This is a genomic window from Mesorhizobium sp. WSM4308 (assembly GCF_002294905.1).
In the GTDB taxonomy this organism is placed as follows: Bacteria; Pseudomonadota; Alphaproteobacteria; order Rhizobiales; family Rhizobiaceae; genus Mesorhizobium.
In genome coordinates, this window is record NZ_NSFW01000002.1 from 399,530 (window position 1) to 512,591 (window position 113,062).

The 113,062-nt window shown below is 63.5% G+C and carries 108 protein-coding genes, 1 tRNA gene and 1 other RNA gene (2 of these 110 cut by a window edge); 62 read left to right on the forward strand and 48 right to left on the reverse strand.

Going from position 1 to position 113,062, the window contains the following annotated elements; all coding sequences use genetic code 11:
- The 4 genes from CK227_RS04735 to CK227_RS04750 all read left to right on the forward strand — a co-directional run.
- Positions 1–365, forward strand: partial view of a MarR family transcriptional regulator gene (locus CK227_RS04735; RefSeq protein WP_095771765.1) — the 3' portion only. 118 nt of this gene lie to the left of the window's left edge; the window shows 365 of its 483 coding nt (coding positions 119–483); the start codon falls outside the window, past its left edge; its stop codon occupies positions 363–365.
- Between the two features lie 44 nt (positions 366–409).
- Positions 410–2,563, forward strand: coding sequence for an indolepyruvate ferredoxin oxidoreductase subunit alpha (locus CK227_RS04740; RefSeq protein ID WP_095771766.1), 2,154 nt, complete (start codon positions 410–412; stop codon positions 2,561–2,563).
- Positions 2,556–4,145, forward strand: a complete 1,590-nt coding sequence (locus tag CK227_RS04745) for an indolepyruvate oxidoreductase subunit beta family protein (RefSeq protein ID WP_095771767.1) — start codon at positions 2,556–2,558, stop codon at positions 4,143–4,145. The genes CK227_RS04740 and CK227_RS04745 overlap by 8 nt, the downstream gene beginning before the upstream one ends.
- Before the next feature lie 268 nt (positions 4,146–4,413).
- A complete protein-coding gene (locus tag CK227_RS04750) occupies positions 4,414–7,821 on the forward strand; it encodes an acyl-[ACP]--phospholipid O-acyltransferase (protein ID WP_095771961.1) in 3,408 nt (1,135 codons plus the stop codon).
- 302 nt (positions 7,822–8,123) lie between these two features.
- On the opposite strand, the gene CK227_RS04755 is transcribed toward CK227_RS04750, so the two are convergent.
- The 12 genes from CK227_RS04755 to CK227_RS04810 form a co-directional block, all read right to left on the reverse strand.
- A complete protein-coding gene (locus CK227_RS04755; RefSeq protein ID WP_095771768.1) occupies positions 8,124–9,383 on the reverse strand; it encodes a DUF1501 domain-containing protein in 1,260 nt (419 codons plus the stop codon).
- A 39-nt stretch (positions 9,384–9,422) separates the two neighbouring features.
- Positions 9,423–10,904: a DUF1800 family protein gene (locus CK227_RS04760; RefSeq protein ID WP_095771769.1), complete on the reverse strand. Its 1,482-nt coding sequence runs from the start codon at positions 10,902–10,904 to the stop codon at positions 9,423–9,425.
- A gap of 115 nt (positions 10,905–11,019) precedes the next feature.
- Positions 11,020–11,289, reverse strand: a complete 270-nt coding sequence (locus CK227_RS04765) for a hypothetical protein (RefSeq protein ID WP_095771962.1) — start codon at positions 11,287–11,289, stop codon at positions 11,020–11,022.
- A gap of 109 nt (positions 11,290–11,398) precedes the next feature.
- On the reverse strand, positions 11,399–11,854 hold the full coding sequence (locus CK227_RS04770; protein ID WP_095771770.1) for a periplasmic heavy metal sensor: 456 nt from the start codon (positions 11,852–11,854) through the stop codon (positions 11,399–11,401).
- A complete protein-coding gene (locus tag CK227_RS04775) occupies positions 11,851–12,297 on the reverse strand; it encodes a hypothetical protein (RefSeq protein ID WP_245318071.1) in 447 nt (148 codons plus the stop codon). The genes CK227_RS04770 and CK227_RS04775 overlap by 4 nt, the downstream gene beginning before the upstream one ends.
- A gap of 119 nt (positions 12,298–12,416) precedes the next feature.
- Positions 12,417–12,953 (reverse strand): RNA polymerase sigma factor, encoded by a 537-nt coding sequence (locus tag CK227_RS04780; RefSeq protein WP_095771772.1) that lies wholly within the window; start codon positions 12,951–12,953, stop codon positions 12,417–12,419.
- A gap of 45 nt (positions 12,954–12,998) precedes the next feature.
- Entirely contained in the window at positions 12,999–13,457 is a 459-nt protein-coding gene (locus CK227_RS04785; RefSeq protein WP_095771963.1) for an acid-shock protein, read from the reverse strand.
- Between the two features lie 222 nt (positions 13,458–13,679).
- Positions 13,680–13,868 carry a YodC family protein gene (locus tag CK227_RS04790; RefSeq protein ID WP_019863018.1) on the reverse strand — a complete coding sequence of 63 codons (189 nt, stop codon included), beginning with the start codon at positions 13,866–13,868 and terminating at the stop codon, positions 13,680–13,682.
- Positions 13,869–14,027: 159 nt separating this feature from the next.
- Positions 14,028–14,522 (reverse strand): hypothetical protein, encoded by a 495-nt coding sequence (locus CK227_RS04795; protein ID WP_143750481.1) that lies wholly within the window; start codon positions 14,520–14,522, stop codon positions 14,028–14,030.
- 383 nt (positions 14,523–14,905) lie between these two features.
- On the reverse strand, positions 14,906–15,388 hold the full coding sequence (locus CK227_RS04800; RefSeq protein WP_095771774.1) for a hypothetical protein: 483 nt from the start codon (positions 15,386–15,388) through the stop codon (positions 14,906–14,908).
- A 163-nt stretch (positions 15,389–15,551) separates the two neighbouring features.
- On the reverse strand, positions 15,552–15,941 hold the full coding sequence (locus tag CK227_RS04805; protein ID WP_143750482.1) for a DUF6173 family protein: 390 nt from the start codon (positions 15,939–15,941) through the stop codon (positions 15,552–15,554).
- Between the two features lie 164 nt (positions 15,942–16,105).
- Positions 16,106–16,181 (reverse strand) — tRNA-Thr (locus tag CK227_RS04810).
- Positions 16,182–16,468: 287 nt separating this feature from the next.
- Here CK227_RS04810 and CK227_RS04815 point away from each other — a divergent pair.
- Complete coding sequence (locus tag CK227_RS04815; RefSeq protein ID WP_095771776.1) at positions 16,469–17,614, forward strand: hypothetical protein; 1,146 nt, start codon at positions 16,469–16,471, stop codon at positions 17,612–17,614.
- Positions 17,615–17,617: 3 nt separating this feature from the next.
- On the opposite strand, the gene CK227_RS04820 is transcribed toward CK227_RS04815, so the two are convergent.
- Positions 17,618–19,219, reverse strand: coding sequence for a cisplatin damage response ATP-dependent DNA ligase (locus CK227_RS04820; protein ID WP_095771777.1), 1,602 nt, complete (start codon positions 19,217–19,219; stop codon positions 17,618–17,620).
- A gap of 241 nt (positions 19,220–19,460) precedes the next feature.
- Positions 19,461–20,468, reverse strand: a complete 1,008-nt coding sequence (locus CK227_RS04830; protein ID WP_095771779.1) for a ligase-associated DNA damage response exonuclease — start codon at positions 20,466–20,468, stop codon at positions 19,461–19,463.
- Positions 20,469–20,591: 123 nt separating this feature from the next.
- Between CK227_RS04830 and CK227_RS04835 the strand changes: the two genes are divergently transcribed.
- The 3 genes from CK227_RS04835 to CK227_RS04845 all read left to right on the forward strand — a co-directional run bounded on the left by CK227_RS04835 (position 20,592) and on the right by CK227_RS04845 (position 22,574).
- Complete coding sequence (locus CK227_RS04835) at positions 20,592–21,509, forward strand: class I SAM-dependent methyltransferase (RefSeq protein ID WP_095771964.1); 918 nt, start codon at positions 20,592–20,594, stop codon at positions 21,507–21,509.
- 108 nt (positions 21,510–21,617) lie between these two features.
- Positions 21,618–21,980: a hypothetical protein gene (locus CK227_RS04840; RefSeq protein ID WP_095771780.1), complete on the forward strand. Its 363-nt coding sequence runs from the start codon at positions 21,618–21,620 to the stop codon at positions 21,978–21,980.
- Positions 21,981–22,046: 66 nt separating this feature from the next.
- Positions 22,047–22,574 carry an AAA family ATPase gene (locus tag CK227_RS04845; protein ID WP_095771781.1) on the forward strand — a complete coding sequence of 176 codons (528 nt, stop codon included), beginning with the start codon at positions 22,047–22,049 and terminating at the stop codon, positions 22,572–22,574.
- Between the two features lie 9 nt (positions 22,575–22,583).
- On the opposite strand, the gene CK227_RS04850 is transcribed toward CK227_RS04845, so the two are convergent.
- The 7 genes from CK227_RS04850 to CK227_RS04880 all read right to left on the reverse strand — a co-directional run bounded on the left by CK227_RS04850 (position 22,584) and on the right by CK227_RS04880 (position 32,069).
- The gene (locus CK227_RS04850) at positions 22,584–23,525 is read right to left on the reverse strand and encodes a glyoxylate/hydroxypyruvate reductase A (RefSeq protein WP_095771782.1); all 942 of its coding nucleotides are present in this window, start codon (positions 23,523–23,525) and stop codon (positions 22,584–22,586) included.
- 30 nt (positions 23,526–23,555) lie between these two features.
- Positions 23,556–25,184 carry an ABC transporter ATP-binding protein gene (locus tag CK227_RS04855; protein WP_095771783.1) on the reverse strand — a complete coding sequence of 543 codons (1,629 nt, stop codon included), beginning with the start codon at positions 25,182–25,184 and terminating at the stop codon, positions 23,556–23,558.
- Positions 25,181–26,335, reverse strand: a complete 1,155-nt coding sequence (locus tag CK227_RS04860) for an ABC transporter permease (protein WP_095771784.1) — start codon at positions 26,333–26,335, stop codon at positions 25,181–25,183. The genes CK227_RS04855 and CK227_RS04860 overlap by 4 nt, the downstream gene beginning before the upstream one ends.
- Positions 26,335–27,432 (reverse strand): microcin C ABC transporter permease YejB, encoded by a 1,098-nt coding sequence (locus tag CK227_RS04865; RefSeq protein ID WP_095771785.1) that lies wholly within the window; start codon positions 27,430–27,432, stop codon positions 26,335–26,337. Before CK227_RS04865 ends, CK227_RS04860 begins: the two co-directional genes overlap by 1 nt.
- A 30-nt stretch (positions 27,433–27,462) precedes the next feature.
- The gene (locus tag CK227_RS04870) at positions 27,463–29,325 is read right to left on the reverse strand and encodes an extracellular solute-binding protein (RefSeq protein ID WP_245318072.1); all 1,863 of its coding nucleotides are present in this window, start codon (positions 29,323–29,325) and stop codon (positions 27,463–27,465) included.
- 14 nt (positions 29,326–29,339) lie between these two features.
- Positions 29,340–31,217 (reverse strand): extracellular solute-binding protein, encoded by a 1,878-nt coding sequence (locus tag CK227_RS04875; RefSeq protein ID WP_095804125.1) that lies wholly within the window; start codon positions 31,215–31,217, stop codon positions 29,340–29,342.
- A gap of 171 nt (positions 31,218–31,388) precedes the next feature.
- Entirely contained in the window at positions 31,389–32,069 is a 681-nt protein-coding gene (locus CK227_RS04880; RefSeq protein ID WP_095771788.1) for a cytochrome c family protein, read from the reverse strand.
- Positions 32,070–32,262: 193 nt separating this feature from the next.
- Here CK227_RS04880 and CK227_RS04885 point away from each other — a divergent pair, with 193 nt between their 5' ends.
- On the forward strand, positions 32,263–32,991 hold the full coding sequence (locus CK227_RS04885) for a 3-deoxy-manno-octulosonate cytidylyltransferase (protein WP_095771789.1): 729 nt from the start codon (positions 32,263–32,265) through the stop codon (positions 32,989–32,991).
- Positions 32,992–33,027: 36 nt separating this feature from the next.
- Positions 33,028–33,891 (forward strand): prephenate dehydratase, encoded by an 864-nt coding sequence (locus CK227_RS04890; RefSeq protein ID WP_064984594.1) that lies wholly within the window; start codon positions 33,028–33,030, stop codon positions 33,889–33,891.
- 30 nt (positions 33,892–33,921) lie between these two features.
- On the opposite strand, the gene CK227_RS04895 is transcribed toward CK227_RS04890, so the two are convergent.
- The 5 genes from CK227_RS04895 to CK227_RS04915 form a co-directional block, all read right to left on the reverse strand.
- Complete coding sequence (locus CK227_RS04895) at positions 33,922–34,347, reverse strand: type II toxin-antitoxin system VapC family toxin (RefSeq protein WP_095771790.1); 426 nt, start codon at positions 34,345–34,347, stop codon at positions 33,922–33,924.
- Positions 34,347–34,598, reverse strand: a complete 252-nt coding sequence (locus tag CK227_RS04900) for a type II toxin-antitoxin system Phd/YefM family antitoxin (protein WP_095771791.1) — start codon at positions 34,596–34,598, stop codon at positions 34,347–34,349. Before CK227_RS04900 ends, CK227_RS04895 begins: the two co-directional genes overlap by 1 nt.
- Positions 34,599–34,759: 161 nt before the next feature.
- On the reverse strand, positions 34,760–35,065 hold the full coding sequence (locus CK227_RS04905; RefSeq protein WP_095771792.1) for a Dabb family protein: 306 nt from the start codon (positions 35,063–35,065) through the stop codon (positions 34,760–34,762).
- Positions 35,066–35,086: 21 nt separating this feature from the next.
- The gene (gene nudC, locus CK227_RS04910; RefSeq protein WP_095771793.1) at positions 35,087–36,034 is read right to left on the reverse strand and encodes an NAD(+) diphosphatase; all 948 of its coding nucleotides are present in this window, start codon (positions 36,032–36,034) and stop codon (positions 35,087–35,089) included.
- Between the two features lie 69 nt (positions 36,035–36,103).
- On the reverse strand, positions 36,104–36,523 hold the full coding sequence (locus CK227_RS04915) for an HIT family protein (protein WP_095771794.1): 420 nt from the start codon (positions 36,521–36,523) through the stop codon (positions 36,104–36,106).
- Positions 36,524–36,667: 144 nt separating this feature from the next.
- Here CK227_RS04915 and ffs point away from each other — a divergent pair.
- The 12 genes from ffs to CK227_RS04975 all read left to right on the forward strand — a co-directional run bounded on the left by ffs (position 36,668) and on the right by CK227_RS04975 (position 48,235).
- An RNA gene (gene ffs / locus CK227_RS04920) (signal recognition particle sRNA small type) lies at positions 36,668–36,764 on the forward strand.
- Between the two features lie 105 nt (positions 36,765–36,869).
- Positions 36,870–38,687: a DNA polymerase III subunit gamma/tau gene (locus tag CK227_RS04925; protein WP_095771795.1), complete on the forward strand. Its 1,818-nt coding sequence runs from the start codon at positions 36,870–36,872 to the stop codon at positions 38,685–38,687.
- 23 nt (positions 38,688–38,710) lie between these two features.
- A complete protein-coding gene (locus tag CK227_RS04930; RefSeq protein ID WP_095771796.1) occupies positions 38,711–39,034 on the forward strand; it encodes a YbaB/EbfC family nucleoid-associated protein in 324 nt (107 codons plus the stop codon).
- A gap of 76 nt (positions 39,035–39,110) precedes the next feature.
- Entirely contained in the window at positions 39,111–39,518 is a 408-nt protein-coding gene (locus CK227_RS04935; protein ID WP_095771797.1) for a hypothetical protein, read from the forward strand.
- Positions 39,519–39,746: 228 nt separating this feature from the next.
- The gene (locus CK227_RS04940; RefSeq protein ID WP_095771798.1) at positions 39,747–40,742 is read left to right on the forward strand and encodes a cell wall hydrolase; all 996 of its coding nucleotides are present in this window, start codon (positions 39,747–39,749) and stop codon (positions 40,740–40,742) included.
- 90 nt (positions 40,743–40,832) lie between these two features.
- Entirely contained in the window at positions 40,833–41,438 is a 606-nt protein-coding gene (gene recR, locus CK227_RS04945) for a recombination mediator RecR (protein WP_095771799.1), read from the forward strand.
- Positions 41,439–41,464: 26 nt separating this feature from the next.
- Positions 41,465–42,757, forward strand: coding sequence for a lytic murein transglycosylase (locus tag CK227_RS04950; RefSeq protein WP_095771800.1), 1,293 nt, complete (start codon positions 41,465–41,467; stop codon positions 42,755–42,757).
- Positions 42,758–43,018: 261 nt separating this feature from the next.
- The gene (locus CK227_RS04955) at positions 43,019–44,662 is read left to right on the forward strand and encodes an ABC transporter substrate-binding protein (RefSeq protein ID WP_095771801.1); all 1,644 of its coding nucleotides are present in this window, start codon (positions 43,019–43,021) and stop codon (positions 44,660–44,662) included.
- A gap of 18 nt (positions 44,663–44,680) precedes the next feature.
- Positions 44,681–45,742, forward strand: coding sequence for an ABC transporter permease (locus CK227_RS04960; RefSeq protein ID WP_095771802.1), 1,062 nt, complete (start codon positions 44,681–44,683; stop codon positions 45,740–45,742).
- A complete protein-coding gene (gene nikC, locus CK227_RS04965; RefSeq protein WP_095771803.1) occupies positions 45,739–46,659 on the forward strand; it encodes a nickel transporter permease in 921 nt (306 codons plus the stop codon). Before CK227_RS04960 ends, nikC begins: the two co-directional genes overlap by 4 nt.
- Positions 46,656–47,492, forward strand: coding sequence for an ABC transporter ATP-binding protein (locus CK227_RS04970; RefSeq protein WP_095771804.1), 837 nt, complete (start codon positions 46,656–46,658; stop codon positions 47,490–47,492). The genes nikC and CK227_RS04970 overlap by 4 nt, the downstream gene beginning before the upstream one ends.
- On the forward strand, positions 47,489–48,235 hold the full coding sequence (locus CK227_RS04975; RefSeq protein WP_095771965.1) for an ABC transporter ATP-binding protein: 747 nt from the start codon (positions 47,489–47,491) through the stop codon (positions 48,233–48,235). Before CK227_RS04970 ends, CK227_RS04975 begins: the two co-directional genes overlap by 4 nt.
- 46 nt (positions 48,236–48,281) lie before the next feature.
- Here CK227_RS04975 and CK227_RS04980 read toward each other — a convergent pair whose 3' ends face one another.
- Genes CK227_RS04980 through CK227_RS04990 form a run of 3 tightly spaced genes read right to left on the reverse strand, consistent with a single transcriptional unit; the run spans position 48,282 to position 53,580 of the window.
- Entirely contained in the window at positions 48,282–51,377 is a 3,096-nt protein-coding gene (locus tag CK227_RS04980; protein WP_095771805.1) for an efflux RND transporter permease subunit, read from the reverse strand.
- Positions 51,377–52,447 (reverse strand): efflux RND transporter periplasmic adaptor subunit, encoded by a 1,071-nt coding sequence (locus CK227_RS04985; RefSeq protein ID WP_095771806.1) that lies wholly within the window; start codon positions 52,445–52,447, stop codon positions 51,377–51,379. The genes CK227_RS04980 and CK227_RS04985 overlap by 1 nt, the downstream gene beginning before the upstream one ends.
- Complete coding sequence (locus CK227_RS04990; RefSeq protein ID WP_245318073.1) at positions 52,444–53,580, reverse strand: efflux RND transporter periplasmic adaptor subunit; 1,137 nt, start codon at positions 53,578–53,580, stop codon at positions 52,444–52,446. Before CK227_RS04990 ends, CK227_RS04985 begins: the two co-directional genes overlap by 4 nt.
- Positions 53,581–53,816: 236 nt before the next feature.
- Between CK227_RS04990 and CK227_RS04995 the strand changes: the two genes are divergently transcribed.
- Entirely contained in the window at positions 53,817–55,094 is a 1,278-nt protein-coding gene (locus CK227_RS04995) for a 4-aminobutyrate--2-oxoglutarate transaminase (RefSeq protein WP_095771966.1), read from the forward strand.
- A 118-nt stretch (positions 55,095–55,212) separates the two neighbouring features.
- Here CK227_RS04995 and CK227_RS05000 read toward each other — a convergent pair whose 3' ends face one another.
- Positions 55,213–56,466 carry an FAD-dependent oxidoreductase gene (locus tag CK227_RS05000; RefSeq protein WP_095771808.1) on the reverse strand — a complete coding sequence of 418 codons (1,254 nt, stop codon included), beginning with the start codon at positions 56,464–56,466 and terminating at the stop codon, positions 55,213–55,215.
- Positions 56,467–56,900: 434 nt separating this feature from the next.
- On the opposite strand from CK227_RS05000, the gene CK227_RS05005 reads away from it, so the two are divergent.
- The 18 genes from CK227_RS05005 (at position 56,901) to CK227_RS05090 (ending at position 74,161) form a co-directional block, all read left to right on the forward strand.
- A complete protein-coding gene (locus CK227_RS05005) occupies positions 56,901–58,190 on the forward strand; it encodes an imelysin family protein (RefSeq protein ID WP_095771967.1) in 1,290 nt (429 codons plus the stop codon).
- A 112-nt stretch (positions 58,191–58,302) separates the two neighbouring features.
- Positions 58,303–58,614, forward strand: a complete 312-nt coding sequence (locus CK227_RS05010; protein ID WP_095771809.1) for a (2Fe-2S)-binding protein — start codon at positions 58,303–58,305, stop codon at positions 58,612–58,614.
- The gene (bfr, locus tag CK227_RS05015) at positions 58,580–59,065 is read left to right on the forward strand and encodes a bacterioferritin (protein ID WP_019863056.1); all 486 of its coding nucleotides are present in this window, start codon (positions 58,580–58,582) and stop codon (positions 59,063–59,065) included. Before CK227_RS05010 ends, bfr begins: the two co-directional genes overlap by 35 nt.
- Before the next feature lie 12 nt (positions 59,066–59,077).
- On the forward strand, positions 59,078–60,679 hold the full coding sequence (locus CK227_RS05020) for a di-heme oxidoredictase family protein (protein ID WP_095771810.1): 1,602 nt from the start codon (positions 59,078–59,080) through the stop codon (positions 60,677–60,679).
- Complete coding sequence (locus CK227_RS05025) at positions 60,679–61,758, forward strand: imelysin family protein (protein WP_095771811.1); 1,080 nt, start codon at positions 60,679–60,681, stop codon at positions 61,756–61,758. Before CK227_RS05020 ends, CK227_RS05025 begins: the two co-directional genes overlap by 1 nt.
- Before the next feature lie 2 nt (positions 61,759–61,760).
- Positions 61,761–62,864 (forward strand): DUF1513 domain-containing protein, encoded by a 1,104-nt coding sequence (locus CK227_RS05030; protein WP_095771812.1) that lies wholly within the window; start codon positions 61,761–61,763, stop codon positions 62,862–62,864.
- 96 nt (positions 62,865–62,960) lie between these two features.
- The gene (tsaB, locus tag CK227_RS05035) at positions 62,961–63,638 is read left to right on the forward strand and encodes a tRNA (adenosine(37)-N6)-threonylcarbamoyltransferase complex dimerization subunit type 1 TsaB (protein ID WP_095771813.1); all 678 of its coding nucleotides are present in this window, start codon (positions 62,961–62,963) and stop codon (positions 63,636–63,638) included.
- Entirely contained in the window at positions 63,638–64,132 is a 495-nt protein-coding gene (rimI, locus tag CK227_RS05040) for a ribosomal protein S18-alanine N-acetyltransferase (RefSeq protein ID WP_010913305.1), read from the forward strand. The genes tsaB and rimI overlap by 1 nt, the downstream gene beginning before the upstream one ends.
- Before the next feature lie 27 nt (positions 64,133–64,159).
- Complete coding sequence (locus CK227_RS05045) at positions 64,160–64,960, forward strand: 1-acyl-sn-glycerol-3-phosphate acyltransferase (RefSeq protein WP_095771814.1); 801 nt, start codon at positions 64,160–64,162, stop codon at positions 64,958–64,960.
- 75 nt (positions 64,961–65,035) lie between these two features.
- Positions 65,036–66,445 carry a tRNA (N6-isopentenyl adenosine(37)-C2)-methylthiotransferase MiaB gene (gene miaB, locus CK227_RS05050; protein ID WP_095771815.1) on the forward strand — a complete coding sequence of 470 codons (1,410 nt, stop codon included), beginning with the start codon at positions 65,036–65,038 and terminating at the stop codon, positions 66,443–66,445.
- 83 nt (positions 66,446–66,528) lie between these two features.
- Positions 66,529–67,521, forward strand: coding sequence for a PhoH family protein (locus CK227_RS05055; RefSeq protein WP_245318074.1), 993 nt, complete (start codon positions 66,529–66,531; stop codon positions 67,519–67,521).
- A 19-nt stretch (positions 67,522–67,540) separates the two neighbouring features.
- Positions 67,541–68,041, forward strand: coding sequence for an rRNA maturation RNase YbeY (gene ybeY / locus CK227_RS05060; RefSeq protein ID WP_095771817.1), 501 nt, complete (start codon positions 67,541–67,543; stop codon positions 68,039–68,041).
- 27 nt (positions 68,042–68,068) lie between these two features.
- Positions 68,069–69,163, forward strand: coding sequence for a hemolysin family protein (locus tag CK227_RS05065; RefSeq protein ID WP_095771818.1), 1,095 nt, complete (start codon positions 68,069–68,071; stop codon positions 69,161–69,163).
- 13 nt (positions 69,164–69,176) lie between these two features.
- Positions 69,177–69,647 (forward strand): VOC family protein, encoded by a 471-nt coding sequence (locus tag CK227_RS05070; protein WP_095771819.1) that lies wholly within the window; start codon positions 69,177–69,179, stop codon positions 69,645–69,647.
- 201 nt (positions 69,648–69,848) lie between these two features.
- A complete protein-coding gene (gene lnt / locus CK227_RS05075; RefSeq protein ID WP_095771820.1) occupies positions 69,849–71,441 on the forward strand; it encodes an apolipoprotein N-acyltransferase in 1,593 nt (530 codons plus the stop codon).
- 138 nt (positions 71,442–71,579) lie between these two features.
- Complete coding sequence (locus tag CK227_RS05080; RefSeq protein WP_095771968.1) at positions 71,580–71,999, forward strand: helix-turn-helix transcriptional regulator; 420 nt, start codon at positions 71,580–71,582, stop codon at positions 71,997–71,999.
- A 168-nt stretch (positions 72,000–72,167) separates the two neighbouring features.
- Positions 72,168–73,433, forward strand: a complete 1,266-nt coding sequence (gene metK, locus CK227_RS05085) for a methionine adenosyltransferase (RefSeq protein ID WP_095771821.1) — start codon at positions 72,168–72,170, stop codon at positions 73,431–73,433.
- A gap of 26 nt (positions 73,434–73,459) precedes the next feature.
- A complete protein-coding gene (locus CK227_RS05090; protein ID WP_095771822.1) occupies positions 73,460–74,161 on the forward strand; it encodes a tRNA (guanosine(46)-N(7))-methyltransferase TrmB in 702 nt (233 codons plus the stop codon).
- Between the two features lie 20 nt (positions 74,162–74,181).
- Here the strand turns inward: CK227_RS05090 and CK227_RS36625 are convergent, their stop codons facing one another.
- Positions 74,182–74,346: a hypothetical protein gene (locus tag CK227_RS36625; protein ID WP_095771969.1), complete on the reverse strand. Its 165-nt coding sequence runs from the start codon at positions 74,344–74,346 to the stop codon at positions 74,182–74,184.
- 286 nt (positions 74,347–74,632) lie between these two features.
- Between CK227_RS36625 and rimP the strand changes: the two genes are divergently transcribed.
- The 10 genes from rimP (at position 74,633) to CK227_RS05145 (ending at position 87,063) form a co-directional block, all read left to right on the forward strand.
- Positions 74,633–75,280, forward strand: a complete 648-nt coding sequence (rimP, locus tag CK227_RS05100) for a ribosome maturation factor RimP (RefSeq protein ID WP_095771823.1) — start codon at positions 74,633–74,635, stop codon at positions 75,278–75,280.
- Positions 75,281–75,329: 49 nt separating this feature from the next.
- Positions 75,330–76,925 carry a transcription termination factor NusA gene (gene nusA, locus CK227_RS05105; protein ID WP_095771824.1) on the forward strand — a complete coding sequence of 532 codons (1,596 nt, stop codon included), beginning with the start codon at positions 75,330–75,332 and terminating at the stop codon, positions 76,923–76,925.
- Between the two features lie 38 nt (positions 76,926–76,963).
- Positions 76,964–77,614 carry an RNA-binding protein gene (locus CK227_RS05110; protein WP_095771825.1) on the forward strand — a complete coding sequence of 217 codons (651 nt, stop codon included), beginning with the start codon at positions 76,964–76,966 and terminating at the stop codon, positions 77,612–77,614.
- Positions 77,611–80,190: a translation initiation factor IF-2 gene (gene infB, locus CK227_RS05115; RefSeq protein ID WP_095771826.1), complete on the forward strand. Its 2,580-nt coding sequence runs from the start codon at positions 77,611–77,613 to the stop codon at positions 80,188–80,190. The genes CK227_RS05110 and infB overlap by 4 nt, the downstream gene beginning before the upstream one ends.
- A gap of 173 nt (positions 80,191–80,363) precedes the next feature.
- Complete coding sequence (gene rbfA / locus CK227_RS05120; protein WP_095771827.1) at positions 80,364–80,804, forward strand: 30S ribosome-binding factor RbfA; 441 nt, start codon at positions 80,364–80,366, stop codon at positions 80,802–80,804.
- On the forward strand, positions 80,804–81,781 hold the full coding sequence (truB, locus tag CK227_RS05125) for a tRNA pseudouridine(55) synthase TruB (RefSeq protein WP_095771828.1): 978 nt from the start codon (positions 80,804–80,806) through the stop codon (positions 81,779–81,781). Before rbfA ends, truB begins: the two co-directional genes overlap by 1 nt.
- Before the next feature lie 44 nt (positions 81,782–81,825).
- Positions 81,826–82,920 (forward strand): magnesium/cobalt transporter CorA, encoded by a 1,095-nt coding sequence (gene corA / locus CK227_RS05130; RefSeq protein ID WP_095771829.1) that lies wholly within the window; start codon positions 81,826–81,828, stop codon positions 82,918–82,920.
- A 78-nt stretch (positions 82,921–82,998) separates the two neighbouring features.
- On the forward strand, positions 82,999–83,373 hold the full coding sequence (gene rpsO, locus CK227_RS05135) for a 30S ribosomal protein S15 (protein ID WP_269465810.1): 375 nt from the start codon (positions 82,999–83,001) through the stop codon (positions 83,371–83,373).
- A 408-nt stretch (positions 83,374–83,781) separates the two neighbouring features.
- On the forward strand, positions 83,782–85,929 hold the full coding sequence (pnp, locus tag CK227_RS05140) for a polyribonucleotide nucleotidyltransferase (protein ID WP_095771830.1): 2,148 nt from the start codon (positions 83,782–83,784) through the stop codon (positions 85,927–85,929).
- Positions 85,930–86,052: 123 nt separating this feature from the next.
- Entirely contained in the window at positions 86,053–87,063 is a 1,011-nt protein-coding gene (locus CK227_RS05145; RefSeq protein ID WP_095771831.1) for a class I SAM-dependent methyltransferase, read from the forward strand.
- Positions 87,064–87,068: 5 nt separating this feature from the next.
- On the opposite strand, the gene CK227_RS05150 is transcribed toward CK227_RS05145, so the two are convergent.
- The 4 genes from CK227_RS05150 to fabA form a co-directional block, all read right to left on the reverse strand.
- On the reverse strand, positions 87,069–88,613 hold the full coding sequence (locus CK227_RS05150) for a bifunctional diguanylate cyclase/phosphodiesterase (RefSeq protein ID WP_095771832.1): 1,545 nt from the start codon (positions 88,611–88,613) through the stop codon (positions 87,069–87,071).
- A 163-nt stretch (positions 88,614–88,776) separates the two neighbouring features.
- The gene (gene fabI / locus CK227_RS05155) at positions 88,777–89,580 is read right to left on the reverse strand and encodes an enoyl-ACP reductase FabI (protein ID WP_010913330.1); all 804 of its coding nucleotides are present in this window, start codon (positions 89,578–89,580) and stop codon (positions 88,777–88,779) included.
- Between the two features lie 31 nt (positions 89,581–89,611).
- The gene (fabB, locus tag CK227_RS05160) at positions 89,612–90,832 is read right to left on the reverse strand and encodes a beta-ketoacyl-ACP synthase I (protein ID WP_095771833.1); all 1,221 of its coding nucleotides are present in this window, start codon (positions 90,830–90,832) and stop codon (positions 89,612–89,614) included.
- A gap of 49 nt (positions 90,833–90,881) precedes the next feature.
- Complete coding sequence (gene fabA, locus CK227_RS05165) at positions 90,882–91,397, reverse strand: 3-hydroxyacyl-[acyl-carrier-protein] dehydratase FabA (protein WP_095771834.1); 516 nt, start codon at positions 91,395–91,397, stop codon at positions 90,882–90,884.
- Between the two features lie 242 nt (positions 91,398–91,639).
- Here fabA and irrA point away from each other — a divergent pair, with 242 nt between their 5' ends.
- Positions 91,640–92,071 carry an iron response transcriptional regulator IrrA gene (gene irrA / locus CK227_RS05170; protein WP_010913333.1) on the forward strand — a complete coding sequence of 144 codons (432 nt, stop codon included), beginning with the start codon at positions 91,640–91,642 and terminating at the stop codon, positions 92,069–92,071.
- Entirely contained in the window at positions 92,068–92,553 is a 486-nt protein-coding gene (locus CK227_RS05175; RefSeq protein ID WP_245318075.1) for a DUF4260 domain-containing protein, read from the forward strand. Before irrA ends, CK227_RS05175 begins: the two co-directional genes overlap by 4 nt.
- On the opposite strand, the gene CK227_RS05180 is transcribed toward CK227_RS05175, so the two are convergent.
- Positions 92,543–93,103 carry an SH3 domain-containing protein gene (locus CK227_RS05180; protein ID WP_095771836.1) on the reverse strand — a complete coding sequence of 187 codons (561 nt, stop codon included), beginning with the start codon at positions 93,101–93,103 and terminating at the stop codon, positions 92,543–92,545. The two genes, CK227_RS05175 and CK227_RS05180, sit on opposite strands and share 11 nt — an antisense overlap.
- A 148-nt stretch (positions 93,104–93,251) precedes the next feature.
- On the opposite strand from CK227_RS05180, the gene CK227_RS05185 reads away from it, so the two are divergent.
- Positions 93,252–94,253, forward strand: coding sequence for a D-glycerate dehydrogenase (locus CK227_RS05185; RefSeq protein ID WP_019863085.1), 1,002 nt, complete (start codon positions 93,252–93,254; stop codon positions 94,251–94,253).
- Between the two features lie 47 nt (positions 94,254–94,300).
- On the opposite strand, the gene CK227_RS05190 is transcribed toward CK227_RS05185, so the two are convergent.
- The 9 genes from CK227_RS05190 to CK227_RS05230 all read right to left on the reverse strand — a co-directional run bounded on the left by CK227_RS05190 (position 94,301) and on the right by CK227_RS05230 (position 103,999).
- Positions 94,301–94,777 (reverse strand): GNAT family N-acetyltransferase, encoded by a 477-nt coding sequence (locus tag CK227_RS05190; RefSeq protein WP_095771970.1) that lies wholly within the window; start codon positions 94,775–94,777, stop codon positions 94,301–94,303.
- Between the two features lie 14 nt (positions 94,778–94,791).
- Positions 94,792–95,544 carry a molybdopterin-synthase adenylyltransferase MoeB gene (locus tag CK227_RS05195; protein ID WP_095771837.1) on the reverse strand — a complete coding sequence of 251 codons (753 nt, stop codon included), beginning with the start codon at positions 95,542–95,544 and terminating at the stop codon, positions 94,792–94,794.
- A 31-nt stretch (positions 95,545–95,575) separates the two neighbouring features.
- Entirely contained in the window at positions 95,576–96,715 is a 1,140-nt protein-coding gene (recF, locus tag CK227_RS05200) for a DNA replication/repair protein RecF (protein WP_095771838.1), read from the reverse strand.
- A gap of 83 nt (positions 96,716–96,798) precedes the next feature.
- Positions 96,799–97,917 carry a DNA polymerase III subunit beta gene (gene dnaN / locus CK227_RS05205; RefSeq protein WP_010913340.1) on the reverse strand — a complete coding sequence of 373 codons (1,119 nt, stop codon included), beginning with the start codon at positions 97,915–97,917 and terminating at the stop codon, positions 96,799–96,801.
- Between the two features lie 306 nt (positions 97,918–98,223).
- Positions 98,224–99,768, reverse strand: a complete 1,545-nt coding sequence (gene dnaA / locus CK227_RS05210; RefSeq protein ID WP_095771839.1) for a chromosomal replication initiator protein DnaA — start codon at positions 99,766–99,768, stop codon at positions 98,224–98,226.
- Positions 99,769–100,620: 852 nt separating this feature from the next.
- On the reverse strand, positions 100,621–100,887 hold the full coding sequence (rpsT, locus tag CK227_RS05215; protein WP_010913342.1) for a 30S ribosomal protein S20: 267 nt from the start codon (positions 100,885–100,887) through the stop codon (positions 100,621–100,623).
- A 181-nt stretch (positions 100,888–101,068) separates the two neighbouring features.
- Complete coding sequence (locus tag CK227_RS05220) at positions 101,069–101,842, reverse strand: enoyl-CoA hydratase (protein ID WP_095771840.1); 774 nt, start codon at positions 101,840–101,842, stop codon at positions 101,069–101,071.
- A gap of 32 nt (positions 101,843–101,874) precedes the next feature.
- A complete protein-coding gene (gene mutM, locus CK227_RS05225; protein ID WP_095771841.1) occupies positions 101,875–102,765 on the reverse strand; it encodes a bifunctional DNA-formamidopyrimidine glycosylase/DNA-(apurinic or apyrimidinic site) lyase in 891 nt (296 codons plus the stop codon).
- Positions 102,758–103,999 (reverse strand): phosphopentomutase, encoded by a 1,242-nt coding sequence (locus CK227_RS05230; protein ID WP_095771842.1) that lies wholly within the window; start codon positions 103,997–103,999, stop codon positions 102,758–102,760. Before CK227_RS05230 ends, mutM begins: the two co-directional genes overlap by 8 nt.
- Before the next feature lie 270 nt (positions 104,000–104,269).
- On the opposite strand from CK227_RS05230, the gene CK227_RS05235 reads away from it, so the two are divergent.
- Positions 104,270–105,193, forward strand: a complete 924-nt coding sequence (locus CK227_RS05235; RefSeq protein WP_095771843.1) for a phosphate/phosphite/phosphonate ABC transporter substrate-binding protein — start codon at positions 104,270–104,272, stop codon at positions 105,191–105,193.
- A gap of 6 nt (positions 105,194–105,199) precedes the next feature.
- On the opposite strand, the gene CK227_RS05240 is transcribed toward CK227_RS05235, so the two are convergent.
- The 3 genes from CK227_RS05240 to CK227_RS05250 form a co-directional block, all read right to left on the reverse strand.
- Positions 105,200–105,823 (reverse strand): TadE/TadG family type IV pilus assembly protein, encoded by a 624-nt coding sequence (locus tag CK227_RS05240; protein ID WP_095771844.1) that lies wholly within the window; start codon positions 105,821–105,823, stop codon positions 105,200–105,202.
- Positions 105,824–105,857: 34 nt separating this feature from the next.
- A complete protein-coding gene (locus CK227_RS05245; RefSeq protein WP_095771845.1) occupies positions 105,858–106,448 on the reverse strand; it encodes a TadE/TadG family type IV pilus assembly protein in 591 nt (196 codons plus the stop codon).
- A 140-nt stretch (positions 106,449–106,588) separates the two neighbouring features.
- The gene (locus tag CK227_RS05250; protein ID WP_095771846.1) at positions 106,589–107,011 is read right to left on the reverse strand and encodes a pilus assembly protein N-terminal domain-containing protein; all 423 of its coding nucleotides are present in this window, start codon (positions 107,009–107,011) and stop codon (positions 106,589–106,591) included.
- Positions 107,012–107,366: 355 nt separating this feature from the next.
- Here CK227_RS05250 and CK227_RS05255 point away from each other — a divergent pair, with 355 nt between their 5' ends.
- From CK227_RS05255 to CK227_RS05285, 7 genes are all read left to right on the forward strand, one after another.
- Positions 107,367–107,543: a Flp family type IVb pilin gene (locus CK227_RS05255; protein WP_027043512.1), complete on the forward strand. Its 177-nt coding sequence runs from the start codon at positions 107,367–107,369 to the stop codon at positions 107,541–107,543.
- Positions 107,544–107,718: 175 nt separating this feature from the next.
- Positions 107,719–108,237 carry a prepilin peptidase gene (locus CK227_RS05260; protein WP_095771847.1) on the forward strand — a complete coding sequence of 173 codons (519 nt, stop codon included), beginning with the start codon at positions 107,719–107,721 and terminating at the stop codon, positions 108,235–108,237.
- A gap of 214 nt (positions 108,238–108,451) precedes the next feature.
- Positions 108,452–109,267 carry a Flp pilus assembly protein CpaB gene (gene cpaB, locus CK227_RS05265; RefSeq protein ID WP_095771848.1) on the forward strand — a complete coding sequence of 272 codons (816 nt, stop codon included), beginning with the start codon at positions 108,452–108,454 and terminating at the stop codon, positions 109,265–109,267.
- A complete protein-coding gene (locus CK227_RS05270; RefSeq protein WP_095771849.1) occupies positions 109,264–110,790 on the forward strand; it encodes a type II and III secretion system protein family protein in 1,527 nt (508 codons plus the stop codon). The genes cpaB and CK227_RS05270 overlap by 4 nt, the downstream gene beginning before the upstream one ends.
- Positions 110,791–110,804: 14 nt before the next feature.
- Positions 110,805–111,545 (forward strand): CpaD family pilus assembly protein, encoded by a 741-nt coding sequence (locus tag CK227_RS05275; RefSeq protein WP_095771850.1) that lies wholly within the window; start codon positions 110,805–110,807, stop codon positions 111,543–111,545.
- 37 nt (positions 111,546–111,582) lie between these two features.
- Positions 111,583–112,872 (forward strand): CpaE family protein, encoded by a 1,290-nt coding sequence (locus CK227_RS05280; protein WP_020629131.1) that lies wholly within the window; start codon positions 111,583–111,585, stop codon positions 112,870–112,872.
- A 24-nt stretch (positions 112,873–112,896) separates the two neighbouring features.
- Positions 112,897–113,062, forward strand: partial view of a CpaF family protein gene (locus CK227_RS05285; RefSeq protein WP_095771851.1) — the start only. 1,343 nt of this gene lie beyond the right edge of the window; only the first 166 of its 1,509 coding nucleotides appear in the window; its start codon is at positions 112,897–112,899; the stop codon falls past the right edge of the window.

Here is a 113,062-nt window from a genome sequence, read left to right on the forward strand (position 1 = left end):
GCGATGATTTCCGCAAGCAGGGCCTGACCATTCCGCAGGTGCGCACGCTGGCCGTGCTGTCGGTCACCGATGGCGTCACCGTCAACGACCTCTCGGTCTATACGGTGATCGAGCAGTCGACCTTGAGCCGCACGCTGGACACGCTGGAGGGGCAAGGTTTCGTGCGGCGCGAACAGGGCGTCACCGACAGCCGCATCCGCCATGTCTTCCTGACCGATGAGGGCCGCGCCGAGTTCACTCGCGCCTGGCCGGCCATGCATGACGCGTTCGAGGCGATGTTCGACGATATCGACGACGCTGAATATGCGGCACTCATCGCCACGCTTTTGAAGATGCTCAAGAACATTCGCAAGCACGACATCTAGACGTACGCGCCGCCGGTTCTCGGCGGCAACGGAAGGAGGCAGAGATGGCCGAACGGTCTTTCGCCAAGGAAGTTGAAAAACTCAGGCTCGGCGCCGGAGAGGAGTTTGCCGGCGAGGGCATCCTCGCCATCACCAAGGCGCTGCTGCAATGCGGCGTCGGCTATGTCGGCGGCTACCAGGGCGCGCCGATCAGCCACCTGATGGATGTGCTGGCCGACGCGCAGGACATTCTGGGCGAACTCGGCGTGCATTTCGAGGCGAGCGCCTCGGAAGCCACCGCCACCGCCATGCTCGCCGCCTCCGTGCATTATCCCATCCGCGGTGCCGCGACCTTCAAATCGACCGTCGGTACCAATGTCGCCTCCGATGCGCTCGCCAATCTTGCCTCCGGCGGCGTCACCGGCGGCGCGCTGATCATCGTTGGCGAGGACTATGGCGAGGGCTCCTCGATCATGCAGGAGCGCAGCCATGCCTTTGCCATGAAGAGCCAGGTCTGGCTGCTCGATCCACGCCCCAACCTGCCGTCGATCGTCAAGGCGGTGGAGGACGGCTTCGAGCTGTCGGAATCCTCCAACACGCCGGTCATGCTGCAAGTGCGCATCCGCTGCTGCCACGTTCACGGCCATTTCACCGCCAAGGACAACAAGCGGCCGCCGATGACGGTCGCCGATGCTCTCGAAGCACCGCGCCGCGACACCGGCCGCATCGTGCTTCCGCCCGCCTCCTTCCTGCATGAGAAGGAGAAGGTGGCGAAGCGCTGGCCGGCCGCCGTCGATTTCATAAAGAGCCGCAAGATCAACGAATTCTTCGGTTCGGACCACGGCTCGGTCGGTATCGTCATGCAGGGCGGCATGTACAATTCCGTCATCCGCGCCTTGCAGCGTCTCGGCCTTGCCGACACCTATGGCGAGACGGACGTGCCGCTCTACGTGCTCAACGCCGTCTATCCCTTGATCGACGACGAGTTCCTGTCCTTCTGCGAGGGCAAGCAGGCGGTGCTGGTCGTCGAGGAGGGCCAGCCCAATTACATCGAGCAGGCCTTCGCGGCGATGCTGCACAAGGCCGGGCGTGGCTCCAGGCTGGTCGGCAAGGAATATCTGCCGATGGCCGGCGAATACACCGGCCAGGTCATGCTCGACGGCATCGGCGCCTTTCTGCGCGCCGAGGCGCCGCATCTGCTGCCCGGTGAAGTGCGCGCGCCCAACAAGGTCGGCGACGGCGTCGACACCGCGGACCTGATCAATGTGGTGCCGGGCCGTCCGCCGGGCTTCTGTATCGGCTGCCCGGAGCGGCCGATCTTCGCCGCGACCAAGCTGGTCGAGCAGGAACTCGGCAAGCACCACATCGCCTCCGATATCGGCTGCCATCTGTTCTCAATCATGCCGCCCTTCGAGCTCGGCGCCACCACCATGGGCTATGGGCTGGGGCCGGCCTCGGCGTCGGCGTTCAATTCGCCCGATGCCAAGCGCCGCTCGATCTCCTTCGTCGGCGATGGCGGCTTCTGGCACAACGGCCTGACCTCCTCGATCGGCAATGCGGTGTTCAACAAGAATGACGGCGTCATCGTCATCGTCGATAATTTCTATTCGGCCGCTACCGGCGGGCAGGACATCCTGTCATCGCGCGCCGGCAACAAGACCAAGTCGACAAAACATCCGATCACCGAGGCGGTGAAGGGCATGGGCGTCAAATGGCTGCGCCATGTCGACCGCACCTACGATGTCGGCAAGATGCAGGACACGTTGCGCGAGGCGCTGACGACGGAGGAGAAGGGGCCGAAGGTCATCGTCGCCTCGTCAGAATGCATGCTCAACCGCCAGCGCCGCGAAAAGCCGCTGGTCGACAAGGCGATCAAGGGCGGCGAGCGCGTGATCAAACCGAAATTCGGTGTCGACGAGGACATCTGCACCGGCGACCACGCCTGCATGCGGTTGTCGGGCTGCCCGTCACTGTCGGTGAAGTCGCTCGACGATCCGCTGCGCGACGATCCGGTGGCATCGATCGACCAGAACTGCGTCGGCTGCGGCAATTGCGGCGAGGTCGCCGATGCCGCCGTACTCTGCCCGTCCTTCTACCGCGCCGATGTAGTCCACAATCCGAGCCGCTGGGACCGTTTCCTGGAATCCGCGCGTCGCGCGGTGATCAGCCTTCTGCAGCGCCGCCGCGAAAGCCGGCGCCTGACGTTCGCCAATGCTTGACGCTGTCCCGCCATTCCGCGCCAAGGACGGCACCCAGGACGACCAGCGCGTCATCAAGCTCGCTGTGCTGGCGGTCGGCGGCCAGGGCGGCGGCGTGCTGGCCGACTGGATCACCGATGTCGCCGAACGCAATGGCTATGTCGCGCAATCGACCTCGGTCGCCGGCGTGGCGCAGCGCACCGGCGCCACCATCTACTATGTCGAAATGGCCCGGGACACCGGCCGGCTGCCGGTCTTCGCGCTGTCGCCCTCGCAAGGCGATGTCGACATATTGGTCGCCGCCGAATTGATGGAAGCCGGCCGTGCCATCATCCGTGGTTTCGTCACGCCGGAGCGCACCACGCTGATCGCCTCTTCGCACCGCATCGCCGCGGTATCGGAGAAGATCGAGCCGGGCGACGGCCGGGCCTCATCTGCCAAGGTGCATGCGACGGCGGAATCCGCATCGAAGCGCTTCATCGCCTTCGACATGGAAAAGATCGCCGCCGACAATGGTTCGATGATCTCGGCCAGCCTGCTTGGCGCGCTGGCGGGCTCGGACGCACTGCCCTTCACGCGCGAAAGCTACGAGCAGGCGGTCAGTGCCGGCGGCCGCGGCGTCAAGGCCAGCCTCGCCGCCTTTGGCGCCGCCTATGACCGGGCGCGCGGCACGGCGGCACCGGCGCCGAGGCCGGCAGGGCCGGCCATTGTCGAATCCGCATTGGGCGCAGGGCGCGTGAGCGGCCCGCAAAACCTGCTGCAGGGCTGGCAGGCGCTCGCTGCCCGCATCGACCTGATGCCCGTGGCGGTGCGTGACATGGCGTTGCGGGGCCTGAGGAAGGTCGTCGACTATCAGGACATCGCCTATGGCGGCGAGTATCTTGACCGGCTGGACAAGGCCGTCGCGGTGGATCGCGCCGACCATGCCCATGCGCTGTCCATCGCCGCCGCCAAGCACCTCGCCAACGCGCTGTGCTATGACGACATGATCCGTGTCGCCGACCTGAAAACACGGTCGACCCGTGACAGGCGCGTGCGCAAGGAAGTCGGCGTCAAGGAAGGTTCGATCCTGCAGGTCACCGAATATTTTCATCCGCGCATCGAGGAGTTCTGCGGCACGATGCCGGCGGGGCTGGGCAGCTATATCGAGAGCCGGCCGAAGCTTGCCGCCTTCCTCGACCGCCGCATCAACCATGGCCGCCGCATCCGCACCGACAGCTTTGCCGGCTTTGCGGCACTCTGGTTCATCGGCGGCCTGCGCCGCTGGCGCCGCGGCCTGCTGAGGCACAAGGTCGAGACCGCGCATCTCGATCGCTGGTACGCGCTGGCGCTCGCCCATGTGCCCCAGGACTATGCGCTGGCCGTCGAAATCCTCAACTGCCGCCGGCTGATCAAGGGCTACAGCGACACCCATGTTCGCGCCCAGTCCAAATTCGACCGCGTGCTGTCGGCGCTTGCCACGCTCAAGGGCCGCGACGATGCCGCCGACTGGATCCGCCGCCTGCGCGAGGCGGCGCTGAAGGACGAAAACGGCGACATGCTCGACGGCGCGCTGAAGACAGTGGCGACGCTCGGGCCAGGTCCGGCAACCTCGGCGCCCTAACCCCGAGATACCAGAGGCATCACCGGTTCCGGGTTCCGTTTCCAGGCGCAATGAACGACGTTCATTTTTCGCTTGAACAATGTTCAAGATGTGATAGGGTGCGCTTATGAACGATGTTCATTTCTGGCGGACCGAAAGCCGCGATATGGACATCGGGCACTGTAAGGAAGTTTAACCAGCTCATGACTATCACTGAGCTTGAAATAGCGCCTGCAACCCGCAGGGCCTCCGGCGAACAGCCGTAGGGTTCGGCCAAGTGGAAATCGCCATGAACACGCATCTGATGTTGTCCCGGCGCTTTGCGCCTCTGTTCTGGACGCAGTTCCTGTCCGCCTTCAACGACAATTTCCTCAAGAACACGCTGGTGTTCCTGATCCTCTTCACGCTGGCAGCCGACCAGGCGGCCTCGCTGGTCACTTTGGCTGGCGCCGTCTTCATGGCGCCCTTCCTGTTGTTGTCGGCGCTTGGCGGCGAGATCGCCGACCGCTTCGACAAGGCGCTGATCGCGCGCCGGCTGAAATTCGCCGAGATCGCCGCCGCGGGTGTCTCCGTCGTCGGCATCGCGCTGTCGTCTATTCCCGTGCTGATGACGGCGCTGCTGATGTTCGGCATCATCTCGGCGCTGTTCGGGCCGATCAAATACGGCATCCTGCCCGATCACCTCGAGCGCAAGGAACTGCCTAAGGCCAACGCCTGGATCGAGTCGGCCACGTTTGCCGCCATCCTCGGCGGCACCATCGCCGGCGGCGTCGTGTCGGCCGATGGCATCGGCGTCACGGTGTTCGGACCAATCATGATGGCCCTGGCCGTCGGCTGCTGGTTCGTCAGCCGCTATATTCCGCCCACGGGTTCCGCGGCACCTGACCTCGTCATCGACAGGAACATCTTTCGCTCGACCTGGCGCCAGGTCAGCGAGCTGCGGACCGACACGCGGATCTGGCGCGCCGGCCTGATGACCTCATGGTTCTGGCTGATCGGCGCCATCGTGCTTTCGATCCTGCCGACCTTGATCAAGGATTCGCTCGGCGGCAACGAGATCGCCGTCACCGTCTATCTCGCTGTGTTCGCCGTCTCGATCGCCATCGGCTCGGCGATTGCCGCATGGATGTCGCAGGGGCGTATCGTGCTGCTGCCCGCACCGGTCGGCACGGCGCTGCTGGCGCTGTTTGGCCTGCATTTGGCCTGGACCATCTGGAGCATGCAGCCTTCGCCGAAGGCGCAAACTCTTGCCCTGTTCTTTGCCGGGCCAGACACCATCCGTGTGGCGATCGACCTCGCCGGCATGGCCATCGCCAGCGCCTTCCTCGTGGTGCCGACCTTCGCCGCCGTGCAGGCCTGGTCGCCCGAGGCGCGCCGCGCCCGTGTCGTCGCCGCGGTCAGCATCGTCAATGCCGGCTTCATGACCGTCGGCGGCATCCTCGTCGCCGCGATCCAGACGAAAGTCTCCACCGGCGGCATCCTGTTCGGCCTCGCCGCGGCCAATGCCGTCGCCGCCTGGCTGATGCTGAAATTCCTGCCGACCAACGCCTTCCGCGATTTCGTCTCCATCCTGTTCCGCGCCTTCCTGCGCCTGGAGGTCGAGGGCATGGAGAACCTCAAGGCGGCCGGCACGGCGCCGATCCTGGCGCTCAACCATGTGAGCTTCCTCGACGGTCCGCTGGCGCTGACGCTGACCGACGAGGAGCCGGTCTTCGCCATCGACTACGCCATAGCCCAGGCCTGGTGGATGAAGCCGTTCATGAAGCTCGCCCGTGCCTTGCCGCTCAATCCGGCCAAGCCGATGTCGACCCGCACGCTGATCAAGATCGTGCAGGGCGGCGATCCGCTGGTCATTTTCCCCGAAGGCCGCATCACCGTCACCGGCGGGCTGATGAAGGTCTATGATGGCGCCGCCATGGTGGCGGACAAGACCGGCTCGATGGTCGTGCCGATCCGCATCGACGGGCTGGAGAAAAGCCCGTTCTCCCGGCTGACGTCGCAGCATGTGCGCCGCCGTCTGCTCCCGAAGGTCAAGGTGACCATACTGGAGCCGGTCAAGCTGCAAGTGCCGCCGGAGCTAAAAGGCCGCAAGCGCCGCGCCGCGGCGGGGTCTGCACTCTACCAGGTCATGTCGGATCTCGTCTTCCGCACCCAGGACATCGACAGGACGGTGCTGGAAAAGATCATCCTGACGGCGAATGAACGCGGTATGAAACGGCTCGCCGTGCAGGATCCGGTCACCGGCTCGCTGAGCTATGGCAAGCTGCTGACGGCGGCCGCCGTGCTCGGCGAGAAATTCCAGAACCTTTATGCCGATCAGCAGACGCTCGGCATCATGCTGCCCAACGCCAACGGCTCGTGCGCCACGCTGCTCGGCGTGATGTCGTCCGGCAAGGTGCCGGCGATGATCAACTTCACCGCCGGTGCCGCCAACATCCTTTCCGCCTGCAAGGCCGCTGAGGTGAAGACCGTGCTCACGTCCCGCGCGTTTGTCGAACAGGCCAAGCTTGGCGCGGTGGTCGAGGAGATCGGCCGGTCGGTTGACATCGTCTGGCTCGACGATCTGCGTGCAACCATCGGTCTCAAGGACAAGCTGCTTGGCCTGTTGCGCAAGTCGACACCGCGCGCGCCGCGCAAGCCTGACGACCCGGCGGTAATCCTGTCCACCTCAGGCTCGGAAGGCACGCCGAAGGGCGTCGTGCTCACCCATCGCAACATCCTGGCCAATGCCGCGCAGGCGGCCTCGCGCATCGACTTCCACTCGGGCGACAAGGTGTTCAACGTTTTGCCGATCTTCCATTCCTTCGGCATGACGGCCGGCACGGTGCTGCCGTTGATCTCGGGCGTGCCGGTCTATTTCTACCCATCGCCGCTGCACTACCGCATCGTTCCGGAACTGATCTACGCCTCCAACGCGACGATCATCTTCGGCACCGATACGTTCCTCAGCGGCTATGCCCGCACAGCGCACCCCTACGACTTCCGCTCGATACGCTATTGTTTTGCCGGCGCGGAACCGGTCAAGGCAGCGACGCGCATGACCTACATGGAGAAGTTCGGTGTGCGTATCCTCGAGGGCTACGGCGTGACCGAAGCGGCGCCGGTGATCGCCATCAACACGCCGATGTACAACAGGTCCGGCAGCGTCGGCAAAATCATGCCCGGCATGGAATACCGCCTGGATCCGGTACCCGGCGTGGATGAAGGCGGGCGTCTCTACGTGCGCGGCCCAAATGTCATGTCGGGCTATCTGCGCGCCGAGAAGCCGGGTGTGCTGGAACCGCTGGTCGACGGCTGGCATGACACCGGCGATGTCGTCTCGGTCGACGAGGGCGGCTTCATCACCATTCGCGGCCGCGCCAAGCGTTTCGCCAAGATCGGCGGCGAGATGATTTCCCTTGCCGCCGTCGAGGCGCTGGCGGGTGAATTGTGGAAAGGCTCGTTGTCGGCGGTCGCTTCCGTGCCGGATGCGCGCAAGGGCGAGAAGCTCATTCTCATCACCGAGGCTCCCGGCGCCACACGTGCCGAGTTCCTGGCCTTCGCCAAGGCCAATGGCGCCATGGACCTGATGGTGCCCGCCGAAGTGCGCGTCGTCCCGAAAGTGCCGGTGCTCGGCTCCGGCAAGCTCGACTTCGCCGGCGTAACCAAACTGGTGCGGGGGCAGGAGGCGCCGGCCGCCAAGGTCGAGGCCGCCTGACCGAGGCGACATGCTCGACGCTCGACGACGCCGCGCTGAAAGTCACGGCGTCGCTTGGAGGACTCGATCATGCTCGCAGATACATTCTGCCGATTGCCGTCGCCGCAGGCGCATTGATGCTGTCGAGTGTCAGCTCGCAGGCGCTGCCCATGGCCAAGCCCAGTGCCGCCGCCGCTTGATAATCCGACCGATACATCATTGGCACCATCGCTGGCGATCACGGAGCGGATCGACACGGCGGTGGCTGCGAAGCGGGGTGGGCGCTTCCCCAAGGATGGCGGTCGTGACGCCATCGTGCTTCTTCAAGCGATGAGATCCCGCATCGGCTTCACCCCCGCCGACTCGGGAAACACCTTGTCGCCGAGCACGGCTGCGGACAGGCCGAACTGGTCGGCGAGCAGGCCTTTCAACACCGCCCTGACATCGCTGGTCGGGGCGAGGTCGCGTTGCTGGTAGAGTTGCGCCGGCTTCAATCCCGGCCAGTCCGCGATGACGCGGCCGCCCTTGATCGCGCCGCCGGCGAGCAGCACCACCGTGCCGGTGCCATGATCGGTTCCGACCGTCCCATTGATCCGCGCCGTGCGCCCGAATTCGGTGACGGCAACGATCGCCGTGTCCTTCCAGCGCTCGCCGAGACCCTTTTCGAATTCCTCGAAGGCGCCGTCGAGGCCGCCGAGCAAGGTGGCGAGCCGGCCCGTGGCGCCGCCTTCGTTGACATGCGTATCCCAGCCGTCGAAGGCAAGCGCCGCAACACGCGGCCCGTCATCGGCCGCGATTAGCCTGGCCGCACCTTGCGCGGCCTGCCGCATGCCGGCGGCGCTGCCGAGGCCACCCTTCGGCTTCATCGCCCCATCCTTCGGCTTAATCGCGTTGCCGCCGGGCCGGTCGTCGAGCGCCATGCGGTCGGCATCGAGGCCGTTTTGCAGCGCCATCGCCAGGACCAGGTCGCGATGCTGGTAGAGGTCGAGAACCCGCGCCGCGAGGTCGCCGGCTGGCGCCGGCATCGATTGCGACGCCCAGCCGAGCACGGGAGCCGCGCCGCGGATCACCAGCGGCGTCGATGGTCCGACGGCCAGCCCGCCGAGCGTCGCCACGCGGTCGCCCGCCGGCAGGCTCTCCAGCGCCCGGTTGAGCCATCCGGTGGCTACGTGGCCCGGCCCGGCGAAACCGCTTTCCAGCACGTCCTGGCCGTCGAAATGCGAGCGTTCGCGATAGCCGGTCGCGGCCGCGTGCACCACCGCCGCCTGCTTGTCCTTGAACAGCCGCGCAAAGACCGGCATCGCCGGATTGACCGCGAAGAAACCATCGAGCGGCAATGCCGCGTGCGGGCCGGCAAGCGACAAAGCGATGTCGCCATGCAGGCCGGCATAGTCGGGATCGCCGATCGGACCGACCGCCGACAGGCCGTCGAGCGCGCCGCGCAGCACGATGACGATCAGGCGCGGGTCGCGATTGTCGGCGGCGCGGGCAAAGCGCGGCAGATAGGCCCAGGCAAACAGCGCGCCGCCGGTCATCAGCACGGCGCGGCGGGAAGGGTGAGGGGTTTCGCACAGCAGGCTCATGACTTGGTCTCCATGTCGGCGCCGGACCTGTCGCTCGCGCTATCGTCTCTGGAATTCGGGCGCCATCAAGAGCAGCGCCAGGCCTTGCTGCTTGGACTCGGCGCGGGCGACCGCTTGCCGCGTTTCCGGCGAGGCGGAGGGACCGATGACGGCGTCGAGCATGTCGTTGGGATTGCCGATATCCTTGACCTGGCGGGCCGCCTGCCAGGCGATGTCGAGGCGGATCTTCATGCCTTCGGCCGAGGTCCAGCTGTCCGCCTGGTCGGAAAAACCGTTCGGCCCCGGCGGTTGCCAGAGCGGCTCGCCCAGCGCATTGAGCCAATTGAGCGACTGGCCGGGATCGTTCGCCGGACCCGGACCGGCCGCCCGGCGGATGGCGGCGATATAGTCGAAAGGCGAGCGCATCTTGGCCAGAGGCGCCGACCAGGCCTCCGGCATGTCGATGAGGGTCGCCGCCAATGCCCGGAGATTGCCGTCGCTCTTGGCGAAAACCTTGGCGAGGCGCGCGACAGCCGCGGGCGGCGGATCGTCGGCTATGAAATGTCGGGCAAGTTCCGTGGCGATGTGATGCGCCGTCGCCGGATGGCGGGCGATGTCGTTGAGCGCCGCCTCGGCCTGACCCATGCCGCCGGCCGGATAGGTCTTGCCCAGCAGCACCGCATCGCCCGGCTCATGCGCGTTGGCGTTGAAGACGGAACTGCCGGGTTCGCCCAGCCGGCCTTTGCGCCCGGCCATCGTCCAGCCGGTCAGGATGCGTGCGAAACTGGTGACGTCGGCCTGGGTATAGCCGCTGCCGACGCCCAGCGTGTGCAGTTCCATGATCTCGCGGGCGAGATTCTCGTTGAGGCCGCGCCGGCGGTTCTTGCCGGCGCGGGAGTCCGGGCCGATCGACTGCTGGTTGTCGAGATAGAACAGCATCGCCGGATGCCGCTCCACCGCCATCAGCATGTCGGCGAAACGGCCGAGCACGAAGGGGCGGATGGCTTCCCGCTCGAAGGCGCCGGCGCTCGCCCGCACGATGTTGTCCTTCGCCACGGAGACGCAGAAATGGTTCGACCAGAAATACACCAGGCGTTCGACGAAGCCGGCCTCGGCTCCAAAAGCCTTGTCGAGGCGCGCCTGGGCTTCGGCGCGAAACAGCGTGGCCTCGATTGGCGGCGCGGGTTTGGCCGGTGGCGCGGGCGGCGGAACAGGTTGGGCAGGCGCAGCCGGTTCCGGCGTGGCCTGGGTGCTCGCCATTGCGGGCTGCGCCGTGGCTGCGGCCATGTGCTCGCGGTCGAGCTTGCGTTGGAAGTTTGCCGCCATGCTGGCCTGGATGGCCGGCGTGCTGCCCGGCAGGCTCGCATAGGCCGGATCGTCGAGCGGGATCAGGGCGATGTCGGGCTGCCGCAGTTCCGCCTTCAGATAGCCCCGCGGGTCGTGGGCCACCCTGTCGCGGTCGCCGGGCCTTGCCCCGAGCCCGAAGCGGTTGAAAGCGACGAGCACTGGATCTGGCGGGGAATTGGAGGCCGGGATATCCAAGTCAGCTCTCCATTGCTGGGGCTTCCCGCGCACGGCGCCGGAAGCCCGTTCGAGCCGTTTCGTGCCTGTTCAACTGAGGTCGTGGGGCCGACGAAGTTGTCGGCCCCCGAAGCCCCTACCAGCGATGCCAGTGACGGTGCGGATGCCACCCATAGAAGACCGGGCGATGCCAATGATGGTAACCGGGGTAGACGACCACGCGATTGGGGACGCAGCGCCCCCAGGGATTGGGATGCCAGCCAGGTCCGCAACCCCAGGCGACGTGCTCGACCAGCGCCGGGGCGGCAACCGGCGCCAGTGGCATTGCCGAGGATGCCGCGACCGTAGCCACCGCTCCGGTCATCGCAAGAGCGGCGGTGGCCGCGTATTTTGTCAGATAGTTCATGAACATGCTCCGAAGTTGTCCGAGGTTGAAACCTGTCGGCGCCAGATGGCCCGGCAGATCCTGCCCTTCATCTCGTTAAACGGGCGCCATCGGCATTTTCCGTCGGTCGTCACGGCGATTTTTTTGGCGGTGTCGACGGCTGCGGCCCGGCGCGCCTTGAGAGCCCTTCCGCCAGCAGGCTGCGATCCTCGGCGGAGCCTGCCGCCGCGAACTCGATGATGCGCTGCTCCAGCCGCGTGCGCACGGTGACGTCGGCATTGCGGGCTCGCTCCAGGGCGGCGGCCAGGGCCGCCGTGTCGAGGACGGGCTGCCGCAGCAGATCCGCCGCATCGCGCCTGGCCTGCTGGCCGTCGCGAATGATTTCGCGCGACTCTTGGCGGACTTCGCGCAGCGCCTTGCGGAACAGCGTGCGTTGCTGGTCGGGAAGCCGGCCGCCTGCCGCCTCCAGCGAATAGCCCTGGGCCGGCTTGCCGCGTTTTATCCAGACGGCCCCGCCGGCAAGCGCGCCGGCCAGGAAGACGTTCAGCACCACCGATGCGATGAGGAGATTGCGGCCGGTGCTCATAGGTCTTCCTCGATCGTGTCGGGTCCGGCATCGCCGAACGCCGTCGCATTGGCGTCGAGCACATAATGGTCGGACTGAACTTCGGGCGTGACGACGGTCACCAGGGCCAGTCCGGCAATGGCGCCGGCCAGCCCTATGCCGGCCAGCCCCAGCCCCAGCCACCAGAAGCGCTGATGCCGCCGCCGGACGATGTACCGGTCGGCGGTCCGCAGGATCGTATCGTGCAGCGCCTTGCCGGGGTGCGGGACGCGATAACTGTCGAGCACGGCGTCAAGCGTATCGGCCCGTCGCGAGATGGCCTGGCCTGTCTCGCTTGAGGCAAAGGCGGTGGCGGCGTCGCGCTCCGCTTGTGGCCAGCGCCGCAGATCGCCGCCATAGGCTTCGGCGAGCGCCGCGAAACGCCTGGCGTCCATTGCCGGTCCGTCCTCGATGTCTTCAGCCATCTGTCTTCCCCTTGCCCCTTGGTGCCGCGTGCCCACGCGGGTAGGAAACGAGGCCGGCCGGCCTCCGCCGGACGTCCATAAAGCGCGGTGAATGTCCGCCATTCATGGTCGCGGTCTTCTCAGTCATGGACGCCATCCCTGGCCAGGATCGTCTGCAAGGCCCGCCGGCCGCGCGAAAGCAGGCTCTCCAGCGCATCGACGCTGATCTCCAGGGTCGCGGCCGCCTCGATGTTGGACATCTCCTGATAATAGACCAGGATGATCGCCTCGCGCTGGCGTGGCGCGATCGCCTGCAAGGCCTGCTCGATCCCCTGCGGCTCTTCGCGGGCGTCGGGAAGCGGGGCAGGGTCGACCATGTCCGGCAAATCGTCGGTCACCAGTTCCCGGCGCCGGCGCAGCCGGTCGTAGCAGAGGTTGAGCGTCACCCGATGGATCCAGCTGTCGAAGCGTGCATTGCCGCGCCGCCAGCTCGAGGCGTGGCGCCAGACGCGCACGAAGGTCTCCTGTGCGACATCCTCGGCCTCCGCCGCATCGCCCAGCATGCGCACGGCGAGCGAAAGGATGCGCGGCAATTTGCGCGCGACGAGCGTCTGCACGGCCGCCGGGTCGCCGGCACCGACCCGGCGAACCAACTCCTCGTCCGGATCGGCGCTCATCGGCTGGCGCACTCCCGATTTCCATCACGTGTCATGGCCTCTTGGTCATTGCTCCGGCTTGGGAGCGGATTTGTGGCCTGGCATCTCGTCGGCCGTCAGAACGCCGTCGCCATTCTTGTCGAGCTTGGCAAAGCGCTTGGCGAAGAACGCATCGACCTCGGCACGATCGATGAAGCCATCATGGTTCGAATCGATGCGCGCGAAGGATTTGGCCGCATCGCCCTTGATGTTGCGCTTGGCCTGAAAAGCCTCCCACTCCAGCAGGCTGATCTTGCCGTCGCCATCCGTGTCGGCGGCCATGATCGCCTTCTCCCGCCGCTTCTGGAACTTGGCCAGCGTGATCTCGGACTTGGCCCTTGGCGCGGCCGGGGCCGCGGCTGGCGGCATGGCGCCGGGAGACGTGACGCCAAGAGGCGCAGCAGCTGGGGGCTGGGTCGCCGTCTGGGCGAGGGCCGCAACGGTCAGCAGGCTCAAGGCGGCGGCAAGGATCGAACGGCTTATCATGCTTCGGCGTCTCCTGTTGGCGCGTCGGCCACGGTCCATGCCGCGGTCACGCTTCAACCGTTAAACGCCGTGACCACGGAAATCCGTCGGTCGCCTGTGCCGATCATCCGATTCGGCGATGCCGCCTCAGCTCTGGCAGCAAAAGCAGCAGCCATGACACCCCATCCGGCGTCATCCGAATGCACGCCGGTTTAGCCACCGCCCTTGGCGAACGGGCAGGAGCTATGCCGACGGGTCGGCGGCCACCAGCTGGTCCGGTTTGAAACCCGCATGCTGCGGAATCCAGACATCGCCCTCGCGGTTGAACCAGTGGCACAGATACATGCCGGAAGCGGCACCGTCGCTGACCGTCATCTTCGGCCCTCCCGACTTCAGCTTGACGACGTCTCCGGTCTTGAAAGTGTTGGGCATTTTCGACCTCCCATGCTGAGGCCCGCGAGTTTCCCACCAAAGCTGAGTCTCGACAATGGCGGATATGGGAAGCCATTGCGCGATCCACCGCGCCCGCTCGCAGGCCCTTGGACGACATGACACGGAGGTAGCCCGGAGCGTTCACCCGAAGCGGCCTCATTAACGGCAGCACCCCTCTTTCGGAGTTGAAGGAACGGCGGTAGCAGGATCGGGAGTAGCTGGCTCAAGCTCCCCCGGGCCGATGCATCCATTGTAAAAATCAGGCTCTTTGATCGCGGAGCATCGGTCAGAGTTCGCGCGCATCAATTCGAAGAGCTTGTCGGTACCCAATCCCAACCGACTTACACGCAACTCGCCATCGGATTCGCCAAACACGAACACGATGTTCGTTCTAGGCGCCTCCTTGTTCTCCAGGCTGAATTGAATCATCTCTATCGAATTGCGGTATGATTGATCTTGGCTAAGAAGCGGGATCACGTCGAACATCAGGAGATTGCTTCCGGGCGCGATGATGGCCTTCTGATCATCTCGCAATCGGATTTTCGTCGCAGGGGCGAGATACTCGCTTTCTGTCTGCGCGCGAACAAACACTCCCGGCGCATCGCCGTTGTTGACTACCAGCAGGCGGATAGTGGTTCCCTCCAGAGAGATCATGGGGTTAGCCATGACCGAATGAGGTGTATGGAGAAGGTGTATGAAGCTTGGCACGGCGAAGCTGAGAACGGATATCAGTGCCGTAAGCAGTGCTAACACAGTGCTGGAAACAGAAAACCAACGCCGCCAATCCTGATAGAATTGGCAGTGAGTACAAACCTGAGCGCCCTTGGGGATAGATAACCGACACTGGTGGCAGTGGGTCATCTGTTGCTTTTCTTCGTGCATGACTTCGAATCGCCCCCAATTGCCCTGCAATCTATGTCAAAATTCTTCCGTGTAGGAGCGCTTGTCTGGGGCGAAGCCGCCCCGCACACTTGGGGCGACGCGCAAGGCTCTACGGCTGTGGAGCGGCGGCATTGGTGCGAAGGGTCGGCAACTAATCAGGGTAACGATATCAGCTTGCAATCCACAGCGAACACCGCACCGCCGAGCGGCGTATATTCGAAAGACTGAACAGGCCTGTTTTCCTCGCAGCTGGCGCCATCCTTGTCGTTGGTGCCAGATGGTGCCTTGGAAAAATGCCTGAATGAATAGTTCCATTTGGTGTTTGGACCATCTGTACCGGAAGAGTAGATGGTATGGGTTTCGTTGGACTGGCAGGCATCATCATAGTTCCTAATCGATGTCCAAGCCTGCTGCGACTCGTCGTAGGTGAAGTCCGTTTCCATCTGGTAAGAAATTACAGAACACATTTTCCGGTCAGGCCATGTCTTCAATGATGAGTGATTGATGATACAATGATATGTTGAAGCTTTGGCTTTGCAGATGACCGTAACAGCCTCTCTCAAGGCGTCGTTCTTTGCCTGAAACACCATCTGATCTGGCATGAACATGAAGGTAGCCGCCAGTAGATACGCCAGCATGATTCTATACCCTCAAAACGACACAGCTCACTGCCAGAAGGCCGGCCAAAGGCACTTTAATTGATTTGTCGAGGGTCGACTAGAATGCAGCACTTCCGCGCCGCCCGCACACTTGGGGCGACGCGCATGCTTGTCGCGCTGTAGGCGGCGGCTTTGGCCGAGCCTACTCGCTTTCTTCTTTCAACTGCTTTGCAAGCACAAAGCCGATCCGGTTTGGCTCGTCCTTTATCACCTTGATGGCAACCAGTAGAACATTCAGCTGCGAAACATGCTGGATCAGCTCGACAGGATTACCGTCGGCGTTCTTCCCATAAAAGGTTAGGAAATCTTCCTCCCAATAGCCAACGCCTTCAATGTGAACAGTCTCGCCCATTCCGAAATTGACGAGTCGGGCGCCAATTTCCTCATTGGCATCTAGTTTCTTTTCAAAGGCGATGATGGATTTGATGATGTGCTGATAGGCCGACCTAGCTGGATTGCGGAGCTCAACTGTTGGGAGACGGGGCATACGAGGCACCGACAAAATCGGCATTTCAATGAAGTCGCGGGCCATTTGATCCTCATCTAATTGAGTCGCCATCTTAGCGCTTGCTAAACGATTCGGCGACGGGGTCGTTGCCCAGCAGGCACGAACCCGGGGGGGCCTTATTTGGCCTAGCGCCCAAATAACTCCCTGCGGGAAAGTCCGGGCGAAACGATTCTAAACATTGGGAATTTTGGTGCCGCTTAGGTGACTCGAACACCTGACCCCATCATTACGAATGATGTGCTCTACCAACTGAGCTAAAGCGGCCCGGGAGGCCAGGGCCTCCACGATGGGCTGGGTGATAGACTCAACCGGCCGCGAATTCAAGATGCCACTTGGCAAATCATGCAAGAGCGCCTGCCGCCACCGAAACCAGGTTCGCACCTCCCCGCGCGCGAGAATTGCCGGCATGTTCCGATTTTGTTTGCCGGAATATCGCCGAGATGGACTTTGGACGGCCCGTCGAGGCAGAATGCGGCCGCCCGCCCGTTGATTGATTGGTCGCCTACGGCTAACCATCACGGAAGTTTGGGCAATTTGCAGAGGGATCCCGCTTGGACGCGATCGAAAAAGCGATCCGGAACGCCTTGGAGAAGGGCAATGCCGAGGACCGCGCGTTCCGCGAGAAGGTCTATCGGTCGGCCTTTGCCGCGCTTGACCGTGCGCTCCAGGCCAATCCCGGGGTGACCGTGGAAGTCGCCATCAAGCGCCGCAAGGCGATCCAGGCGACGATCACCGAAATCGAATCCGAGTTCCTGCCGGCCGTGCCGGATGTCGGCCTGGAGGTCGACGACCCGGCGGCCGAGCCCGCGGCCGCCGCGGCGCCCGCCATCGAGATCGGCGACAAGGCGCCATTGCCCGCCGTCACCGTCGACGGTCCCGCGCAGCCGGCATCCGATGCGCCGCGATCGCGCGTGCTGCCGGTCGTTCCCGACATCATGCCGGACGCGACGCTTCCTGGCGCGCCGGCCATCGACATGTCCGCTCCCGCCGCTTCGGGTACCGCGACGGAGGTGGCGCCCGATCGCGATGAGCGGCGCATTCGCGGGCGCCGCCTGCCGTTGACCGCCATTTTCTTCACTGTCACCCTGCTTGCGGCGATCGGCATCGGCGTGTTCTTCGCCATGCAGACCGGCGTGTTCAAGACGGCGGCGCAGCTCGACACGGCGCCGCCCGAGGCGCCGCCAACCGTCGAGGGTGACGATTTCACCCCGGCCGACGGCGCCAACGCGCCGGCCAAGCCCGGCGCCGCGGACCAGTCGCGCACCTGGATCAATGTGTTCTCGCCGGCCGACCCGACGCATGTCGCAGCCCCTTCGGACGCCAAGGCCTCGGTGATGAAGGACGATACCGGTCCGTTCCTGCGCATCCAGTCCGGCCCCTCCGGTTCGGCGATCGCTTTCGATGTCGGGCAGGGCGTGCTGGAGAAGCTCGCCGGCAAGCACGCCGTATTCGACATCATCGCGCGTGCCGAGGACGGCAAGGACACGCAGATTTCCGTCGACTGCAATTTCGGCGAGCTCGGCGATTGCGGCCGCAAGCGCTACGCGGTCGGCCAGCAGCGCAACGAATATCTGTTCGACGTGCAGTTCCCCAACAAGCATCCGGGCTCGGCCGGAACCATCGCCGTCAATTCCGATTTCGACAAGCAGGGCAAGGCGGTCGACATCTACGAGATCCGCGTCTCGATCGAGCCGTAAGGCTTAGCGGTCGAGCAGCGCCTGCAGCGTCTCGATGCGGTCGGCCTCGTTGGCCGGCTTGTCCCAGCGCAGCCGTGAAATGCGGGGAAAGCGCATGGCGACGCCGGATTTGTGCCGGGTCGAACGGTTGAGCCCCTCGAAGGCGACTTCCAGCACCAGGCCGTTGTCACGATCCGCCCGCACCGAACGCACCGGGCCGAAACGCTCGACCGTGTTGTCCCGGACATATTTGTCGATCTGCTTCAGCTCCTCGTCGGTGAAGCCGAAATAAGCCTTGCCGACCGGCACCAGTTCCTCCTCGCCCGCGGCTCCGGACCAGACGCCGAACGTGTAGTCGGAGTAGAAACTCGAGCGCTTGCCGTGGCCGCGCTGGGCATACATCAGCACCGCGTCCACCGTGTGCGGATCGCGCTTCCACTTGAACCACGGGCCTTTCGGCCGGCCGGCGATATAGGGCGAATCCCAGCGTTTCAGCATCACGCCCTCGATGATCGGGTGCGGCGGCGCGCGGCGCAGGTTCTCCAGCGCCTGCCAATCCGCGAAGTCGACGAAGGGCGACAGATCGAAACGGCTGGGGTCAAGCGCTTTCATGAGGGCTTCGAGGCGGCCACGCCGTTCGCGGAACGGCAATGCGCGAAGGTCTTCGTCGCCGAGCTGAAGCAGGTCGTAACAGCGCATGAAAGCCGGATATTGCTGCTGCATCTTCGGCGTCACCGTCTTGCGGTTCAGCCGCTGCTGCAAATCCGAGAAGGTTCCCGTCGCCTCTCGCGGGTCGCCGACCAGCAATTCGCCATCGAGCGTCGCGGAAAAATGCATCGCGTCGGCGAGGTCGGGAAAGGCGCCGGAGACATCGTCGCCGGTGCGCGAATAGAGCCGGTGGATGCCGCCTTCCGCCACCGCCTGGACGCGGATGCCGTCCCATTTCCATTCGGCCGCGTAGTCCGCCGGATCGAGTTTTTCGAGATCGCCGTCGCCGACCGGATTGGACAGCATCACCGGACGGAACAAAGCCATCGCCGTGTTGCGGGGTTTTTCGGCCTTGCCTTCCAGCCAGGCGAACAGCGCCATATAGGGCGGTGACAGCCCGTGCCATAGCTCCTCGATCTCGGCGACGTCGACCTTGCCGAAATCCGCCAGCGCCTGTTTGGCGAGACGCGCCGAGACGCCGATGCGCAGGCCGCCGGTGACCAGCTTGATGATGGCAAAGCGCGCCGAGATGCCGGCGCTGTCGAGCAAGCCGGCCAGCACTTTCGGCCCGTCCGAGCGGCTTGCCGCCTGTAGTTTGGCCACGACCTCGCCAAGCGTCGGCTCGCGGTTGGGGATCTTGCCCGGCGTCTGTGGCCAGACCAGCGACACCGTTTCGGCGAGATCGCCGACATAGTCGTAAGAGTAGCCGAACAGCACAGGGTCCATGCGTTCGGTGACCAGCATGCGCAGCATCGCCGGCTTGACCGCGGCTATAGTAAGGTCCCCGGTGATGGCCGCCAGCGCCAGCCCGCGATCCGGGTCCTCGACAGTTCGGAAATAGTCGACCAGCAGCGTCAGCTTGCCGTTGCGCGACGGCGTCAGCACCAGGCGGTCGAGGAGTTCGGCGAAGCGGTTCATGATGGTATGAACCACGCCATTGATGGAGGTTTGCGCTCTACGTCGCCCCCCTCTGTCCTGCCGGACATCTCCCCCACAAGGGGGGAGATTGGCAGCTTCGGCGCCGGCTCATCTTCGGCAACGATGGAGATTGGCGAACGCCGACGCGACGTCCGATCTCCCCCCTCGTGGGGGAGATGGCCGGCAGGCCAGAGGGGGGCGCCACAGTGCTCGGAGGTGGTGATTGACGAGCAATACTGCATCAATCGCCCTCGTCCTCATAGCCCACCAGATGCAGCGGCCGGGCGGCGATGCCTTCGAGCTCGCACCAGCGAACCAGCGCTTCCTCGCGGCCATGCGTCACCCAGATCTCCTCGGCGCCAGTCTCCTTGATGGTGGCCGTGAGCTCGTCCCAATCGGCATGGTCCGAGATGATCAGCGGCAGTTCGACGCCACCTTGCTTGGCGCGCTGGCGGATCCGCATCCAGCCCGACGCGAAGCACGAGATCGGATCGGGAAAGCGCCGCGCCCAGCGATCGGCGAAGGCCGATGGCGGGCCGACGACGATGGCGCCAGTGAAGTCGTCCTTGCCGTCTTCGACCGTTGCCGGCTCGAGGATACCCAGGTCGATGCCCTGGCTCTGATAGTATTCGCTGAGCCTGGCCAGCGCGCCATGGATGTAGAGCGGCTTGTCATAGCCGGCATCGCGCAACAGCCGCATCACCCGCTGCGCCTTGCCCAGCGCATAGGCGCCGACCAGATGCGAGCGTTCGGGAAACTGCGCTGCCGATTTCAACAGGCGGGCGATCTCCCCCGTGTCCGGCGGATGGCGAAACACCGGCAGGCCGAAGGTCGCTTCGGTGATGAACACGTCGCAACGGATCGGCTCGAACGGCACGCAGGTCGCATCCCTTTGTCGTTTGTAATCGCCGGAGGCGACGATGCGCGTGCCCTGATGCTCGACCGATATCTGCGCCGAACCCAGCACATGGCCGGCCGGATGGAAGCTGACGCTGACGCCGTTCAGCGCGATCGTCTCGCCGACCCGCGCGGCTTGCGTCGTTCCGGCAAAGTCCTCGCCGTAGCGCAGACCCATAATGTCGAGCGTCTGCTGCGTCGCCAGCACCGAGCGGTGGCCGGAGCGTGCATGGTCGGAATGGCCGTGCGTGATCAGCGCCCGGCCCACCGGCCGCACTGGGTCGATGAAGAAATCGCCCGGTGGACAGTAAAGACCCTCGGGCCGGGGATGAAGCAGGTCGGCAGCGCGCATGGTCCCCAAGATAGGATATAATTCCGCTGCGGGAAGCCGTTTGTCGGAGACTGCTGACTCTCAGGCCAGCTTTGCTCTACAGAGATGGCGGCCCGGCTGCCATCCGCCGGCGGAAACATCATCATGAAACCGCTTCAGACATCGTCCGGCGATTTGAACGCCGATCGCCGTGCCGACTATGCCGAGATGCTCTTTGCCTCCGGCGATCCCACGGCGGCGGCCGAGCTGCTGCTCGGCGCATTGGAGCTGGCGCCGCAATGGGCAATGGGCTGGTTCCGCCTCGGCGAGATGCACGAGGCATCGGGCAGGCTCGACCTGGCGGCGCAGGCCTGGGCGATGTCGCTGAAACTGGATGCGGCTGATCGCCAGGGCGCCGCCCTCAAACTGCAGCTGATCGGCAAGGCTCCGGTTGCCGCCGCGCCGCCCAGCGCCTTTGTCGAAGCGCTGTTCGATCATTATGCCGAGACATTCGAGGAGATGCTGGTCGGCAAGCTCGACTACCGGCTCCCCGAATTCCTCGAGCAGATGATTCGCAAGGCAAGGCCGGGCCGCTTCCGCCTGGCGCTCGACCTGGGCTGCGGAACCGGGCTGATGGGCGAGAGGCTGAGGCCGATCGTCGACCGGCTGGAAGGGGTCGATATCTCGGCCAGGATGCTGAAGAAGGCGCAGGCGAAAGGCATCTACGACACGCTGACGAAAGCCGATCTGCAGGGATTCTCTCATTCAGGCGAAAAGCCCGATCTGGTGACATCGGCCGATGTCTTGATCTACATCGGCGCGCTCGACGGTCCGATGGGCACCGTTGCCGGCCTGCTCGCCGAAGGCGGCCTGTTTGCCTTTTCCGTCGAGACCCTTGCAGACGACGGCGACTTCGCGCTGCAGCCCTCGCGGCGCTACGCTCATTCGCAACCCTATGTCAGGCGGACACTCGAAGCCAACGGGCTTGCGATCCTGGCGCTGGAGCCAACCACCATCCGGCAGGATCGCCGCGAGCCCGTCAAAGGGCTGGGCGTTGTGGCGTGGAAGCCTCACGCCGTTTGAAGCGTGCATGAACACCATCCCGCTGCTGCGAAAAAGTCCGATTTGCGTGCGCGACTGATATTTGCGATCTGGTCGCATCAGTGCGGGATATCAGGAGGAGCATATCGGATGCGCTGGAACATGATGGTCTTGGCATCCTGCCTGGCAACGGCCGGCTGCGTCGGCAACTCGATGTCCGAGCGGCAGGACGCCAACGTGGAATCCTCCCTGCAATACGACACAGTGCCGTGCGACCAGTTGCTGGCGCAGCGCAATGGCCTGGCGCAGCAATACAACCTTCCGGTGACCGCGAAGCCGACCTTCTCCAATCCCGCGATGGGTTTCGGTCCGTTCACGCCCGACATGCGCTCCAAGGCCAAGCGCGACAGTGACAGGGCGTCAGGCGAGATCGATGCCATGAACCGGTCGATCGAGCGCCGCGACTGCGGCAAGCCGGACAATCAGAAGAAGAAGTTCGCCCTGCCTGCCTGAAGATAGAAGCAGCAGCCGACGAGAGCGATCGCCGGCAGCATGCTCGCGTCCGCATGGGGGCGATCAATGAAACTCTCGGACCTAGGCGACCGCATCTGCATTCTGGGGCCGTCCAACAGCGGCAAGTCGACCCTGGCCGTCGCGATTGCCCGCAAGCGTGGCCTTGAGCCCGTTCACCTCGATCTGCTTCATCATCTGCCCAACACAGACTGGGAGGCGCGTCCAAAGAGCGAATTCATCGCCATGCATGACGCCGCGATCGCCGGCGAGCGCTGGGTGATGGACGGAAATTACTCGATCTGCATGCCGCAACGTTTTCGGCGGGCGACGGGAGTGATCCTGCTGGATATCTCCACGCCGGCAAGCCTGCTGCGTTACTTCAGGCGAAGCTGGTTTGAGAAGAACAGACGCGGAGCCCTGGAGGGCGGACGCGACAGCGTCAAATGGGACATGATCCACCATATTGCCGTGACCACGCCGAAAAACCGCAGAAGATACCAGGCGATGTTCGAGGAACTCGACCTGCCGAAGCTCCAGCTGTCCTCGATGGGAGCAATCAAGCAGTGCTTCAGGCAATGGGACCTGGCTATATAGGACGCCTGGCTAATATCCCGCCTTGCGATCCACCAGATTCTCGAGCTTCTCGCCGCGCTCGAAGGCGTCCATCTGGCGCAGCATGGTCGGCACCAGATGCATGGGATCGGAGGTCGCCGCGGCGTGCGGAGTCACGAACACCTTCGGATGGTTCCACAGCGGGCTGGTCTTCGGCAGCGGTTCGACCTCGAACACATCGAGGCTCGCCTCCTTCAGCGTGCCGTCGTCCAGCGCCCGCACGATGTCGGCATCCTTCTGCAGGCGGCCGCGTCCGGCGTTGATCAGCACCGAGCCGCCGAGGCCGTTGCGCTTGCGCAATTCCTTCAGCACGCCGTAATTGATGATGCCTTGCGTGTCCGGCGTCAGCGGCAAAAGCACGACAAGGATATCTGTTGCCTTGAGGAAGGGGATCAACCCGGCCTCGCCGGAATAGGTCGCCACCCCTTGCATCGGCCGCTCGGTGCGCGACCAGCCATTGACCGCGAAGCCGAGCGACAGCAGCACCGAGGCCGCAGCACGGCCGAGATTGCCGAGCCCCATAATGCCGACGGAGATGTCGCCGGCTGGCCGCTGCGGCGGCTCGTGCCAGATCTTCTTTTGCTGCTGCTGCCGGTAGAGCAGGCCCTGGCGATGATGATCGAGCACCCGCCAGACGACATATTCGGTCATGTATTGCGTAAGATTGTCGGCGACGACCTTGACGATCGGCACGTCGGGCAGGCCTGGATCGGCGAAAATATGGTCGACGCCGGCGCCGATGGAGAAGATGGCGCGCAGATTGGGCAGCGAAGACAACAAATTGGGCTTCTGCTTCCACACCACCGCATAGGTGATCGACGGATCCTTGGCGCCATCCGGCTCCAGCACTACCTCGCGCTCGGCCGACAGCAACTCGCGCCAGCGCTGCGGATGAAAGCCGGTGACGGCAAGTAGGATGCGGCCTTTTTCCATCGCGATTCGTCTAGTCCCTCTTTACGCAAATTACTGGCTGACGATGCCGACCGGCGCCGTCTCTATCTTGAAGGCGGCCGAGATCAGCGCCCGAGTATAGTCGGTTTGCGGATTTTCAAAAATCTGCTGGGAGGGGCCGGCTTCGACGATCTGGCCGTTGCGCATGACGATGACATCGTTGGCAAGCGCCCGGATGACCTTGAGGTCATGGCTGATGAAGAGATAGGCGAGGTCATGCTTGGCCTGCAGATTGCGCAGGAGGTCGACGACCTGCGCCTGCACGCTCATGTCGAGCGCCGATGTCGGCTCGTCCAGCATGACGAAGCGCGGGTTGAGCACCATGGCGCGCGCGATCGCGACACGCTGGCGCTGGCCGCCGGAAAACTCGTGCGGATAGCGGTTGCGGGTCGCCGGATCGAGGCCGACCTCCTTCAGCACGTCCGCAACCTTGTCGTCGCGTTCATCGGGCGACAGTTTCGGCTCGTGGATCTTCAGCCCTTCCTCGATGATCTCGGCGATCGACATGCGCGGGCTGAGCGAACCGAACGGGTCCTGGAACACGATCTGCAATTCGCGCCTGAGCGGCCGCATGGCATTGAAGGTGAGCTGGTTGATGTCGCGGCCGTTGAACCGGATGGTTCCCGTCGACGAGATCATGCGCGCAAGCGCCAGGCCGAGCGTCGTCTTGCCGGAACCGGATTCGCCGACCACGCCCAGCGTCTGACCGGCGCGCACGGTGACATCGATGCCGTCGACCGCCTTCACATGGTCGACCGTGCGGCGGAAGAAGCCCTGCTTGATCGGGAACCAGACCTTGATGTCTTTACCGGTCATGACAGGCTTGGCGTCGGCGTTGGCGGCCGGCGGCTTGCCCTTCGGCTCGGCTGCCAGCAGGTGGCGCGTATAGGGGTGCTGCGGATTGGCGAAGATGTCCTTGGTCGGTCCGGTCTCGACGATCTTGCCCTTGGTCATGACGCAAACCCGGTCGGCGATCTTGCGCACGATGCCGAGATCGTGGGTGATGAACAGCATCGACATGCCTTTGCGGCTTTTGAGGCCCGCCAGCAGTTCGAGGATCTGCGCCTGCACGGTGACGTCGAGCGCCGTCGTCGGCTCGTCGGCGATCAGCAGTTCCGGTTCGTTGGCCAGAGCCATGGCGATCATGACGCGCTGGCGCTGGCCGCCGGACAGCTGGTGCGGATAGGCGTCGAGCCGCTTCTGCGGATCGCGGATGCCGACCTCGTTGAGCAGCGCCAGCGTGCGCGCCTTGGCCGCGCGGTCGGCCATGCCCTGATGCAGCTTCAGGATCTCGACGATCTGCTGCTCGATCGTGTGCAGCGGATTGAGCGAGGTCATCGGCTCCTGGAAGATCATGGTGATCTTGTTGCCGCGCACCTGTCGCAGCTGCTTCTCGCTCATCGCCAGCAGGTCGGCGCCCTCGAACAAGACCTTTCCCGAGGGGTGGCTCGCCGTCGGATAGGGCAGGAGCTTCAGCACTGACAAGGCCGACACCGATTTACCGGAGCCGGACTCTCCGACCAGTGCCACGGTCTCGCCCTTGGCGAGGTCGAAGGAAATGTGGTCGACCGCCGTCGACTGGTTGCCACCTTGCGCAAAGGCGACGCTGAGATCGCGGACAGAGAGCAGAATTTCGCTCATCTGAATGCCTTGCGCGGGTCGAAGGCATCGCGCGCGGCCTCACCGATGAACACCAGCAACGACAGCATCAGCGAGACGACGATGAAGCCGGAAATACCGAGCCAAGGCGCGTTCAGGTTGCTCTGCGCCTGCTTCATGAGTTCGCCTAGCGACGGGGAGCCCGGAGGCAGGCCGAAGCCGAGATAGTCGAGCGAGGTCAGGGTCGAGATCGAACCACTGGTCAGGAACGGCAGGAAGGTCAGCGTCGCCACCATGGCGTTGGGCAACAGATGCCGGAACATGATCGTGCGATTGGGCACGCCGAGCGCGCGGGCGGCGTTGACATATTCGAAGTTGCGGGCACGCAGGAACTCGGCACGTACCACCCCGACCAGCGCCACCCAGGAGAAGATCATCATCAGACCAAGCAGGATGAAGAAACCGGGCGGCAGGATGGCGGAGACGATGAGCAGCAGATAGAGCACCGGGATCGCTGACCAGATCTCGATGACGCGCTGGAACAGAAGATCGGTCCAGCCGCCGAAATAGCCCTGCATGGCGCCTGCGGCAACGCCGATCAGCGACGAGCCCGCGGTCAGGATCAGACCGAACAGCACCGAGATCCTGAAACCGTAGATAAGCCGCGCCAGCACGTCGCGCGCTTGGTCGTCTGTGCCCAGCCAGTTCCAGTTGCCGACAATGCAATCGGGATCGGCCGCCCCTTGCGGATACTGGCTGCAGCGCTTGTCCGCATCATATTGCCAGGATGGCTTTGCAGGCGCGGCATCGGGAATTGCGTTGTTGACCGTGCGATAGGAGTAGCGGATCGGCGGCCAGATCATCCAGCCATTGGCGTTGATCTCGTCCCGGATGACCGGATCGCGATAATCGGTCATGGCATAGAAGCCGCCGAACTTCTCCTCGGGGTAGGCAACCAGCACTGGAAACAGGATCTCGCCCTTGTAGGAGACGAGGATCGGCTTGTCGTTGGCGATCCATTCGGAAAACAGCGACAGACCGAACAGCAAAAGGAAGATCCACAGCGACCAGTAGCCGCGTCGGTTGGCCTTGAAATTCTGCCAGCGCCGGCGGTTCAGCGGCGATAGCCAAGGCCGTTTGGCGCGTCTCGGCGTGGTCTCGACAACGGTGTTCTCGACAACGGCTTGGGACATCAGACGTCTCTCCGCTCGAAATCGATGCGCGGGTCGACCCAGGTGTACATCAGGTCGGACAGCAGGCCGACGAACAGCCCAAGCAGCGAGAAGATATAGAGATTGGCGAACACCACCGGATAGTCGCGCTGCAGGACCGACTTGAAGCCGAGCAGGCCAAGACCGTCGAGTGAGAAGATGTTCTCGATCAGCAGCGAGCCGGTGAAGAAGGCCGAGATGAAGGCGCCGGGAAAGCCGGCGATGACGATCAGCATGGCGTTGCGGAAGACATGGCCGTAGAGCACCTTGCGCTCCGACAGGCCCTTGGCGCGCGCCGTCACCACATACTGCTTGCGGATTTCCTCGAGAAAGGAATTCTTGGTGAGCAGCGTTGTCGTTGCGAAAGCCGACAGCACGAGCGCGGTCAGCGGCAACGTCATGTGCCAGATATAGTCGACGACCCTGTCCGGCCAGGACAACTGATCCCAATTATCCGAAACGATGCCGCGCAACGGGAACCAGTCCCAGAACGAGCCGCCGGCAAACAGCACCATCAGCAGGATGCCGAACAGGAAGCCCGGAATGGCATAGCCGATGATGACGACGCCGCTGGTCCACATGTCGAACGCCGAGCCATCCTTGACCGCCTTGCGGATGCCGAGCGGGATCGAGATCAGGTAGGACAGGATGGTGATCCAGATGCCGAGCGAGATCGACACAGGCATCTTTTCGAGGATCAGGTCGAGCACCGATATGTCGCGGAAATAGCTATCGCCGAAATCGAACCGGATATAGTTCCACAGCATCATGCCGAAGCGTTCGAGCGGCGGCTTGTCGAAGCCGAACTGCTTTTCCAGCTTCTTGATGAACTCGGGGTCAAGACCTTGCGCACCGCGGTATTTCGAGCCGATATCGCCGGCGGCATCGATATTGCCACCGGCGCCCGCGTCGCCACCACCGCTGCCGAGGCGATCGCTGCCGCCCTGGTTGGTCAGACTGGCAATCACCTGCTCGACCGGACCGCCGGGCGCGAACTGGATCACGGCAAAGGAAATCGCCATGATGCCGAACAGCGTCGGGATCATCAGAAGGATGCGTCGCAGTATATAGGCGCCCATCAGCCCGCCAATCCTGCGCGAACGGTCATGTCAGGCTTTGCCAATTCTTGCCGCCTTGCCCTTGTCGACCCACCACAGCGCTTCGACCGGAAAGTCGAAATCGGGTTTCCGCTCGGGAAAGCCGAACATGTCCCAATAGGCGCTTCGATGATTCGCCAGGAACCAACTTGGAATCCAATCGCGCCGTGCACGCAAGACCCGGTCGAGCGCACGCACGGCGATTGTCAGGCGTTCGCGGTCCTTGGCGGCGCCGGCGGCGTCGACCAGGGCGTCGATGGCCGGGCTCGATGTTCCCGGCAGATTGCGTGTGCCCGACAAGGTTGCGGTTCGCGAGTGGAAAAAGGTTTCGAGGTCTTCACGAGTTGGCGTCGCCGGAAACCGCGCCGCAACCGAGATAAGATCGTAGTCGAACGAATTCTGCCGCAGCTGATACTGCGCGGCGTCGACCAGCCGGATAGAGGCATCGATGCCGACCGCCTTCATGTTTTCCACCCAGGGTGAGTAAACCTGCTCCAAGACCTCGTCATCGACAAGAAACTCTGCCGACAGTCGACCGCCCTTGTCGTTGACGACGAAATTGCCGGAGCGTTTCCAGCCGGCGTCAGTCAGGAGCTTGGCCGCCTTGCCAAGCAACTGGCGGTCGCGACCGGAACCGTTCGACACGTCTTGTGTGACGGCTTCGCCAAAAGCCCCGGCCGGAATCTGTCCGCGTAGTGGCTCGAGCAAGGCTAGTTCCTGTGGCGACGGGACGCCCTCGGCGCGAAAATCGGATTGCTCGAAGCAGGATTGCGAGCGCTCATACGAGCCGTAAAAGAAATTGCGCCGCGTCCATTCGAAGTCGAAGCAGAGCCCGATCGCTTGCCGCACGCGCGGGTCGCGGAATTGCTCCCGCCGCTGATTGACGGCGGTGGCCTGCATCGAAGGCATCATTTCGGCCGGGAATTCGCGCTTCACCACCTTGCCGGCAATGAAGGCGGGGAAGTCATAGCCCGTGGCCCAGACTCGCGACACGAATTCCTCCTTGTAGAGGATCTCTCCCTTCTTGAACGCTTCGAAGGCAACGTTGCGATCCTGGTAGAACTCGACACGAATGCGCTGAAAATTGTTCTGGCCGCGATTGACCGGCAGGTCGTTGCCCCAATAGTCGGCCACTCGCTCATATTCGATCCAGGCCCCTGCCGACCAGCGACCGACCTTGTAGGTGCTTGACCCGAGCGGCGGATTCATCTGCGAGGAATCGAACGGGTTGGCCGTATAGAAAGCCTTCGACAGGATCGGGAACGCAACGACGTTGAGGATGGTGCGGGTTGTCTGCTTGCCGGAGAAGGCAAGCTTCAACGTGTGAGCATCGATGGCGATCGCGTCGTTCAGATGTGTCAGCGGCAGCGAATAGTCCGGATGCCCCTTGTCCTTCAACAGCTTGAAGGTGAAGGCGGCGTCCTCGGCCGTCAGCGGCGTGCCGTCATGGAAATGAGCCTGCGGACGCAGCGAGAAGGTGAACCCGTTGCGGTCGTCTGAAATCGTCACGCCGTCAGCGATCAGCCCGTAGACGGCGTCAGGTTCGTCGAACGCTCTCACCATCAGCGAATCGAAGCACATCTCCATACGCTGCGGCGAATCGCCTTTGGGAACGAACGAATTCAGCGTGTTGAAGGTCAGCGGCGTCTGGTTGGAGCCCCAGTTGCGCGGCAGGAAGTTGAACGTACCGCCTTGCGGCGCATCGACATTGACATAGTCGAAATGCGTGAAATCCGGCTTGTATTTGAGGTCGCCGAAAGCCGACAGCCCATGCAGTTTCACATCGGTCGGGCTGGCGGCGAAGGCACGGCCCGGCAGTAGGGCGGCGGTGGTTGCCGCGGCGCCAAGCGTCAGGAAGCCACGACGAGATAGCATCGACTGCTGCCCCATCAATCGCTACCCTTGTATTTGGCCGCGAGCGCCTTTTCCTTCTCCGGGTCGATCCACCAGGAATCGATATCGGCGCCGCGGTAGCTTGGCTGCTTGCCCGGAATCCCGAACTTGTTCCAGTAGGCGAGCCACACCACCGCACGGTAGTATTGCGGCACGACATAGTAGTTCCACAGCAGCACCCGGTCGAGCGCATGGGTGACGGCCACGAGATCGTCGCGGTCGGTGGCAAAGATGATGCGGTCGACGAGGGCGTCGACGACCGGATTCTTGATGCCGGAAAAGTTGCGTGATCCCGGTGTGTCTGCGGCCTTCGAACTCCAGAAATCGCGTTGCTCGTTGCCGGGCGATTCCGATTGCTGCAGCAGGTTGGTGATGACGTCGTAATCGAAATTGTTGACGCGGTTGATGTATTGGCTCTGGTCGATGATGCGCAGCGTCGCATCGACGCCGATTTTGCGCAGATTGGCGATATAGGTGCCGGAAAGGACCTGGTCCGTTTCACTTGAGCCGATGATCTCGAACTTGAACGGCTCGCCGGTCTTGGCGTTGACCATCTTGCCACCCTTGATCACCCAGCCGGCCTTGGCGAACAGATCGACCGCCTGCTTCAGGTATTTGCGCTCGGCTTGCGGCGTGTCATAGACCGGCAGCTTGAACGCCTGCGTGAAAAGCTCGGGCGGCAGTTTGTCGCGGTATTTTTCCAGGATTTCCAGCTCCTTGCCTTGCGGCAGGCCACTCGATGCCAGCTCCGTGCCTTGGAAGTAGCTGCTGGTACGGGTGTTGAAGCCGAAGAACAGCGTACGGTTCATTGTCTCGAAATCGTACGCATAGGTCAGTGCCTCGCGTACAAGGCGATCCTGGAACAGCGGCCGCCTCTGGTTGAGCATGAAGGCCTGCATCGGCTCCGGCGAGGTGGTCTTGAATTCCTGCTTGATCACGTCGCCGGCCTTGATCGCCGGGAAATCATAAAACGTCGCCCACTTCTTCGAGCTGTTTTCCGGCTTGATATCGTCGAGCCCGCCCTTCTTGAAGGCTTGCCAGGCGGCATTGTCGTCAAGAATATAGGTGAAGCGCTGGGTGTCGAAATTCTCGCGCCCGATCTTCACCGGCAGCTTGGCGCCCCAGTAATCCGGCACGCGCTGCCAGACGATCTCCGAGCCCGGCTTGAAGCTGGCAATCTTGTAGGCTGCTGAGCCAAGCGGCGGCTCCAGCGTCCCCTTGGTGATGTCCCGCTTCTTGCCGTTGGGGTCGGTGCCTTCCCACCAATGCTTGGGCAGAACGACGAGATCGCCAAGGATCTTCGGCAGTTCGCGGTTGCCCTTTTGGCTGAAATGGAATTCGACCTCGCGGTCCGAGATCGCGACGGCCTCGGTGACGTTCTCGAAATAGCGGCTGTACATCGGGCTGTTCGCCTTCAGCACCTGGAACGACCAGATCACATCGTCGACGGTGATCGGCTGCCCGTCATGCCACTTCGCGCGCGGGTCCAGCCGGTAGGTCGCCGAGGAATAATCGGCCGGATATTTGTAGGCGTCGGCGATCAGCGGGTGGCTGACGCTGCCTTCATCGGTCGCCTGGTCCATCAGCGTATCGTAGAGCAGGCCGCCGCCGAACGGCTGGAAGCCGGCGGCCGGCGCTCCTTGCACGATGTAGGGATTGAAGCTGTCGAATGTCCCTTGGACGACGGAGTTGTAGACCCCGCCCTTGGGCGCGTTCGGGTTGACGTAGTCGTAGTGCTGAAAATTGTCGCCGTATTTCGAGTCGCCGATCAGCGATGAGGTGGTTCGCCACTCGTCGGCCAGGGTCGTCTGCAGTCCGGCCACCAAAAGGGCTGCCGCCAGCAACGACCTGAGAAGCGTTCGGCCAACCGTCATGCACTGTCCTCTTCGCGATGCGTTTCTCCGGACCATCCAGAAAAGGCAATCTAGATGATTTGGCGCTCCTGAAAACCGCCATGCGCGGCTTTGTCGCCGCATATGCGTTTTTCCTAACAAAAAAGCCGGGCAGAACCCGGCTTTTCTATGAACGCTTTGATGACAATTCGGTTATTTGGCCGGCGCGGCTGGTGCCGGAGCCGCGGGCGCGGCAGGCTTGGCCGGCGCCGCGCCGTCAGCCGGCTTGGCCGGAGCGGCGCCATCGGCCGGCTTGGCGGGCGCGCTGGCGTCGGCGGCGGCGCCTGGTGCCGGCAGCGGCTTCGGATTGTCCGACAGCGTGCGCAGATAGGCGATGACGTTGGCGCGGTCCTCGTCCTTTGGCAGGCCGGCGAAGCCCATGGCCGTGCCCTTCACGAATTTCTTCGGCGAGGTGATGAAGTGGTTGATGTTGTCGTAGGTCCACTTCTCGGTGCCGCCCTTGGAAAATTCCTTCATGCCGGCCGAGTAGGCGAAGCCTTCATGTTCGGCGACAGGACGATCGACGAGATCCCACAGATCGGGGCCGACCTTGTTGGGGCCACCCTTTTCACCGGAATGGCAGGCCTGGCATTTCTTGAAGACCGCAGCACCCGCCTCGACATTGGCGGTCGCCAGCAGGTCGGCGATCGGCTTGGCTTCGGCGGCCGGGGCGGCCGGGCCACCTTCGGCCGGCTCGGCTGCCTCGATGGCAAAACCGGGCTTTTCAGGAGCCGGCGAGGCAAACAGCGCGTCAGATACCAGGCCGACCGAGAAAACGACGAAAACGGTTCCGAGCAATCCGGCAAGCAGCTTGTTGACTTCGTTGGAATCCATACGCCCCTTGCTCCCTTTTCCGGCGGACCGAACCGTCCACTCCGTCCGTCGGTATCGAGACCCGCCCTCCAGAGCCGGTCAAATCGGGCGGAAACTAGGTCTTTTGCTCCGGCGTTGCAACACCTATAAGGGCGCTGCCAGTGAGACCTTTTGCCACTTTTCCCCTCCTCTTTTCGAACGCCTTGCCACCGCGATGTCCACCCTGATCCTGATACCGGCCCGCATGGCCTCCACCCGCCTGCCGGGCAAGCCGCTGGCCGACATATCCGGCGCGCCGATGATCGTCCATGTCGCCCGTCGCGCGGCCGAAGCCGGCCTCGGCCGCGTGGTGGTGGCGACTGACACGCAAAGCGTCGCCGAAGCGGTGCGCGCGCATGGTTTCGAGGCGGTGATGACGCGCATCGACCACGAATCCGGCTCCGACCGCATCCACGAGGCGGTGGCCGCGCTTGATCCCGGACGCAAGGTCGAAACGATCGTCAATGTGCAGGGCGACCTGCCGACCATCGATCCCGGCATCATCGCCGCCTCGCTCAAGCCGTTCGAGGACGCGGCGGTGGATATCGCCACGCTTGGTGTCGAGATCGTCCGCGAAGAGGAAAAGACCAATCCGAACGTCGTCAAGATCGTCGGTTCGCCGCTGTCAGCCACGCGGCTGAGGGCGCTCTATTTCACCCGCGCCACAGCGCCTTGGGGCGAGGGGCCGGTCTATCACCATGTCGGCCTCTACGCCTATCGCCGCTCGGCACTCGAACGCTTCGTTGCACTGAAACCGTCGCCGCTGGAGCGCCGCGAGCGGCTTGAGCAGTTGCGGGCGCTGGAAGCCGGCATGCGCATCGATGCCGAGATCGTCCGGTCGCTGCCGCTCGGCGTCGATACGCCACAAGACCTCGAGCGCGCCCGAACCATCCTTTCAAACTGAGAAATCCCTTCGACACCGTGAATCGAGACCCGGCCCATGCCTGAAAAGACCAACAGAATATCCTTCCAGGGCGAGCCGGGCGCCAATTCCGACACCGCCTGCCGCAACGTCTATCCCTCGATGGAGCCGTTGCCGTGCCCGACCTTCGAGGATGCCTTCAACGCGGTCGAGACCGGCAAGGCCGACCTCGCCATGATCCCGATCGAGAACACCATCGCCGGCCGCGTCGCCGACATCCATCATCTGCTGCCGGAATCGCGGATGCACATCGTCGGCGAGTATTTCCTGCCGATCCATTTCCAGCTGATGGTGCTGCCCGGCGTCAAGCGCGACGAGATCAAGACGGTTCACAGCCACATCCACGCACTTGGCCAGTGCCGCAAATACATCCGCAAGAACGGCTGGAAGGCGGTCGTCGCCGGCGATACGGCCGGTGCCGCCAAGATGATCTCCGAGGTCAAGGACCGCACCATGGCCGCGCTGTCGCCGGCGCTGGCCGCGACGCTCTACGGGCTCGATATCATCGAGGAAAATGTCGAGGACACGGATTCGAACGTCACCCGTTTTGTCGTCCTGACCAAGAGCAAACAATGGGCCGAGCGGCCTTCAGCCGACACCAAGATGATGACGACCTTCATCTTTCGCGTCCGCAACGTGCCGGCCGCGCTCTACAAGGCCATGGGCGGCTTTGCCACCAACGGCATCAACATGACCAAGTTGGAGAGCTACCAGCTCGGCGCCTTCACCGCGACGCTGTTCTACGCCGACATCGAGGGACATCCCGACGATCCGCTGGTCAAGCTGGCACTGGACGAGTTGCGCTTCTTCTCCCGCGAGGTGCGGATCCTGGGCGTCTACCCGGCCAGCGAGTCGCGTGAGCAGTGGAAAGTGGCGGATTAGAGCAATCCCAGGAAGCCATGACTTAAAAGCCTACGCCTGGATGGCCCACGGATTTACCAATGTTACTCCCGTTCCCTCGAAATCGCCAATGTTGCGCGTCACCAGCGTCATCCGCCGAGTGAAGGCCGTGGCCGCGATATAGGCATCATTGATCGGTTTGGGATTGGGCACGTGCCATTGTGCCGCCTGAACGGCCGCTGCGTCGTCCAGCGGCAAGATACGACCGGAAAATGTTGTGAGAACCGCATTTTCCAACCAATTGCGCAGCACTTTGCCAGCAACGGCGTCGTTGTGTTCTACTAATCTTACGGCAATCTCCAGTTCGTGCAGGACTACGGACGAAATGAAGGTTTCGGCGGGATCGACGGTTTCGTTCCAGAGCACGACATTGGGATGCGCCCTACCGCTCGATACCTTGCGCAATTCGGACACGACATTGGTATCGAGCAACAGCATCAGGACAGGTCTACTGGTTGGGCATGTTCCGTGCGGGCCGGGAGCGGCAAGTCAACGTCACCCGCCTCCGGTGTGGCAAGCATGTCACCGAGCGACCGCGTTTTACCGGTGAGCCGCCTATATTCATCGAAAGATAAGAGGACATGCACTGGCCGCCCTCTGTCGGTGATGATCACGGGGCCGTCCTTGGCAGCGCGTTTTGCGCGGCCTAGATCCTGATTGAGTTCGCGACCTGAAAGCGTCGTGATCATACCAATTCGCAAATGTGGTTACGTAACCACATTTAATCCGTTTGAGCGGAAATTGCAAGGTTGAGCGCACGAATGGCAACCCATCGCAAGTTCACGGATAGGGTTGCGTCGCCCTTGCCAGGAGCGCTATCGCGCTTGCTGTTGTTCAACGCTGGCTGCGCTTAAATCACCGCACCCAGCGGCACATAGTCGATCTCGAGAAATTTCTCGACCTCAGGCACCCAGCGGTCGCGCACGAAGGCGACATGGTCGGGATGATCGTTGTATCTGGTGTAGGCGGCCTGGTCGGCGAACTCCATCGAGAAGCCGAACTGATAGTCGTTCTTGGGGCTGATCTGCCGCAACTGTTCGAAATGCGTGACGCCCCGGATCGTCGAGAGGGCTTTCTTGGCATCGACCAGGAAACGCTTTTCCTCCAGCGAATGCGGCGGATGCTTCAGCGTGAAGACGACGGTGTGACGGATCATTTTCTACTCCTGCAATGACTTTTAGTATTCGCTGTCGACCCAGGCGCGGATGAGATGGTGCGCGATCGCCCCTTTCGGCGGCGTGACCAGATTGTCGGCATGCTCCCTGGCCAGCATGAGGCGCACCTCGTCGCGGCCGAACCAACGGCAGTCCTCTAGCTCGTTGAGGTCGGCCTGGATGTCCTCATTGAGCGGCTCGCCGAAGCAGCCGATCATCAGCGAATAGGGAAATGGCCAGGGCTGGCTGGCGTGGTAGACGACGCGGCCGAGCCGGATGCCGGCCTCCTCCAGCGTTTCGCGGCGCACCGCCGCCTCGATCGTTTCGCCCGGTTCAATGAAGCCGGCGAGTGCTGAATACATGCCCGGCGCGAAATGTCGGCCGCGCCCGAGCAGGCATTTTTCCCGCGTCGCCGTCAGCATGATCGCTACCGGGTCGGTGCGCGGAAAATGCTCGGTGCCGCAATTCGGGCAATGGCGCTTGTAGCCGCCGGCCCGCATTTGCGATTGCGTGCCGCATTTGCTGCAAAAACGATGGCTGGCGTGCCAGGCGAGCAGGGCCGCCCCTTGCGCCATCGCCCCCGCCGCCGCTTCATCGATCAGCCCTTGCATGTAGACAGAGCGGTAGTCGATCGCCTTGACGGTCTCGGGCAGCTGTTCGGCCTCGATTCCGACAGGCATCGCCAGCACCGGCCCCTGTTCGGAAAAGCCGAGCAGCACGCCCTGCGCGAAGAATGGCTTGAAGGGTTCGCTCCCGGCGGCGTCGAACCAGGGATCGAGACTGCCGCTGTTACCAAGCTTCAGGTGGAGCCGGCCGCCATTCATCAGCAAAAGCCGCGTCGTGGGATCCGCCAGCGCCTTGTCGACCGAATCGTCGGCTCGATTCTCGGATTGCCGGTCGATCATGTTGCCGGCAAAGCCGACGAACTGGCTCGGCTCGCGCAAAGGCGCGTCAAACAGGCGGAAGCTCATGCGGTCTCTGATGCTTTGGAATGGACATGTCCGGGAATGAACGTGTTTCGGAACAACACCGGGGAAGGCTTATAGCGCCGCCCTTACGGTTTCGGCAAACCGGCGCAGGTCGGAACGCTGATAGGGCTCGCGCAGGCCATACCCCCATACCGGGCCGGGCCAGCCGGGATCGCCTTCGGACCGTGCGACGATATGGATATGCAGTTGGCGCACGATATTGCCGAGCGCGCCGGTGTTGATCTTGGTGCAGCCGCTGACTTTCTTGAGCGCCTGCGCCACCATATTGGTCTCGAAGGTCAGCATCGCCTGGTCGAGCGGCGTCATGTCGTGGATTTCTTCCGCGCCCGGCCGCTGTGGCACCAGGAGCAGCCATGGCCAGCGGCGGTCGTTCATCACCCGCAATTCGCACAGCCCAAGCCACATCAACTGCTCGCTGTCCGCCTCCAGCCGGGCATCCAGAGTGAATCCGGCCTTCAGGCCCGGCAGCATCGGCGTTTCCCTTGCTTTTCTTGTTTTCATCAAACCACGAACGCTAGAGCGGCTGCATCGGGGCTGCAAGTGAATCTCTCTTGTGATGGCGCCGATTTGCCTGCGCACTTGCATTTCGTCGCGCAATTGCCGATATGGACATCGGGAGGTTGGTGGTGGACGATCCACTCGCCAACCGGGTCAGGTCCGGAAGGAAGCAGCCCTAACGAGCCCGGAACGGGTCATTGTTCCAGCCTCCCACCTCATCGGCCCTTCCTCGCGACATTGACGACGCATTGCAGCGCGGGCGAGACTATGCGCAGGAATCGGCGCCTTTGGGCGCGGCCTTTTGGAGCTTAACGGGCGAATGAGCGAAGCCGGAAATTCGGGGCCAAAAAGCCCGGAGAATGGAAAGGCCGCCGCCTACCGCGTGCTGGCGCGCAAATACCGGCCGTCGAATTTTTCCGAGCTGGTCGGCCAGGAGCCGATGGTGCGCACCCTCACCAACGCCTTTGCCACCGGCCGCATTGCCCAGGCCTGGATGCTGACCGGCGTGCGCGGTGTCGGCAAGACCACCACGGCGCGCATCCTGGCGCGGGCGCTGAACTACAAGACCGCGACCGTCGACCAGCCTTCCGTCGACCTCGCCGTGCTCGGCGAGCATTGCCAGGCGATCATGGAAGGCCGCCATGTCGACGTCATCGAGATGGACGCCGCCTCGCACACCGGCATCGACGACATCAGGGACATCATCGAGCGCGTGCGCTACGCGCCGGTCTCGGCCCGCTACAAGGTCTACATCATCGACGAAGTGCACATGCTGTCGACGCAGGCCTTCAACGGCCTGCTGAAAACGCTGGAAGAGCCGCCTCCGCACGTCAAATTCATTTTCGCCACCACCGAGATCCGCAAGGTTCCGATCACCGTCCTGTCGCGCTGCCAGCGCTTTGACCTCAGGCGCATCGATGCCGGCGCGCTGGTGGCGCATCTCTCCTCGATCGCCGCCAAAGAAGGCATTTCGGTCGACGACGACGCGCTGGCGATGATCGCGCGCGCGGCCGAAGGCTCGGCTCGCGATTCGCTCTCCATCCTCGACCAGGCGATCGCGCACGGCGGCGGCGCCGTCAGCGCCGAAGCGGTGCGGACCATGCTGGGCCTGGCCGACCGCGCCCGCATCGTCGATCTGTTCGAACATGTGATGAAGGGCGACGTGGCGGCGGCACTCGCCGAATTCCGCGCGCAATACGACACCGGCGCCGATCCGGCCGCGGTGCTGACCGATCTTGCCGAGTTCAACCACCTCGTCACCCGGTTGCGTTTCGTGCCGACCGCCATGGACGATGCATCGCTGTCGCAGGACGAGCGCCAGCGCGGCGCCGATTTCGCCAGGGCGCTGTCGGTCCGTGTGCTGTCGCGGACCTGGCAGATGCTGCTCAAGGGAATTCCCGAGGTGCAGTCCTCCAACCGGCCGGTCAGCGCCGCCGAAATGGTGCTGATCCGGCTGGCGCATGCCGCCGACCTGCCGACTCTGGACGAGGCGTTGCGATCACTGGACGGGGCAGCAACAGTTCAGAATGGCGCATCGCGCCCGAATGGCGCCCCTGCCGGTCCTGGCAATGGCGGCGCGGCGAGCGCGGTGGCGCAGGCGCGCATGCCATCCGGTTCCGGTGGCGCGCAGACCATGCGGCTGGTCGAGGCCACGCCGGCGCCGGCCGCCTTCGTCGCGCCGCCCGCGCCGGTGTCCGAGCCGCAGCAGGTGCCGGTCAGGTCGCTGGCCGACATCGTTGCGCTTGCCGACGCGCAGCGCGACATAGCTTTCAAGGTGCTGGTCAAGCGTTGCATCCGTCCTGTCCGCTTCGAGCCCGGCCGCATCGACGTCAGCCTGACCGACGATGCGCCCAAGCTGCTGCTCAACGACCTGACGACGAAACTGCGCGCCTGGACCGGCCGCAACTGGCTGGTGTCGCTGTCGAAGGAAGAGGGCGGCCAGACACTGGCCGAAATGGAATCGACCAAGCGCGAAAACGCCTTCCTCGATGCAAAGAGCGATCCGACGGTTGCCGCCATCCTGGCGCGCTTCCCCGGCGCGAAGATCATCGACGTGCGCATTCCCGACGCGCCGGAGGCAGACGCGACCGAAGCCGAAGTGCCGGTCGAGCCGCCGGCGGATGACGACGAGACCTGATAAACCAAGACAAGGATCGGACCATGAAAGATCTTCTCGGCCTGATGGGCAAGGCGAAGGAAATGCAGGCCAAGTTCCAGGCCATGCAGGATGAAATCGCTACGGTCGAATCCGTCGGCCAGGCCGGCGGTGGCCTGGTCAGCGTCACATTGAGCGGCAAGTTCGAGATGAAGTCGCTGAAGATCGACCCGTCCCTGTTCAAGGAGGATGAGGTCGAGATCCTCGAGGACCTGATTCTGGCCGCCCACAATGACGCCAAGGCCAAGGTCGAGCAGATCATGCAGGAAAAGACCAAGGCGCTGACATCAGGCCTGCCGATCCCGCCGGGAATGAAACTGCCGTTCTGATGCGTCTCGCTCAAGACCGTGCAGCGGTTTTGGGGTAACGGCATGCATGAAAGTTTAAACCAGCGGCGATGCGCCCATGACCGAAGAGCCGTCCGAAAGACTGATCGAGCAGCGTATCCGCAACAGGATCTACGAGATTCTGGAAATTCTCGCCGATTGCGATGCCGGCGTCGATATTGTCGGCATCAAGGGCTACTTCTACCTGTTCGAGGATTTCGTGCACCGGCCGTCGATCGAGGCCGGCACGTCGGCGCTTTCGAAGGACGAACGCGCTGTCGTGCTGGAGATCGCCGAATTCCTCGAGGCGGCCTCCGAAACAAATCCCGATTTCACCAAGGCCGAATTCATCGACAGCGACTGGCCGGGAAAGATCGCGCCGGCGGCCAGGGACGCGCGGGCGCTGTTTCTCAGGCGCGGCCTGTTTTCGGAGAATGTCGAGGAGGCTGAGCCTGGCCAGCCGGCGGCGATTGCGACCGCGCGGTAGCGATTCCCGGAAAAACGGGACGAGGTTTTCCCTCGGCAATTGCGGCGAAACCAAGAGAGAGCGGTCATCGCTTTCGTGAAATGACGGCTCGATCTATCTGGAAAGGCTCAAAATTGTGCCTTTTCGGCAACAGTACTTTGTTAATAACGTTTTGGCCATCATTTTGCCCGAAAGTGTCTCATTCTTGCCGCAGCCCGGGGGCGGGCATCGAAGTGAGAGGGTAGCCTGTTGATCGTCACGCGATGGAAGACGCCGCTGTTGCTCGGCGTCATCACGTCTCCCCTGTTTTTGGCCGCCTGCAGCCAGACCACTTCGCACGGCATGTCCGTTGCAGGCCTGACCGATGCCTTCACGCCGAGCTTCCTGACGTCGCGCGCCTCCAGCCACTCGCCGAAGGACAGGGAGTGCCTGGAAAGGGCGATGTTCTTCGAATCCAACCGCTCGAGCCGCGATGGCATGATCGCTGTCGGCACCGTGGTCATGAACCGGCTGCGCTCGGGCAACCACGGCAGCACCATCTGCCAGGTGGTCGGAGAGCCGGGGCAATTCGCGCCGGGTGTCATGACCAGGCCGATGAATTCGCGTGCCATGCCCGATGTCGAGGAAGCGGCCGATGCCGTGCTCAAAGGCGAGCGCAAGGCCAAGCTGAAGAACACGATGTATTTCCACACCGCCGGCCTGCGCTTCCCCTACAAGAACATGCACTACACCATGGTTGCCGGCGGCAATGCCTTCTACGAGAAGCGCGGCCGCAACTGGCAGCCGCTGCCGGATGAACCAATGGTGGCGGTTGCCTCGGCCGGGTCCGAGATCGTGAAGCCGGCCGCGCCGGTGACGATGGTTGCCTCGACGGAGCCGGCGCGCCCCGCCAAAACGTCCCGAACCGCTCCGGCGCAGCAGGCCTATATGACCGCCGCCGCGGAACCGGCTCGTCAGCCCAAGATCAGGACCGCCGCCCCGGCTCAAGAGACCTATGTGACCGCCGCCGCGGCGCCCACGGCCAAGTCGGCGCGGGTGACCGTGAAGCCGACAATGGTCGCGATGCAGGAGCCGATGGAAGAACCGGACGCCGCCCGTTTCGGCGGAACCTTGAACACCCGCGTCATTTCCTCGGTTCAGGGTGCGCCGCAAGAGGCGGCGATGGGGTTCCAGTCGACGCCTGAGAACACCGACGCCATCGGTGCCATGATCGCCAGCCAGTCTCGACCGCTCGAGGTCAACTGATTCGCATCGCACGGCTTCGATTGGCAGTATGGCGACCATGCGCGAACGCGGGATGTTCCAAAGCGCTCTGAAAAACCCTAGATCAGAGCAATGTCCAAGCGAATCGCCGGTCCCGAGATCGAACGCCTGATCCAGCTCCTGGCCAAGGTGCCGGGACTTGGCCCGCGTTCGGCTAGGCGCGCGGCGCTGCATCTGATCAAGAAGAAGGAACAGTTGCTGTCGCCGCTCGCCGCCGCCATGGGCGAAGCCGCCGACAAGGTGCGCATCTGTTCCACTTGCGGCAATGTCGACACATCCGACCCTTGCATGATCTGCACCGATCCGCGCCGCGACGCCGCCACGCTGATCGTCGTGGAGGACGTGTCGGATCTCTGGGCGTTGGAGCGGGCAGCCGCCATGAATGTGCGCTACCATGTGCTCGGCGGTACGCTGTCGCCGCTCGATGGTGTCGGCCCCGACCAGCTCAACATCCGCTCGTTGATCGACCGCGTCGCCGGCGGCGAGGTCAAGGAGATCATCCTCGCCGTCAACGCAACGGTCGAGGGCCAGACGACCGCGCACTACCTCACCGACCAGCTGTCCGGCTTCGACATCAAGGTGACAAGGCTGGCGCATGGCGTGCCGGTCGGCGGTGAACTCGACTATCTCGACGAGGGCACGCTCGCCGCCGCGCTGCGCGCACGGACGGCGTTTTGATGCAATTGGCGGGAAGGGTGCGGATAATGATTGTTGCGCGTCCTTCGAGGCTGGTGCCAAGCACCGACACAGAACGCGGACGTCGCCAGCTCTGTCTTGCATTTTTCCTGGCTGCGCTTGCCTTCCTCGTCTTTTCTGCCCCCGCCTCGGCCGCCAAGATCGACGACCAATTCCGCGCCTGGCTGCAGAACGACCTCTGGCCCGAGGCCAAGGCCAAAGGCATTTCCAAGCAGACTTTCGATGCCGCCTTCGACGGCATAAGGCCCAATTTGAAGCTGCCCGACCTTGTCATGCCCAGCGAGAAGCCGAAGACGCCGCAGAAGCAGCATCAGGCCGAGTTCGGCTCGCCCGGCGCCTATTTCGCCGAGAAGACGGTTCGTGCGGTGACGTCGGGCGGCCGCGCGCGCGAAGCCGCCAACGCCAGGACGCTTGCGGCGATCGAAAAGCGCTATGGCGTGCCCGGCGAGATCCTTCTGGCGATCTGGGGCCGCGAGACCGGCTTCGGCGCGGCAAAGATGCCTTACGACGCCTTCGAGGTGCTGGGCACCAAGGCGTTCATGTCGACGAAGAAGGATTTCTTTCGCACCGAGCTTTTGGCCGCGCTGGAAATCGTCCAACGCGGCCTCGCCCCGGTCGGCGCGATGAAATCGTCCTGGGCCGGTGCGCTTGGCCAGCCGCAATTCATGCCGACCTCCTTTCTCAAGCACGCGGTGGATTTCGACGGTGATGGGCGCGTCGACATCTGGAACTCGACGCCCGACGTGCTCGCCTCGATCGCCAACTATCTCGTCCATTATGGCTGGGTGAGGGGACGCGGCTGGGGCTTCGAGGTAACCGTGCCCGACAGCGTCTCCTGCTCGCTGGAAGGTCCCGATCAGGGCAAGAAGATCTCCGAGTGGGCTGGCATGGGCATCAAGCGCGTCGGCGGCAAGCCGTTTCCGGCGAGCGAGCTGAAGGTGGAGGGCTTCCTGCTGATGCCGGCCGGCCGCAGCGGGCCGGCTTTTATCGCTACCCCCAATTTCTATGTGCTGAAGGAATACAACACCAGCGACCTCTACGCGCTGTTCATCGGTCACGGCGCCGACCGCATTGCGCATGGCGACCAGAATTTTTCCGGCAACTGGGGTCCGGTCGGCGATCTCCATCGCTCCGACATCGCCGCCTTGCAGCGGGCGCTGGAGGCCAAGGGCTATGATGTCGGCAGCGCCGACGGCCTGCCGGGCTTCAAGACCCGCCGTTCGATCGGCAAGTGGCAGTCCAAGAACGGCCAGGCAGCGACCTGCTTTCCCGATGCCGGCCTGGTCGCCGTGCTGAAATAACTCGAATAATTGGCAGATTTTCTCGTCCGGCGGCCCCGATCGGCTGGCCCGTGCGTCGACGTGCTGCCCGCCATTCTGCTCCAATGGGCCGTTCTGCAAATGCTCGTTGCCCGTCACAAAGCGGCCGGATATGCTGTTGACCAATTGGACAAAAACCACGACGGTAAGGGGCTTGAGGGCTGTCGTTCGGCCCCGACAAGAATTCTGCAACCCTGAGCCGGGAACTCAGGTCAACAACCAACAAAACAGGGAACAATCACGATGATGATGGAAAAGTTTGCTCTTCGCTCGCGTGCCTTGCTGGCGGGCGCGGCGGTGTCCGCGTTGCTCATTGGCGCAGCGCCTGCCTTCGCCGTCACGCCCGCCGACACGCTGGTCGAGGGATTCGCCATCGACGACATCATCTCCATGGATCCGGGCGAAGCGTTCGAGCTGTCGACCGCCGAAGTCACCGGCAACACCTATGACCTGCTGGTCCGTCTCGACCTCGGCGACACCTCCAAGGTCAAGCCGGATCTCGCGGAGAGCTGGACCGTCTCCGACGATGGCCTGACCTATACTTTCAAGCTCAAGCCGGGCCTCAAATTTGCCTCGGGCAACCCGATCACCGCGGCTGACGTCGCCTATTCGTTCGAGCGCGCCGTCAAGCTGGACAAGAGCCCGGCCTTCATCATCGACCAGTTCGGCATAAGCGGCGACAACGTCGCCGAAAAGGCCAAGGCAATCGACGACACCACATTCCAGTTCACCGTCGACAAGGCGTATGCGCCGAGCTTCGTGCTGAACTGCCTGTCGGCCACCGTCGCCTCGATCGTTGATGCCAAGCTGGTCAAGGAGCATGTCGCCGCGGTGACGCCGAGCGCCGACTACAAATGGGACAACGACTTCGGCAATGCCTGGCTGAAGACCGGTTATGCCGGCTCCGGCGCCTACAAGCTGCGCGAATGGCGCGCCAACGAAGCTGTCGTCATGGAGCGCAACGACAACTATCACGGTGAAAAAGCCAAGCTCGCCCGCGTCATCTACCGCAATATGAAGGAGAGCTCGGCCCAGCGCCTGGCGCTCGAAGCCGGCGACATCGACGTTGCCCGCAACCTCGAGCCGAATGATCTCGACGCCATCGCCAAGAACGACAAGCTCACCACCACCAGCGCGCCGAAAGGCACGGTCTACTACATCAGCCTCAACCAGAAGAACCCGAACCTCGCCAAGCCCGAGGTGCGCCAAGCCTTCAAATATCTGGTCGACTACGATGCGCTGAGCTCGACCATCCTCAAGGGTATCGGCGAAATCCACCAATCATTCTTGCCCAAGGGCGATCTCGGCGCCATCGACACCAATCCCTTCAAGCTCGACGTTGCCAAGGCCAAGGAATTGCTAGCCAAGGCCGGCCTGGCAGACGGCTTCAGCGTCACCATGGACGTGCGCACCGGCCAGCCGACGACCGGCATGGCGGAATCGATCCAGCAGACGCTCGGCCAGGCCGGCATCAAGCTGGAAATCATCCCCGGCGACGGCAAGCAGACGCTGACCAAGTACCGCGCCCGCAACCATGACATCTATATCGGCAATTGGGGCCAGGATTATTTCGATCCGAACTCCAACGCCCAGACCTTCGCCTCCAACCCCGACAATTCGGATGCCGGCAAGTCGCACACGCTTGCCTGGCGCAATTCCTGGGACATTCCGGACCTGACCAAGGAAACCGAAGCGGCACTGCTGGAGAAGGATACGGGCAAGCGCGCCGACATGTACAAGGATTTGCAGCAGAAGATCCTCGACACCAGCCCCTTCGTCATCATCCATCAGCAATTGGAAGTGGCCGGGCTGCGCAAGAACCTCAAGGGCTTCGCGCTCGGCCCGAGCTTCGACACCAACTTCGTCGGGCCGGTCTCGAAAGAATAGCGCGCGCGGACGCGCCGCATGAGCGCGGTTGAAAACGAGAGCGGGCGCGGCAGCGCCCGCGCCGTCGCCATTGCGTCGGCGATCGGCCGTTTCCTGGTCATCGCGGTGACGACCTACCTTGGTCTTCTCGCGGTCACCTTCTTCATCGGCCGTGTCATCCCGATCGACCCGGTGCTGGCGGTGCTCGGCGACCGGGCGCCGGCCAATGTCGTCGAGCGCACGCGCCGCGAGATGGGCCTCGACCTGCCGCTGATCGAACAATTCTACATCTATGTGAAGAATGCCCTGAGCGGTGATTTCGGCACCTCGGTGCTGACCACCAATCCGGTCATGACCGACATCCGTCGTGCTTTTCCCGCAACCATCGAACTGGCGACGTTGGGAACACTGATCGGCTCGTTCATCGGCGTGCCGCTCGGCGTGCTGGCGGCGGTCAGGCGCGGCAGCATCATCGACCAGATCGTGCGCATTATCGGCCTGATCGGCTATTCCGTGCCGATCTTCTGGCTCGGCCTGCTGGCACTGGTGCTGTTCTACGCCAAGCTGCAATGGGTGGCTTTCCCGGCGCGGCTCGATGTCGTCTACGAATACACCTTCACGCCGATCACCGGTTTCTACCTTCTCGATTCGGCGATGCAGGGGCAATGGGATGTCTTCTGGGACGCCTACCGCCACATTGTCCTGCCGGCCTCGCTGCTCGGCTATTTTTCGCTCGCCTATATCAGCCGCATGACGCGTTCCTTCATGCTCAACGAACTCGCGCAGGAATATATCGTCGCCGCGCGTGCCAAGGGCTTGTCGGAACGGCGCATCATCTGGGCCCACGCGCTGCGCAACGCCGCCGTGCCGATGGTGACGGTGATCGCGCTCTCCTATGCCAACCTGCTCGAAGGCTCGGTGCTGACCGAAACCGTTTTTTCCTGGCCCGGCATCGGTCTCTACATCACCAATTCGCTGCAGAATGCCGATATGAATGCCGTGCTCGGCGGCACCATCGCCATCGGTTCGGTCTTCATTGGCATCAATCTTCTGTCCGATCTTCTGTACCGCGTGCTCGATCCAAGGACGAAGGCAGGATGAGCGCCGAGGCGATCCAGAGCCGTCGCGATTGGCTGCTCAGCGAGCGGCCGGCCTCCCGCATGCAGGCAAGGCTTGGCCGCGCCTATGTCGCGTGGCGGCGTTTTTCCGCCAACCGGCTGGCTTTTGTCGGGCTGCTGATCATCATCGCCCTGCTGGTCATCGCGGCCCTCGCCGGCGTGCTGGCACCCTATTCGCCGACCTTCGGCGACCTGAAGAACGCGCGGCTGCTGGCGCCGAGTTCCGGACACTGGTTCGGCACGGACGACCTCGGCCGCGATATCCTTTCGCGCATCCTCTACGGCTCGCGCTGGACGCTCTACGTCGTCATCCTGGTCGCCATCATCGCCGCACCCATCGGCCTGCTGGTCGGAACCGTCGCCGGTTATGCCGGCGGCTGGACTGATGCCATCTTGATGCGCATCACCGATGTCTTCCTCGCCTTCCCCAAGCTGGTCCTGGCGCTGGCCCTCGTCGCCGCCCTTGGACCCGGCATCGAAAACGCGGTGCTCGCCATCGCCATCACCTCATGGCCGCCCTATGCGCGAATTGCGCGCGCGGAAACGCTGACCGTGCGCAATTCCGATTACATCAAGGCAGTACAACTGATGGGTGCCTCGCCCTTCCGCATCGTGCTGCGCCACATCATGCCGCTCTGCATCTCCTCGCTGATCATCCGGGTGACGCTCGACATGGCCGGCATCATCCTGATCGCCGCCGGCCTCGGTTTCCTCGGCCTCGGCGCGCAGCCGCCGCTGCCCGAATGGGGCACCATGATCGCGTCGGGCCGCCGCTTCATTCTCGACCAGTGGTGGGTGGCCGGCGCGCCCGGCTTCGCCATCCTCATCGTCAGCCTCGGCTTCAACCTGCTTGGCGACGGCTTGCGCGATGCCCTCGATCCGCGGAGCGGTGACCAATGAGCGACACCCTGCTCGACGTCGACGATCTTAGGGTCGATTTTCCGACGCGCACCGGCCTGGTCCGGGCGGTACGCGGCGTGTCCTTCACGCTAGGCCGCGAGCGGCTCGGCATCGTCGGCGAAAGCGGCTCGGGAAAATCGCAGACCGGCCGCGCCATCATGGGCCTGACGCCGCCGCAGGCCAGGATATCGGCCAAAAAATTGGCCTTCGACGGCATTGACCTGCTCGGCATCTCGCCGCGTCAGCGCCGGGCATTGCGGGGCAACCGCATCGCCATGATCCTGCAGGATCCGAAATATTCGCTCGACCCGGTGATGAGCATCGGCCGGCAGATCGTCGAAACCCTGCGGACGCATGAGAGGGTCTCCAAGGCCGAGGCGCGCGAGCGCGCGCTGGCCATGCTGGAGGCGGTCCAGATCCGCGATCCCAAGCGGGTCTTCGACCTGCACCCGCACGAAGTCTCCGGCGGCATGGGCCAGCGCGCCATGATCGCCATGATGCTGATCGCCGGACCGGAAATGATGATCGCCGACGAGCCGACCTCGGCGCTCGACGTCACCGTGCAACTCGACGTGCTCGGCATCCTCGATAAATTGGTCAGCGATCGCGGCATGGGCCTGATCTTCATTTCGCATGATCTGCGCCTGGTCTCGTCCTTCTGCGATCGCGTCATCGTCATGTATGCCGGCAAGGTGGTCGAGCAACTCAAGGCCTCCGAACTCGGCCAGGCCCAGCATCCATACACGCGCGGCCTGCTCAACTGCATGCCCAGGATCGGCTTCGAGCGTCACCCCCTGCCTGTGCTCGACCGCAAGCCGGAGTGGGCGGCATGACAGCTGCGATCACCGTCGACGGGCTGGAAGTGATCTTCGACCGGTTTCGCGCGCTGAAAGGCGTCAGCCTCGAAGTCAGGTCAGGCGAATCCTTCGGCCTGGTCGGCGAGAGCGGTTCCGGCAAATCGACGCTGCTCAGGGCGATCGCCGGCCTTGCGCCGGTCGCCTCGGGCAGCATCACCGTCAACGGCAAGACGCTCGGCGCGCGCCGCGACAAGGCCTTTTATCGCGAAGTGCAGATGGTCTTCCAGGATCCTTATGGCTCGCTGCACCCGCGCCAGACCGTCGACCGGCTGCTGCAGGAGCCGCTTGCCATCCATGGTTTTGCCGATGGCGAAAAGCGCATAGAACGCGCGCTCGATGAAGTCGGTCTCGGCAACGGTTTCCGCTTCCGCTACGCACATCAATTGTCGGGTGGCCAGCGCCAGCGTGTGGCGATCGCACGCGCGCTGATCCTCGAGCCGTCAATCCTGCTGCTCGACGAGCCGACCTCGGCGCTGGATGCCTCGGTGCAGGCCGAAGTGCTCAACCTTTTGGAAGAGGTCCGCCGACGGCGCAAGCTGACCTTCCTGATGGTCAGCCACGACCTCGCCATCATCACCCATATGTGCGAGCGGTTGATGGTGATGCAAAGCGGCGAGGCGGTCGAGAACCTCACGGCAGCCCAACTCGTCGCGCACCGCGTGACCGAGGATTATACGCGCAATCTGCTGAGAGCGAGCGATGGCTTCGTGAGGGCGTAGCCAAACTTAATAAATAGACTTCCTTGGCGCCGGCGCCACGCGAGCGTCAGGCCGCTCCGCCCTCAGGCAAGGCTTCGCTGTGTCCAGCTTGGCTCGATTGCTTCGGCTCCTTGATCCTGAACCACGTCACATAAAGCGCCGGCAGGAACAGCAGCGTGATCGCCGTGCCCGCGATGATGCCGCCCATCATGGCATAGGCCATCGGACCCCAGAACACTTCGCGTGCGATCGGGATGAGCGCCAGGCTGGCGGCGGCCGCCGTCAGCGCGATCGGCCGCATGCGGTGTTCGGTCGCCTCGATGACGGCCGCCCAGCGATCCTTGCCCTCGGCGACAAGGTCCTCGATCTGCACGATCAGGATGACCGAGTTGCGTATCAGGATGCCGATCAGCGCCAGCACGCCAAGGATGGCGACGAAGCCGAGCGGCGCGCCGCTCGGCACCAGGGCTGCGACCACGCCGATCAGCCCGAGCGGCGCCACCGCCACCACCAGGAACAGGCGCTGGAAGCTCTGCAACTGGATCATCAGGATCGTGGCCATGACGAAGAGCATCAGCGGCACCACGGCCGCGATCGGACCCTGGCTCTTGGCGCTTTCCTCGACCGAGCCCGCGGTCTCGACAGAATAGCCCGGCGGCAGCTTGGCGATAAAGGCATCGACCGATGGCTTCAGCTCGTTGACCACGGTGGCCGGCAGCACGTCGCCGACCAGTCCGGCGCGCACGGTGATCGTCGGAATGCGGTCGCGTCGCCATACTGTCGGCTGCTCCAGCTCGTAGCGGAAGTTGGCCACCGCCGCGAGCGGGATCGCCTCGCCGGTGCTGGTCGGCAACTGCATGTTCTGCAGCGTCCCGATCGAGCCGCGTTCGGCATCGCGTGAGCGCGCCACGACATTGATCAGATAGGTGGCGTCGCGCACCTGCGTGATGGTGGCGCCGCCGACCGTGCTGTTCAGCGCGCTGGCGATGTCGGAAGAGGTGATGCCGAGCTGGCGGGCCTTGTCCTGCAGCACGTCGACCCTCAGCACGCGTTGCGGCTCGTTCCAGTCGAAGGTGGGTGCTGCCAGCTTCGGATTGGTCGAGATCACGCCGGCGAATTGTTGCGCCAGCTCGCGCACCGTCTGGATGTCGGGACCACCGACGCGGTACTGCACCGGACGGCCGACAGGCGGCCCGAGCTCGAGCAGCTTGACGAAGGCGTCGGTGCCGACAAATTGCTCGCGCAGCAGCTTTTCCAGCGCCGGCTTGACCCGGTTGCGCGCCTCGATGCTCTTGGTGACGATCACGGTCTGGCCGAAATAGGGGTTGGCCGGCTGCACGTCATAGGCCAGCACGAAGCGCACCGCGCCCTCGCCGATATAGGACGAGAAATGGTCGATATCGGGATTGCCGACCAGCGCCCGCTGCTCGAAGCGCTCCATCTGGTCGCGCGTCTCGGCGATCGAGGAATTCTGCGGCAGGTTCCAGTCGACGATCAGCTCGGGCCGGTCGGAGGGCGGGAAGAACTGCTGCTGGACGAGACCGAAGCCAGCGATCGAGGCGGCAAACAACAGCACCGTGGCGATGATGGTCAGCCAGTGGTGGCGCACCGAGCCGACAAGGACGCGCCGGAACAGCGAAGTGAAGCGTCCCGGCTGGTCATGGTGTTTCGTCTTCATCGTCGCCGGCAGGATGGTGACGCCGAGCAGCGGCGCGAACAGCACCGCCACGATCCATGACACCAAAAGCGACACGGCGATGACGACGAACAGCGTGAAAGTGTATTCGCCGGCAGCACTCGAATTGAGCCCGATCGGAATGAAGCCGGCGACCGTCACCAGCGTGCCGGTCAGCATCGGGAAGGCGGTCGAGGTGTAGACATAGGTGGCCGCCTTGCGCAGATTGTCGCCGACCTCCAGCCGCGCCACCATCATCTCGACGGCGATCATCGCGTCGTCGACCAAAAGGCCGAGCGCGATGATCAGCGCGCCGAGCGAAATGCGCTGCAGCGAAATGCCCAGATAGGCCATGACCGTGAAGGTGATGGCCAGCACCAGCGGGATCGACAGCGCCACGACAAAGCCGGCCCGCATGCCGAGGCTGATGAACGATACTGCGAGCACGATGGCCACCGCCTCGAACAAAGCGCGGGTGAAGCCCGAGACGGCCTCCTCGACGATGACCGGCTGGTCGGCGACCAGATGCACGCCGACACCGACCGGCAGGTCGGCCAGCACCTTGTTCATCTCCTCATGCAGCGCCTCCCCGAACTGCAGCAGATTGGCGTTGGGCTTCATGCCGATGGCGAGCCCGATGGCATCCTGGCCGTTGAACCGGAACAGCGCCGTTGGCGGATCGGCATAGCCGCGCGTGATCGTCGCCACGTCGCTCAGCCGGAAGAAGCGGTCGTTGACGCGCAGGTTGATGGCGCGAAGGCTGTCCTCGGAGGTGAACTGGCCGCCGACGCGCACGCTGATGCGCTCCGGTCCGGACTGGATGACGCCGGACGGTGTGATCGCGTTCTGCGCCTGCAGGCTTGCCACGATCGCCTGCTGGTTGAGGCCGAGGGCGGCGATCTGGCGGGTCGAGAATTCGAGATAGATGGCTTCGTCCTGCGCGCCGACGAGATCGACCTTGCCGGCATTCGGCACGGTCAGGATCTTGGCGCGGACATCCTCAACATAGTCGCGCAATTGGCGCGGCGTCAGCCCGTCCGATGTGAAGGCGTAGATGTTGCCGTAGACATCGCCGAAGCGGTCATTGAAGAACGGCCCCTGCACGCCTTGCGGAAACTGTGCCTTGATATCGTTGACCATGTTGCGCACCTGAATCCAGTTCGGCACGACATCGCGCGCCTTGGTGGTGTCCTTCAGGTTGACGAAGATGACGGTCTGGCCGGCGGTGGTGACGGATTTGGTGTAGTCGAGGCTGTCGAGTTCCTCGAGCTTCTTCTCGATGCGGTCGGTGACTTGCTGCAAGGTCTCCTTGACCGACGCGCCCGGCCAATTGGCCTGGATGATCATCGTCTTGATGGTGAAGTTGGGGTCTTCCTCACGGCCGAGATTGAGGTAGGAGAAGATGCCGGCCACCACGAAGACCAGCATGAAATACCAGACCATGGAGCGGTGGCTGAGCGCCCAGTCGGAGAGATTGAAGCCCTTCATCAGACGCCGCCCTCCGGCACTTTGACCTTCTGACCGTCGCTCAGGCTGTGGACGCCTGCGGTGACGACGCGCATGCCGGCCTCCAGCCCTTCGGCGACGGTAAAGGTTGCGGCACCCTTGGCGGCCACCTTGATCTCTTTCGTGCTCACGCTCGATGTCTGCGGATCGACGATCCACACCTTGTCCGCACCGTTCTTTTCCAGCAGCGCCGAGATGGGCAGTTCGATCGTCGGCGCCACCTTGGTCACGCGGGTCGCCGTCACCGTCGAGCCGAGCCGGAAGGCCTGCGGCGGATCGGTGAGCGTCAGCTTGACGCGCCGGGTGCGGGTCGAGCCCTCGGCCTGCGGCGCGATCTCGCGCAGCTTGGCCTGGGTCTCGATCGTCGGCAGCGACTGCAGGATGACCTGGAACGGCGTGCCGGCCGTCAGATCGCCGGTCAACTGATCGGGAATATCGACCACGGCTTCGCGCAGATCCGAGCGTGCCACGGTGACGACCGTCTGGCCGGCCGAGACGGTCTGCCCGACCTCGGCGCCGACAGCGGTGACGACGCCGTCGAAATCCGAGAACAGCCTGGCGTAGCCAAGCTGCTCCTGCGATTTGGCTAGCGAAGCCTTGGCCCGTTCGACATTGGCTTCCGCGGCCTTGCGTGCCTGCTGGGCGGCGTCGAAGACGGCCTGCGAGGCGTTGGCCGAGGCAAGCAGCTGGCGCTGGCGCTCCTCGCTGGCGGCTGCGTTGGCGAACTGGGCCTCGGCATTGGAGAGCTCGGCCTTGGCTGCTTGTACCGCCAGCTCCAGCGCGGTCGGGTCGAGTGCGGCGATCGTCGTGCCCTTGCTGACGATGTCGCCGACCTTGACGTCGCGCGAGACGACCCGGCCAAGCAGGCGGAAGGCAAGGTCGGCGCTGACCTGCGGCTCGACCGAGCCGGCAAAGCCGAAGGTCTGCGTGGTGCGCGGCTCGACCACTATCGACAGGACCGGCCGGATGACCTCCGGCGGCTTTTCCTCCGATTTCGAGCAGGCGGTGAGCGCGCCAAGCGCGAACAGGCCAAGCATGACAGGCCGGTTCATTGGGCCGCTCCCGATATCTCGACCGTCTGGCCAGGACTGAGCAACTGCCCGCCCGCGGTCACGACGCTCTGGCCCTCGTTCAGTCCGCTGGTGATGACGACCGTGCCTGAATCGAAGGCCTGCACCTCGACCGGCGTCGGCGCCACCGCCTTGGTCGAGGGGTCGACGATCCACACCGCCGGCTTGCCGGCGCTGGATGTCAGCGCCTGCCAGGGCAGCAGGATCGCCTTCGATGGCTTGGCGCTGACCGAGCCGATGACGGCCGCCCCCAGCGGCATGCCGGCTGGCGTGTCGGCAATGCCGACCTTGACCCGGATCGAACCGGAAGCCTGGTCGACCGCCGGCGAGATTTCGCGCACCTTGCCTGTCGCCCGGACCTGCGGGTCGGACAACAATGTGATCGTCACCGCCGGCGAGGCCGGCGTCCTGGCGACCAGCGTCTCCTGCACGTTGAACACCGCATCGCGGTCACCGTCCTCGGCGACGGTGAAGACGGTTTGTGCCGCCTGCACTACCTGGCCGGTTTCGACCTGGCGGGCGGTGATGACGCCGGCGGCACCCGCCTTGAGCTCGGTGAAGGACAGATTCTGCTGGGCGTTGGCGAATGCGCTCTGCGCGGCATCGACGCTGCCTTGCGCCACCTTCAGCGCCTGGTCGGCGGCGTCATAGTCGCGCCTTGTGGTGAAGCCCTGGGCAAGCAGCGTCTTCTGCCGGTCGAAGGCGGCGGCGGACTGGGTCAGCTGCGCTCGTGCTGCATCGAGATCGGCCTGTGCGGAACGCAGGTCGGATTGCTGCTCCTGCGGATCGATGCGGGCAAGCACCACCCCCTGGTCGACATGCTGGCCGACATCGACAAGCCGCTCGGCAATGCGGCCGCCAACCCTAAACGACAGATTGTTCAGCGTGCGCGCGGCGATCACCCCGGTCAGCGAGGTTCTCGGCGCATAGTCGGCCATCGCCACCGTTTCGGTACGCACCATGATCGGCAGTTTCTTGTCCGCCGCTTCCTGCTTCTGGCAGCCGGCCAGCAGCAATGCGGCTGCGCAGGCGCACACTGCCGAGGCAATTGGAAATGACAAAAGGCTGGAGGTTTTGACGGATGGCGGCGAGACGGACGATGTCGCGTTCCTCATCATGGGCTCCCCCAGCCGCAGGTCGCTGATCGCGATGCCTCGCGGATGTCGGGAGGATAATCGATCCCCGCAAAAAGGAAACCGGCCTCGTACGCGTATCGTCCGACTGGTTAAGGCCCGCATCTTCTCGTCGCAGGCCCAATCGCCCGCCGGTGGTGCCGACTTGAGGAAAACGTGAAATAAGGTCAGAAGACACCTGATCAACGAGGACGGGCGCCGGCCCGATGAGGGATATCATGAAGAATTCAGCCATTTCCGAACGCAAAAACCAGTCGATCTCGCGCGGCGTCGGCATGACAACGCAAATCTATGCCGACCGGGCCGAAAATTCGGAAATCTGGGATGTCGAAGGCCGTCGCTATATCGACTTTTCCTCTGGCATCGCCGTCGTCAACACCGGCCACCGCCATCCCAGGGTGATCGAAGCGGTCAAGGCGCAGCTCGACCGATTCACCCACACCTGCCATCAGGTCGTGCCCTATGAAAGCTATGTCAGGCTGGCCGAGCGGCTGAACGCAATGCTGCCCGGCAAGTTCGACAAGAAGACCATCTTCGTCACCACCGGCGCCGAGGCGGTCGAGAACGCAATCAAGATCGCCCGCAATGCCACCGGACGCCCGGCCGTCATCGCCTTCGCCGGCGGCTTCCATGGTCGCACCTTCATGGGCATGGCGCTGACCGGCAAGGTCGTGCCCTACAAGGTCGGCTTCGGCGCCATGCCGGGCGACGTCTATCACGCGCCGTTCCCGGTGCCGCTGCACGGCGTGTCGGTTGCCGATTCGCTTGCCGCACTCGACCGGTTGTTCAAGGCCGATGTCGATCCGGCCCGCGTCGCCGCCATCATTGTCGAGCCGGTTCAGGGCGAGGGCGGTTTCTACGAGGCGCCGCGCGAATTCCTGACCGCGCTGCGCAAGCTCTGCGACCAGCACGGCATGCTTTTGATCGCCGACGAGGTGCAGACCGGCTTTGCCCGCACCGGCAAGATGTTCGCGATGGATCACCACGACGTCGCGGCCGACATCACCACAATGGCCAAGAGCCTGGCCGGCGGCTTCCCGCTGTCGGCCGTCACCGGCCGCGCCGAGATCATGGATGCGCCCGGCCCCGGCGGCCTCGGCGGCACCTATGGCGGCAGCCCGATCGGCGTTGCGGCCGCGCATGCCGTGCTTGATGTGATCGAGGACGAAAAGCTGTGCGACCGTGCCAACACGCTGGGCGCGCGGCTGAAGCAGCGCCTGCAGTCGATCCGCGACGACGTGCCCGAGATCGTCGATATAAGAGGCCTCGGCTTCATGAACGCGGTCGAGTTCAACGACGTCAAGAAGGGCCTGCCGTCGGCCGAGATCGCCAACGCCATCCGGCTGAAGGCGCTCGACAAGGGCCTGATCCTGCTGACCTGCGGCGTCTACGGCAACGTCATCCGTTTCCTCGCGCCGATCACCATCCAGGATGAGGTCATGAACGAGGCGCTCGACATACTGGAGAGCTCGATCCGTGAAGTCTGCGCTGCCTGAACCACCTTACCTCCCTCTGGTGGGGAGGTCAGACCGCAGGTCCGGGTGGGGGCATTGCGCCGACCCCCACCCCGCTGCTTCGCAGCGACCCCTCCCCACAAGGGGAGGGTAAGCGCGGCTATCCCGCAGCTCTTGCCGGCTCATCCTGCTGAAAGGCAGCCAGAGCCGCCTTCAACCCTTCGGGACCCATTGCCACGGTCTCCGGCGTCGGCGAGAAGCCGGCGCCGAGCATCTTGCGGCCAAGCATGTGGTCGCCGGGGCGGTTGACGGATTCGATGCCGAGCAACCGGTCGCCGGCATAATGGTAGATCGAGAACTTGTTGTCGGGCAGTTCGCCCAGCACGACTTGGCTGTCGCCGCCGGCGGTCAGTCCGACCATCTGCAGCTTCATGTCGCCAATATCGGACCAGAACCATGGCACCGCCGAATAGGCATCCGCGTGACCGGTGATCGTGCGCGCCGCGAGGCGGGCCTGGTCGGTGGCGTTCTGCACCGATTCCAGCCGCACATCGCCGCCGGTGAACCAGTGCCGGTAGGAGGCGACGTCGCCGATGGCCAGGATTTCTGGCACCGAACTGCGCATCTGGTGATCGACACGGATGCCGTTGGCGATGGCAAGGCCGGCGTCCTGCGCCAGTTCGACATTGGGCACGGCGCCGATGCCGACGATGACCATGCGCGCCGGCAGCCTTTCGCCTGACGAGGTGATCGCGGCGACGACATGGCCGTTTTCGCCTTCGAGGCTTGAAATCGAGGTGCCAGTCAGGATGCGCACGCCGGTCGCTTCCAGCCTTTGCCGGACATGGCTCGCCACCACCGGCGCCACGGCGCGGCCAAGCAGCCGGTCCACCGCTTCCACCACCGTCACCGTGCGGCCGGCCGCGCGCAGCGTCGCGGCGATCTCCAGCCCGATGAAGCCGCCACCGAGGATGACGACATCTTCGCTCCGTGCGCTCAGGTCGCGGATCCGCCGTGCATCGGCCAGCGAGCGCAGCGACAAGACGCCGGCCAGATCAGCGCCTGGCAGCGGCAGGAGGCGCGGGCGCGACCCGGTCGCCAGGATCAGATGGTCGAAGGCAAGCATGCCGCCGCCTGATATCTCCAGGCTGCGGCCGCCGACATCGATGCGCTCGATCCGCACGTCCGACCGGTAGTCGATGGCGCTGCCGGTATAGAAGGCCTCACCCCGAAGCGGTTGCGGCTTGGCCTCGGCATCCTTGATGAAGGTCTTCGACAGCGGCGGCTTATGGTAGGGCAGTTCGTTCTCGTCACTGATGAGGATCACCGGCCCGTCATAGCCGTCCTCGCGCAGACTGGCGGCCGCTTGCACGCCCGCATGACCCGCACCGACAATGACCACGCCGTTCTTCATCGCGTCCCAAATCCTGATTCGATCCTAGGATCTCTCGGCAGGTGGCAATTGTCTGGCGCCGCCGCAAGAGAGCGTTTGCGGGTCGCACCCGGAACGGCGGCTGTCAATCGTACAGTTCGACAGCGAAGCCGGCGCAGCCGAGGTGTAAAGTTGACTTCTGTAGTTTAGAATAATTCTAAACTATTGTTTCAATTGGCTTTTCCCGCAGATTTTCGTTGACTTCCATCGGCGTCGAAGCTTTATGGGACCCTGCGTATTGGCGCATCCCTTTGATGTCTGGGCCTTGAACCCGTTCGATTGGAGGCATTTTGGTGTCTTTCTTCCCTGAACCGCGCAATGGCGCGGCAAGTCTTGGCGCTTTTGGCAACGACGTGGCCCCGCGCCGGTCGCCGCGCGCGCCGCTTATGGAATTTCCGAGAAACTGGAGAGTGATGATGACAGCACGATATGGCGGCAGGCTGGCGGCGATTGGTGCCACGGCGCTGCTGACGGCGGCGGTGTTCGTGCTGCCTGCCAAGGCGGAAACCGACGCGAAAGCGGTCATCAGGACCTATTCCGACATCGCGCTTGCCAAATATGAGGATTCGTTGACCACGGCGCAGGCTCTCGACGAGGCGGTCGATGCGCTGCTGGCCAACCCGTCGGCGGAAACGCTCAATGCCGCCCGCGCCGCCTGGAAGGCATCGCGCGTTCCCTACCAGCAGACCGAGGTCTACCGCTTCGGCAACAAGATCGTCGACGACTGGGAAGGCGAGGTGAATTCCTGGCCGCTGGACGAAGGCCTGATCGACTATGTCGCCAAGAGCTACGGCACGGAATCGGACACGAATTCGCTCTATACGGCCAATGTGATCGCCAACAAGGAAATCGAGATCAACGGCAAGAAGGTCGATGCCTCGAAGCTTTCGCCGGAATTCCTCTCCGGCACGCTGCAGCAAGCCGGCGGCGTCGAGGCCAATGTCGCCACCGGCTATCACGCCATCGAATTCCTGCTCTGGGGCCAGGACCTGCACGGCACCGGCCCGGGCGCCGGCGAGCGCCCTTACACCGACTACGACCTCAAGAACTGCACCGGCGGCAATTGTGACCGCCGTGCCGAATATCTGAAGTCCGCCACCACCCTTCTGGTTTCGGACCTGCAGAAGATGGTCAACGACTGGAAGGCAGACGGGGCCGCACGCAAGAACCTCGCCGATGGCGAGCCGAACACGGCGATCTCGGTCATCTTCACCGGCATGGGCTCGCTGTCCTACGGCGAACTGGCCGGTGAACGCATGAAACTCGGCTTGATGCTGCATGATCCCGAGGAGGAGCAAGACTGCTTCTCCGACAACACCTACAATTCCCACCTCTATGATGCGATAGGCATCCGCGCCGCCTACCTGGCCAGCTACACGCGCCTCGACGGCACCGTCGTTTCCGGACCTTCGGTGCATGACATGGTCAAGGCGGCCGATCCTGCGATCGACAAGGAGCTGTCTGACAAGCTCGACGTCACCGTCGCCAAGATGGAGGCGATCAAGGCGCGGGCCGAGGCCGGCGAGGCCTATGACCAGCAGATCGCCGAGGGTAACGCTGCGGGCAACGCCACCGTGCAGGCGGCGATCGACGCCCTGATCGATCAGACCAAATCGATCGAGCGTGCCGTCGGCTCGCTGAAACTCAACGCCATCGCCTTCGAAGGCTCCGACAGCCTCGACGCACCCGACAAGGTGTTCAAGTAAGCGCCGAAACCTGGAGCCCGGTCGGAAGCTGATAATCGGCTTCGAAATGGGCTCCGGGACCAGAACAAGCCACACGGCGCGGGAGGCGCCGTCAGCCATCCGAGCCCTGTAAATGCTGATCTGCCATTGCAATGTCATCACCGAGAAGGAGATCGAGCAGACGATCATCGGGCTGCTGGACCTGGACCCCTGGCAACTCATCGTGCCGGCCAAGGTCTATCACGCGATGCAAAAGCGTGGCCGCTGTTGCGGCTGTTTCCCAAATGTGGTCGAAACGATCATTCGGGTTACCGAAAATTACCACGCCCGCTCGGAGGCGAGCGGCGCCGATGTCGTTTCACACCTGGATCGCGTCAGAGGCCTGCGCGTCCAATACGGGAGCAGAACCCATGAAGGGCGAAAGTCTGATCATCGAGCGGCTTAACGAGGCGCTTTTCCTGGAGCTTGGAGCCGTCAATCAATATTGGGTGCATTTCCGTCTGCTGGAGGATTGGGGGTACACGAAGCTGGCCAAGAAGGAGCGGGCGGAATCGATCGAGGAGATGCACCACGCCGACAGGCTCATCGCCCGGATCATCTTCCTTGAAGGCCATCCGAACCTGCAGTCCGTGGCGCCGCTGCGCATCGGGCAGAATGTCAAGGAAGTGCTCGAATCCGATCTTGCCGGCGAATATGACGCGCGCACGGCCTACAAGCGTTCGCGCGAAATCTGCCATGAGGTGGGCGACTACGTGACGATGAAACTGTTTGAGGATCTGCTGGCTGACGAGGAAGGTCACATCGACTTCCTCGAGACGCAGCTCGACCTGCTCGCCTCGATCGGCGAGGAGAAGTACGGCCAGCTCAACGCCGACTCGGCCAACGAGGCGGAGTAAAGGCATGCGGGAATGCGGCGCCTGCTAGAATTATCCCGCCGCTTGCGGCGGGCCGATGGCTCGCCGTTTCACCTGAAGAGACCAGCCGGACTGGCTCGTCGGCGCTGCACCATTCTCGTGTTGGCGCTGACATCGCCCGCGATTGCCGGCGAGCTTCAGCCGGCCGGACTCGCCACGACGCGCAGCGACCTCAATGCCAAGGATCAGGCGCGCGTCACCGCCGTCACCAGGTTGACCACGGATTTCTCCAAACCCGAGCCGTTCGAACTGATGCAAGGCGGCGCCGGCACGTCTGAGAAAGACGTCAGCCGCGACGCCTTCTCGCAATCCTCGGCCAACATCAGCTTCGAGCAACAGGGCACTTTCAAGCTCGGCGACGCCCTGTTCCGCAAGAACTGGGTGTCGTCGCCATCTTCGACGCAGGCGTCGGACGGGCTGGGTCCTCTGTTCAACGAACGCGCCTGCCAGAACTGCCATCTGAAGGACGGCCGCGGTCGCCCGCCGCAAGGCGATATCGGCACCACCTCGATGTTCCTGCGGCTGGCGCGCGACGCCAGCAGCGCCGACGAAAAGTCGGCCATTGCCGACCGCGATCTGCCCAATTTCCCTGACCCGGTCTATGGGACGCAGTTGCAGGAGCTGGCCGTGCCCGGCTTGCGCGGCGAAGGCCGGATGCGCGTCGATTATCAGGAACGGCAGGTGACGCTGGCGGACGGCACGGCGGTTTCCCTGCGCAAGCCCAGCTACTCCGTCACCGATCTCGCTTATGGGCCGCTTGATCCGCGTACCACGCTGTCGCCGCGCCTGACGCCGCCGATGATCGGCCTTGGCCTGATCGAGCAGATCGCGCCGGCTGACATTCTTGCTCATGCCGATCCGGAAGACCGCGACAATGATGGCATCTCCGGCAAGCCGAACATCGTGCGTGACGGGCTGAGTGGCGAACTGACGCTTGGCCGTTTCGGCTGGAAGGCACAGACCGCGACGATCCGCCAGCAGGCGGCGGACGCCTTCGCCGGCGACATCGGCATCTCGACGCCGGAACAACCAAAGCACTGGGGCGATTGCAACGCCGCACAGGCAAAATGCCTGGCCATGCCGAATGGCGTGCAGGCGCGCCTCGGTCCGGTCGAGGCGCCGCCGCCAGTGATGGCTCTCGTCACCTTCTATTCGCAGAACCTGGCGGTGCCGGCGCGGCGCGATCTCGCCGCGCCTGGCGCGCTCGCCGGCAAGAAGCTCTTTTACGAGATCGGCTGCGTTGCCTGCCACACACCGAAATTCGTCACTCGTCGCGATGCGCCCAACAAGGCGCAGGCCTTCCAGCTGATCTGGCCCTATTCCGATTTCCTGCTGCACGACATGGGACCCGACCTGGCCGACGGCCAGGCGGTGGGCGATGCGACGGGAAGCGAATGGCGCACGCCGCCGCTGTGGGGCATCGGCCTCACCGAAACCGTCAACGGCAATTCCTTCTTTCTGCATGATGGCCGCGCGCGCAGCCTGACCGAGGCGATCCTGTGGCATGGTGGCGAGGCGCGGAAGGCGCGCGACCGCTTTGCCGCCGCCAACGCGGCCGAGCGCGATGCGCTGGTCAAATTCCTGGAGTCACTGTGATGCTGAAGCGCTCTGCACTGGTTCTCGTTCTTCCGCTGGCTCTGCTCGGTGTTTTCCCGGCCTCGGCGGCGGTGAAAGCCTCCGACATCATCCAGCGGGCAATCGACGGCTTTGTCCGTCCGGCCTATGCCGATCTGCACCAGCATGCGGAGGCGTTGACGCATGCGATGCACAAGCTCTGTGAAGCGCCCTCGCAAGGGGAGCTGGATGCGGTGCGGGCCGAATTCTCGGCCACGGTCTATGCCTGGTCGTCGGCCGAAATCATCGGTTTCGGCCCGATCAAGGAGAACAATCGGCTGGAGCGCATCCTCTACTGGCCGGATCGCAAGAGCATAGGCCTGAAACAGGTGCAGGCGGCGCTGGCGGACAAGGATTCGACGGCGACCGATCCGAAACAACTGGCCGGCAAGAGCGTCGCCATGCAGGGGCTCGGCGCGCTGGAGTTCGTGCTTTTCGGCGACGGCGCCGACGCGCTGGCGGGCAAGGACGATCCCTATCGCTGCGCCTATGGCGCGGCGGTTGCCGGCAATATCGAAACCATGGCCGGTGACGTCAGCGCGGCCTGGAACAAGCCGGACGGCTTTGCCGCGCTTTGGGCCAATCCGGGACCGCAGAACGCGCTCTACCGCGACGGCAACGAAGCGGTCACCGAACTGGTCGGCGTTTTCATCAACGAGCTGGAGATGGTCAGGGATGTCCGCCTGAAAGGTTTCCTTGGCGGCAAGCCGGATTCGGACAAGCCGAAACAGGCAATCTACTGGCGCTCGCAAAACACCGCCAATGCGCTGGCCGGAAATCTCGCCGGCGTCGACGCGCTGTTCCAGGCCTCGAAACTTGGCGATGCGCTACCGCCCGATGCACGCTGGATGGCGGAGTCCATCCACATCCAGCTGGTCAACGGCGTCGCCACCGCGAAATCGATCCAGGGTCCGATCGACAAGACGCTCGCCGACCCCGCGCTGCGCGAAAAGCTCGAGCATTTCGCGCTGATCACCTCCAGCCTGTCGACCCTGATCGGCACCCGGCTGACCGCCGAATTCGGCCTGACCGCCGGGTTTTCGTCATTGGATGGGGACTGAGCATGCGCACGCCGCTCATCGATCGCCGGGATTTCCTGAGGGTTGCGGGCATCGGCTTCGCTGCCGCGATGGCGCCGTCGGCCTGGGCGAAGACGCTTGCTGTCGACGCCGTCTTCGCCACCGCTTTCCTCAAGCGCGACGGCGGTTTTGGCGCCGCCGTGCTGTCCGAGGCCGGCAAGGTGCTGCATGCGATCGACCTGCCCGATCGCGGCCACGACGTCGCTTTTGATCCCCTGTCGAAGCGCTCGGTGGTCTTCGCCCGCCAGCCCGGTACCTTCGCCGTCGTTTTCGATCATTCGGGCCGTGAGGCGCCGCAGACCATCGCCAGCATCGCCGGCAGGCATTTCTTCGGCCATGGCGTGTTCTCGCCCGACGGCGCCCTGCTCTATGCCACCGAGAACGATTTCGACAATGCGGCCGGCGTCGTCGGCGTCTACGATGCACGCGCGAAATTCAGTCGCATCGGCGAATTCCCGACCTTTGGCGTGGGCCCGCACGAACTCCTGCTCATGGGCGACGGCCGGACGATTGCGGTCGCCAATGGCGGCATCGAGACCCATCCCGATTATGGCCGCGCCGAGCTCAACATCGCTACCATGAAGCCGTCCTACGTGCTCATCGACCGCGTCACCGGCGACCTGATCGAAAGGCATGAATTGCCGGCTTCCCTGCACCAGCTGTCGATCCGCCACATGGATACCGACCCGTCCGGCACCGTCTGGTTTGGCTGCCAGTACCGGGGGCCGGGCACCGATCGTCCGCTGCTGGTCGGCCGCGCCGTGCGCGGCAAGGAGTTGCAGCTTCTCGACATGCCGCAGGACGTGCTGTCCGGCTTCCGCAACTATATCGGCTCGGTCGCCACCAACGCGACCGCCGGCACCGTCGCCGTCTCGTCGCCGGAAGGCAATTCGCTTGTCGTGATCGACGCGGCCAGCGGCCGGGTCGTCTCGTCCAGCGCGCTGGTCGAGGTCTGTGGCCTGGCGCCGGACGGATCGGGCTTCATGGCCACCACCGGCGCCGGCGAGATTATCGAGGGCAGCGGCGCGACACGGTCAGAGCCGGACTATGTCTGGGACAACCACATGCTGCGCATCGAACAGGTCTGACAGCGCGCTGGCGGAACCGAAGCCGCTTAACAAATTATGCTTGCGGTGGCGCGCCCTGGCGGGCACAGGGAAGTGTTTCTCGGAACCGGTCGTTTCATGAAAGTGCTTGCCATCGACTGTGCCGCCAGCCTCTGCGCCGCCTGCGTCTACGACGCGGCGGCCGGGCGAGAGCTTGGCCGTGCGGTGCTCGATCTCGGCAAGGGCCATGCCGAGCACCTGATGGCCGTCATCGCCGAGGCGCTGAAGGCCGCCGCAACCGACTACCCCGGCCTTGGCGCCATTGCCGTTTCCGTCGGCCCCGGTTCCTTCACCGGCCTGCGCGTCGGTGTCTCCACGGCGCGTGGCCTGGCGCTGGCGCTGAAAATCCCGGCGATCGGCGTGACGACGCTCGAAGCTTTGGCCGCCGAGGCCGCACTGGCATTTCCCGGCCGCGCCGTGCTGGCGGCGCTGGATGCCGGTCGCGAGGAAATCCATGCAGCACTGTACGATAGAGCGTTAGTTTTGACTTACGGTCCAGCAGTGACCACGCTGCCGGAGGTCAGTGCCTTGGCGAGGGAGACCTCTGCGGCGCTTGCCGGAACTGCGGCAGTGCAGATCGCCGAATCGGTGGGCCGGCGTTCCGATATCGGGCCTCAGACGGCGACCGCTGATGTTCTCACCTACGCCCGTCTGGCCGCCGCCAAAGGCGAGGGCGAAAGGCCGAAACCACTTTACCTGCGCGGCGCGGATGCAAAGCCGCAAGCCGGATTTATTCTTTCGAGGCAACAAAATTGATGCGCATACCTTTTCTGCAGCCGCGCCGCCGGGACTATGCTCTCGAGCCGCTCAGGATCACCGACAGCCCCGCGGTCTCGGTGCTGCATCGCGAGGACTTTGTCCGTCCGTGGACCGATGGCGAGTTCGCCGCCCTGCTCGAGCAGGACACCGTGTTCGGTTACGCCGCGCGCGAGACCGGGCAGGGGGCCAAGCCGCCCGTCGGCTTTGTGCTCGCCCGCCTGGCCGCCGGCGAGGGCGAGATCCTGACGGTCGCGGTGGCGCGATCGCACCGCCGCCAGGGACTGGGCTGGCAATTGATGGATGCGGTGCTGCGCGAACTGCACGCACAGCGCGCCGAAGCGCTGTTCCTCGAGGTCGACGAGACCAATGTCGCCGCCATTGCCCTCTACCGTCGTTTGGGCTTCCGCGAAGTCGGCAAGCGCCCGGACTACTACAAGTCGCCCGATCGCGGGCCGACCGGCGCGCTTGTCATGCGCCGCGATCTTCGCTAGCCAGAGGTCGGGTAGGGCCAGGACAGCATGATCGGAAAAATCAGGATTTTCCTGGCCTTGGGCCTTGTCGTCGCCGGCTCGCTGGTCCTGGTGCCATTGCAGATCCTGTCGATGAAGACCGGCTGGTGGCCGGAAACCGTCATTCTCAAGATCTGGCACCGGCTGATCCTCAGGGCGCTCGGCATGCGCGTCCATGTCAAGGGAACGCTGTCCGACAAGCGCCCCTTGCTGGTGGCCTCCAACCACATCTCGTGGACCGACATCATGGTGCTTGGGTCCTTTGCCGATGTGAAGTTCATCGCCAGGGCCGATATGGAAGGCTGGCCGCTGATCGGCATGCTGTCGAAACTGCAGCGAACCGTCTTCATCGAGCGCGAACGCAAGCGTTCTTCCGGCGACCAGGCAAGCGAGATCGCCAGTCGCATGGCCAAGGGCGATGCCATGGTGCTGTTTGCCGAGGGGTCGACCGGCGACGGCAATGCCGTCCTGCCGTTCAAGAGCACGCTGTTCGGTGCGGCCTCGATGGCGCTTTCGGAGGGCGCGGCCGAGCAGGTGTTCATCCAGCCGGTGGCGATCGCCTATACGCGCCTGCACGGCGTGCCGCTCGGCCGCCGCCATCGGCCGATCTCGGCCTGGATCGGCGACGAGGATCTGATGCCGCACCTCAAGGTGCTGATGGCGGAGGGCGCGCTCGACGTGGAAGTGCATTTCGGCGAACCGGTCGCCTTTGCCAAGGGCTCGAACCGCAAGGAAACGGCCAGGCTGATGGAAAGCCAGGTGCGCGGGATGATGCAGGCGGCACTCGCCGATCCGCGCCCGAGCCGCTAGCCTGGATCCTGCGCCTGCGCGTGCACGCCGAGAATCGTCTGTTTTTTGTCACGGAAAGGCGTTAGAAGCCGCCGGATGGACTTGAACACGATTGAAAGCGACGACATCGGCAGTGTGGCCGGACAGCCGGCAGTGCGCGCCAAGGCAGCGAAGAAGGTCTTCATCAAGACCTATGGCTGCCAGATGAACGTCTATGATTCACAGCGCATGGGCGATGCGCTGGCCGCCGACGGCTACACCGCGACCGATGCCATCGACGAGGCCGACCTGGTGCTGCTCAATACCTGCCACATCAGGGAGAAAGCGGCGGAGAAGGTCTATTCCGAGCTCGGCCGCATCCGCGACATGAAGGCGGAGCGCGCCATTGCCGGCCGCGAGATGCTGATCGGCGTCGCCGGCTGCGTGGCGCAGGCCGAGGGTGCCGAGATCATCAGGCGCTCGCCGGCCGTCGACCTTGTCATCGGGCCGCAGACCTATCACCGTCTGCCCGACGTGCTGGCGAGGGTGCGCGGCGGCGAGAAGATCGTCGAGACCGACTACGCCATCGAAGACAAGTTCGACCATCTGCCGCAGCCCAAGCGCGCCGAGGTCATCAAGCGCGGCGTCACCGCCTTCCTCACCGTGCAGGAAGGCTGCGACAAGTTCTGCACCTTCTGCGTCGTGCCCTATACAAGGGGCTCGGAAGTGTCGCGACCGGTGGCGCAGATCGTCGCCGAGGCCGAGCGGCTGGCGGAGGCTGGCGTGCGCGAGGTGACGCTGCTCGGCCAGAACGTCAATGCCTGGCACGGCCAGGGCGCGAACGGCGAGGAATGGGGCCTTGGCCGCCTGCTGTTCCGGCTGGCCGAAATTCCTGGACTGGCGCGGCTGCGCTACACCACGAGCCACCCGCGCGACATGGATGACGAGCTCATATCAGCCCACCGCGACCTGCCGTCGCTGATGCCTTATCTGCATCTGCCGGTGCAATCGGGGTCCGACCGCATCCTCAAGGCGATGAACCGCAGGCATACGGCCAGGGATTATCTGGCCCTGCTCGATCGCATCCGTGCCGCACGTCCCGATATCGCTTTGTCCGGTGACTTCATCGTCGGCTTCCCCGGCGAGACGGAGGCCGATTTCGAGGCGACGATGGACCTGGTGCGTCAGGTGAACTACGCCTCGGCCTTTTCGTTCAAATATTCGCCGCGCCCCGGCACGCCGGGCGCCGAAATGGCCGATCATGTGCCCGAAACAGTCAAGGACGAGCGCTTGCAGCGGCTGCAGGCACTGCTGTTGAAGCAACAGCAGGACTTCGGTTCCAGCCTGGTCGGCAGCACCATCGACACGCTGATCGAGAAGCCCGGCCGGCAGGCCGGCCAGAAGGTCGGCCGCTCACCTTGGCTGCAGCCGGTTATTGTTGATGAAAAGGCCGGCGAAATCGGTGACATTATCCAGGTGCGAATCACGAAGACGGGCTACAATAGCCTGTTCGCCGAATTGGCCTGATGGTCTCGGCAGATGAGGAGAGACGGTTGAGCGCAGCAGAGCTGAAGAACCTGCCCCCGGTACCGGCATCTGGGGCTTCTGACATGGCGCACATCGTTCTGACTTTCGACAACAACAAGCTTGCCAGCGCCCTTTACGGTCAGTTCGACGAGAACCTCGCCCGGCTCGAGCAGAAGCTCGGCGTCGACATCCGTTCGCGCGGCAACCAGCTGACCATCAAGGGGTCGGCTTCGGCCGCTGAACAGGCGCGCCGTGCCTTGGACAATCTCTATGGCATTCTGCAGAAGGGCGTCGATATCGGCCAGTCCGACGTTGACGGCGCCGTGCGCATGGCGGTCGCCGCCGACGATCAACTGACCCTGCCGACGCTGGAGCGCAAGGGCAAGGTCTCCGCTGCCCAGATCTCCACCCGCAAGAAGACCATCTATGCCCGTTCGCTGAACCAGGACGCCTATATGCGGGCCCTGGAGCGGTCGGAACTGGTGTTCGGCATCGGTCCGGCAGGCACCGGCAAGACCTATCTGGCGGTTGCGCATGCGGCGATGCTGCTCGAGCGCGGCATGGTCGAGCGCATCATCCTGTCGCGGCCGGCCGTCGAGGCCGGCGAGCGGCTGGGCTTTCTGCCCGGCGACATGAAGGAGAAGGTCGATCCCTATCTGCGGCCGCTCTATGACGCCCTCTACGATATGATGCCGGCCGACAAGGTCGAGCGCGCCATTGCCGCCGAAGTCATTGAAATCGCGCCGCTCGCCTTCATGCGCGGCCGCACGCTGGCGCATGCCGCGGTCATCCTCGACGAGGCGCAGAACACCACGCCGATGCAGATGAAGATGTTCCTGACCCGTCTCGGCGAGAATTCGCGCATGATCGTCACCGGCGATCCCACCCAGATAGACCTTCCCCCGAGCACGAAATCGGGCCTGGTCGAAGCCTTGCGCGTCCTCGACGGCGTGGCCGGCGCGGTCACCGTGCGTTTCAACGATGTCGATGTCGTTCGCCATCCGCTGGTGGCGGAAATCGTCAGGGCCTATGACCGCGACGCCAAGCTGGCGCGCGGCCTCGGCGCCGAGAATTGATTTTTGACGATGCCGCTTCATGCCTGAGGACAATTTATCCGGCGACGGGGAGCCTCCCGTCGACATCGATATATCGGTCGAAGCGGGTGATTGGCCCGATGAGGCAAGCCTGACACGGCTGGTCGATCGTGCGGTTGGCGCTGCTTTCACCGAGACCGGCGTGACTGGCCGTTCCGAACTCAGCGTCGTTTTTTCCGACGACGCTCATATACGTACGCTCAATGCCGAATGGCGGGGTAAGGACAAGCCCACCAACGTCTTGTCTTTCCCGGCTTTTCCGTTTGTACAAGGCGGCCCGCTGCCGCCGATGCTGGGCGATATCGTGCTCGCCGCCGAGACGGTTTCTCGCGAGGCGGCACTGGAAGACAAGCCAGTGCAGAACCATATCACCCATCTCGTCATCCACGGCCTGCTGCATTTGCTGGGCCATGATCACGAGACCGACGCCGAGGCTGAGGAGATGGAGGCCATCGAACGCGCAGCGCTCGCAAGGCTTGCCATTCCCGATCCCTACGCGTAACTACATCTGACAATTGACCGGACGACGATGAACGACAAACCAGAGACTGCCGCCCGCCCTGACGCCGGCAGTGCGCCCAAGGCTTCCGATACGTCGGAAGAGGGATCAAGTCCGAGTACCGTTACCTCTGGTGCTGCCAGCGCCGGCAGTGCAGCCAGCGAGCCTTCGCCTGCCGGACCCTCCCTGTTCGATCGTGTTTTGGGCCTGTTCAGGCAACGTAATGGCACCAGCCTGCGCGAGGAAATCGCCGACGCTCTGGCCGAGACGGCGAGCGATGCCGGTGCCTTCTCGCCCGGCGAGCGCGCCATGCTCAACAACATCCTGCGCCTGCGTGAAGTGCGCGTCGAGGATGTCATGGTGCCGCGCGCCGATATCGAGGCGGTCGAGATCACCACGACACTCGGCGATCTCCTGGGCACCTTCGAACAATCCGGCCATTCCCGCATGCCGGTCTATTCCGAGACGCTCGATGACCCGCGCGGCATGGTCCATATCCGCGACGTGCTGGCCCACATCACCAAGCTCGCGCGCGTCAAGAAGGGGCGCACGACCAGGAAGACGCCCGTCGCCACGCAACTCGATCTTGCCCAGGTCGACCTCGCGCGCACCATCGGCGAGCTCAATCTGATCCGCCAGGTTCTGTTCGTGCCGCCCTCGATGCTTGCTTCCGACCTGATGGGCCGGATGCAGACAACGCGCACGCAGATGGCGCTGGTCATCGATGAGTATGGCGGCACGGACGGGCTTGTCTCGCTCGAGGACATTGTCGAAATGGTCGTCGGCGACATCGAGGACGAGCATGACGACGACGAGCCGATGATCACCCAGGCCGGAGACGGCGTGTTCATCGTCGACGGCAAGGCCGAGATCGACGAGGTCGCCAAGATGATCGGCGAGGATTTCGCCGCCGGCGAACATGGCGAATATGTCGACACCATCGGCGGCATGATCTTCAACACGCTCGGCCGCGTGCCGGCGCGCGGCGAGGTGGTGCAGGCCATTCCGGGCTTCGAGTTCCATGTCCTCGATGCCGATCCGCGCCGCGTCAAGCGCGTGCGCATCGTGCAAAGCCAGAAGGGCGAACGCCGTCGCCGCGCCACGGCCCGCACCGAACAGGCTTGAGTTTCCGCTGCAGATGACGGTGGACGACCCGTTCAAGCATTCAAGTCTGGGTTCCGGTGTCTTCTACAGAGATCCGCGCGCAGCGCTGGCGTGGCTCGAAGCGGCTTTCGGCTTCGAGCGCAGCATGGTGGTGAGCGATGCCGACGGCAACCTCGTCCACGCCGAGATGCGGTTCGGCGACTGCTACATCATCGTCGATTCCGAATGGAGCGATTATGTCGCGAGCCCGGCTTCGGTCTCGGGCAAGAACACGCAGTCGGTCTATGTCAGGCTCAGGGATGGCCTGGAGGCGCATTGCGAGAAGGCGCGGGCGGCCGGCGCCGACATAATCCAGGAGCCGACGGACCAGTTCTACGGCGAACGCCAGTATCGGGCTCGCGATCGCGAGGGCCATGTCTGGACCTTCACCCAGCCCATCCGTTGCGTTTCCCGCGAAGAGGCCGAGCGGCTGAGCGGCCTGCGCATCGACGGCTGGCACCGGTAATGCATGTCGCCCCAAAAGTGACCTCGGTTTGGGAGAACGACATGCATAAAAACAAAGCTCTAAAGCGCGTCGCATGAATCCGTTTCAACGCGACGCCCTCCAGAGCGCGATCGGATCATCGCGGCTGACAGGCAGGCGTTTGGAGCGCGGGCCGCGGCCTGATAAATCTTGCGTCCTGATTCGCGCGACTCGGAAGTATGCATGGAGCGCCTGACCGGCCGGATAATTCTGCTTTGGGGTTGGCGGCGTGCGCTCCTGGCCTTTCTTGCCGGGGCGCTGGCGGTGCTTGGCCAGGCGCCCTATGATTTCTTCGCTGCCTGCTTCATCTCGTTTCCGCTGCTGGTCTGGCTGCTCGACGGCGCGACCGGCGAAGCTTCAGGCAGCCTTTTCAGACGCTTGCGGCCGGCCTTCGCCGTCGGCTGGTGGTTCGGCTTCGGCTATTTCCTCGCCGGCCTCTGGTGGATCGGCTCGGCGTTGCTGGTCGAGGCAGACGACTTTGCCTGGGCGCTGCCCTTCGCCGTGGTCGGCATTCCCTTCGCGCTCGCCTTTTTCTACGGCTTCGCGACGATGGTCGCCCGGCTTCTGTGGAGCAGCGATATCGGCCGCATCGCCGCCCTTGCCTTCGGCTTCGGGCTGATGGAGTGGCTGCGCGGCTTCCTGTTCACCGGTTTCCCCTGGAATGCCATAGGCTACGCAGCAATGCCGGTGCCTCTCCTCATGCAGAGCGTGTCGGTGACCGGCATGATCGGCATGAACGTGCTTGCCGTGTTCCTCTTTTCATTGCCGGCGCTGCTCGCGGCGCGCCGGCATCTGCGCCTGGGTGCGGCGCTGTTCGGCCTGCTTGCATCGGCCCATGTCGGTTTCGGCTACATCCGGCTTGCCGCTCCTGAAAAACCGGCGGAGCGCAGCCTCGATGTCCGCATTGTCCAACCGGCCGTCGACCTCAGTGAAAAATGGGATGCCTCGGTGCGCGACCGTATCTTCGCCACCTTGCTCGGCCTGTCCGCCAAGGCGCCGGACCCCGGTCACGCCAAGCCACAGCTCATTCTTTGGCCGGAAACCTCGGTGCCGTTCCTCTTCACCGAGCGCCCCGACGCGTTGACGGCGCTGGGCGACATGCTGGCCGATGGCCAGATGCTGATCGCCGGCGTCGTTCGCGAGGAAGGCGGCTCGGCGGCCAGCACTGACAGCCGCTATTACAATTCCGTGGTGGCGATCAACGACAGGGGCGAAATCGTCGATGCCGTCGACAAGGTCCATCTGGTGCCGTTCGGCGAGTACCTGCCTTTCGGCGACCTGCTCAACCGTTTCGGCATCGCGCAGCTTGTCGCCGGACCGGTGACGTTCGCTGCCGGCAACGAGCGCCACGCCATCACACTGCCGGGCGGCATCCGTGCCCTGCCTTTTATCTGTTACGAGGTGATCTTTCCCGATCTTGTGGCAGTTGACGCTGCGTCAGCACAGCTTATTGTGAACGTTACCAATGATGCCTGGTTCGGGGACACACCGGGACCGTATCAGCATTTCAGGCAGGCCCAGATTCGCGCGGTGGAGAACGGATTGCCCTTGCTGCGTGCTGCCAACAACGGCATCTCGGCCGTCGTCGATCCACACGGACGCATCGTCGATGCACTGGCCATCGACGCGCGCGGAGCCATCGATGTGAAAGTGCCGATTGCCGGACAGACAGTCATTTCCTCGGGCCAGAGGCGCATTAACGGAATGCTGATCATGTTGCTGTTTGCGCTCGGGGGGGCGCTGTTGAGCGTAAGGCAAAGGCTACGGGTGAATTGACAGCCGACACATTAGAAACTCATACTGTATCGCCTGAAAATTTCTCGAAGTCGGTGGATCGGTCTGTTGGGGCAGTCGCCTCCGGCTTTTTTTGGGCGGGAAAAAATCACAAAGCCGAAAAAATTCGGCGAGGAAAAAATGACAGAAGAAAACAAGAAGAAACCCAATCCCATAGACATTCACGTTGGAAGCCGCATCCGGCTTCGCCGCAACATGCTCGGAATGAGCCAGGAAAAGCTGGGCGAAAATCTCGGCATCACATTTCAACAGATCCAGAAATATGAAAAGGGCACCAACCGCGTCGGCGCCAGCCGGCTGCAGGCGATAGCCTCGATACTCGGCGTGCCCGTCGCCTTCTTCTTCGAGGATGCGCCGGGCCAGGAGGCGGCGGCCGGCCGCGGCTTTTCCGAGGATGCGTCGATGGCTTTCGCCGTCGAATTCTGCGGCAGTCCCGAAGGCCTTCAGCTCAACCGGGCCTTCGTCAAGATCGCCGACGTCAAGGTCCGCCGCAGGATCATCGACCTAGTGAAGTCGCTCGCCGCCGAAGATCTCGACTGACCCTCGATGCACCTCGAACCGGCGGCATTCGCCGCCGGTGGCACAAGATATCGACATCGACAGTCGTGCCAGCATGGCGGCAACGCTTGACGAGCGACGCTTTGCCCCGCTAACACGTGGCGCGCCAAAATCGGCAGCCTGCCGATCGTTTTTCAAGAGGGGACACCCGTGACGCGGCAGAACTACTTCTTTACCTCGGAATCCGTTGCCGAGGGCCATCCCGACAAAGTCTGTGACCGGATCTCCGACGAGATTGTCGATCTGGTCTACCGTGAGGCCAAAAAGACCGGCATGGACCCATGGAAAGTCCGTGTCGCCTGCGAGACGCTCGCGACCACCAACCGCGTCGTCATCGCCGGCGAAGTGCGCGTTCCCGAGACGCTGCTGAAGAAGGACAAGGCTGGCAACATCCTCAAGGACGCCGCGGGCCACCCGGTGGTGAATCCGGCAAAATTCAAATCCGTCGCCCGCAAGGCGATCCGCGAGATCGGCTACGAGCAGGCCGGTTTCCACTGGAAGACGGCCAAGATCGAGGTTCTCCTGCACGGCCAGTCGCCCGACATCGGCCAGGGCGTCGACAACGCCGCCGACCGCCAAGGCGAGGAAGGTGCGGGCGATCAGGGCATCATGTTCGGCTATGCCTGCCGCGAGACGCCGGACCTGATGCCGGCGCCGATCTACTATAGCCACAAGATCCTCGAACTGCTGGCCGCCGCCCGCCACCAAAACAACGGCGAGGCCGGCAAGCTCGGCCCGGACGCCAAGAGCCAGGTCACCGTCCGCTACGTCGACGGCAAGGCCGCCGAGGCAACGCAGATCGTGCTGTCGACCCAGCATCTCGACGCGACGTGGGACTCCAAGAAGGTCCGCAAGGTCGTCGAACCCTACATCCGCGAGGCGCTTGGTGAGCTCAAGATCGCCGACGATTGCATGTGGTACATCAACCCGACCGGCAAGTTCGTCATCGGCGGCCCGGACGGTGACGCCGGCCTCACCGGCCGCAAGATCATCGTCGACACTTATGGTGGCGCGGCACCGCATGGCGGCGGCGCCTTCTCGGGCAAGGACACGACCAAGGTCGACCGTTCGGCAGCCTATGCAGCGCGCTATCTCGCCAAGAATGTCGTGGCGGCGAAGCTTGCCGACCGCTGCACCATCCAGCTTTCCTACGCCATCGGCGTCGCCCAGCCTCTGTCGGTCTATGTCGACCTGCACGGCACCGGCAAGGTCGACGAGGCGAAGCTCGAGGATGCGCTGCGCACGGTGATGGACCTGTCACCGTCGGGCATCCGCCGCCACCTCGACCTCAACAAGCCGATCTATGCCAAGACGTCGTCCTACGGCCATTTCGGCCGCAAGGCCGGCCGCGACGGGTCTTTCTCCTGGGAAAAGACCGATCTCGCCAAGGCGCTCAAGGATGCTGTCGCGGCCTGAACGCTGCGACAGACCTGCGCCGCCAGATGAGCCCGCAAGACAGGCCAAGCCGTACGACCGAAGCCTTTTTCGGTCGTCGGCGCGGCAAGCCCGTCCGTCCGCAGCAGGCGGCGGCCCTGGAAAGCGGGCTTGGCGCCTACCGGCTCGATCTGACGGCTGATGCGCCGTCGGATCTGCGCACTCTGTTTGAAAGTGACGTTTCGGCCGTCAGGCTCGAGATCGGCTTTGGCGGCGGCGAACATCTTCTGCACCGCGCCATCGAGGCGCCGACAACAGGCTTCATCGGTGTCGAGCCCTTCGTCAACGGCATGGCCAAGATGATGATGGCGGTGCGGGCAACGCCGCTGGCCAATTTGCGGGTCCATGACGATGACGCCACCCGGCTGCTCGACTGGCTGCCGCCGGCCTCGCTCGACGGCATCGATCTTCTCTATCCAGATCCATGGCCGAAAAAGAAGCACTGGAAGCGGCGTTTCGTCAGTCCGGTCAATCTCGAGCGTTTCGCGCGGGTCTTGAAACCGGGCTCAAAATTCCGCTTCGCGTCCGATATCGACACCTATGTGAACTGGACCTTGCTGCATTGCCGGGCGCATGGCGCCTTCGCATGGCAGGCGGCCGAAGCCGCCGACTGGCATCGCCCCTATGAGGGCTGGCCAGGCACGCGTTACGAGGCGAAGGCCGTTCGCGAGGGCCGGCGGCCTGCCTATCTGACCTTTGTCAGGAAATAGGCGCGTCCCTCGCCGGATTTTCAGAAACGGCCGATTCTGTTGAAGATGGCCGGATCCATGCCGAGCTTGCGCAAATCGTCGGCGCGGGGCTTGCGCCCGGCTTCCACCGAGCGTGACGCGGCAACGGCGCCGCCGAATGCGGTGAAGATCTCGCCCAAGGCGGAAAACAGTCTGCGATTGCTCATGATCTTGTCCTTTCGCGCGCCACCGCGCGCCTCTTCTGTTCGTGTCGTGGCTAACAAATAAGAGCGCTCCGCCGGCTCTCACAGAGGGATTGGCGCATGGTGGCCATGCGCCTGGAGCAATGCTGACGCTGTCAGCCCTTTTGCCGGTTCGGCACGGCGGGCTTGAAACACCGGCCATGTTCGTTTATATCAACCTCAAATTCTTGGTCGGTATGACGAAGAGTGGGTCCACCCGGTCCCGCTCTTTTTTATTACCTGCCGATAGGTTCGAAACGACAGGTACTTGATGACTGCAACGGCAAGCGAAGGTGACGACCGCATCATCCGCGAAAGCGGCATCGATGCGCGCATTGCGCTGATCGTTCAGCCGGTGCTGCGCGGTATCGGCTTTCGCCTCGTGCGGGTGCATCTGTCCGGCCAGAACGGACTGACGCTGCAGATCATGGCCGAACGCGAGGACGGCACCATGACCGTCGAGGATTGCGAAGAGGTCAGCCGCGCGGTGTCGCCGGCGCTCGACGTCGATGATCCGATCGAAAAGGCCTATCATCTCGAAGTCTCTTCGCCCGGCATCGACCGGCCGTTGGTGCGCAAATCCGATTTCGTGACCTGGACCGGTCATCTGGTGAAGATGGAAACATCGGTCATCGTCGCGGATCGCAAGCGCTTCAAGGGCAAGATCGCCGAGGCCGGTGAGAACGACGTGCTGATCGAGCGCGACAAGGCGGCCTATGGCGAGGAACCGACGGTGCGCGTGCCTTACGACGCCATTGCCGAAACCCGGCTGATCCTGACCGACGATCTCATCCGCGATGCGTTGTCGAAGGACAACAGGGCGCGCAAGGAAGCCAAGAAACGCCGCGGCGAACCGGATGACGACGCGCCCGAGGGTGCGGAAGCGGACGCCACGGAAGAACACGAACAGGAAAGTTGATTGAGCTGCCGGGCCCAAAAGTCCGGCAAACAGGCTCGGGAGAAAAAACATGGTTGTAAGCGCCAATAGACTTGAACTGCTGCAGATTGCCGACGCCGTCGCGCGTGAAAAGTCGATCGACAAGTCGATCGTCATCGCCGCCATGGCCGATGCGATCCAGAAGGCGGCGCGTTCGCGTTACGGCCAGGAGACCAACATCCGCGCCGACATCAACCCGAACACCGGCGAGATGAAGCTGCAGCGGCTGATGGAAGTGGTCGAAAAGGTCGACGACTACGCCACCCAGATCGCCATTTCCTCGGCTCGCGAGCGCAATCCCGACGCGCAGCTCGGCGACTTCATCGCCGAACAGCTGCCGCCGATGGATTTCGGCCGCATCGCCGCGCAGTCGGCCAAGCAGGTCATCGTGCAGAAAGTGCGCGAGGCCGAGCGCGACCGCCAGTATGACGAATACAAGGACCGCATCGGCGAGATCGTCAACGGCACCGTCAAGCGTGTCGAATATGGCAATGTCATCGTCGATCTCGGCCGTGGCGAGGCGATCATCCGCCGCGACGAGCTCATTCCGCGCGAAAACTACAAATATGGCGACCGCGTCCGCGCCTATGTCTACGACGTGCGCCGCGAGCAGCGCGGCCCGCAGATCTTCCTGTCGCGTACGCATCCGCAGTTCATGGCCAAGTTGTTCACCATGGAAGTGCCGGAAATCTATGACGGCATCATCGAGATCAAGTCGGTCGCCCGCGACCCGGGCTCGCGCGCCAAGATCGCCGTCATCTCGCGTGATAGTTCGATCGATCCGGTCGGCGCCTGCGTCGGTATGCGCGGCAGCCGCGTCCAGGCCGTCGTCGGCGAATTGCAGGGTGAGAAGATCGACATCATTCCGTGGTCGCCCTCGGCCGCCTCCTTCATCGTCAATGCGCTGCAGCCGGCGGAAGTCGCCAAGGTCGTGCTCGACGAGGATGCCGAGCGCATCGAAGTGGTGGTTCCTGACGATCAGCTGTCGCTGGCCATCGGCCGCCGCGGCCAGAACGTGCGCCTCGCCTCGCAGCTCACCGGCTGGGATATCGACATTCTGACCGAGGCCGAGGAATCCGAGCGCCGCCAGAAGGAGTTCGTCGAGCGCTCGGCGCTGTTCATGGAAGCCCTCGACGTCGACGAGATGGTCGGTCAGGTGCTGGCCTCCGAAGGCTTCACCAGCGTCGAGGAAGTCGCCTATGTCGACGCCGGCGAAATCGCCTCGATCGACGGCTTCGACGACGACACCGCTTCGGAAATCCAGACCCGCGCCCGCGAGTACCTCGAAAAGATCGAGGCCGAGCACGACGAGAAGCGCAAGGCGCTGGGCGTCAAGGACGAACTGCGCGAAATCCCCGGCATCACCACCGCCATGATGGTGACGCTCGGTGATGATGGTGTGAAGACGATCGAGGATTTCGCCGGCTATGCCGCCGACGACCTGACCGGTTGGAAGGAACGCAAGGACGGCGAGACCAAGGTCTATCCGGGCGTGCTGGCCAATCACGGTGTTTCGCGCGCCGATGCCGAACAGATGGTGCTCAACGCCCGTCTCAAGGCCGGCTGGATTTCCGAAGACGAGCTTGCGGCCGAAGAAGCATCGGCTGACGAAGCCGTTGGTGCGTGAGGTGAAACCGCATCGCACACAACCCGCCCTTGGACGAGATGAACGATCGCACCTGCATCGTTACCCGCAAGCAGGCCGAACCGGATGAACTGATCCGGTTCGTCGTCGGCCCGGATTCGGCCGTCGTTCCCGATCTCAAGAGAAATCTGCCCGGCCGCGGTTGCTGGGTGAGTGCCGACCGCCTACATATTGAGAAGGCGGCGGCCAAGAACCTTTTTGCCCGCGCCTTCAAGGCACAGGTGGTTGTGCCGTCGGATCTTGGCGGCATGGTCGATGGGCTGCTTTCCAGATCCGCTCTGGGCATGTTGGGTCTCGCCCGCAAGGCAGGCGCAATTTCTCTTGGCGCCACCAAGGTTGAGAGTGCCGTGCGCGGCGGACTGGCGCTTTTCGTGCTCCACGCGACCGAAGCGTCGGACGATGGCGTGCGCAAGATCAGCCAGGCGCGGCGGGCGACCGTCCATATTGGCGGCCCTTCCATCCTTGCCTACAAACTTTTCTCCGAGGCCGAGTTGAGCTTGGCATTGGGGGGTACAAATGTGATACATGCTGCCGTCCTCGCGGGAGACGCGGGTAAGGCGGTCCAGAAGCGCATGGTTGCGCTCGACCGGTATCGGGGCGGTACCCCGGACGATCTGGCAATGCTTGCGGCCGTTGCTGACGAAGATGAGGCCGCAGAGGATATGGAATGAGCGATACGAAATCGGGCGACGACAAGACGTTGAGTGTTACACCTAAGAAGACCTTGACGCTGAAGCGCCCCGGCATGGAACAGGGCACCGTGCGCCAGAACTTCTCGCATGGCCGTACCAAGTCGGTCGTGGTCGAGACCAAGAAGCGCAAATTCTCCCTGCCCGGCGACAAGCCGGAGCCGGCTGCCGCGGCCCCTGTGCCCGTCTTCACGCCGAAGCCGCCGGTCGCGGCGGCCCCAGTCGTGCAGGAAGCGCCGAAGGCTGCGCCTCCGCCTGCCCCGCCGGCTCCGGTCGAGCGCAGCGGCATGGTGCTGAACGAACTGTCGCGCAGCGAAATGGAAGCCCGCCGCAGGGCGCTGGAAGGGTCCAAGGTCCGCGAGGTCGAAGACCGTCAGCGCGCCGCCGAGGAAGCCAAGCGCCGGGCCGAGGACGAAGAGCGCCGCAAGCGCGAGCGCGAGGAATCCGCACGCCGCCAGGCCGAGGAAGAGGCACGGCTGCAGGCCGAGGCCGAATCGCGCCGCCGTGCCGAGGAAGAAGCACGCCGCCGCGCGCCGCTGGCCGCGGAACTGGCAACGGCGGACGAAGAAGAGGTCAAGCCGAAGCGGGCTGGCGCGGGCGCGCCGGTGCGTCGCCTGGTTACGCCCGAAGTGGCGCGTCCGGCCAAGCCGACCAAGGGCGAGGAAGATCGTCGCCGTGGCAAGCTGACGCTGAATTCCGCGCTTTCCGACGAGGATGCGCGGGCCCGTTCGCTGTCGTCGATGCGTCGCCGTCAGGAGAAGTTCAAGCGCGCGATGCACAATGAGCCGCGCGAGAAAGTCATGCGCGAAGTGATCCTGCCCGAGACCATCACCATCCAGGAACTGGCGCAGCGCATGTCCGAACGTGCGGTCGATGTGGTCAAGTTCTTCATGAAGCAGGGTCAGATCCTGAAGCCGGGCGACGTCATCGACGCCGACACGGCCGAACTGGTCGCCACCGAATTCGGCCACACGGTCCGCCGCGTCGCCGAATCCGACATCGAGGAAGGCCTGTTCAACATCGCCGACAACGCCGAGGACCTGGTGCCGCGTCCGCCGGTCGTGACCATCATGGGCCACGTCGACCACGGCAAGACCTCGCTGCTCGATGCCATCCGCAACGCCAATGTCGTCTCCGGCGAGGCCGGCGGCATCACCCAGCATATCGGCGCCTATCAGGTCGAGAAGAACGGTCAGAAGATCACCTTCATCGACACGCCCGGCCACGCTGCCTTCACGGCGATGCGTGCCCGCGGCGCCCAGGCCACCGACATCGCTATCCTGGTGGTGGCGGCCGACGACAGCGTCATGCCGCAGACGATCGAATCGATCAGCCATGCCAAGGCCGCCGGCGTTCCGATCATCGTGGCCATCAACAAGATCGACAAGCATGACGCCGATCCGCAGAAGGTGCGCTCCGAACTGCTGCGCCATGAGGTCTTCGTCGAATCGATGGGCGGTGAAGTGCTGGACGTCGAAGTGTCGGCGACCAAGGGCACCAATCTCGACAAGTTGCTCGAGGCGATCCTGCTGCAGGCCGAAATCCTCGACCTGAAGGCCAATCCGGACCGTACCGCCGAGGGTGTCGTCATCGAAGCGCAACTCGACAAGGGCCGTGGCCCCGTCGCCACCGTGCTGGTGCAGACCGGCACCTTGATGCCGGGCGACATCCTCGTCGCCGGCAACGAATGGGGTCGCGTACGCGCTCTGGTCAACGATCGCGGCGAGCAGATCAAGGAAGCGCCGCCGGCGATGCCGGTCGAGGTGCTCGGCCTTCAGGGCACACCACAGGCCGGCGACCGCTTTGCCGTGGTCAACAACGAGGCCCGCGCTCGCGAGATCACCGAGTATCGCCAGCGTCTGGCGCGCGAGAAGGCGGTGGCCAGGCATGCCGGCCAGCGCGGCTCGCTCGAACAGATGATGTCGCAGTTGCAGACGAGCGGGTTGAAGGAATTCCCGCTGGTCATCAAGGGTGACGTGCAGGGTTCGATCGAGGCGATCAACGCCGCGTTGGACAAGCTCGGCACCGACGAGGTGCGTGCGCGCATCGTCCATGCTGGCGCCGGCGCCATCACCGAAAGCGACGTCTCGCTGGCGGAAACGTCTGGTGCGGCAATCATCGGCTTCAACGTCCGTGCCAACGCACAGGCACGTGCCGCGGCAGCCGCCGCGGGCATCGAAATCCGCTACTACTCGATCATCTACAACCTGGTGGATGATGTGAAGGCGGCTTTGTCGGGCCTGCTGTCGCCGGAGCGTCGCGAGACCTTCATCGGCAATGCCGAGATCCTCGAGATATTCGACATCACCAAGGTCGGCAAGATCGCCGGCTGCCGTGTCACCGAAGGCAAGGTCGAGCGTGGCGCGGGCGTGCGCCTGATCCGCGACAACGTCGTCATCCACGAAGGCACGCTGAAGACGCTGAAGCGCTTCAAGGACGAGGTTTCGGAAGTCCCCGGCGGCCAGGAGTGCGGCATGGCCTTCCAGAACTACGAGGACATGCGCGTCGGCGACGTCATCGAGTGCTTCCGCGTCGAGATGGTGACCCGGACGCTCTGAGTTCGCGTGACTTGTCCATGCCAGGCGGTGGTCGAAAGACCGTCGCCTGGAGTTTATTGTGAAATTGCGCATCGTGCTTTTCGAAACCGAATTCGATTTCGGGCCGATGCGTTGACATATGAGACATGCGGCACGGTCCTATCCCGTGCCTCACGCTTTCAGGATTGAGAAAAATGCCCCGTCCAACCACATCCAGCCCGTCCCAGCGTATGCTGCGCGTTGCCGAACAGGTGCGCCACGCGCTGTCCGAAACGTTGCAGCGCGGTGAGATCATCGATCCGCTGATCGAAAATACCGTTGTGTCGGTCTCGGAAGTGCGCATGTCGCCCGACCTGAGGGTTGCCACCGCTTTCGTTTCGCCGCTTGGCGCCAAGGACGCGAATGCTGTTGTGGAGGCTTTGAACAAGCATGCGAAATTCGTCCGCGGCCGTGTCTCCGGCGCTCTGCGGCAGATGAAGTTCATGCCGGAGTTCCGCTTCAAGCTCGACACCTCCTTCGACAATTTCGCCAGGATCAACGATCTGCTGAAGTCGCCTGAAGTGGCGCGCGATCTCGATGCGGACGACGACAAGACCAGAGACGACAGGGCCAAAGACGACAAGGACAGCGAATAATGGGGCGCCGCGGCAAGAAGAAGGGCCGGCCGGTCTCCGGCTGGGTGGTGCTGGACAAGCCCGTGGGCATGGGCTCGACCGAGGCCGTGTCCAAGATCAAATGGCTGTTCCAGGCGGAAAAGGCCGGTCATGCCGGCACGCTCGATCCGCTGGCTTCCGGCATGCTGCCGATCGCGCTCGGTGAGGCCACCAAGACCGTTCCCTATGTGCAGGACGGCGCCAAGATCTACCGCTTCACCGTCGCCTGGGGGCAGGAGCGCTCGACCGACGACCTTGAAGGACCGGTGACGAAGAGTTCAGACCTCCGTCCGGCGGAGGCCGAGGTCAAGGCGCTGCTGCCGAAATACACCGGCGTCATCATGCAGACGCCGCCGCAATTTTCGGCCATCAAGATCGCGGGCGAACGCGCCTACGACCTCGCCCGCGAAGGTGAGACAGTCGATATTCCCGCGCGCGAGATCGAGATCGGCCGCCTCGACGTGGTCGAACACCACGCCGACCATACCGTTTTCGAGGTCGAATGCGGCAAGGGCACCTATGTGCGTTCCCTGGCCCGTGACATGGGCCGCGATCTCGGCTGCTTCGGCCATATCAGCAATTTGCGCCGGGTCGAGGTCGAGCCGTTCACATCGGAGGATTTCGTCACCATCGCCGAGCTGGAAGCGGCCCGTTTCGGTGCGCAAGGCGAGGACAAGCCGGAGCCTGCCGACGACGCCGATGCGATTGACGTGCCAGTGGACTTCGGCGCGATCGACGCGCTTCTTGTCGACACGTCGGCGGCTCTCGACTGCCTGCCGCAGATCGCCATCAGCGACGATGCGGCGACCAAGATCCGCCTCGGCAATCCGGTCATCATTCGCGGCCGCGATGCGCCTGTCGAGGCCGAGGAAGCCTGCGCGACGGCTCGCGGCAAGCTGGTGGCCATCGGCGCGATCGAACAAGGCATGTTCAAGCCCAAGCGGGTCTTTGCCGGTTGACGGCTCTCGGCTAACTTCACATCGACTCTACGCTCGAGGGGCACATGGCAAAGGTCGAGGCGGTGAAGAAGCGGGCGCCTGTAAAGATGAGGCGGCCGCCGGTAGGCGCTTCGCCGGGCACGCTGATCGCCGATCCGGCGGCGCGACGCTCCGAATTGCGGCTGACCTTGATCTCGCCGCAGAAGTTCAAGACCATCGACAATGCCAGCATCGACGATGTCGAGGCCAATTGCCACAAATGGCCGGTGATCTGGCTCGACTGCACCGGCCTCGCCAACATCCAGCTGATCAAGGAGATCGGCCGCATCTTCAGCCTGCATCCGCTGGCGCTGGAGGATGTCGTCAACACCGGCCAGCGGCCCAAGGTCGACTTCTTCGAGGATCATGCCTTCGTCGTCGTGCGCATGATCGACGATGTCACCGCGCATCGCTACGAGCAGATCGCCGTCTTCGTCGGAGAGAACTTCGTCGTCACTTTTCAGGAGCGCGAGGGCGATCCGTTCGACCCGGTGCGCAAGCGCATCGAGAGTTCGGCGCCCAACCGCTTGCGCACGCGCGGCGCCGACTATCTGGCCTACGCGTTGATCGACGCCATCGTCGACAGCTATTTCCCGCCGATCGAGGCGGCCGGCGACCTGGTCGACGGCATCGAGGATGAGATGCTGCATTCGCCGCACAAGCATCAGATGCGGCAACTGCACGAATTGCGGCGCGACGCCAACGTGCTGAAGGGCGTGCTGTGGCCGATGCGCGATGCATTGGCGACGCTGATCCGCAACGACGTGCCCTATGTTGGAGCCGAGACCAAGGTCTTCCTCAATGACACGCTCGACCACTCACTCAGGCTGATCGAACTGGTCGAGACCCAGCGCGACATGCTGACCGGGCTGATCGAGATGCATCTGTCGCTGAGCCAGGCGCGCACCAACGACGTCATCAGCTATCTCACCATCGTCTCGGTCATCTTCATGCCGCTCACCTTCCTGGTCGGCGTCTGGGGCATGAATTTCAGTCCCGATACCTCGCCATGGAACATGCCGGAGCTGCGGTCTTACTATGGCTATCCGGCGGCACTCGTCTTCATGCTGCTTGTCGCGGTCGGCTTGATTGCCTTCTTCAAATGGAAGAAATGGCTCTGACGCCGATAAAACCGGGCATTTGGGGCTGAAAAGCCGGCTTGGTGAATTGGGCTGGTGTTTTGCCGGGAATTGCACTATATGCGCCGCAGCATAGCGCCACGACGCTTTGCTTGCACCGGCCCCTGCTGGACGACATCCCGGCTGAGGGCGACCCGTTTCCTCAAACAGATAAGGAAAAACACGATGTCGATTACTGCCGAGCGCAAGAAGGAATTGATGGGTGAATTCGCGACCGCCAAGGGCGATACCGGGTCTCCGGAAGTCCAGGTGGCCATCCTTTCCGAGCGCATCAAGAACCTGACCGACCATTTCAAGGACCACAAGAAGGATAACCATTCCCGCCGTGGTCTGCTCGCTCTCGTGTCCCAGCGCCGCAGCCTGCTTGATTACCTCAAGCGCAAGGACGACGCGCGCTATCAGACACTGATCGAGAAGCTCGGTCTGCGCCGTTGACGAATTGACCGGCGGGCTCCCTCAAGGAGTCCGCCGGTCGCGCATTCGAGCACCGGACCAATCCGATCTCGAATGCAGGACTGGAGCGCCGCGCAGCCCATCGGGATGCCGGACGGACGCTCCGAAAAGTTGAATTGCGCATGACGCGTTCCGTAAGCCGTGGGTTTCGGGGTCATGCGCAGGCCGATCGATCGATTGGCCATATCCGGCTTCGAGCGTGCAGAGGGCCACTCGGAGCCGCCCATGGACGGTCATGGGGCAGGATTGCAGGACGCTCGTATGGCCACCGTGCCGACAGACCCGAGCCTCCCGTTGTCTTGCCCGTGGCTGCCCGAGAAAGGAAGCCAGAAGAAAGGGCACCCGCGCACGCTGAAACGGCGCGGCCCTTCCTCATACAAAGGACAAGACATGTTCAATCAGCACAAAGTGGAAATCGAATGGGGCGGTCGCCCGCTCATCCTCGAAACCGGCAAGATCGCCCGTCAGGCTGACGGCGCTGTGCTCGCCACCTACGGCGAGACCAAGGTTCTGGCCACCGTCGTTTCGATGAAGGAGCCCAAGCCTGGCCTCGATTTCTTTCCGCTGACCGTCAACTACCAGGAAAAGACCTATGCCGCCGGCAAGATCCCGGGCGGCTATTTCAAGCGGGAAGGCCGTCCGAGCGAAAAGGAAACGCTGGTTTCGCGCCTCATCGACCGCCCGATCCGTCCGCTCTTCGCCGACGGCTACAAGAACGACACGCAGATCGTCGTCACGGTCGTCCAGCATGACCTCGAGAATGATCCGGACATCCTGTCGATCGTAGCCACCTCGGCCGCTCTGACCCTGTCGGGCGTTCCCTTCATGGGCCCGGTCGGCGGTGCGCGCGTCGGCTACATCAACGGCGAATACGTCCTCAACCCGCACATCGACGAAATGCAGGAATCCAAGCTCGACCTCGTCGTCGCCGGCACCGCCGACGCCGTGCTGATGGTTGAGTCGGAAGCCAAGGAACTTGGCGAAGAGCTGATGCTCGGCGCTGTCATGTTCGGCCACAAGGGCTTCCAGCCGGTAATCGACGCCATCATCAAGCTGGCCGAAGTTGCCGCCAAGGAGCCACGCGACTTCACCGCGCCGGATTATTCCGCGCTCGAAGCCGAGATGCTGAAGATCGTCGGCGACGAGCTTCGTGAGGCTTACAAGATTACCGACAAGCAGCAGCGCTATGCCGCCGTCGACGCCGTCAAGGCGAAGGTCAAGGCAGCCTTTGCTCCGGCCGAAGGCGAAGAGGCCAAGTACACCTCCGAGCAGATCGGCTCGGTGTTCAAGGAACTGCAGGCCAAGGTCGTGCGCTGGAACATCCTCGACACCGGCTCGCGCATCGATGGCCGCGACCTGAAGACTGTCCGCAAGATCGTTTCCGAAGTCGGCGTCCTGCCGCGCACCCATGGTTCGGCGCTGTTCACCCGTGGCGAGACCCAGGCGCTGGTCGTTGCCACGCTCGGCACCGGCGAAGACGAGCAGTATGTCGATTCGCTGACCGGCATGTACAAGGAGAAGTTCCTCCTTCACTACAACTTCCCTCCCTATTCCGTCGGTGAGACCGGCCGCATGGGTTCGCCGGGCCGCCGCGAAATCGGCCACGGCAAGCTCGCCTGGCGCGCCATCCGTCCGATGCTGCCGAGCGCTGACCAGTTCCCCTACACGCTGCGCGTCGTCTCGGAGATCACCGAGTCCAACGGCTCGTCCTCGATGGCCACCGTCTGTGGCACCTCGCTGGCGCTGATGGATGCCGGCGTGCCGCTGGCCAAGCCGGTTGCCGGTATCGCCATGGGCCTGATCAAGGAAGGCGAGCGCTTCGCCGTGCTTTCCGACATCCTGGGCGACGAGGATCACCTCGGCGACATGGACTTCAAGGTCGCCGGCACCGCCAACGGCATCACCTCGCTGCAGATGGACATCAAGATCGAGGGCATCACCGAGGAGATCATGAAGATCGCGCTGGATCAGGCCAAGGACGGCCGCCAGCATATCCTCGGCGAAATGGCTCATGCCCTGACCGGCGCCCGCCCCGAACTCGGCGAATTCGCGCCGCGCATCGAGGTCATGCACATCCCGACCGACAAGATCCGCGACGTCATCGGTTCGGGCGGCAAAGTCATCCGCGAGATCGTCGAGAAGACCGGCGCCAAGATCAACATCGAGGACGACGGCACGGTGAAGATCGCTTCTTCGAACGCCAAGGAGATCGAAGCGGCGAAGAAGTGGATCCACACCATCGTCGCCGAGCCGGAAGTCGGCGAAATCTACGAAGGCACGGTCGTCAAGACCGCCGACTTCGGCGCCTTCGTCAACTTCTTCGGTCCGCGTGATGGCCTCGTCCACATCTCGCAGCTCGCCAACGAGCGCGTCGCCAAGACCTCCGACGTCGTCAAGGAAGGCGACAAGGTCTGGGTCAAGCTGATGGGCTTCGACGAGCGCGGCAAGGTCCGCCTGTCGATGAAGGTCGTCGACCAGGCCACCGGCAAGGAAATCGTGCGCGACAAGAAGGCCGAAGGCGAAGAAGACGCCGCCTGAGCGATCTGACGGAAAAATCGAAGCGGGCGCGGCTTATGTCGCGCCCGTTTTCGTTTGGAGCGGTTCCAGGAAAGTATGAGGCGCTTTCCCTTGGGAATTGCGTAAGACTCTGGGAGCACTTCCATGTCCGCTGAAGCGCTGAAGACACTTTTCCATCCCTTCGAGGCCGAGGCTCTTGCCTTGCCGCGAAAGGGCGAGCGCATCCTCTTCCTCGGCGCCGAGCCCGGCCTGCGCGTGCCGTCGGGTTTCGAGGCCACGCTGCATCTCGTACTGGGCTTCCGGCCATATTTCCGTGCATTGCAGGCAGCGGGCTTTTCCGTCACGCCGCAAACCGAGGGGGACGGATTTGATGCCGCCCTGGTGCTCGCGGGCCGTCACCGCGGCCAGAACGAACTGCGTATCGCCGAGGCCCTCAAGCGCGTGGCGCCAGGCGGGCTTGTCGTCGTCGCCGGCGGCAAGGACGACGGCATTGCTAGCCTTCGCAAGCGCGTCGACGAGCTCGTGCCGCTCGACGGCCATATGCCGAAATATCACGGCATCGCCTTCTGGCTGCGCCGCCCTGTGGATATGCAGGCCGCAGCCACGCTTCGCGCCGCCAATCCCGCTTTGCTGATCGAGGAGCGGTTCCACACCGCACCTGGTATGTTCTCCTTCGATCGCGTCGATGCGGGTTCGAAACTGCTGGTCGACAATTTGCCCAATGACCTGCGCGGCAATGCGGCCGATTTCTGTGCTGGTTGGGGTTATGTCGCGGCTGAGATGGCTGCCCGCTCGTCAGGCCTGTCGGGTCTCGATCTCTATGAGGCCGATTTCGATGCGCTGGAGGCGGCCAAGGGCAACTTGGCCAACACAGTGGCGCAAGGCTTCTTCTGGATGGATCTGCTCGCCGAGCCTGTCGAGCGCCGTTACGACGTCGTCGCCATGAACCCGCCCTTTCATCGCAGCCGTGCTGCGGAGCCGGAGATCGGCGCCGGCATGATCCGCGCGGCGGCCAAGGCGTTGAAGCCCGGTGGCAGGCTGTTCATGGTCGCCAACCGGCAGCTTCCCTACGAGCCCGTGCTGTCGGCCGCCTTTGCCAGCCACGCGGAGCTTGCCCGCGACGGCATGTTCAAGGTGTTTTCCGCTCGGCGCTGACTTGCTCAATGCAGGTTGGCGACGCGCCGGAACTCGTCGGTGGCGTGCTCGTCGCCAAGCCTGAACTGGAGCGGCGCCGGCCGGCCGAACAAATAACCCTGCACCACCTCGCAGCCGGCCGCCCGCAACAGCGTCGCCTGGCTCTCGGTCTCGACGCCTTCGGCGATGATGCTGACGCCGAGCGCGCGCGAAAGCCCGACAATGGTCGAGACGACAGCGCCGGAGCTGGAATCGGTATCGATGCGGCTGACGAAGGAACGGTCGATCTTCAGCTTGCCGAATGAGAAGTCGATGAGGTAGCTGAGGTTCGAATAACCGGTGCCGAAATCGTCGACGGCAACGGAGATGCCCATTTCGGCAAGCTCTTTCAGGATAGCGGCCGCGCGGTCGCGGTCCTGCATCATCGCCGTCTCGGTGACTTCCAGCTCAAGCCGCGAGGGCTTGATGCCGGTGGCCCGCATGGTGTCGCGCACGATGCCGACGAAGTCCTTGGTCATGAACTGGACCGGCGAGATGTTGACGGCGACGAAACAGTCGTCCGGCAGATGACGGGCATCGCTGCAGGCCTTGCGCAGAACCCATTCGCCGATCGGGTGGATCATCCCGGTTTCCTCGGCGATCTGGATGAACTCCAAGGGTGGGATCATGCCGCGTTCGGGATGGTTCCAGCGGATCAGCGCCTCGTAGCCGATGATCCGGCCGGTCGGCAGGTCGAGCTGTGGCTGATAGTGCAGGTCGAAGTCTCCGCGCTCGAAAGCGGTGTGCAGTTCGGATTCGACCCATTGACGATGATCGGCGACACGCGCCATCTCGCTGTTGAACACCGACCAGTTGCCGACCCCGCCGGCGCGCGCATTCTGCAGCGCCAGGTTGGAGCGGCGCAGGATAAGGACCGGATCGACGCCATCCTTGGGCATAGCCACGATACCCACCGACAGGCTCACCGATTGCTGATGGGTGCTCAGTTCATAGGGCTCCATCATTTCGTCGATGAGCCTTTCGACCATGCTTTCCATCGTTCCCTGGATCTGATGATCCGCAAGCAGCACCGCGAACTCGCCGGCGCCGATACGCCCGACCAGGGCGCGTGCGGGCACGCAGGTCTGCAGCCGCTTGGTGAAGGCGCGGATCAACTCGTCGCCCTGCGTATAGCCGATCGCGTCGTTGATCTGCTTGAACCGGTCGATGTCGATGTCGATCAGGAACACCGGTTCTCCGGTCCGGCTTGTCGCGCATGCCGCCTCGGCGACCTTGCCGACCATCGCCGGGCGCGCCAGCAGTCCGGTCAGCTTGTCGAAATGGGTTTCGTTGAAGACGAAATCCGCCGATTCATCGACGCCGGCGAAGAACGACATGGCCGCCACCGACGCCGCCAGCGCGCAAAGCGCAGCCATGATCGCGACCATCATGTCCATCGATATGCCGGCAAACCCATCCCCGAGGCCGTGCTTCAGGCCCCAGATGCCGAGGACAAAACTGCCAATGCCCGAACTCGCTATCGTGAGCAGTCGGAACACCGGTGTTCGCTTCGGGTTGCTGACGGCAGTCATTCAAAGGTCCCCAGATTGCGGGACTCTATAGCGGAAATCCCCTTAAAATGAGTTTCCGCGAATGTATCCAATTTTACTGGAGAAGATTATTTTCTTTACTGGAAAGAGAGCCATTTCTCCAAACGGTTGCCCAAAGCGTGGCGCCTTGATCCGTAAGGGCCGGTTAGCCATCCGTCTGCTTCAACTCGTCGAGCGTCGGCATGGAGACGATGTGATAGCCGGAATCGACATAGTGGATTTCGCCGGTGACGCCCGAGGCAAGGTCGGACAGCAAATAAAGCGCGGAGCCGCCGACCTCGTCGATGGTCACCGTGCGGCGCAGCGGCGAGTTGCGCTGCTGGTACGAGAACATGTGACGGGCGTCCGAAATGCCGGCGCCGGCGAGCGTGCGTACCGGGCCCGCCGAGATGCCGTTCACCCGGATGCCACGCGGACCGTAGTCGTTGGCAAGGTAGCGCACGCTGGCCTCGAGGCCGGCCTTGGCGACGCCCATGACATTGTAGTTCGGCATGACGCGCACCGAACCGGCATAGGTCAGCGTGATCATCGAGCCGCCTTCCGTCATCAGGGCCGCGGCGTTGCGCGCCACTTCGGTGAAGGAGTAGCAGGAGATCACCATGGTGCGGACGAAATTGTCCCGGCTGGTGTCGGCGTAGAGGCCCTTCAACTCATTCTTGTCGGAAAAGCCGATGGCGTGGACGACGAAGTCCAGTCCGCCCCATTCCTTGCCGAGCGTCTCGAACGTGGCGGCGACCGAAGCGCTATCCTCGACATCGCAGGGAACGACCAGCGAGGCGCCGAGCTTGTCGGCGAGCGGCTTGACCCGGCGGCCGAAGGCGTCGCCCTGATAGGTGAACGCGAGCTCCGCCCCATGTTCGGACAATTTCTTGGCGATGCCCCAGGCGATCGAATGATCGTTGGCGACACCCATGACAAGCCCGCGCTTGCCCTTCATCAATCCGTCCATGGCAGGCAATCCTTTTAGAAAACCGCTGGCCTTATGCGGAATAGCGCTGGAAAACCAGCGTTGCGTTGGTGCCACCGAAACCGAAGGAGTTTGACAGGACGGTATCGATCTTGGCGTTGTCGATGCGCTTGCGCACGATCGGCATGCCCTCGAATTCGGGGTCGAGGGTCTCGATATGGGCGCTTTCGCCGATGAAGCCGCCTTGCATCATCAGGATCGAATAGATCGACTCCTGAACGCCGGCCGCGCCCAGCGAATGGCCGGTCAGCGACTTCGTCGAGGTGATGAACGGCATTTTTTCGCCGAACACCTCGCGGATGGCGCCCATTTCCTTGGAATCCCCCACCGGCGTCGAGGTGCCGTGGGTGTTGATGTAGTCGACCGGCGTGGACACCGTCGCCAGCGCCTGGCGCATGCAGCGGACCGCGCCTTCGCCGGAGGGTGCCACCATGTCGAAACCGTCCGAAGTCGCGCCGTAGCCGACGATCTCGGCGTAGATCTTGGCGCCGCGCGCCTTGGCATGCTCCAGTTCTTCCAGCACCAGCACGCCGGCGCCGCCGGCGATGACGAAGCCGTCGCGATTGACGTCATAGGCTCGGGAAGCGGCCGAGGCCCTGTCGTTGAACTTGGACGACATGGCGCCCATGGCGTCGAACAGGTCCGACATCGTCCAGTCGAGATCCTCGTGGCCCCCGGCAAAGACCATGTCCTGCTTGCCCCACTGGATCAGCTCGTAGCCATTGCCGATGCAATGCGCCGAGGTCGAGCAGGCCGACGAGATCGAATAGTTGACGCCGTGGATCTTGAACCAGGTGGCCAGCGTTGCCGACGCGGTCGACGACATCGCCTTCGGCACCGCGAAGGGGCCGATGCGCTTGGGGCTGCCGTTCTTCAGCGTGGTCTCGGCCGCCTCGACGATGGTGCGGGTGGAGGGGCCGCCCGAGCCCATGACGATACCGGTGCGCTCATTGGTGATGTCGCTTTCGCCGAGGCCCGCATCGGCGATCGCCTGGTCCATGGCGACGTGGTTCCAGGCAGCTCCTTGGCTCAGGAAGCGCATCGCGCGGCGATCGATCATGGCCGAGGGGTCGAGTGTCGGTGCGCCCCAGACCTGGCAGCGGAAACCGTGCTCGGCAAAGGAATCGGAAAAGCTGATGCCGGATCTGGCGTCATGCAGCGAGGTCTGCACCTCGTTGGCATTGTTGCCGATCGACGACACGATGCCGAGGCCTGTGACTACGACACGTCTCATTCGCAACTCCTTCCAGGGATGCTGGCCAGTGGGTCGGCCAAGGGTGCGGTCAACCGACCGCCGACTGCTTGGACAGACCGACCTTCAGGTCCGTCGCCGCATATATGGGCTCGCCATCCGCCTTCATCCAGCCATCGGCGATGCCCAGCACCAACCGGCCGCGCATGACACGCTTGAAATCCACGCCATACTCGACCTTCTTGACCGATGGCGTGACCATGCCCTTGAACTTGACCTCACCGGTCGACAGCGCCATTCCCTTGCCGGGTTCGCCGAGCCAGCCAAGGTAGAAGCCGGTCAACTGCCATAAGGCGTCCAGGCCGAGGCACCCTGGCATGATCGGATTGCCGATAAAATGGCAGGCAAAGAACCACAGGTCCGGCTTGATATCGAACTCCGCACGGATAAAGCCCTTGTCGAAGGCGCCGCCGGTCTCGCTGATCTCGGTGATACGGTCGAACATCAGCATCGGCGGGTAGGGCAGCTGGGCATTGCCCTCTCCGAACAGCTCGCCGCGGGCGCAGGCCAGCAATTCTTCGTAGTCGTAGCTGGATTTACCCGGCATCAATCTCGTCCCCATATCGTCCGGGCGGTAGCGCGCCCTTGTCGTTGGTGTCCTAACACAATCTGTTTCAGGCCGGAAACCGGCGTTTGCGCTTAACCCGCCAGTCTGCCCGGGTCAATGCGCGCTATTGATCGCATTCGGACGACCGAATATATGTCAACAGGGGTCCGGTTTCGGCAGGCATTCATTTTTTTGCCATTCTGGGCGTGTCTTGAAGCGGGACTGTTGGCTTGGAAGACCAGATGGACCGGGGCTGCCGGAAGGAAAATGTCGCTGTGGACAAGCGGGTACGTGAGGCCGGCCTGAGGCCGACACGGCAGCGCATTGCGCTGGCCGACCTGCTTTTCGCCAAGGGCGATCGCCATCTCTCGGCCGAGGAACTGCACGAGGAGGCGCTGGCCGCCGGCGTGCCGGTGTCGCTGGCCACGGTCTACAACGCGCTCCACCAGTTCACACAGGCGGGGCTGCTGCGCATCCTCGCCGTCGAGGGCGCCAAGACCTATTTCGACACCAACACCTCCGACCACCATCATTTCTACATCGAAGGCGAAAACCGGATTTTCGACATCGCCAACGGTCCGGTGACGGTCACCAACCTGCCGGATCCGCCCGAGGGCATGGAAATCGCCAATGTCGACATCGTGGTGAGGCTGCGCCCCAAGCGCCAGGAATGACCGGTGAGGCCAGAACAATCGGTTCGGCCGGCAGTGATCTGTCAGGCCAGAATAATCTGTCAGGCCAGAGTAATCTGTCAGGCCAGAGTAATCTGCCAGGGATGAAGCCCCTCGCCCTGATAATCCGCCTCGAATGGGCTGTCGTGGCGGCCGTTGCGATCGTCTTCTACGCTTGGTCAGGCGTTTCCTGGTGGCTCTTCGGATTGCTCATCCTGGCGCCGGACCTGTCAATGTTCGGGTATCTCGGCGGGCCGCGCACCGGCGCCATCGCCTACAACGCCCTGCACATCCTCATCGTACCGGTGCTGCTGCTGCTCGTCGGGTACCTGTCCGGTCATGCGGTCGCGATCGCGGTCGCACTGATCTGGATCGCCCACATCGCCATCGACCGCGCACTGGGCTACGGCCTGAAACTGCCAACCGGTTTTCAGGACACCCACCTCGGCCGCATCGGGCGTAAGCGGGACGAGCTCAGTCCTTGACCCGCTCTCCGGGATAGGCGCCCCAGACCGCGGCCTGGGCGAGCCAGCCGGTGTGGCCATCGAGCGTCATTTCGCACCACTGGCCGTCGCAGGACTTGATCGTGCCCATGACGCCCGGCTCGACGATCGCCACCACACGGGCATCCTTGTCGGGACTTTTCATAAGGTTGATCTGGGCACCCTTGCCGCGCTGCCAGGGCGCGATGATCGCCGTGCGCCGGCCTGACAGCAGCGACTGGTTGATCCAGCCCTCCGAGCCATCGGCGTCGCGCACGCGGCGCCACGTGTCGAATTCCTGGACGACCTCCATCGGCAGGCCGGCCTTCATATACATCCAGTCGACCGAGTAGTTGGCGCCGGGGCCGACGCGCGAATTGACGCGGCCGGACTTCAGGCTGACGAATCGCGGCAGCGGCAGGCCGCTCGGCCCGAGCGTGACGGCGCTCTGGGCGGGCGCGGCCGCGCCCTGCGCCACGGCAAGCGGGGAATAGAGGAGAGCGCCGAGAAATGCTGCGCTGATGGCCAGGCGAAGCGACGCGAAACCAGACACTTTCGTTCCTTTCGGCGCCGGCCCGGTGGCCTTGGCGCCCCTTTTTCTTTGTCTTCGGCGGCACCGCTTGTTACATGGGTAAATCGGCTACCGCGACCGGCTTTCAGTTTCGCCGGTCTTGGTTAAAGAGGTCTCAACGAGGGAAACAATGGTAGGCAAAAAGAAGCCTCTCGTGGTCATCACGCGAAAGCTGCCCGACCCGGTCGAGACCCGCATGCGCGAGCTGTTCGACGCCAGGCTGAATGTCGAGGACAGGCCGATGACGCAGCCGGAGCTGGTCGCCGCGGTCAAGGAAGCCGACGTGCTGGTGCCGACGGTGACCGACCAGATCGACGCGGCGCTGATCGCCCAGGCCGGCGACAACCTCAAGCTGATCGCCAATTTCGGCAACGGCGTCGACAAGATCGACGTGGCCGCGGCCGCCAAGAGGGGCATCACCGTCACCAACACGCCCAATGTGCTGACCGAAGACACCGCCGACATGACCATGGCGCTGATGCTGGCGGTGCCGCGCCGGCTCGCGGAGGGCGCCAATGTGCTCACCGGCGACAAGAAATGGGCCGGCTGGTCGCCGACCTGGATGCTTGGCCGGCGCATCTGGGGCAAGCGGCTGGGCATCGTCGGCATGGGCCGCATCGGCACGGCCGTCGCGCGCCGGGCCAAGGCTTTCGGCCTGTCCATCCACTATCACAACCGCCATCGTGTTTTGCCGGCGGTCGAGGACGGGCTGGAGGCGACCTATTGGGAGAGCCTCGACCAGATGCTGGCCCGCATGGACATCATTTCCGTCAATTGTCCGTCGACGCCCGCGACCTTCCATCTTCTGTCGGCACGGCGCTTGGCGCTGCTGCAGCCGACGGCCTATGTCGTCAACACCGCGCGCGGCGACATCATCGACGAGGAAGCGCTGGTCAAGCTGATCCAGGACGGCAAGATCGCCGGCGCCGGCCTCGACGTCTACGAGCATGAGCCGGCGCTCAATGCCAAGCTGCTCAAGCTTGCTGCCCGGCACAAGGTCGTGCTTTTGCCGCATATGGGTTCGGCGACGCTCGAGGGCCGCATCGACATGGGCGAGAAGGTCATCATCAACATCCGGGCCTTCGTTGACGGTCACCGCCCGCCCGACCGCGTGCTGCCGCTCAGAACCTGACGGTATCGCGGCGCCGCGCTCCCTGTTCTTCAAATGCAAGCCAAGGCTTACGAAAGAACCTTGCGCATGGTGATCGATGTCGGCTTGGCGTAGCCCTCATGCGCCGTCCGCCCGGTCTCGTGAAAGCCGAGGCGGGCAAAGGCGGCGTGATTGGCGGTAAGCTCGATGCGCGTCTGCAGTTCCAGCGCCGCCTTGCCGCGATCGAGCGCGAGACGTTCGACCGACTTCATCAGTCGCCGGCCGATGCCTTGCCCCTGGCAGTCCGGGGCGACGGCGAGCTTGCCGACGTAAAGATCGTCGGCCCTTTCCTCAGCGAAGACGCAGCCGACGATCCTGTCGCTATCGATGGCCACGAACCCGGTCTCCCGCCGGGCCTTGTCGCGCAGTGTGTCGACGGTGAGCAGGTGAGCCGAGGACGGAGGGTCGATGACGCCGTCCATGAAGGCGAAGGCACGCATGATCAAGGTAAGCACCTCGTCCCAGCGGCCGAAATCGGCCGGAATGCGGTCGATTGTAAGGGGCATGGTCCGCTCCAAGGTCAGCGCCTGGCGTAGCGGATCGTCTCAAAGCGCGCGGCGAGCGCGTCGTAGAGCAGCAGTCGGCCGACCAGCGGCTCGCCGATGCCGGTGATCAGCTTGATCGCCTCCATCGCCTGCAGCGTGCCGACGACGCCGGTGAGCGCACCAAGCACCCCGGCCTCGGCGCAGGACGGCACCAGGCCTGGCGGTGGCGCTTCGGGAAAGAGATCGCGATAGCCCGGGTTAGGCTTGCCATCCTTGCCGACCTCGAAAGGCTTCAGCACCGTCACCGAGCCGTCGAAGCGACCAACGGCGGCATGCACCAGGGGTTTACGCGCGCTCGCACAGGCGTCGGCCACCGTATAACGGGTCTCGAAATTGTCGGAACCGTCGACCACGATGTCATAGCGGGCGACGAGGGCAGGGGCGTTGTCGGCGCTCAGCCGGAACGTGTGCGTCTCGACCGCGGTGTTGGGATTGATGCGGGCGATTGCCGCCCTGGCGCTGTCGGTTTTCAGTTTACCGACCGTATCGGTGTCGTGGATGACCTGACGCTGCAGATTGGAGAGCGACACGGTGTCGTCGTCGACAATGCCGAGCGTGCCGACGCCGGCCGCCGCAAGGTATTCGAGCACCGGCGCGCCCAGCCCGCCGGCGCCGATCACCAGGACGCGCGCTTGCTTGAGTTTCTGTTGGCCCGCACCGCCGACCTCCGGCAGCACGATGTGGCGGGCATAGCGTTCGATCTCGTCGGCGGTGAGCGCAGTGGTCATGTCAGGACAATACAGCGGCCGAAAAACCTTGTCAGGCGTCTTCGGTTGGCCCAACCGTGCCATGGTCGACGGTCAGGAATTGCGCACGCCCCCTGAGGCTGGAGAACAGCGCGGCATCGGTTCCCGTCATGAAGGCCTGGCAGTTCAACTCCTCGAGGATCGAGAACAGTGCCGCCCGCCGCCCTCCGTCGAGATGGGCGGCGATCTCATCCAGCAGCAGGATCGGCGTCATACCGGACATCTCGCCGGTCAGTCGTGCGTGCGAGAGCACGATGCCGACCAGCAAGGCCTTCTGCTCGCCGGTCGAACAAAGCTCGGCCGGCATCGCCTTGGGCCGGTGCCGCACCAGGAGATCGGAACGGTGCGGGCCTTCGAGCGTTCGTCCCGCGGCACGATCGCGATCACGTCCACCGGCGAGCGCGCGGCGGAACCGCTCCTCGACATCGACCGCCGGCGCGCTGGAAACCTCGGCTTCCAGATCGCCCGAAAGGCTGATGTCGGCCTGCGGGAACGGCCCCGTGTCGGGCAGCCTGTCGATCATGGCGGCGAGCAGGCGCACCAGTTCGGCGCGCGCCGCCGCAATGGCGACGCCGGTTTCGGCCATCTGCGTCTCGATCGCCTCGAACCAGCGATCGTCGCGAGATCCATCCGTAAGCAGGCGATTACGGCCGCGCATGGCCTTTTCGTAGTCGAGCGCACGCTGGCCGTGGCCGGGATCGATCGCCAGCACCAGCCGGTCGAGAAAGCGCCGGCGATCCGCGGCCGGTCCGGTGAAAAGCGCGTCCATGGCCGGCGTCAGCCACACCACGCGCAGCCATTCCAGCATGTCTTCGGCCGATCGGGCGGTCGCGCCGTTGATGCGAACGCGCCTTCCGCCTTCGCCCTCGCCGACGGAAATGCCCGTGCCGATCTCGACCTGGCCGTCGGGCCCATCGAGCTGGGCATGCAGCGCAAAGCCGCCATCGCCGCCTTCGCGCGCGACATCGGCGTAAGGGGCACGGCGCAAGCCACGCCCGGGCGTCAGAAAGGAAATCGCTTCGAGCAGGTTGGTTTTGCCGGCGCCATTGTCGCCGGAAAACACGACTGCGCCCGGGGCGAGATCGATCGCCAGCGCCGCATAGTTGCGGAAATTAGTAAGTGTAAGCTTACTTATATGCGTCTGTGCCGGCAACCGCTATCCGCCTGTAGAAGTGCCGCAATCATTGTTCTTGCCGCCGGTCCTGTCGCAGCGCCGGATCGATGATGCAGCGCCGGCTACACCCGCATCGGCATCAGCACGTAAAGCGCGGTCTCGTCGGCCATGTCGTGGATCAGGGTCGGGGAGCCGGCATCGGCCAGCATGAATTTGGCTTCCGTGCCGGTCAGCTGCGCGGCGACATCGAGCAGATATTTGGCGTTGAAGCCGATCTCGATCGGGTCGGACGAGTAATCGGCAGCCAGTTCCTCGGTGGCGCTGCCGGAATCCGGGTTGTTGACCGCAAGCGTCACCTGGCCTTCGCTGATCGAAAGCTTCACCGCGCGGCCGCGTTCGGAGGAAATGGTCGAGACGCGATCGACCGCAGCGGCAAAGCTCTGGCGGTCGAGGATCAGCTTCTTGTCGTTGCCCGTCGGAATGACCCGCTGATAATCGGGGAAGGTGCCGTCGATCAGCTTCGAGGTCAGGACCACGCTGCCGATGGTGAAGCGGATCTTGGTATCGGATAGTTCGGTGGTCACGGCGACATCCGGATCGTCGACCAGTTTCTGCAGCTCGCTCACCGTCTTGCGCGGAATGATGATGCCCGGCATGCCTTCGGAACCTGCTGGCGCGTCGATTTCGGCGCGCGCCAGGCGGTGGCCGTCGGTCGCCACCGAGCGCAGCTTCAGCTTGCCGCCGACTTCATGCGTGTGCAGGTAGATGCCGTTGAGATAATAGCGCGTCTCCTCGGTGGAAATGGCGAACTGCGTCTTCTCGATCAGCCCCTTCAGGGCAACCGAGTCGAGCCGGAAGATATGCGAGAACGATCCGGCCGAAAGTTCGGGGAAATCGGATTGCGGCAGGCACTGCAGGCGGAAGCTCGAGCGGCCCGACGTCACCGTCATGGCGTTGCCGTCCTCGTCCGTTTTCAGCATCACCTCGGCGCCGTCCGAAAGCTTGCGCACGATGTCGTAGAGCAGATGCGCGGGGACCGTCGTCGCCCCGCCACGCTCCACCTTGGCTGGCGTTGCTTCCGTCACCTCCAGGTCGAGGTCGGTGGCCTTCATTTCCAGGCTGGCGCCTTCGGCGCTGAGCAGCACATTGGACAGGATCGGTATCGTGTTGCGCCGTTCGACCACACGGTGGACGTGGTTGAGCGACTTCAGGAGATTTGACCGTTCCAGGATAACACGCATGACGAAACAGGCTCGCTTGAAAGGATGAGCGGGTCTCCGGCTGGCGGCGCCCCGCGAAAGGTCTGAACAGGCTCAGAATCTGCGTAAACTGACAGGAAAAAGCTAGCAAACGCAAGCCCGCGACACCGGTTCGGGCCGGCTGCGCGGGCTTTCTGGGGATAAACGCCGCGAAGACCTCCTGCCGGTGTGCTGAATCCGGAATCTGGATCGTCGCCGGTCGATGCCGCGAGCCCATTCCGGACCGACAGCTGGGCAGGCAAGCCGTTGAATTCTAACGCAGTTCCGGCTTGCCTGTTCCGGGCCCGATCAGGCCTGATCGTTGATCAGCCGTCGCAGCAGCTCGAGTTCCTGTGCCAGCGTGTTGTCATTGCCGGAAAGGTCTTCGATCTTGCGCACGGCGTGCAGCACGGTGGTGTGGTCGCGGCCGCCGAAGCGCCGTCCGATTTCCGGCAGTGAGCGGGGCGTCATCACCTTCGACAGGTACATCGCGACCTGCCGTGGCTTGACGATGGTGCGCGTGCGCCGGTTGGAAAGCAATTCGGTCTTCGACACATTGTAGTGGCGCGCCACGATGCGCTGGATGTCCTCAATGCGGACCCGCTTCGGCTCCCCGGTGCGATAGATGTGGCCGAGGATCTCATCGATGCGGTCGATGGTGATCTGCGGCTCGAACGACTGCCGGAACAGCAGCTGATTGAAGGCGCCCTCCAGTTCGCGTCCGCTGCCGGTCACGGTGCGGGCGACGTGATTGAGGATCTCTTCGGAAATGTCGAGCGATGCGTCGTCGACCCTGGCCGTGGCCAGGCGCAGCTTGAGCATGCCGAGGCGCATGGCGAAATCGGGCGCCGACATTTCAAGCGCGACGCCGCCATTGAGACGCGAGCGGACGCGCGGCTCCAGAGATTCCAGCTCCGACGGCGGCCGGTCGGCAGCGACAACGACCTGCTTGGCGCTGTCGAGCAGCATGTTGATCAAATGGCAGAATTCATGCTGGATCGACTTGCCCTGCAGGAACTGCATGTCGTCGATGATCAGGAGGTCGATGTCGCGCAGCTGCTCCTTGAGCGTCAGCGCGTTGTTGTCGCGGATCGCCGTGGCGAAGCGCCACATGAAATATTCCGCGGTGAGATAGACGACGCGGGCCTTCGGGTTTTGCTTCAGCGATTCCGCCGCGATGGCCTGCAGCAGGTGGGTCTTGCCGAGCCCGACGGTCGCATGCAGGAATAGTGGATTGAAGCGCACGGCGCTCGACTGCGATTCCGCCACGGCCTTGGCGGCGGCGAACGCCACCCGGTTCGACGGCCCCTCGATGAAGGAGCCGAACGTGTAGCGCGGATCAAGCGGCGACCCCAGAACATTATGGCGGAACTCGCTCTCGACCGCCGCACCCGGGCGCGGTACCGGGGGCCGTTCGACCCTGCCGGGGCTTACGGTGCCGGCGGCCAGCGCCGTCTGCGTCTGCCGTGTCATCTTGCGCGCCGGCGCCAATTCCGGTTCGACATGGCTGCGCCCCTGACGAGTGGCCGTGCGCACCACGATCTCGATCTTGAGGAGATCGGCATCCTCCTGCTTCCACAGTTCGGAGATGAGGTCGAGGTAATGGCCATTGATCCACGAGCGCAGGAACGCGGTGGGGACCGAGATGCGGACAATGCCCTTGGACGCTTCCGCGACCTTCATGCGGCCGAACCAGCTCGAATAGACTTCAGCTCCCAGACGCGCCTTCAACTGGGCTTTGACCCGGTCGAACTTCTGTTCCGCGTCGCTGGAGACCGCCATCTCGTTTGCTCCGATCAAAGTTCCAGGAAATGGGAGGTCGCCCGTAAGCTCCCTTTCGATGCCGCTCTGCATGATCGAGTTCCTTGTCTTTCTGTACCTGTTTTCCGCCGGGGATGCGCCTCCTGCATCCTTGTTCCAGCGACTGTGTCTTCGCTACGATGCCCGTTGCCGCCGCCGGCAATGAACGTCGCCACAATCCGTAGGGAACCGGTGCCGGCCCATGGAAGCCAGTCCGCGTTGGGTATGTCAGGGCAATACAACATCGTCCGGCGAAAAACGCCGGCGCGCTGTCAACCTGCCATGTCTCGTTACGCCAGTCCCCTACCGTATCGAAAAGAGCAAACCAAAGCCGTCCGCGGAATTGATCCGCGTCGCAAATCCCGCCAATTTAAGCTGGCCGCGTCAGGCTGGGTTAAGGACCAGAGGCCCGTCCCCTTCGATGGATGGACATTACCGAAATCGCTGTGGATAGGGCAAGGCCACGTCTAACGGATTTTTAAGGAATCTGGTTACCTCCGGCGCCTTCGGGCGCCATACCGCAGCGGCGTATTTTGACAAAGCCATTGTGATTCAAACCCTTTTCCGGCGAATATGAAAAAGCCGGGCCGATACGAAATATTCTGAAATAATTCGCTTGACAGCCAGTTGTCCTCCCGTCCCTTTGGAGCGCTGTGGACATGCTGTGGATGACCATTGCTAACTGTCTGAAAAATATTGCTTATTTCTGATAGCCAAGGATTTCCTGGGCGACGCTTTTTAAGCGTGCCAACCATCGGCGGGCATGTATGTGCCGGCAAAGCATTTGAAAGCTTGGAAGCCGCCCTAGGCGCCGTTTCCGAGCATTCTTTTTAAGTACTTGCCGGCAAACGAAAAAAACCCGGCGCGATCGGCCGGGTTTTAGACAAGCTAGTCTGTATAGCGATGTTAGGCCGACAGCACCTTGAGCCGTGCGGCCAGGCGCGACACCTTGCGGGACGCCGTGTTCTTGTGGATGACGCCCTTGGTTGCGGCCCGCATCAATTCCGGCTCGGCGGCCTTGAAGGCGGCCTGCGCGGCTGCCTTGTCACCGGAGGCGAGCGCCTCTTCGACCTGGCGGACATAGGTGCGCACGCGCGAGCGGCGGTTCTTGTTGATCGCCGCGCGGCGGGCGATCTTGCGCGTTGCCTTTTTGGCCGAGGATGTGTTGGCCATGATGCCTCTCTTCTGATCTGGTCGGCGCACGCGGCATGCCGCAGGGCGCAAAAAACAAACGGGCAGCCACAGGGCCGCCTCGGTTGGTGCGGCTTATAGTTCAGCTTTTCCGGCGCGTCAACGCTGCCTGGCGTTCTTTTTGGCCGACGCCACAGGGTTTCGATCGCGGGCCGGCAAGGCTCTACCGATTGGCGAAATTCGGCTTCCGCTTTTCGGCGAAGGCCGCCATGCCTTCCTTCTGGTCTTCGAGCGCGAAAAGCGAATGGAACAGACGACGTTCGAACCGCAATCCCTCGGCCAGCGTCGTCTCATAGGAACGGTTGACGGCTTCCTTCGCCATCATCACCGACGGCAGCGAGAAGTCGGCGATCTTGGCGGCCGCCTTGACCGCCTCCTCGACAAGCTCGGCGGCGGGCACGACCCGCGACACCAGACCTGAGCGCTCGGCTTCCGCCGCATCCATCGTCCGTCCGGTCAGGCACATGTCCATTGCCTTCGACTTGCCGACAAACCGGGTCAGGCGTTGCGACCCGCCCATGCCGGGAATGACGCCGAGCGTGATTTCGGGCTGACCGAATTTGGCCGTGTCGGCGGCAATGATGAAGTCGCACATCATTGCCAGTTCGCATCCGCCGCCGAGCGCATAGCCGGCCACCGCGGCGATAACGGGTTTGCGCACCCGCGTCAGGTCTTCCCAGCCGCCGAACAGGTCCTGCAGATAGGCGTCCGCAAAGGAGATTGCCTGCATTTCCTTGATGTCGGCGCCAGCGGCAAAGGCCTTGTCGGAACCTGTAATGACCACGGCGCCGATGCCGGCGTCGGCGTCGAAGTCCTTCACGGCCCCGACCAGTTCGGCCAGAAGCTGAAGGTTCAGCGCATTGAGCGCCTTTGGCCGGTTCAGAGTGACCAGTCCGACCTTGCCGCGCGTCTCGGTGATGATCGTTTCATAGGCCATGGCTGCTTCTCCTCGCTCCACCCCGGTCTAACTCAGCTCTGACACGTCCGGCAATAGAAGGTCGAGCGTCCGCTCTGCACGACGCGCTCGATATGGCCGCCGCAGCCAGGCTTCGGGCAGGGCTCGCCCTCACGGTCGTAGACGGCGAAGGAATGCTGGAAATAGCCCAGCGATCCGTCGGTGTGCATGTAGTCGCGCAGCGAAGACCCGCCGGCGGCGATGGCATCCGATATGACCGAGCGGATCGCCTCGGCGAGGCGTTCGCTTTGTTGTCTGGCCTTCTTGCCCGGCTTGGCGATGGTGCCCGCCTCCCGCAAGGGCGACAGGCCGGCGCGCCAAAGCGCCTCCGAGACATAAATATTGCCAAGTCCCGCGATCAGCTTCTGGTCAAGAAGTGCTGCCTTCAGCGGCGATCCGCGGCCTTGCAGCAACGAGGCGAGCAGCGCGCCGTCCAGCCTGTTGCCCGTTGGCTCGACGCCCAGTCCGGCCAGCATCGGGTGCGTCTCCGGCGATCCTTCCGCAAACAGCATGAAGCCGAAGCGGCGCGGGTCGTTGAAGATCACGCGGGACCGGGCGCCGTCGGCACCGACCACATCGAACACCACATGGTCGTGTGCCGTGCTTTTCGAGCGCTCGTGGTGGAACACGCCGGGTGTCTCACCGTCGTCGTCGGTCTCGACGCGAAAGGAGCCCGACATGCCGAGATGGCAGATCAGCACGGGGCCGTCCTGCACATGCATGGTCAGATATTTGGCCCGGCGGCCGAGTGCAGTGATGGTCCTGCCCGTCAGCCTTTCCGAAAACCGTTCGGGAAAGGGAAACCGGAGGTCTGGCCGACGCGCCTCGACCCTGGTCAGACGGGCACCTTCCAGGACCGGCTGCAGGCCACGCCGGACCGTTTCGACTTCGGGCAATTCAGGCATGGCCGCCAATCATCGCATGGAAAGAAGTGCCGTAGCGGCCGGGCGCCAGCCCGAGGTGTTCGGCGACGGTTTCGCCGATATCGGCGAATGTCGTTCTCAGTCCGATATCGCCACCTGCCAGACCCGGTCCCATGCCGATCACCGGGATGCGTTCACGCGTGTGATCGGTCCCTCGCCAGGTCGGGTCATTGCCGTGGTCGGCCGTCAGGATGAGAAGGTCGCCCTGCCGCAGCTTGGCGAATGCTTCCGGCAGCCGTCGGTCGAAGGCCTCGAGCGCGGCGGCATAGCCGGCGACGTCGCGGCGGTGGCCGAATTCGGTGTCGAAATCGACGAAATTGGCGAAAACGAGATCGCCGTCGCCGGCATCGTCCATCGCACCGAGCGCCTTGTCGAACATGGCCATGTTGCCGGCGGCCTTGCGCACTTCCGAAATCCCGCGATGGGCGAAGATGTCACCGATCTTGCCGACGGCGATGACGCGGCTTCCCCGCGCCGTCAGCCGGTCAAGCAAGGTCGGCTCCGGAGGTGGCACGGCATAGTCATGGCGATTGTAGGTCCGCTGGAAGGTGGCGGCGGTCTCGCCGACGAACGGTCGTGCGATCACGCGCCCGATTCTGAGCGGATCAACCAGCCGGCGCACCACCTGACAGAATTCATAAAGCCGATCCAACCCGAAATGAACTTCATGCGCGGCGATCTGCAGGACCGAATCGACGGAGGTGTAACAGATCGGCTTGCCGGTACGGATGTGTTCCTCGCCGAACCGTTCGATGATTTCGGTGCCCGGCGCATGGCAGTTGCCGAGGATGCCTGGCACCTCGCCCTCGCGGATCATCGCCGCGGTCAGATCAGCGGGAAAGGCCGGAACCGTATCCGGGAAGTAACCCCAGTCGAAACGCACCGGCAGCCCGGCGATCTCCCAGTGGCCGGAGGGCGTGTCCTTGCCGCTCGAAACTTCCTGCGCCGCGCCATGGAAGGCGTTGGCGACCAGATCCGTCCCGAAATGGGCAAAACCCAACCCTGTCGCCGTCTCCGCTGCCTTGCCAAGCCCGAGCGACGCCATGTGCGGGACAAACAGCGGCCCTTGCCGAAGCCGCTCGCGATCCGCGCGCCCTTCGGCGCAAGCTTCGGCAATGTGCGCAAGCGTGTTGGCGCCGGCGTCGCCATAGCGTTCGGCGTCGGTCGCACCGCCGATGCCGAAAGAGTCCAGGACGAAGAGGAAAGCGCGCGCCATCGGTCATTGTTGCCAGTTTGGACGCCCAGACATAGGGTTCCAAGACGGCATTGGCAATTCGGAAACCAAACGGCAACGGCTTGGCGCGACAGTCCAGTCCATGTCGCCCGAAAACGTGCAGCGGTTTTGGGACAACGGCATGGACAAACCAAGAGAGCATGTCGCCCAAGTGCGCGCGGGTTGGGGCAACGACGACAGATACAATCCGAGATGTAAAGCACGACGCACGGGCTTGGACATGGATCGAAGGAAACGCAGGACGGTCTTGTCATGAGCGCCGCGCTGAAGACATATGCTGCCCTCGTGGTCATGCACGGCGCGCTCTGCTGTGGTCCGGCGCGGGCCGACTGGCGCGACGATATCGGCACATTCCGCATCGGCATCGTCGCCGAGCCTGGCGCCGGCAACACTGTCCCGGGGCTGCCGCTGTTGACGCAATCCTTTACCAACGCGCTTGGCATGAAGGTGGAGTTTGTCGTCGCGCGCGACTACGCGGCACTGATCGAGGCGCAGGCCAACGCCCGGATCGAGTACGCCATCTATTCGGCGACGGCCTACGCGACGGCGCTGCAGCGTTGCGGATGTGTCGAACCGCTTGTGGCTCCGGTCGATTCCGATGGTGCGGTCGGCATCCGCTCCGTGCTGTTGACCCGGGACGGCAAGCTGTCAGGCCTGGCGGCGATGGAGACGCACCGGATCGCCATGCCGCCGCCGGACAGCGTCGGGGGCTCGCTTTTGCCGCTGATGGAGCTGGCCGCCGAACACGCTGAGATCGCCGAGGATGCCCCGTTTCTGATCCGTGCCGATACGGCGTCCGCGGCGGAAACCATGCTTGTCGACGGCCATGCCGACGCCACGTTCGGCTGGGTGAGGGCGGCGGCCGACGGCCAGCCGCTGCTATCCGGCGGCACGCAGGCCAGGCTCGAAGCGGCCGGCCTTTCGCCGTCGGCTCTCCAGGTGGTGTGGATGTCGAGCCTGCTGAGATACGGTCCCCATGCCGTGCGCAGCGATCTCGACCCGGAAGCCAGGCGCCGGCTGACCGTATTCCTCACCAACCTCAAATCGACGACGCCGGATGTCTACGATCTCCTGGAATCGAAGCACTCCGGCGGCTTTCTGACCGTGGCCCCAAAAGACTATGCGACGGCGCAAGCCATCGTGCGCCTGGTGTCGGCCGATGGCGGCCGGCAGTAAAAGGCTTCAGCAATCGCCGCAGGGGATGGTCAGGCTTCTGCGCGGACGCAGGTAGTAGGTCTCGCCCATCGGGATCGTGGTGGTAAGGGATTGGGTCAATCCGAGCTTCTGCTGGGTGTCCGTCGTCCAGCCGATGATCGGTGTATAGGCCAGATTGCTCTCGACGCGGATGAGGAAGGTTCCGGCGACCCTGAGCGTTGCCGGAACCGTCGTGGTCGTGCCCGCGGCGGCACCGACGCCGTAGACGCCACCCGCCACCTTGCGCGACCACACCACTTTCACCAGCGGCGTTGCGTCGGTCGTGACCTGTATTGCCGTGATCGTGATGTTCGGCGTCGATCGGTTGTAGGGCTGAATGGTCGAGGTGCCGATTTTCATGATGGCGTCGAGATCCGTCTTGACGATGGTCGGCTGCTGCGTGACGAGATCGGCAACCATGCTGCCGATGCGGCTGACCTTCTTGCTGGTCTCGATGGCCTGCGAAGCCTCCATGGTCATGAAGTACAAGACCAGCAGGATCGGAACGATAAGAGCGAACTCGACCGCCGCGATGCCCTTGCGATTAGACCAGAATCCGATGGCTCTGCTCCAGGACTCCGAGATTTTCAGATGTGCCCCCGCACGCATCATGGCATTTGCCTTTTTCTTGTTGGTCGTTCTGAACTCAATTGTCGAACGGCTCGTTCTGCCAGGTCACCGACGCAAAATGCAGCGTCCTGCCACCACTCAGATTGGCCATCGACTTGGCCATCAGATCGGTCATGACAGGCCATTTGTAGAAGACCCGCAGCATGTTCTTAGATTCCGCCAGGCCAGGCGTGTTTGCGAAAGTCTGTGAGTTCGTGCCTTGCATCAGCACGACATCGCCGTTCTGGATCTTGAAGGTCGCGGTGGCCGCGTCCGCGAAGGTCGGATACTCGCGAAGGTCCACGAGCAGTTGTTGCGGGCAATCCGTGGAGACGATGATCTGCAGCCTGCCGCAGATCAGGGTCGTCAATTTGCTCCCGGCGACATCCGCCGGCCGCAGCTGGCCGGTGCGCAACTGACGCGCGACATCGTCGGTGATGTTGGCCATCACTTCCTGGCCGGCAAATGAGATGCAGCTTTCAAGGATGGCGAATATGAGGAGGGCGAACGGCAATGCAAGTATCGAGAATTCGATGGCGGTGCTGCCACGGCGATTGCGAAGGAAGCGCGTCAGAAACCCGGCGCGCTCCGCCTTGTGCTGATCTGTCGAGCTGAATTCGTTGCCCATGTCCTGTTCCTGCCACCCCTGGACGGTTCCGACAGGTGTACTAGCGCAAACCAATTGAGGCCCGGTTTGAATGATCGTTAAAGTCGGCGCCGGCGCCTTAACCGGCCGGTAACCTGGACAGGCTGGTGGCGCCGCGTAGCCTATTTGCTCACGCTCATCTCGGCCTCGGAGGATTTTTCAGCCTCGCTCTTGTAGGAGCTTTCGCAATAGGGCGTGCAGGACATGGTCTGGACCTCTGCACGCCGGTAAATGCGAACCGACGAGGCCGCCTGCCGCACGACGGTAACCTGCGCGTCGACGATCGGGCTGCCCTCCTGGTCGAGAACGACGAGATTGGTGACGCCGAAACCCTTGCCGGTGAGCACGATCGTGGAGGCGTCCTGGACCGAGGCATCAGCGATGGCCGGGTTGCCGACGACGATCGTGTCGGCGGGACGCGACAACTTCACGATCTTGGCCTGATTCATCGTCACTTCGATATCGGCGGCGGCCACGGCTGGCGTGATCAAGCTCGTGGCGGCAAGAAGCACGGCAATCAGGATTGAGGATCTCTGCACGGCCATCGATGCGCTCCCGCAAGCAAACTGTTCAACGGAACATGAACGAGATTGGTGAACCAACGGTTAAGTCGGCTTGCCGGCGCCGGATGTGGCGATCGACGTGGCTGTTCACGGGGTTGGATTCGCGCCAGTCGCAAGCTTTGCCAAAGCCTTGTCTTTCGCGGCATTGGCTTGGGAAACAGTAGGTTAGCCAGCGCTTAGCGTCGGGTTAACCACGCATTCCGTTCGAGCCGGGAAAGGAATCGGTAAGGCTGTTTATTAAGCCGATCGAAAGAGCTTCTCCCTAGATTGGCAGCATCCGATCAACCATCACAGAAGTTGACGGAAGTGCTGTAACACGTGGAGTAGGAGCTCTCGAATGTCTAACCTTTTTGCACGTTTCGTGAAGGACGAATCCGGCGCGACCGCTATCGAATATGGTCTGATCGCCGCCCTCATCGCGCTCGCCATCATCACCGGCGCCGGCGCCCTTGGCAATGCAATCAACGCCAAGTTCACGTCGATCGGAACCACCCTGAACAGCAGCGGCAGCTGATCTGCCTATTGCTGAACGCTCAGCTAATGTTCTGGACAGGGGCCGCTACATAGCGGCCCCTGTTTTGTTCTCGTTGGCAAGGGTGGGCGTCTCTCTTTACGGGTCTCATCGAACGTTAATCGAACCGGCCTATATTGAATTGCTTGGAAGCCCCTACAAATAGGCATGAGCGCCGATGCTTGAAGCCCTGATCTTCGTCGTCTTTCCGTTCTGCATGCTGTTTGCAGCGATCTCCGACATGCTGTCGATGACAATTGCCAATCGCGTGTCGGTGCTGCTTGTCGTCGTGTTCGCGCTGGTCGCGCCGCTGACGGGTATGGAATGGGCAGCCTATGGTTGGCATTTCGCCGCCGGCGCCCTGGTCCTTGCCGTGACGTTTGGCCTGTTCGCAATGGGTGGCATGGGAGGCGGCGATGCCAAGCTGCTGGCCGCGACGGCCGTGTGGATGGGGTTGAACATCCAACTCGTCGAATACCTTGTTGTCTCGACACTCATCGGCGGCCTGCTGACGATCGCCATCCTGCTTTACCGGAAGTCGCCGCTGGCGGTTATGACGGGCAGCAATCCGTTCCTGCGCCATTTCGCGGAAGAGTCGGTCGGGATTCCCTACGGGATCGCGCTCGGCCTTGGCGGGCTGCTGACCTATCCGGACTCACCTTTGATGGTGTGGGCGCTGGCCAGGCTTGCGAGCTGAACGCGATCGTTTTCCGTTTCCCCCTCCGCATTGCCCGGCCGGCTTTGAAATGAGCCTTCGCTAGGCCCCTTTGATCCGTGGCGGCGCGATCCAGACAATTTATGTAAACCTTAAATTAATCACGATCGTAAGCATTACATTAACCTTGTTTTGACGATTGCCGCTGCAAAGTCCGGCTTGGCTACGTGGTTTGCCAAGGGCGAGGTTCGGACAGATGCCAGCATCCCGACTTATTATTCTTAGCGTGGCGGTGGCCGCGGCGGGTGGCGCTGGCTATGTCGCGAAGAACATGGTCACCGCGCCGCCGCCGCAGATCGTGGTCGATTCCGGCCCCCAGGCTCCCGCCGTGCCCCTGCAGGACGTGCTTGTGCTCTCGGGCGATGTCGCGATGGGCAACGCGCTTCAAAACAACATTTCCTGGCAATCCTGGCCGGCCGACGGGGTCAACGCGAATTTCATCACCAAGGCCAATGCTCCCGACGCCCTGGAGAAATTGAAGGGATCGATCGCCCGCGTGCCGATGTATGCCGGCGAGCCGGTGCGGCGCTCCAAGCTGATCGGCGAGGGGCAGAGCTTCATGTCGTCCATCCTGCCCTCCGGGATGCGGGCGGTCGCCACGACCATCTCGGCCGACACTTCGGCCGGCGGCTTCATCCTTCCCAACGATTTCGTCGACGTCATCATGACCCGCAGGGCGGATGCCAACAGCGGCAGCACCGGCTTCAACACCGAAACCATCCTCAAGAACATCCGCGTCCTGGCGATCGACCAGACGATCCAGGAAGACGAGGAGGGCAAGAAGACCAGGGTGGGCCAGACCGCCACGCTGGAGCTGACGCCCAAGCAGGCGGAGATCATCACCGTCGCCCAGCAGATGGCGGATCGCCTGACGCTGGCCTTGCGCGCGGTCGCGGACACCCAGGAAAAGAATGTGGGCGAGGCCGACTATCTCGTTTCCGGCAATGGCCGCAAGGGAACGGTGAGACTGATCAAGTCGGGCGAAGTCTCCGAAGTAGGGGCAAGGAAATGAGGCTAAGCGGTAAACTGCCGGCAATCGCAGCCGCGGCATTCGGCCTGCTGCTCGTGGGAACGAATGTGCAGGGCGTCGTCGAGGCGAAGAGCACGCAGGTGTCGGCCACGACAGCCACGCAGCGCGTCAAGCTAGGCCTCAACAAATCGGTGGTCATAGACCTGCCGAGCGATGCCTACGACATTCTCGTCGCCAACCCGACCGTTGCCGATGCGGTGACCCGCACTGCAAGGCGTATCTATCTGTTCGGCAAATCGGTCGGCGAGACCAACATTTTCGTCTTCGGCCCGAACGGCGAACAGATCGCCAGCCTGGACCTGGCAGTCGAACGCGACGTCGCCGGCCTGGAAGATTATATCAAGCGCTTCCTTCCGACCTCGGACGTGAAGGTGGAACTGCTGAACGACAATGTCGTCTTGACCGGAATGGTCGATACGCCGCTGGACGCGAAGCGGGCGGTCGACCTGGCGACGATCTTCGTCTCAGGCGGTGAAGCAACGACCGGGCAGTATTCGCAGACCGCGGCCGGCGGCTCGGCCCAGAGCGGCGTCGACATCAACAACCCCGACCAGGAACGACGCGTCTCGAAGATCGTCAATCTTCTGCAGATCATCGGCGACGACCAGGTCACGCTCAAGGTGACCGTCGCTGAAGTCAGTCGCTCTGTGATGAAGCAGCTTGGTGTCAACATGGTTGGCAGCGGCAACAGCAACGGTATCAGCTGGAACGCGCTAAGCTCGCCGAATTACGGCTTGGGCAAACCACTATCGCAGAATTCAGGCTTTAGCCTTGGAAGCGCAACCTCACCCTTTCAGGCCTACATAAATGCGATGGAACAGTCGGGAGTCATGAAAACCCTGGCTGAACCGACACTGACGGCTGTTTCGGGTGAGAAGGCGACATTCAAGGTCGGCGGTGAGTTCAATATCATTACCGGGCGCACAAGCAACGTCTCCACGGACAACCAGACCGGCCAGGTGACATACACCAACCAGCAGATTGAATACGGTATTGGCCTCGAGTTCCAACCGGTCGTGCTGTCGGCTGGGCGTATCAGTCTCAAGGTCAGGACGGCCGTTTCGGAGCCGACCACGGAAGGTGGCACGACCTTGGAAGCGGGGGGGTCCTTACCTGGCACCACACTGCTGTCTATCCGTAAGCGCCTTGCCGACACCACGGTCGAATTGCCTTCCGGCGGCTCCATGATGATTGCGGGTCTGGTCCGCGACGACGTGCGTCAAGCGGTCTCCGGACTGCCAGGTCTCACCAAGATCCCGGTCCTTGGCACCTTGTTCCGCAGTAGGGACTTCGTGCGCAACGAGACCGAGCTGGTGATTTTCATCACGCCCTATCTCACCAAGCCAGTGGCGCGCAACGATCTCGCCAAGCCGGACGACAATTTCAACCCTGCCAGCGACGGCGCCGCCAATTTTCTTGGCAAGGTCAATCGCGTCTACGGCACCATGCAGACAGACAAGCCCAACGGCCGTTACCACGGCGTTGTCGGCTACATCTACAAGTGAATGGGGAAGCGGACATGTCTCAGTCAGCGTTGAAGACAAGGACCATCGCCACGACGATGCGCGCCTGCCGTTCGCGGACCGGCCTGCGGGTGCTGCCGGTTCTGGCGGTGGCGATGACCGCCGCTCTGCTGGCCGGGTGCGCCCAGCGCGACAGCATCACCGTCGGCGCCGTTCCGGACGACTATCGCACCAATCATCCGATCGTCATCGCGGAGAAGAACCAGAAGATCGACCTGCCTGTCGGCGCCGGCGACCGCGGCATGACCGGTTCGCAGCGCGACACGCTGCTCGGTTTCCTCGATGGCTATGACAAGAGTGCCGCTCCGACATTGACCATCCAGATTCCGAGCGGATCGGCCAACGAGGTCGCCGCGACGGCGGCCGGCCGTGATTTCGCCAGGCTCGCGGTCGCCAGCGGTATCAAGCGCAACCGAATCGTCGTGGTCTCCTACCAGGCCGGCTCGAGTGAGACATCCGCTCCGGTTCGCGTCTCCTATATCGCGGTGAGGGCGCAGACCGACAAATGCGGACGATGGCCCGACGATGTGCTCGAGACGTCGGAAAACAAGCATTATGCCGACTTCGGCTGCTCCTATCAAAACAATCTCGCTGCCCAGATGGCCAACCCGGCCGATCTGCTCGGGCCGCGCAAGCAGACCACCATCGACGCTGAAAACCGCGGCAAGGTGATCGATGTCTATCGTGCAAGAGGCATTTCGGATGAATTCCTCGGCAATTCGGAAGTGACGTACTGAGCCGAGCCCTCGAGGAAGAGAAGCCACGGAAAAGAGCATGACCATGAGCAATCTTGCCTATGACGCCACCGTGGACGGCGGTGATACATCGCCGCAGGACATCGCCGCGATGCAGGCGTTGCGGCCGGTTCCGCGCATCTCGATCCAGGCATTCTGCGAGACCGAGGGCGTCGCCAATCCGGTCGAGCGCGCCGGCGAGGACCGCCGTATGACCAAGGCGCATCTCAAAGTCCATATGGGCGGCATTCCCACGGCGATCGAGTTCTATCAATCGGCGCCGACCCCGAACCTGATCCTGCTGGAGTCACGCAGCGAACCCAAGCAATTGCTGGAGCAGCTCGCCCAGCTCTCTGAATACTGCGATCCATCCTCGAAAGTGGTGGTGATCGGCCATTACAATGATGTCGGTCTCTATCGCGAGCTCATCCGCTCCGGCATCTCCGAATATGTCATCGCGCCCGTTTCGATGGCTGACATCGTCAGTGTCGTGTCGTCGATTTTCGTCGATCCGGAGGCTGAACCCATCGGCCGTTCGATCGCCTTTGTCGGCGCCAAGGGCGGTGTCGGCTCTTCCACCATCGCCCACAATGTCGCCTGGGCGATGTCCTCCCTGTTCAAATCCGAGGTCGTCGTCGCCGACCTCGATCTCGCCTTCGGCACGGCCAACATCAATTTCGACCAGGATCCGGCCCAGGGCATCGCCGAAGCGGTGTTCTCGCCCGAGCGCGTCGACGAAGTCTATCTCGACCGGCTGCTGACGCAGTGCGCCGAGCATTTGTCGTTGCTCGCCGCGCCCTCGACGCTGGAACGCGTCTACGACTTCGATCCCGACGCCTTTGCTCAGCTTGTCGATACCGCGCAGCGCAGCGTGCCGCTCCTGGTCCTGGACGTCCCCCATGTCTGGACGGGCTGGGCCAAGAACACGCTGGTCAAGGCCGACGAGATCGTCATCACGGCGACCCCGGAACTGGCCAATCTGCGCAACACCAAGAACATGGTCGACATGCTCAAGCGGCTTCGCCCCAACGACCCGCCGCCGAAGCTGATCATCAACCAGGCCGGCGTTCCCAAGCGGCCGGAAATTTCGCCGTCCGATTTCGCCGAGCCGCTCGGCCTGACGCCAATGTCGGTCATCGGCTTCGATCCATTGCTGTTCGGCAATGCCGCCAACAACGGGCGGATGCTCGGCGAGATGGATGCCAAGAACCCGGTTGTCGCGATCATCAACGAGATTGCCCACGTGCTGACCGGGCGAAGCGAAATCCGCACGAAAAAGAAGGCCGGCCTGGGCAGTCTGCTCGGCAAGCTCTCGCGCAACAAGAAGTGACGCTTTTGGAACCGGTAGTCGATCATGTTCGGTAAAAGAGGCAACGACGACGGCAACCGGTTCACACCGGAATTCCGCCAGCCAGCACCGGCGCCGGCCGCGCCGCCGCCAGCGGGTTCGGCGGATACGGCGGTTCTTGCCCGGCCCGCGGCACCGCTGCAGCCAAGCGCGCCTGTGGCGCCGCCGGCTC

Bases quoted from the DNA above. Each gene is read 5' to 3' on its own strand.
- CK227_RS05220 (WP_095771840.1), bottom strand. From the start codon at position 101,842: ATGGCCTATGAAACGATCATCACCGAGACGCGCGGCAAGGTCGGACTG.
- CK227_RS04900 (WP_095771791.1), bottom strand. From the start codon at position 34,598: ATGATCACGACGCTTTCAGGTCGCGAACTCAATCAGGATCTAGGCCGC.
- CK227_RS05175 (WP_245318075.1), top strand. From the start codon at position 92,068: ATGACCGGTGAGGCCAGAACAATCGGTTCGGCCGGCAGTGATCTGTCA.
- CK227_RS04970 (WP_095771804.1), top strand. From the start codon at position 46,656: ATGAGCGACACCCTGCTCGACGTCGACGATCTTAGGGTCGATTTTCCG.
- CK227_RS04745 (WP_095771767.1), top strand. From the start codon at position 2,556: ATGCTTGACGCTGTCCCGCCATTCCGCGCCAAGGACGGCACCCAGGAC.
- CK227_RS04740 (WP_095771766.1), top strand. From the start codon at position 410: ATGGCCGAACGGTCTTTCGCCAAGGAAGTTGAAAAACTCAGGCTCGGC.
- CK227_RS04950 (WP_095771800.1), top strand. From the start codon at position 41,465: ATGATTGTTGCGCGTCCTTCGAGGCTGGTGCCAAGCACCGACACAGAA.
- CK227_RS05185 (WP_019863085.1), top strand. From the start codon at position 93,252: ATGGTAGGCAAAAAGAAGCCTCTCGTGGTCATCACGCGAAAGCTGCCC.
- CK227_RS05020 (WP_095771810.1), top strand. From the start codon at position 59,078: ATGCGGCGCCTGCTAGAATTATCCCGCCGCTTGCGGCGGGCCGATGGC.
- CK227_RS05065 (WP_095771818.1), top strand. From the start codon at position 68,069: ATGAACGACAAACCAGAGACTGCCGCCCGCCCTGACGCCGGCAGTGCG.
- CK227_RS05070 (WP_095771819.1), top strand. From the start codon at position 69,177: ATGACGGTGGACGACCCGTTCAAGCATTCAAGTCTGGGTTCCGGTGTC.
- CK227_RS04775 (WP_245318071.1), bottom strand. From the start codon at position 12,297: ATGGCTGAAGACATCGAGGACGGACCGGCAATGGACGCCAGGCGTTTC.
- CK227_RS05090 (WP_095771822.1), top strand. From the start codon at position 73,460: ATGAGCCCGCAAGACAGGCCAAGCCGTACGACCGAAGCCTTTTTCGGT.
- CK227_RS05235 (WP_095771843.1), top strand. From the start codon at position 104,270: ATGAGCGCCGCGCTGAAGACATATGCTGCCCTCGTGGTCATGCACGGC.
- CK227_RS05230 (WP_095771842.1), bottom strand. From the start codon at position 103,999: ATGGCGCGCGCTTTCCTCTTCGTCCTGGACTCTTTCGGCATCGGCGGT.
- CK227_RS04955 (WP_095771801.1), top strand. From the start codon at position 43,019: ATGATGATGGAAAAGTTTGCTCTTCGCTCGCGTGCCTTGCTGGCGGGC.
- CK227_RS04995 (WP_095771966.1), top strand. From the start codon at position 53,817: ATGAAGAATTCAGCCATTTCCGAACGCAAAAACCAGTCGATCTCGCGC.
- CK227_RS04885 (WP_095771789.1), top strand. From the start codon at position 32,263: ATGTCCACCCTGATCCTGATACCGGCCCGCATGGCCTCCACCCGCCTG.
- rbfA (WP_095771827.1), top strand. From the start codon at position 80,364: ATGCCCCGTCCAACCACATCCAGCCCGTCCCAGCGTATGCTGCGCGTT.
- CK227_RS05240 (WP_095771844.1), bottom strand. From the start codon at position 105,823: ATGATGCGTGCGGGGGCACATCTGAAAATCTCGGAGTCCTGGAGCAGA.
- dnaA (WP_095771839.1), bottom strand. From the start codon at position 99,768: ATGCAGAGCGGCATCGAAAGGGAGCTTACGGGCGACCTCCCATTTCCT.
- CK227_RS04805 (WP_143750482.1), bottom strand. From the start codon at position 15,941: ATGGCCCGCGACTTCATTGAAATGCCGATTTTGTCGGTGCCTCGTATG.
- CK227_RS04765 (WP_095771962.1), bottom strand. From the start codon at position 11,289: ATGAACTATCTGACAAAATACGCGGCCACCGCCGCTCTTGCGATGACC.
- ybeY (WP_095771817.1), top strand. From the start codon at position 67,541: ATGCCTGAGGACAATTTATCCGGCGACGGGGAGCCTCCCGTCGACATC.
- CK227_RS05250 (WP_095771846.1), bottom strand. From the start codon at position 107,011: ATGGCCGTGCAGAGATCCTCAATCCTGATTGCCGTGCTTCTTGCCGCC.
- CK227_RS05255 (WP_027043512.1), top strand. From the start codon at position 107,367: ATGTCTAACCTTTTTGCACGTTTCGTGAAGGACGAATCCGGCGCGACC.
- CK227_RS04880 (WP_095771788.1), bottom strand. From the start codon at position 32,069: ATGGATTCCAACGAAGTCAACAAGCTGCTTGCCGGATTGCTCGGAACC.
- CK227_RS36625 (WP_095771969.1), bottom strand. From the start codon at position 74,346: ATGAGCAATCGCAGACTGTTTTCCGCCTTGGGCGAGATCTTCACCGCA.
- CK227_RS05005 (WP_095771967.1), top strand. From the start codon at position 56,901: ATGACAGCACGATATGGCGGCAGGCTGGCGGCGATTGGTGCCACGGCG.
- lnt (WP_095771820.1), top strand. From the start codon at position 69,849: ATGGAGCGCCTGACCGGCCGGATAATTCTGCTTTGGGGTTGGCGGCGT.
- CK227_RS05080 (WP_095771968.1), top strand. From the start codon at position 71,580: ATGACAGAAGAAAACAAGAAGAAACCCAATCCCATAGACATTCACGTT.
- CK227_RS05195 (WP_095771837.1), bottom strand. From the start codon at position 95,544: ATGACCACTGCGCTCACCGCCGACGAGATCGAACGCTATGCCCGCCAC.
- CK227_RS04820 (WP_095771777.1), bottom strand. From the start codon at position 19,219: ATGAACCGCTTCGCCGAACTCCTCGACCGCCTGGTGCTGACGCCGTCG.
- CK227_RS04990 (WP_245318073.1), bottom strand. From the start codon at position 53,580: ATGAGGAACGCGACATCGTCCGTCTCGCCGCCATCCGTCAAAACCTCC.
- infB (WP_095771826.1), top strand. From the start codon at position 77,611: ATGAGCGATACGAAATCGGGCGACGACAAGACGTTGAGTGTTACACCT.
- CK227_RS05110 (WP_095771825.1), top strand. From the start codon at position 76,964: ATGAACGATCGCACCTGCATCGTTACCCGCAAGCAGGCCGAACCGGAT.
- truB (WP_095771828.1), top strand. From the start codon at position 80,804: ATGGGGCGCCGCGGCAAGAAGAAGGGCCGGCCGGTCTCCGGCTGGGTG.
- CK227_RS05275 (WP_095771850.1), top strand. From the start codon at position 110,805: ATGTCTCAGTCAGCGTTGAAGACAAGGACCATCGCCACGACGATGCGC.
- CK227_RS04795 (WP_143750481.1), bottom strand. From the start codon at position 14,522: ATGATCTCTCTGGAGGGAACCACTATCCGCCTGCTGGTAGTCAACAAC.
- CK227_RS04860 (WP_095771784.1), bottom strand. From the start codon at position 26,335: ATGTCCCAAGCCGTTGTCGAGAACACCGTTGTCGAGACCACGCCGAGA.
- CK227_RS04785 (WP_095771963.1), bottom strand. From the start codon at position 13,457: ATGATAAGCCGTTCGATCCTTGCCGCCGCCTTGAGCCTGCTGACCGTT.
- dnaN (WP_010913340.1), bottom strand. From the start codon at position 97,917: ATGCGTGTTATCCTGGAACGGTCAAATCTCCTGAAGTCGCTCAACCAC.
- CK227_RS04915 (WP_095771794.1), bottom strand. From the start codon at position 36,523: ATGCTGCCGGGCCTGAAGGCCGGATTCACTCTGGATGCCCGGCTGGAG.
- CK227_RS04835 (WP_095771964.1), top strand. From the start codon at position 20,592: ATGAAACCGCTTCAGACATCGTCCGGCGATTTGAACGCCGATCGCCGT.
- CK227_RS04870 (WP_245318072.1), bottom strand. From the start codon at position 29,325: ATGCTATCTCGTCGTGGCTTCCTGACGCTTGGCGCCGCGGCAACCACC.
- CK227_RS04960 (WP_095771802.1), top strand. From the start codon at position 44,681: ATGAGCGCGGTTGAAAACGAGAGCGGGCGCGGCAGCGCCCGCGCCGTC.
- CK227_RS04855 (WP_095771783.1), bottom strand. From the start codon at position 25,184: ATGAGCGAAATTCTGCTCTCTGTCCGCGATCTCAGCGTCGCCTTTGCG.
- bfr (WP_019863056.1), top strand. From the start codon at position 58,580: ATGAAGGGCGAAAGTCTGATCATCGAGCGGCTTAACGAGGCGCTTTTC.
- rimP (WP_095771823.1), top strand. From the start codon at position 74,633: ATGACTGCAACGGCAAGCGAAGGTGACGACCGCATCATCCGCGAAAGC.
- CK227_RS04985 (WP_095771806.1), bottom strand. From the start codon at position 52,447: ATGAACCGGCCTGTCATGCTTGGCCTGTTCGCGCTTGGCGCGCTCACC.
- CK227_RS04840 (WP_095771780.1), top strand. From the start codon at position 21,618: ATGCGCTGGAACATGATGGTCTTGGCATCCTGCCTGGCAACGGCCGGC.
- tsaB (WP_095771813.1), top strand. From the start codon at position 62,961: ATGAAAGTGCTTGCCATCGACTGTGCCGCCAGCCTCTGCGCCGCCTGC.
- CK227_RS04850 (WP_095771782.1), bottom strand. From the start codon at position 23,525: ATGGAAAAAGGCCGCATCCTACTTGCCGTCACCGGCTTTCATCCGCAG.
- CK227_RS04890 (WP_064984594.1), top strand. From the start codon at position 33,028: ATGCCTGAAAAGACCAACAGAATATCCTTCCAGGGCGAGCCGGGCGCC.
- CK227_RS04865 (WP_095771785.1), bottom strand. From the start codon at position 27,432: ATGGGCGCCTATATACTGCGACGCATCCTTCTGATGATCCCGACGCTG.
- CK227_RS04770 (WP_095771770.1), bottom strand. From the start codon at position 11,854: ATGAGCACCGGCCGCAATCTCCTCATCGCATCGGTGGTGCTGAACGTC.
- CK227_RS04800 (WP_095771774.1), bottom strand. From the start codon at position 15,388: ATGCTGGCGTATCTACTGGCGGCTACCTTCATGTTCATGCCAGATCAG.
- CK227_RS04830 (WP_095771779.1), bottom strand. From the start codon at position 20,468: ATGCGCGCTGCCGACCTGCTTCATCCCCGGCCCGAGGGTCTTTACTGT.
- CK227_RS05025 (WP_095771811.1), top strand. From the start codon at position 60,679: ATGCTGAAGCGCTCTGCACTGGTTCTCGTTCTTCCGCTGGCTCTGCTC.
- nudC (WP_095771793.1), bottom strand. From the start codon at position 36,034: ATGAGCTTCCGCCTGTTTGACGCGCCTTTGCGCGAGCCGAGCCAGTTC.
- fabA (WP_095771834.1), bottom strand. From the start codon at position 91,397: ATGCCGGGTAAATCCAGCTACGACTACGAAGAATTGCTGGCCTGCGCC.
- CK227_RS05030 (WP_095771812.1), top strand. From the start codon at position 61,761: ATGCGCACGCCGCTCATCGATCGCCGGGATTTCCTGAGGGTTGCGGGC.
- CK227_RS05055 (WP_245318074.1), top strand. From the start codon at position 66,529: ATGGCGCACATCGTTCTGACTTTCGACAACAACAAGCTTGCCAGCGCC.
- CK227_RS05280 (WP_020629131.1), top strand. From the start codon at position 111,583: ATGACCATGAGCAATCTTGCCTATGACGCCACCGTGGACGGCGGTGAT.
- CK227_RS05000 (WP_095771808.1), bottom strand. From the start codon at position 56,466: ATGAAGAACGGCGTGGTCATTGTCGGTGCGGGTCATGCGGGCGTGCAA.
- mutM (WP_095771841.1), bottom strand. From the start codon at position 102,765: ATGCCTGAATTGCCCGAAGTCGAAACGGTCCGGCGTGGCCTGCAGCCG.
- pnp (WP_095771830.1), top strand. From the start codon at position 83,782: ATGTTCAATCAGCACAAAGTGGAAATCGAATGGGGCGGTCGCCCGCTC.
- cpaB (WP_095771848.1), top strand. From the start codon at position 108,452: ATGCCAGCATCCCGACTTATTATTCTTAGCGTGGCGGTGGCCGCGGCG.
- CK227_RS04975 (WP_095771965.1), top strand. From the start codon at position 47,489: ATGACAGCTGCGATCACCGTCGACGGGCTGGAAGTGATCTTCGACCGG.
- miaB (WP_095771815.1), top strand. From the start codon at position 65,036: ATGGACTTGAACACGATTGAAAGCGACGACATCGGCAGTGTGGCCGGA.
- CK227_RS05245 (WP_095771845.1), bottom strand. From the start codon at position 106,448: ATGGGCAACGAATTCAGCTCGACAGATCAGCACAAGGCGGAGCGCGCC.
- CK227_RS05045 (WP_095771814.1), top strand. From the start codon at position 64,160: ATGATCGGAAAAATCAGGATTTTCCTGGCCTTGGGCCTTGTCGTCGCC.
- CK227_RS04925 (WP_095771795.1), top strand. From the start codon at position 36,870: ATGAGCGAAGCCGGAAATTCGGGGCCAAAAAGCCCGGAGAATGGAAAG.
- fabB (WP_095771833.1), bottom strand. From the start codon at position 90,832: ATGAGACGTGTCGTAGTCACAGGCCTCGGCATCGTGTCGTCGATCGGC.
- CK227_RS04845 (WP_095771781.1), top strand. From the start codon at position 22,047: ATGAAACTCTCGGACCTAGGCGACCGCATCTGCATTCTGGGGCCGTCC.
- fabI (WP_010913330.1), bottom strand. From the start codon at position 89,580: ATGGACGGATTGATGAAGGGCAAGCGCGGGCTTGTCATGGGTGTCGCC.
- CK227_RS04980 (WP_095771805.1), bottom strand. From the start codon at position 51,377: ATGAAGGGCTTCAATCTCTCCGACTGGGCGCTCAGCCACCGCTCCATG.
- rpsO (WP_269465810.1), top strand. From the start codon at position 82,999: ATGCGCCGCAGCATAGCGCCACGACGCTTTGCTTGCACCGGCCCCTGC.
- CK227_RS04895 (WP_095771790.1), bottom strand. From the start codon at position 34,347: ATGCTGTTGCTCGATACCAATGTCGTGTCCGAATTGCGCAAGGTATCG.
- CK227_RS04790 (WP_019863018.1), bottom strand. From the start codon at position 13,868: ATGCCCAACACTTTCAAGACCGGAGACGTCGTCAAGCTGAAGTCGGGA.
- CK227_RS05150 (WP_095771832.1), bottom strand. From the start codon at position 88,613: ATGACTGCCGTCAGCAACCCGAAGCGAACACCGGTGTTCCGACTGCTC.
- nikC (WP_095771803.1), top strand. From the start codon at position 45,739: ATGAGCGCCGAGGCGATCCAGAGCCGTCGCGATTGGCTGCTCAGCGAG.
- CK227_RS04935 (WP_095771797.1), top strand. From the start codon at position 39,111: ATGACCGAAGAGCCGTCCGAAAGACTGATCGAGCAGCGTATCCGCAAC.
- CK227_RS04750 (WP_095771961.1), top strand. From the start codon at position 4,414: ATGAACACGCATCTGATGTTGTCCCGGCGCTTTGCGCCTCTGTTCTGG.
- CK227_RS05010 (WP_095771809.1), top strand. From the start codon at position 58,303: ATGCTGATCTGCCATTGCAATGTCATCACCGAGAAGGAGATCGAGCAG.
- CK227_RS05260 (WP_095771847.1), top strand. From the start codon at position 107,719: ATGCTTGAAGCCCTGATCTTCGTCGTCTTTCCGTTCTGCATGCTGTTT.
- rimI (WP_010913305.1), top strand. From the start codon at position 63,638: ATGCGCATACCTTTTCTGCAGCCGCGCCGCCGGGACTATGCTCTCGAG.
- CK227_RS04875 (WP_095804125.1), bottom strand. From the start codon at position 31,217: ATGACGGTTGGCCGAACGCTTCTCAGGTCGTTGCTGGCGGCAGCCCTT.
- CK227_RS05270 (WP_095771849.1), top strand. From the start codon at position 109,264: ATGAGGCTAAGCGGTAAACTGCCGGCAATCGCAGCCGCGGCATTCGGC.
- CK227_RS05190 (WP_095771970.1), bottom strand. From the start codon at position 94,777: ATGCCCCTTACAATCGACCGCATTCCGGCCGATTTCGGCCGCTGGGAC.
- recR (WP_095771799.1), top strand. From the start codon at position 40,833: ATGTCCAAGCGAATCGCCGGTCCCGAGATCGAACGCCTGATCCAGCTC.
- irrA (WP_010913333.1), top strand. From the start codon at position 91,640: ATGGACCGGGGCTGCCGGAAGGAAAATGTCGCTGTGGACAAGCGGGTA.
- nusA (WP_095771824.1), top strand. From the start codon at position 75,330: ATGGTTGTAAGCGCCAATAGACTTGAACTGCTGCAGATTGCCGACGCC.
- corA (WP_095771829.1), top strand. From the start codon at position 81,826: ATGGCAAAGGTCGAGGCGGTGAAGAAGCGGGCGCCTGTAAAGATGAGG.
- CK227_RS04930 (WP_095771796.1), top strand. From the start codon at position 38,711: ATGAAAGATCTTCTCGGCCTGATGGGCAAGGCGAAGGAAATGCAGGCC.
- rpsT (WP_010913342.1), bottom strand. From the start codon at position 100,887: ATGGCCAACACATCCTCGGCCAAAAAGGCAACGCGCAAGATCGCCCGC.
- CK227_RS05145 (WP_095771831.1), top strand. From the start codon at position 86,053: ATGTCCGCTGAAGCGCTGAAGACACTTTTCCATCCCTTCGAGGCCGAG.
- CK227_RS04905 (WP_095771792.1), bottom strand. From the start codon at position 35,065: ATGATCCGTCACACCGTCGTCTTCACGCTGAAGCATCCGCCGCATTCG.
- CK227_RS04755 (WP_095771768.1), bottom strand. From the start codon at position 9,383: ATGAGCCTGCTGTGCGAAACCCCTCACCCTTCCCGCCGCGCCGTGCTG.
- CK227_RS04780 (WP_095771772.1), bottom strand. From the start codon at position 12,953: ATGAGCGCCGATCCGGACGAGGAGTTGGTTCGCCGGGTCGGTGCCGGC.